The organism is Streptomyces sp. NPDC048383 (assembly GCF_040651775.1).
Taxonomy (GTDB): domain Bacteria; phylum Actinomycetota; class Actinomycetes; order Streptomycetales; family Streptomycetaceae; genus Streptomyces.
Genome location: NZ_JBEZKS010000023.1, coordinates 1 through 115,081, shown reverse-complemented (window position 1 = coordinate 115,081; position 115,081 = coordinate 1). Strand labels below are relative to the sequence as shown.

At 73.8% G+C, this 115,081-nt stretch carries 76 protein-coding genes, 1 pseudogene and 1 riboswitch; of the genes and pseudogenes, 31 read left to right on the top strand and 46 right to left on the bottom strand.

What is annotated here, in order from left to right; all coding sequences use genetic code 11:
- From cysD to AB0D46_RS18200, 9 genes are all read right to left on the bottom strand, one after another.
- Nucleotides 1-662 (bottom strand): sulfate adenylyltransferase subunit CysD (gene cysD, locus AB0D46_RS18240; RefSeq protein WP_362878502.1); only part of this gene is annotated, 662 nt, incomplete at its 3' end.
- Nucleotides 659-1,204 (bottom strand): adenylyl-sulfate kinase, encoded by a 546-nt coding sequence (gene cysC / locus AB0D46_RS18235; RefSeq protein WP_362878510.1) that lies wholly within the window; start codon nt 1,202-1,204, stop codon nt 659-661. The genes cysD and cysC, both read right to left, overlap by 4 nt.
- Nucleotides 1,205-1,248: 44 nt before the next feature.
- A complete protein-coding gene (locus tag AB0D46_RS18230) occupies nt 1,249-1,950 on the bottom strand; it encodes a phosphoadenylyl-sulfate reductase (protein WP_362878500.1) in 702 nt (233 codons plus the stop codon).
- Nucleotides 1,947-2,126 carry a hypothetical protein gene (locus tag AB0D46_RS18225; RefSeq protein WP_362878499.1) on the bottom strand — a complete coding sequence of 60 codons (180 nt, stop codon included), beginning with the start codon at nt 2,124-2,126 and terminating at the stop codon, nt 1,947-1,949. The genes AB0D46_RS18230 and AB0D46_RS18225 overlap by 4 nt, the downstream gene beginning before the upstream one ends.
- Nucleotides 2,123-3,829 carry a nitrite/sulfite reductase gene (locus AB0D46_RS18220; RefSeq protein WP_362878497.1) on the bottom strand — a complete coding sequence of 569 codons (1,707 nt, stop codon included), beginning with the start codon at nt 3,827-3,829 and terminating at the stop codon, nt 2,123-2,125. Before AB0D46_RS18220 ends, AB0D46_RS18225 begins: the two co-directional genes overlap by 4 nt.
- A 215-nt stretch (nt 3,830-4,044) precedes the next feature.
- The gene (locus AB0D46_RS18215) at nt 4,045-4,128 is read right to left on the bottom strand and encodes a putative leader peptide (protein ID WP_309550570.1); all 84 of its coding nucleotides are present in this window, start codon (nt 4,126-4,128) and stop codon (nt 4,045-4,047) included.
- A 277-nt stretch (nt 4,129-4,405) separates the two neighbouring features.
- Nucleotides 4,406-4,969, bottom strand: a complete 564-nt coding sequence (locus tag AB0D46_RS18210) for a GNAT family N-acetyltransferase (RefSeq protein ID WP_362878496.1) — start codon at nt 4,967-4,969, stop codon at nt 4,406-4,408.
- A 5-nt stretch (nt 4,970-4,974) separates the two neighbouring features.
- The gene (locus AB0D46_RS18205; protein ID WP_362878508.1) at nt 4,975-6,303 is read right to left on the bottom strand and encodes a GAF domain-containing protein; all 1,329 of its coding nucleotides are present in this window, start codon (nt 6,301-6,303) and stop codon (nt 4,975-4,977) included.
- A gap of 376 nt (nt 6,304-6,679) precedes the next feature.
- A complete protein-coding gene (locus tag AB0D46_RS18200; protein WP_362878494.1) occupies nt 6,680-8,323 on the bottom strand; it encodes an acyl-CoA dehydrogenase family protein in 1,644 nt (547 codons plus the stop codon).
- Nucleotides 8,324-8,340: 17 nt separating this feature from the next.
- Here AB0D46_RS18200 and AB0D46_RS18195 point away from each other — a divergent pair, with 17 nt between their 5' ends.
- The gene (locus AB0D46_RS18195; RefSeq protein ID WP_362878493.1) at nt 8,341-9,456 is read left to right on the top strand and encodes a YihY/virulence factor BrkB family protein; all 1,116 of its coding nucleotides are present in this window, start codon (nt 8,341-8,343) and stop codon (nt 9,454-9,456) included.
- A gap of 56 nt (nt 9,457-9,512) precedes the next feature.
- Nucleotides 9,513-10,319, top strand: a complete 807-nt coding sequence (locus tag AB0D46_RS18190) for a helix-turn-helix transcriptional regulator (protein ID WP_362878492.1) — start codon at nt 9,513-9,515, stop codon at nt 10,317-10,319.
- 23 nt (nt 10,320-10,342) lie between these two features.
- Here AB0D46_RS18190 and AB0D46_RS18185 read toward each other — a convergent pair.
- A pseudogene (locus AB0D46_RS18185) lies at nt 10,343-10,609 on the bottom strand (VOC family protein); the annotation flags it as partial.
- A 397-nt stretch (nt 10,610-11,006) separates the two neighbouring features.
- On the opposite strand from AB0D46_RS18185, the gene rsgA reads away from it, so the two are divergent.
- Entirely contained in the window at nt 11,007-12,113 is a 1,107-nt protein-coding gene (rsgA, locus tag AB0D46_RS18180; protein ID WP_362878490.1) for a ribosome small subunit-dependent GTPase A, read from the top strand.
- 385 nt (nt 12,114-12,498) lie between these two features.
- Here the strand turns inward: rsgA and AB0D46_RS18175 are convergent, their stop codons facing one another.
- Nucleotides 12,499-12,978: a DUF456 domain-containing protein gene (locus AB0D46_RS18175; RefSeq protein ID WP_362878489.1), complete on the bottom strand. Its 480-nt coding sequence runs from the start codon at nt 12,976-12,978 to the stop codon at nt 12,499-12,501.
- 24 nt (nt 12,979-13,002) lie between these two features.
- Complete coding sequence (locus AB0D46_RS18170) at nt 13,003-13,980, bottom strand: helix-turn-helix domain-containing protein (protein ID WP_362878488.1); 978 nt, start codon at nt 13,978-13,980, stop codon at nt 13,003-13,005.
- A gap of 199 nt (nt 13,981-14,179) precedes the next feature.
- On the opposite strand from AB0D46_RS18170, the gene AB0D46_RS18165 reads away from it, so the two are divergent.
- Nucleotides 14,180-17,938, top strand: coding sequence for a S8 family serine peptidase (locus AB0D46_RS18165; RefSeq protein WP_362878485.1), 3,759 nt, complete (start codon nt 14,180-14,182; stop codon nt 17,936-17,938).
- 140 nt (nt 17,939-18,078) lie between these two features.
- Here AB0D46_RS18165 and AB0D46_RS18160 read toward each other — a convergent pair whose 3' ends face one another.
- Nucleotides 18,079-18,834: a hypothetical protein gene (locus AB0D46_RS18160; RefSeq protein ID WP_362878482.1), complete on the bottom strand. Its 756-nt coding sequence runs from the start codon at nt 18,832-18,834 to the stop codon at nt 18,079-18,081.
- 91 nt (nt 18,835-18,925) lie between these two features.
- Between AB0D46_RS18160 and AB0D46_RS18155 the strand changes: the two genes are divergently transcribed.
- From AB0D46_RS18155 to AB0D46_RS18145, 3 genes are all read left to right on the top strand, one after another.
- Nucleotides 18,926-20,443, top strand: a complete 1,518-nt coding sequence (locus tag AB0D46_RS18155) for a protein phosphatase 2C domain-containing protein (protein WP_362878481.1) — start codon at nt 18,926-18,928, stop codon at nt 20,441-20,443.
- A 66-nt stretch (nt 20,444-20,509) separates the two neighbouring features.
- Complete coding sequence (locus AB0D46_RS18150) at nt 20,510-22,252, top strand: pyruvate dehydrogenase (protein ID WP_362878479.1); 1,743 nt, start codon at nt 20,510-20,512, stop codon at nt 22,250-22,252.
- A 174-nt stretch (nt 22,253-22,426) separates the two neighbouring features.
- Nucleotides 22,427-22,807, top strand: coding sequence for an ATP-binding protein (locus AB0D46_RS18145; protein ID WP_362878507.1), 381 nt, complete (start codon nt 22,427-22,429; stop codon nt 22,805-22,807).
- 85 nt (nt 22,808-22,892) lie between these two features.
- Here AB0D46_RS18145 and AB0D46_RS18140 read toward each other — a convergent pair whose 3' ends face one another.
- Together AB0D46_RS18140 and AB0D46_RS18135 are read right to left on the bottom strand one after the other, a co-directional pair.
- A complete protein-coding gene (locus tag AB0D46_RS18140) occupies nt 22,893-23,951 on the bottom strand; it encodes a DUF2637 domain-containing protein (RefSeq protein WP_362878477.1) in 1,059 nt (352 codons plus the stop codon).
- A gap of 192 nt (nt 23,952-24,143) precedes the next feature.
- Nucleotides 24,144-25,019, bottom strand: a complete 876-nt coding sequence (locus AB0D46_RS18135; RefSeq protein ID WP_362878475.1) for a (2Fe-2S)-binding protein — start codon at nt 25,017-25,019, stop codon at nt 24,144-24,146.
- A gap of 184 nt (nt 25,020-25,203) precedes the next feature.
- Here AB0D46_RS18135 and AB0D46_RS18130 point away from each other — a divergent pair, with 184 nt between their 5' ends.
- Nucleotides 25,204-25,986, top strand: a complete 783-nt coding sequence (locus AB0D46_RS18130) for a GntR family transcriptional regulator (protein ID WP_362878473.1) — start codon at nt 25,204-25,206, stop codon at nt 25,984-25,986.
- Between the two features lie 9 nt (nt 25,987-25,995).
- Here the strand turns inward: AB0D46_RS18130 and AB0D46_RS18125 are convergent, their stop codons facing one another.
- Together AB0D46_RS18125 and AB0D46_RS18120 are read right to left on the bottom strand one after the other, a co-directional pair.
- Nucleotides 25,996-26,769, bottom strand: a complete 774-nt coding sequence (locus AB0D46_RS18125; RefSeq protein ID WP_362878471.1) for a hypothetical protein — start codon at nt 26,767-26,769, stop codon at nt 25,996-25,998.
- A gap of 212 nt (nt 26,770-26,981) precedes the next feature.
- The gene (locus AB0D46_RS18120) at nt 26,982-28,661 is read right to left on the bottom strand and encodes a PucR family transcriptional regulator ligand-binding domain-containing protein (protein WP_362878469.1); all 1,680 of its coding nucleotides are present in this window, start codon (nt 28,659-28,661) and stop codon (nt 26,982-26,984) included.
- A 253-nt stretch (nt 28,662-28,914) separates the two neighbouring features.
- Between AB0D46_RS18120 and AB0D46_RS18115 the strand changes: the two genes are divergently transcribed.
- From AB0D46_RS18115 to AB0D46_RS18085, 7 genes are all read left to right on the top strand, one after another.
- Nucleotides 28,915-29,808: a xanthine dehydrogenase family protein subunit M gene (locus AB0D46_RS18115; protein WP_362878467.1), complete on the top strand. Its 894-nt coding sequence runs from the start codon at nt 28,915-28,917 to the stop codon at nt 29,806-29,808.
- A gap of 2 nt (nt 29,809-29,810) precedes the next feature.
- The gene (locus AB0D46_RS18110; protein ID WP_362878465.1) at nt 29,811-30,416 is read left to right on the top strand and encodes a (2Fe-2S)-binding protein; all 606 of its coding nucleotides are present in this window, start codon (nt 29,811-29,813) and stop codon (nt 30,414-30,416) included.
- A 2-nt stretch (nt 30,417-30,418) separates the two neighbouring features.
- A complete protein-coding gene (locus tag AB0D46_RS18105) occupies nt 30,419-32,824 on the top strand; it encodes a molybdopterin cofactor-binding domain-containing protein (RefSeq protein ID WP_362878463.1) in 2,406 nt (801 codons plus the stop codon).
- Between the two features lie 309 nt (nt 32,825-33,133).
- Entirely contained in the window at nt 33,134-34,594 is a 1,461-nt protein-coding gene (locus tag AB0D46_RS18100; protein WP_362878461.1) for an NCS2 family permease, read from the top strand.
- Between the two features lie 98 nt (nt 34,595-34,692).
- Complete coding sequence (locus AB0D46_RS18095; RefSeq protein WP_362878459.1) at nt 34,693-35,856, top strand: XdhC/CoxI family protein; 1,164 nt, start codon at nt 34,693-34,695, stop codon at nt 35,854-35,856.
- A 207-nt stretch (nt 35,857-36,063) separates the two neighbouring features.
- Nucleotides 36,064-37,431 carry a YncE family protein gene (locus tag AB0D46_RS18090; RefSeq protein ID WP_362878457.1) on the top strand — a complete coding sequence of 456 codons (1,368 nt, stop codon included), beginning with the start codon at nt 36,064-36,066 and terminating at the stop codon, nt 37,429-37,431.
- 147 nt (nt 37,432-37,578) lie between these two features.
- On the top strand, nt 37,579-38,814 hold the full coding sequence (locus tag AB0D46_RS18085; protein ID WP_362878455.1) for a GNAT family N-acetyltransferase: 1,236 nt from the start codon (nt 37,579-37,581) through the stop codon (nt 38,812-38,814).
- Nucleotides 38,815-38,871: 57 nt separating this feature from the next.
- Here AB0D46_RS18085 and AB0D46_RS18080 read toward each other — a convergent pair whose 3' ends face one another.
- Both AB0D46_RS18080 and AB0D46_RS18075 read right to left on the bottom strand, forming a co-directional pair.
- On the bottom strand, nt 38,872-41,088 hold the full coding sequence (locus tag AB0D46_RS18080) for a germacradienol/geosmin synthase (RefSeq protein WP_362878453.1): 2,217 nt from the start codon (nt 41,086-41,088) through the stop codon (nt 38,872-38,874).
- A gap of 159 nt (nt 41,089-41,247) precedes the next feature.
- The gene (locus tag AB0D46_RS18075) at nt 41,248-41,382 is read right to left on the bottom strand and encodes a hypothetical protein (protein WP_362878451.1); all 135 of its coding nucleotides are present in this window, start codon (nt 41,380-41,382) and stop codon (nt 41,248-41,250) included.
- Between the two features lie 46 nt (nt 41,383-41,428).
- Here AB0D46_RS18075 and AB0D46_RS18070 point away from each other — a divergent pair, with 46 nt between their 5' ends.
- A complete protein-coding gene (locus AB0D46_RS18070; protein ID WP_362878449.1) occupies nt 41,429-42,658 on the top strand; it encodes a hypothetical protein in 1,230 nt (409 codons plus the stop codon).
- Nucleotides 42,659-42,677: 19 nt separating this feature from the next.
- On the top strand, nt 42,678-43,439 hold the full coding sequence (locus AB0D46_RS18065) for a hypothetical protein (protein ID WP_362878447.1): 762 nt from the start codon (nt 42,678-42,680) through the stop codon (nt 43,437-43,439).
- A 92-nt stretch (nt 43,440-43,531) separates the two neighbouring features.
- On the opposite strand, the gene cobN is transcribed toward AB0D46_RS18065, so the two are convergent.
- The gene (gene cobN / locus AB0D46_RS18060; RefSeq protein WP_362878445.1) at nt 43,532-47,149 is read right to left on the bottom strand and encodes a cobaltochelatase subunit CobN; all 3,618 of its coding nucleotides are present in this window, start codon (nt 47,147-47,149) and stop codon (nt 43,532-43,534) included.
- 53 nt (nt 47,150-47,202) lie between these two features.
- A riboswitch (cobalamin riboswitch) is annotated at nt 47,203-47,281 on the bottom strand.
- A gap of 232 nt (nt 47,282-47,513) precedes the next feature.
- Here cobN and cobG point away from each other — a divergent pair.
- The 3 genes from cobG to AB0D46_RS18045 are packed head-to-tail and all read left to right on the top strand — an operon-like array spanning nt 47,514 to nt 51,036.
- A complete protein-coding gene (gene cobG, locus AB0D46_RS18055) occupies nt 47,514-48,854 on the top strand; it encodes a precorrin-3B synthase (protein ID WP_362878443.1) in 1,341 nt (446 codons plus the stop codon).
- 38 nt (nt 48,855-48,892) lie between these two features.
- The gene (locus AB0D46_RS18050; RefSeq protein WP_362878441.1) at nt 48,893-49,540 is read left to right on the top strand and encodes a precorrin-8X methylmutase; all 648 of its coding nucleotides are present in this window, start codon (nt 48,893-48,895) and stop codon (nt 49,538-49,540) included.
- Nucleotides 49,537-51,036 carry a precorrin-2 C(20)-methyltransferase gene (locus tag AB0D46_RS18045; protein WP_362878439.1) on the top strand — a complete coding sequence of 500 codons (1,500 nt, stop codon included), beginning with the start codon at nt 49,537-49,539 and terminating at the stop codon, nt 51,034-51,036. The genes AB0D46_RS18050 and AB0D46_RS18045 overlap by 4 nt, the downstream gene beginning before the upstream one ends.
- A 53-nt stretch (nt 51,037-51,089) precedes the next feature.
- Here the strand turns inward: AB0D46_RS18045 and AB0D46_RS18040 are convergent, their stop codons facing one another.
- From AB0D46_RS18040 to AB0D46_RS18025, 4 genes are read right to left on the bottom strand one after another with little or no spacing between them, the layout of a single operon-like run.
- The gene (locus AB0D46_RS18040; protein ID WP_362878437.1) at nt 51,090-51,896 is read right to left on the bottom strand and encodes a cobalt-precorrin-6A reductase; all 807 of its coding nucleotides are present in this window, start codon (nt 51,894-51,896) and stop codon (nt 51,090-51,092) included.
- Complete coding sequence (gene cobM, locus AB0D46_RS18035; RefSeq protein ID WP_362878435.1) at nt 51,886-52,635, bottom strand: precorrin-4 C(11)-methyltransferase; 750 nt, start codon at nt 52,633-52,635, stop codon at nt 51,886-51,888. The genes AB0D46_RS18040 and cobM overlap by 11 nt, the downstream gene beginning before the upstream one ends.
- Nucleotides 52,632-53,960 (bottom strand): precorrin-6y C5,15-methyltransferase (decarboxylating) subunit CbiE, encoded by a 1,329-nt coding sequence (gene cbiE / locus AB0D46_RS18030; RefSeq protein ID WP_362878434.1) that lies wholly within the window; start codon nt 53,958-53,960, stop codon nt 52,632-52,634. Before cbiE ends, cobM begins: the two co-directional genes overlap by 4 nt.
- Nucleotides 53,957-55,174, bottom strand: a complete 1,218-nt coding sequence (locus AB0D46_RS18025) for an MFS transporter (RefSeq protein ID WP_362878432.1) — start codon at nt 55,172-55,174, stop codon at nt 53,957-53,959. The genes cbiE and AB0D46_RS18025 overlap by 4 nt, the downstream gene beginning before the upstream one ends.
- Nucleotides 55,175-55,372: 198 nt before the next feature.
- On the opposite strand from AB0D46_RS18025, the gene AB0D46_RS18020 reads away from it, so the two are divergent.
- Both AB0D46_RS18020 and AB0D46_RS18015 read left to right on the top strand, forming a co-directional pair.
- On the top strand, nt 55,373-56,341 hold the full coding sequence (locus tag AB0D46_RS18020) for a transcriptional regulator (RefSeq protein WP_362878431.1): 969 nt from the start codon (nt 55,373-55,375) through the stop codon (nt 56,339-56,341).
- Nucleotides 56,342-56,544: 203 nt separating this feature from the next.
- Nucleotides 56,545-57,948: a hypothetical protein gene (locus AB0D46_RS18015; protein WP_362878429.1), complete on the top strand. Its 1,404-nt coding sequence runs from the start codon at nt 56,545-56,547 to the stop codon at nt 57,946-57,948.
- A gap of 18 nt (nt 57,949-57,966) precedes the next feature.
- Here AB0D46_RS18015 and AB0D46_RS18010 read toward each other — a convergent pair whose 3' ends face one another.
- From AB0D46_RS18010 to AB0D46_RS17930, 17 genes are all read right to left on the bottom strand, one after another.
- Nucleotides 57,967-58,923, bottom strand: coding sequence for a trypsin-like peptidase domain-containing protein (locus tag AB0D46_RS18010; RefSeq protein WP_362878427.1), 957 nt, complete (start codon nt 58,921-58,923; stop codon nt 57,967-57,969).
- 218 nt (nt 58,924-59,141) lie between these two features.
- Nucleotides 59,142-59,792, bottom strand: a complete 651-nt coding sequence (locus tag AB0D46_RS18005; protein ID WP_362878425.1) for an alpha/beta fold hydrolase — start codon at nt 59,790-59,792, stop codon at nt 59,142-59,144.
- A gap of 117 nt (nt 59,793-59,909) precedes the next feature.
- On the bottom strand, nt 59,910-60,623 hold the full coding sequence (locus AB0D46_RS18000) for a 4'-phosphopantetheinyl transferase superfamily protein (RefSeq protein WP_362878423.1): 714 nt from the start codon (nt 60,621-60,623) through the stop codon (nt 59,910-59,912).
- 10 nt (nt 60,624-60,633) lie between these two features.
- A complete protein-coding gene (locus AB0D46_RS17995) occupies nt 60,634-61,905 on the bottom strand; it encodes an MFS transporter (protein WP_362878421.1) in 1,272 nt (423 codons plus the stop codon).
- Nucleotides 61,906-62,040: 135 nt separating this feature from the next.
- Nucleotides 62,041-62,346 carry a hypothetical protein gene (locus AB0D46_RS17990; protein WP_362878419.1) on the bottom strand — a complete coding sequence of 102 codons (306 nt, stop codon included), beginning with the start codon at nt 62,344-62,346 and terminating at the stop codon, nt 62,041-62,043.
- On the bottom strand, nt 62,343-63,656 hold the full coding sequence (locus AB0D46_RS17985) for a glutamate synthase-related protein (RefSeq protein ID WP_362878418.1): 1,314 nt from the start codon (nt 63,654-63,656) through the stop codon (nt 62,343-62,345). Before AB0D46_RS17985 ends, AB0D46_RS17990 begins: the two co-directional genes overlap by 4 nt.
- Nucleotides 63,653-64,636, bottom strand: coding sequence for an asparagine synthetase A (locus AB0D46_RS17980; protein ID WP_362878416.1), 984 nt, complete (start codon nt 64,634-64,636; stop codon nt 63,653-63,655). The genes AB0D46_RS17985 and AB0D46_RS17980 overlap by 4 nt, the downstream gene beginning before the upstream one ends.
- A 128-nt stretch (nt 64,637-64,764) precedes the next feature.
- The gene (locus AB0D46_RS17975; RefSeq protein WP_362878414.1) at nt 64,765-66,189 is read right to left on the bottom strand and encodes a methylaspartate mutase; all 1,425 of its coding nucleotides are present in this window, start codon (nt 66,187-66,189) and stop codon (nt 64,765-64,767) included.
- A complete protein-coding gene (locus AB0D46_RS17970; RefSeq protein ID WP_362878505.1) occupies nt 66,186-66,614 on the bottom strand; it encodes a cobalamin-dependent protein in 429 nt (142 codons plus the stop codon). Before AB0D46_RS17970 ends, AB0D46_RS17975 begins: the two co-directional genes overlap by 4 nt.
- 180 nt (nt 66,615-66,794) lie before the next feature.
- Nucleotides 66,795-67,001, bottom strand: coding sequence for an MbtH family protein (locus tag AB0D46_RS17965; RefSeq protein WP_362878413.1), 207 nt, complete (start codon nt 66,999-67,001; stop codon nt 66,795-66,797).
- Nucleotides 66,998-74,152, bottom strand: a complete 7,155-nt coding sequence (locus AB0D46_RS17960; protein ID WP_362878411.1) for an amino acid adenylation domain-containing protein — start codon at nt 74,150-74,152, stop codon at nt 66,998-67,000. Before AB0D46_RS17960 ends, AB0D46_RS17965 begins: the two co-directional genes overlap by 4 nt.
- A 292-nt stretch (nt 74,153-74,444) precedes the next feature.
- The gene (locus tag AB0D46_RS17955) at nt 74,445-79,763 is read right to left on the bottom strand and encodes a condensation domain-containing protein (RefSeq protein WP_362878410.1); all 5,319 of its coding nucleotides are present in this window, start codon (nt 79,761-79,763) and stop codon (nt 74,445-74,447) included.
- 13 nt (nt 79,764-79,776) lie between these two features.
- Entirely contained in the window at nt 79,777-81,648 is a 1,872-nt protein-coding gene (locus AB0D46_RS17950; protein WP_362878408.1) for a non-ribosomal peptide synthetase, read from the bottom strand.
- Between the two features lie 5 nt (nt 81,649-81,653).
- Entirely contained in the window at nt 81,654-82,721 is a 1,068-nt protein-coding gene (locus AB0D46_RS17945; protein ID WP_362878406.1) for a TauD/TfdA family dioxygenase, read from the bottom strand.
- Between the two features lie 128 nt (nt 82,722-82,849).
- Nucleotides 82,850-83,641 (bottom strand): alpha/beta fold hydrolase, encoded by a 792-nt coding sequence (locus AB0D46_RS17940; RefSeq protein WP_362878405.1) that lies wholly within the window; start codon nt 83,639-83,641, stop codon nt 82,850-82,852.
- Entirely contained in the window at nt 83,638-90,153 is a 6,516-nt protein-coding gene (locus AB0D46_RS17935; protein ID WP_362878403.1) for an amino acid adenylation domain-containing protein, read from the bottom strand. The genes AB0D46_RS17940 and AB0D46_RS17935 overlap by 4 nt, the downstream gene beginning before the upstream one ends.
- Before the next feature lie 486 nt (nt 90,154-90,639).
- Nucleotides 90,640-92,112, bottom strand: coding sequence for a helix-turn-helix domain-containing protein (locus AB0D46_RS17930; protein ID WP_362878402.1), 1,473 nt, complete (start codon nt 92,110-92,112; stop codon nt 90,640-90,642).
- Nucleotides 92,113-92,390: 278 nt separating this feature from the next.
- Between AB0D46_RS17930 and AB0D46_RS17925 the strand changes: the two genes are divergently transcribed.
- Entirely contained in the window at nt 92,391-92,567 is a 177-nt protein-coding gene (locus AB0D46_RS17925; protein WP_362878400.1) for a hypothetical protein, read from the top strand.
- 73 nt (nt 92,568-92,640) lie between these two features.
- On the opposite strand, the gene AB0D46_RS17920 is transcribed toward AB0D46_RS17925, so the two are convergent.
- Nucleotides 92,641-96,681, bottom strand: coding sequence for a BTAD domain-containing putative transcriptional regulator (locus AB0D46_RS17920; RefSeq protein WP_362878398.1), 4,041 nt, complete (start codon nt 96,679-96,681; stop codon nt 92,641-92,643).
- 199 nt (nt 96,682-96,880) lie between these two features.
- Between AB0D46_RS17920 and AB0D46_RS17915 the strand changes: the two genes are divergently transcribed.
- Together AB0D46_RS17915 and AB0D46_RS17910 are read left to right on the top strand one after the other, a co-directional pair.
- Entirely contained in the window at nt 96,881-97,201 is a 321-nt protein-coding gene (locus AB0D46_RS17915; protein WP_362878397.1) for a nuclear transport factor 2 family protein, read from the top strand.
- Between the two features lie 168 nt (nt 97,202-97,369).
- The gene (locus AB0D46_RS17910; RefSeq protein ID WP_362878395.1) at nt 97,370-98,137 is read left to right on the top strand and encodes a tyrosine-protein phosphatase; all 768 of its coding nucleotides are present in this window, start codon (nt 97,370-97,372) and stop codon (nt 98,135-98,137) included.
- Nucleotides 98,138-98,189: 52 nt separating this feature from the next.
- On the opposite strand, the gene AB0D46_RS17905 is transcribed toward AB0D46_RS17910, so the two are convergent.
- Nucleotides 98,190-99,056: a hypothetical protein gene (locus AB0D46_RS17905; protein WP_362878393.1), complete on the bottom strand. Its 867-nt coding sequence runs from the start codon at nt 99,054-99,056 to the stop codon at nt 98,190-98,192.
- 266 nt (nt 99,057-99,322) lie between these two features.
- On the opposite strand from AB0D46_RS17905, the gene AB0D46_RS17900 reads away from it, so the two are divergent.
- The 6 genes from AB0D46_RS17900 (at nt 99,323) to AB0D46_RS17875 (ending at nt 111,256) form a co-directional block, all read left to right on the top strand.
- Nucleotides 99,323-101,158 carry a VanW family protein gene (locus tag AB0D46_RS17900; RefSeq protein WP_362878392.1) on the top strand — a complete coding sequence of 612 codons (1,836 nt, stop codon included), beginning with the start codon at nt 99,323-99,325 and terminating at the stop codon, nt 101,156-101,158.
- Between the two features lie 119 nt (nt 101,159-101,277).
- Nucleotides 101,278-103,983, top strand: a complete 2,706-nt coding sequence (locus AB0D46_RS17895; protein ID WP_362878390.1) for a SpoIIE family protein phosphatase — start codon at nt 101,278-101,280, stop codon at nt 103,981-103,983.
- Between the two features lie 189 nt (nt 103,984-104,172).
- The gene (locus AB0D46_RS17890) at nt 104,173-108,090 is read left to right on the top strand and encodes a Pls/PosA family non-ribosomal peptide synthetase (protein ID WP_362878388.1); all 3,918 of its coding nucleotides are present in this window, start codon (nt 104,173-104,175) and stop codon (nt 108,088-108,090) included.
- A 116-nt stretch (nt 108,091-108,206) separates the two neighbouring features.
- Nucleotides 108,207-109,583, top strand: coding sequence for a M1 family metallopeptidase (locus tag AB0D46_RS17885; RefSeq protein WP_362878387.1), 1,377 nt, complete (start codon nt 108,207-108,209; stop codon nt 109,581-109,583).
- Between the two features lie 42 nt (nt 109,584-109,625).
- Nucleotides 109,626-110,594, top strand: coding sequence for a HAMP domain-containing sensor histidine kinase (locus tag AB0D46_RS17880; RefSeq protein WP_362878503.1), 969 nt, complete (start codon nt 109,626-109,628; stop codon nt 110,592-110,594).
- A complete protein-coding gene (locus tag AB0D46_RS17875) occupies nt 110,591-111,256 on the top strand; it encodes a response regulator transcription factor (protein WP_362878385.1) in 666 nt (221 codons plus the stop codon). The genes AB0D46_RS17880 and AB0D46_RS17875 overlap by 4 nt, the downstream gene beginning before the upstream one ends.
- Nucleotides 111,257-111,315: 59 nt before the next feature.
- Here AB0D46_RS17875 and AB0D46_RS17870 read toward each other — a convergent pair whose 3' ends face one another.
- The 3 genes from AB0D46_RS17870 to AB0D46_RS17860 all read right to left on the bottom strand — a co-directional run bounded on the left by AB0D46_RS17870 (nt 111,316) and on the right by AB0D46_RS17860 (nt 114,923).
- A complete protein-coding gene (locus tag AB0D46_RS17870) occupies nt 111,316-112,329 on the bottom strand; it encodes a hemolysin family protein (protein ID WP_362878384.1) in 1,014 nt (337 codons plus the stop codon).
- On the bottom strand, nt 112,326-113,672 hold the full coding sequence (locus AB0D46_RS17865) for a hemolysin family protein (protein ID WP_362878382.1): 1,347 nt from the start codon (nt 113,670-113,672) through the stop codon (nt 112,326-112,328). Before AB0D46_RS17865 ends, AB0D46_RS17870 begins: the two co-directional genes overlap by 4 nt.
- Before the next feature lie 279 nt (nt 113,673-113,951).
- On the bottom strand, nt 113,952-114,923 hold the full coding sequence (locus tag AB0D46_RS17860; protein ID WP_362878380.1) for an alpha/beta hydrolase: 972 nt from the start codon (nt 114,921-114,923) through the stop codon (nt 113,952-113,954).
- Nucleotides 114,924-115,081: the final 158 nt, after the last annotated feature.

Here is a 115,081-nt window from a genome sequence, read left to right as displayed (position 1 = left end):
AAGTAGATGTCGGGGAGTTCGATGTCCTCGCGGGCGATGTACTGCCACACGTCGAGCTCGGTCCAGTTGGAGAGGGGGAAGACGCGGACGTGTTCACCGGGGGCGTGGCGGCCGTTGTAGAGCTGCCACAGTTCGGGGCGTTGGCGGCGGGGGTCCCACTGGGAGAACTCGTCGCGCAGGGAGAAGACGCGTTCCTTGGCGCGGGCCTTCTCCTCGTCGCGGCGTCCGCCGCCGAACACGGCGTCGAACCCCAGCTGTTGGATGGCCTCGGTGAGGGGGAGGGTCTGCAGCGGGTTGCGGGTGCCGTCGGGGCGTTCGCGGAGCTTGCCGGCGTCGATGTAGTCCTGGACGGAGGCGACGTGCAGGCGCAGTCCGTGCTGTTCGACGGTGCGGTCGCGGTACTCCAGGACCTCGGGGAAGTTGTGCCCGGTGTCGACGTGCAGGAGCGTGAACGGCACCGGCGCCGGCGCGAACGCCTTCAACGCCAGGTGCAGCATGACGATGGAGTCCTTGCCGCCGGAGAACAGGATCACCGGCTTCTCGAACTCGCCCGCGACCTCGCGGAAGATGTGCACGGCCTCGGATTCGAGGGCGTCCAGGTGCGACAGCGCGTAGGGCGCGTCGGAACCGGAACCGGTGTGCAGGTGCGCGGCGGTGGTCATGCCAGACCCCTCTCGGTGAGCAGCGCGTGCAGGGCCGAAGCCGACTCCTGCACGGTCTGCGTGTGCGACTCGATACGGAGGTCCGGGGATTCCGGGGCCTCGTACGGGTCGTCGACCCCGGTCAGACCGGAGATCTCGCCCGCCGCCTGCTTGGCGTACAGGCCCTTCACGTCACGTACGGAGCACACCTCGACCGGGGTGGCCACGTGGACCTCCAGGTACGCGGTGCCCTCGACGGCGTGCCGCTTGCGGACGGCCTCGCGGCTGTCCGCGAACGGCGCGATCACCGGTACCAGCGCCTTCACGCCGTTGCTCGCCAGGAGTTCGGCGACGAAGCCGATCCGCCGCACGTTGGTGTGCCGGTCCTCGCGGGAGAAACCCAGGCCGGCGGAGAGGAACTCACGGATCTCGTCGCCGTCGAGGACCTCCACCCGGTGACCCTCGTCGCGCAGCCGCTCGGCCAACGCGTACGCGATGGTGGTCTTCCCCGCGCTGGGCAGCCCGGTCAGCCACACGGTGGCGCCCTGGTCGCTCACGCTCATCTGGTTCTTCTCCGTCGGTTCCGTGGTGTTCGTGGTGTCCGTCATCAGCCGTGCAGTCCGCACTCGGTCTTGCCGAGACCGGCCCAGCGGCCGGACCGGGCGTCCTCGCCCTCGGCGACCCGTCGGGTGCACGGGGCGCAGCCGACGGAGGCGTAGCCGTCCATCAGCAGGGGGTTGGTGAGGACGCCGTGCTCGGCGACGTAGGCCTCCACGTCCGCCTGCGTCCAGCGGGCGATCGGCGAGACCTTGACCTTGCGCCGCTTCTCGTCCCACCCGACCACCGGCGTGTTCGCCCGGGTCGGGGACTCGTCGCGCCGCAACCCCGTCGCCCACGCCGCGTAGCCGGTCAGGCCCTCTTCCAGGGGCTGAACCTTCCGCAGCGCGCAGCACAGGTCCGGATCCCGGTCGTGGAGCCTCGGGCCGTACTCGGCGTCCTGCTCGGCGACGCTCCGCCGCGGGGTGAGCGTGATGACGTTGACGTCCATCACCGCCTCCACCGCGTCCCGCGTCCCGATGGTCTCCTCGAAGTGGTAACCCGTGTCGAGGAAGACCACGTCCACGCCGGGGCGGACCCGGGAGGCGAGGTGGGCGACGACCGCGTCCTCCATGGAGGAGGTGACGGCGAACTTCTCACCGAAGGTGTCGGCCGCCCAGCGCAGGATGTCCAGCGCGGAGGCGTCCTCCAGTTCCCGGCCCGCCCGCTCGGCCAGTTCCTTCAAGTCCCGGGTTCCCTGAACCGTCGTCATATCTCGTCCCCTCCAGCGCTGTTGGACCGAACACCCCGGGACAGCAGCCCGAGGTACTTCAGCTGGAAGGCTCGGTTGCAGGCCCTGCATTCCCACGCGCCGTGACCGGCCTCGTTGGGGAACAGGTCCTCGTCACCGCAGTACGGGCAGTGGAACGGGGCCGCGCGCTCGCTCATGACAGGGCCTCGTCGTCGGCGCGGGTGACCCAGGCGGCGAAGCGCTCGCCGTCCTCGCGCTGCTCCTGGAAGCGCGTGACGACCCGCTCGACGTAGTCGGGCAGACCGGCCGAAGTGACCTTGAGGCCACGGACCTTGCGGCCGAAGCCGGCCTCCAGGCCGAGGGCGCCGCCCAGGTGGACCTGGTAACCCTCCACCTGGTTGCCGTCGTCGTCCAGGACGAGCTGACCCTTGAGGCCGATGTCCGCGACCTGGATGCGGGCGCAGGCGTTCGGGCAGCCGTTGATGTTGATGGTGATCGGCTCGGCGAAGTCCGGCAGGCGGCGCTCCAGTTCGTCGATCAACGAGGCACCGCGCGCCTTCGTCTCGACGATGGCCAGCTTGCAGAACTCGATGCCGGTGCACGCCATGGTGCCGCGCCGGAACGGGGACGGCTTGACCCGGAGGTCGAGCGACTCCAGGGCGGCGACCACCGAGTCGACCTGGTCGGCCTCGATGTCGAGGACGACCATCTTCTGCTCGGCGGTGGTCCGCAGCCGGCCCGAACCGTGCTGCTCGGCCACGTCCGCGATCTTGGTCAGGGTGGCGCCGTCCACGCGGCCCACGCGGGGCGCGAAGCCGACGTAGAAGCGGCCGTCGTTCTGCTGGTGGACGCCGACGTGGTCGCGCCACTGGCCGGAGGGCTGCTCGGGCGCGGGGCCGTCCGTCAGCTCGCGCCCCAGGTACTCGTCCTGGAGGACCTGGCGGAACTTGGCCGGACCCCAGTCGGCGACGAGGAACTTCAGGCGGGCGCGGTTGCGCAGCCGGCGGTAGCCGTAGTCGCGGAAGATCGAGATGACACCCTCGTAGATGTCCGGCACCTCTTCCAGCGAGACCCAGGTGCCCAGGCGGACGCCGAGCTTGGGGTTGGTGGAGAGGCCGCCGCCGACCCAGACGTCGAAGCCGGGGCCGTGCTCGGGGTGGTTCACGCCGACGAAGGCGATGTCGTTGATCTCGTGCGCCACGTCGAGCAGCGGCGAACCGGAGATCGCGGACTTGAACTTGCGGGGCAGGTTCGAGAAGTCGGGGTTGCCCACGATGCGGCGGTGGATCTCGTCGATGGCGGGCGTGCCGTCGATGATCTCGTCCTGCGCGATGCCGGCCACGGGGGAACCGAGGATGACGCGGGGCGTGTCACCGCAGGCCTCGGTGGTGGACAGGCCGACGGCCTCCAGGCGGCGCCAGATCTCGGGGACGTCCTCGATCCGGATCCAGTGGTACTGCACGTTCTGGCGGTCGGTGAGGTCCGCGGTGCCGCGCGCGAACTCCTCGGAGATCTCGCCGATGACGCGCAGTTGCTCGGTGGTCAGCCGGCCGCCGTCGATGCGCACGCGCAGCATGAAGTACTTGTCGTCCAGCTCCTCCGGCTCCAGGATCGCGGTCTTGCCGCCGTCGATCCCGGGCTTGCGCTGGGTGTAGAGGCCCCACCAGCGCATGCGGCCGCGGAGGTCGTTGGGGTCGATCGAGTCGAAGCCCGCCTTGGAGTAGATCGTCTCAATGCGCGTCCGCACGTTGAGACCGTCGTCGTCCTTCTTGAACTGCTCGTTGCCGTTGAGGGGCGTGTGGTGTCCGACGGCCCACTGACCCTCGCCGCGGTGACGGCCGGTCTTGCGGCGCGCTGCGGCTGCGGGGGCGGCTGCGGGCGTTTCGGGGGTGGCGGCCATGGCGGTACGTCCTTCTTCGGCGGCTCGGGGCAAGGGCAGGGGAGGTGGCGGCGCGCCCCTGTCGGACCGGCGACGCTGAGCAGGTGCGGTCGAAATGCCGCCTTTGGCCGGTTTTGCCGGCAGGCAGGGGCGGTATTCGACCTTCAGGGGGCTTACGTGGTCGACGCGCCCGCTTCAGTGGGGGCGACGTCGACGTGCGGCGGTGGCTGGTTCCGTCAGCTCGCCGGACAGATGGCGCTGGACATGCGGCCGAGGTCGACGTGCCGCCGACTCACCAAGGCAATTCCAGCTCCATTCATGGCGGAAGCGTGTCATGCCCCGATTGGAGGAGTCCACTACTGTCCATCATGCGGACGAACTCGTCCCGAATCGTGGGACGCGGTGACGGGGGTCACGTCTTCGGGTACTTCACGGCCGCCGGCGGCGGCTCGGGAGGAGCCCGCGGAACGGCTGTTTCCGGCCCGGCCGGGGACGTCACGGCGGGCGGGGTCCGGCGGGTGGGCCGGGGTGTGGGCCGCGGTGTGGTGGAGGGAACGGCGGCCGGGGGTGTGCCTCCCGGCCGCCCTGCCCGGACGGTTACGCGCCGGGCCAGGGGCCGGGGGTGGGGCCGTCCTGCTTCTCCTCGGTCTCGGTGCGGAAGACCTCGAAGCCGCGCCGCCGGTAGTTCTCCATCGCGGTCGGACCGTCCTGGCTGCAGGTGTGCACCCAGACGCGCCGCGTGGGCTCCCGGTCCGGCCAGCGGGACGCGAGGTCCCAGGCACGGGCCGTTCCGACCGTCAGCAGGTGCCCGCCGATGCGCCGGCCCCGGAAGTCGGGCAGCAGTCCGAAGTACATGATCTCCACCACGCCGTCGGGCTGCGGATCCAGTTCCACGTACCCCGCCGGGGTGCCGCGCTCGTACGCCACCCACGTCTCCACGCCGGGCCGCTCCAACTGCTCCACCCACTGCGCACGGGTCAGCGACAGCCGGTCCGTCCAGTGGATGTCGCCGCCCACCGAGGCGTACAGGTAGCGGCTGAACTCGGGCGAGGGGACCTCCGCCCGCTCGATGCGGACCTCGGGGCCGGGTACGGCCGCCGCGACCAGATCACCGGGCGCGGTCATTTCGAGGGACCAGGTGGTCAGCGTGATGGTGCTCATGCCGTTCAGGGAACCACATCCCCCGCCGGCCCCTCCGGGGTGCCCCGGCCGCCCGTGCCGGCCGTGCCGCCCTGCCGGGCCCGGACCACGGCGGGGGCGGTGGAGTGGGGGAGCAGTTCCGCCGGATCCCGGGGCCGGACCAGCTCCACCTCCACGTCCTGCGCGAAGCGGTACGGCCGGTGCGTGAGCACCCCCGCGAGGTGGCGGCGGACCCGGGAGAGCTCGGCCCGGACCGTCACCGTGCGCGTGGGGTCCCCGAACAGTTCCGCGGCCAGCTCCGCCGCCGAGCGCCCGCGCGGGCTCTCCGCCAACAGGAACAGCAGCTCCGCGTGGCGCGGGCTCAGCTCCTGGGACCAGCTGCCGGCGGCCCCGTACACGGTCGCCGACCAGGAACGCGGCCGGCTCAGGTCCAGTACGACGCGGCTCAACGGGGCGGCGGCCGCCCGCGGCTCCGCGATCCGCAGCAGCCAGCCGCCGGGCAGCGGCTCCGCAACGCAGTCCCCCAGCTGCGGCAGCCACAACCGACCCGGGCCGAGGGTCTTCGGCAGCGGTATCCGGTCCGCCGGCGCCAGGCCCGCCACCGCCGCCGTCCAGCCGTGCGGGTCCACGGCCAGCGCCCGGCCGGGCAGCCGGGCCAGCAGCGGGGCCGCGACCGCCCGCAGCCGCTCCAGCGACTCCAGGTGCCGCACCCGCAGCTCGCGCTCGGCCAGGCGGGCCACGGAGCTGACCCACGCCAGGGTGGCGGGGTGCATGGTGGCCAGCGGCCCGCTGACGTCGACGACGCCCAGCAGCTGCCCGTCCCGGGGGTCGCGCACGGGGGCGCCCGCGCAGGTCCAGTCGTGGTGGCTGGAGACGAAGTGCTCGGCGGAGAAGACCTGCACCGGACGCCGGACCACCAGCGCGGTGCCCACCCCGTTCGTCCCGACGACCGCCTCCGCCCAGTCGGCGCCCACCGCGAATCCGAGCCGGTCCGCCTTGCGCAGGATCGAGGGGTGCCCCTCCCGCCACAGCAGCCGGCCGTCCGCGTCGGCGACGACCATGATGTGCAGGGCCTCGTCCAACGCGGGCAGCAGCCCCTCGCGGAGCACCGGCAGGAGTTCGCGCAGCGGCGAGACCTGCCGCCGCTCCTGCGTCTCGGCGGCCGACAGCACGCGCGAGCGGGCGTCCCGGTCGGGGTGCACCCCGCCGGCCAGCATCCGCCGCCAGGACTCGGCGATCTCCGGGCGCGGGGCCGCGGGCGGTCGCCGCCCGGCCAGCGCGGCGGCCCGCACCCCCTTCAGCAGGCGCGCGGCGTCGCGCGCGTCCATGGCCGAGATGCGTGCCACGTCGGCCATGCCGCCTGCGGTGTTGGCCACCGGAACCTCCCCGTGCTGAACAGGACGTACTGCGGGAGCCGCCCGCCCCGCGCACATGACCTTCCCCGGGCACGTGCGGCGGGCGCTCTCCGAACCGAGGGTTGCAACGGTATGCAACTCTCGCCAAGCCCCGGTCGTCCGACCGAAACTATCGGCACGCCGCCGAGCGGCGTGACAGCTCCTTCCTCGGGGCTTCTCGGATCAGGGGTGGTGCCGAGTCGGCGCGGCGCCACCCCCGGTCCCACCTCCACGGGCCCGGATCCCGGTGCTGCGCGGTTTGGGGACCGCTCCCAGCCCGTGGTCCGCGCCCGTGCCAGCGGTTTCCGGCCGCGCCCCGACCGGGGCGGCGCCCCCGTCAGACCTCGATCCGCGCCCGCTCCACCACCGACGCCAGGTCGAGGCTGTGCGGCAGCGTCCCGAACGCCGCGCCCCAGTCCCCGCCGAGCCGCGAGGCGCAGAACGCGTCCGCCACCTCCGGCGGAGCCCACCTGACCAGCAGGGACCCCTGCAACACCAGGGCCATCCGCTCCACGACCCGCCGGGCCCGGGCCTCGATGCCGTCGAGGTCGGCCAGCTCGGTGAGCAGGTTCTTGATCGCGGCGTCCAGCCGGTGGTCGGCGCCCCGGGCCAGGCCGACCTCCTGGAGGAACGCGTTCAGGGCCATCGGCTCGCGTTGCAGGGCCCGCAGCACGTCCAGCGCCTGCACGTTGCCGGAGCCCTCCCAGATCGAGTTCAGGGGGGACTCGCGCAACAGTCGGGGCAGCCCGGACTCCTCGACGTAGCCGTTGCCGCCCAGACACTCCAGGGCCTCGGCGACCATCGGCGTACACCGCTTGGTCACCCAGTACTTCGCGGCGGGCACCGCGAGGCGCAGGAAGGCCCGCTCCTGCTCGGTGTCGGCGTCGTACGCCGCCGCCAGGCGCAGGGTCAGCACGGTCGCCGCCTCGGACTCCAGGGCGAGGTCGGCGAGCACGTTGCGCATCAGCGGCTGGTCGACGAGCGGTGCTCCGAAAGCAGAGCGGTGCTCCGCGTGGTGGACGGCCTGGGACAGGGCCTGCCGCATCAGGGACGCCGAGCCGATCACACAGTCCAGCCGGGTCGCCGCGACCATCTCGATGATCGTGCGCACCCCCCGGCCCTCCTCGCCCACCCGCCGCGCCCAGGTCCCGTCGAACTCGACCTCGCTCGACGCGTTCGACCGGTTCCCCAGCTTGTCCTTCAGCCGCTGGATCGCGAACACGTTGCGGGTGTCGTCCGGCAGCACCCGGGGCACCAGGAAGCAGCTCAGCCCGCCCGGTGCCTGCGCCAGCACCAGGAACCCGTCGGACATGGGCGCCGAGCAGAACCACTTGTGGCCCGTCAGCAGGTACTCCCCGGAGGCGTCGAGCGGCGCCGCCACCGTCGTGTTCGCCCGTACGTCGCTGCCGCCCTGCTTCTCCGTCATGCCCATCCCGAAGAGCACGCCGCCCTTGAGCGCCGCCGGACGCAGGCCCTCCTCGTACACGTGCGAGGTCAGCCGCGGCTCCCATTCGGCGGCCAGCTCCGGATCCGTGCGCAGCGCCGGGACCGCGGCGTGCGTCATCGAGACCGGGCAGCCGTGGCCCGCCTCGGCCTGCGACCACAGGAAGAACCCGGCCGCACGGCGCAGGTGCCCCGCCGGTCGGCCCCAGGCGTCGGTGAGCCCCGAGGTCACCGCGTGGCCCAGCAGCCGGTGCCAGGCGGGGTGGAACTCCACCTCGTCGATCCGGTTCCCGTACCGGTCATGGGTGCGCAACTTCGGCGGACATTCGTTCGCCTGCGTCCCCCAGTCCTGCGCCTGGGAGGAGCCCGCGGCGCGCCCGAGCGTCGTGAGCTCCTCCCTTACCTCGTCGCGGAGTTCGGGGGCGGCGTCGGCGAGGTGCCGTTCCACGCCCTCCGTGAGGGCCCGGTCGCCGAGGTAGACCTCGTGGCCCACCAGGGGCGGGGCCTGGTTGCTGACTGTGTGGGTGGTGGCTGCCATGCGGATACCGTAAGGACGTGCAGCCAGCAAAAGAAACACCCGAGCGGATCCCAGGACGGCTCCACCGGGCCCGCGCCCTCTATCGCAACGTCTCGAAGCGGAAGATGGCCTGGCTGCTGCTGAAGGACACCGTCAACTCGTGCATCGAGTACCGGATCCTCGGACTGGCCGCCGAAGCGGCCTTCTTCACGCTGCTGTCGCTGCCGCCGCTCTTCCTCGGTCTGCTCGGTCTGCTCGGTTACGTCGACGGCTGGACCGACACCCAGTCCGTGCAGAGCATCGAGGAGAACATCCTGCGCGCGGTCGGCACGATCCTGTCCGACCGGGGCGTCAACGACGTCGCGAAACCCATGCTCGACGACGTCACCAGCCGCGGCCGGCCCGACCTGATCTCGCTGGGTTTCGCCTTCGCCCTGTGGTCGGGATCGCGCGCCGTCAACGTCTTCATCGACACCATCACCGTCATGTACGGCCTCGACGGGCACCGCGGCATCGTCAAGACCCGGCTCCTCGCCTTCCTCCTCTACATCATCGCCCTGCTGATCGGCGCGATCGTGCTGCCGCTGATGGTCGTCGGACCCGACGCCGTCGTGCGGCTGCTGCCGTGGAGCACGGAGGTCATCGCGGTGCTGTACTGGCCGACGGTCACCCTGCTCTCCATCGCCTTCCTGACCACCCTCTACCACGTCTCCGTCCCGGTGCGTTCGCCGTGGATCGAGGACGTGCCGGGCGCGCTCGTCGCCCTCGCGATGTGGGTGCTGGGCTCCTTCCTGCTGCGGATCTACCTGACCAACACCGTGGAGGGGCCCACGATCTACGGGTCGCTGGCCGCCCCCGTGGCGATCCTGCTGTGGATCGGCATCTCCGCGTTCGCCGTGCTCGTCGGCGCGGCCGTCAACGCCGCGATCGACCGCGTCTGGCCCTCGGTGGCCACCGCCGCGGCCCGCGAGGCCAATGAGCGGGTCCGCGAGGCGGAGGCCGCCCAACTGGTCGCCCGGGCCGCCGCCTGGCGGGCGCTGGCCGAGGGGGAGTCCGAGGACGACGAGGACGCCGGCATGCCCTCCGAGTTCCCCGAACGCTGGTCGAAGTTCCTGCCGCCGGAGGACTACACCTCCCGGCTCCGCAAGCACTGAGGACCCGGCGCGGGCCGGCTGACCCGGCGGTACGGCGGGCCGCCTAACCTGGCGGCATGTACGAGGAGGCGCCGTCCGCGGCCGTGCCCGGGGCCGTCGTGTGGCGGGCCCGCGGGACCGGCTCCGTGGTGGTGCCCGACGGTTGCATGGACCTGCTGTGGGTCGGCGGCCGGCTCCTGGTCGCCGGGCCCGACACCGGACCGCACCCCGCCGGGGAGGTTCCCGGCGGCGCCTTCGCCGGGCTCCGCCTGGCCCCCGGCACCGCGCCGGCCTTGCTCGGCGTACCGGCCCACGAGCTGCGCGACCGGCGGGTCGAGCTGGCCGGGCTGTGGCCCGGCGCCGAGGTGCGCCGCCTCACCGAAGGCGTCGGGGGGTACGAGGACCCCCGTGAGGGCCTCGAAGAGCTGGCCCGGGTCCGGGCCGCGGCCGTCGGGCCACCCGATCGCCTCGTCGCCGAGGTGGCGGACCGGCTGCGGGCCGGGGAGTCGGTCGCCGGGATCGCCGCGGCGGTCGGCCTCGGGGAACGGCAGCTGCGCCGGCGCTCCCTCGACGCCTTCGGGTACGGCCCCCGCACCCTCGGCCGGGTGCTGCGCTTGCAGCGGGCGCTGACCCTGGTACGGCGCGGGCTGCCGCCGGCCCGGGTGGCCGCCCTGGCCGGGTACGCGGACCAGGCGCACCTCACCCGGGAGGTGCGGGCCCTGGCCGGGACGACCCCGCGGGCCTACGCGGCGGGGCCGGAGGGCGCGGCGGGGTCGGAGGGCGACGCGGGGTCGGAGGGCGACGCGGGGTCGGAGGGCGACGCGGGGTCGGAGGGCGCGAACAGCGAGATCCCGGAGCCGTCCGGGTCGAGCACCACCGCGTAGCGCTGCCCCCAGAACGCGTCCCAGGGCTTCATGTGGCCCTCGTGTCCCGCGCCGGTCAGTTCGGCGTACAGCGCGTCCACCTCGGCCGGGGAATCGCACAGGAAGGCCAACTCCACCCGGTTGCCACCGACCGGGCGGGTCCAGGAGGGGTCGATGCCGCGGATGGATTCCTCGGTGTCCCAGGCGACCCGCGGGCCCCCGGGGAGGACGGCCTCGACGTGCGGCTGGTCCGCGGAGCCGGCCGGCACGTCCAGTCCGAGACGACGGTAGAAGGCGAGGGAGGCGGCCATGTCGGAGACGACGATGCCGATCATGTCGAGTCGTGGAGTCATGGCAGCAGGCTAGGCAGCCGCGCCGGGCGCCGTCTTGAACGAAACGGACATCGCCGCGCATCGCACGCGTCGCCGCGCACCAACCGCCATCGGCCTCCTCACGGGGCGGGCCGTGGAAAAAGAGGTGGCGGGGGCGGGCGGGCGCTTGTTAACGTGAACCCGTTCCCGCCGAGCGGTGCGGGAGCGCAGCGTGCAGCCGATCCGGAGGTGAGTTCATTGATGACTGTCATGGCGCAGGGCACTGCCCGCACTCAGAAGACCATCAATGTCACCTCCGTGGTCTCCGGCTGACCTCACACCACTTCCGCGCGCCGACGAGCGCACGCTGCCGGGGCCACCCTGTGAAGGGTTCCCCTTGACTTCCTCTTCCTTCCCGCAGGCCTCCCTCGCGCACGCCCTCACCCCCCTCGGGTGGGACGAAGCCTGGGCCGCCGCCTTCGCCCCGTACGCCGCCCAGGGACTCGTCCCCGGCCGGGTCGTCCGGGTCGACCGCGGCCAGTGCGACATCGTCACCGCGGACGGCGCCGTCCGCGCCGACACCGCCTTCGTCACCCCCCACGACCCGCTCCGGGTCATCTGCACCGGCGACTGGGCCGCCGTCGAGGCGTCCGGAAACCCGCGCTACGTGAAGGCGTACCTGCCGCGCCGGACCGCGTTCGTGCGCTCCACGTCCTCGCAGCGCTCCGAGGGGCAGATCCTCGCCGCCAACGTCGACCACGCGATCATCGCGGTGTCGCTCGCCGTCGAACTCGACCTGGGGCGCGTCGAGCGGTTCCTCGCGCTGGCGTGGGAGTCCGGGGCGCAGCCGTTGGTCGTCCTGACCAAGGCCGACCTGGTTCCGGACCCGGTGACCCTCGCGCACCTCGTCGAGGACGTGGAGACCGCCGCGCCGGGGGTGCAGGTGCTCACCGTCTCCTCGCACCACGGGGACGGCACCGATGTGCTCGGCGCGATCGTCGCCGAGGGGACGAGCGTGCTGCTGGGTGTTTCCGGCGCGGGCAAGTCCACGCTGGCGAACGCGTTGCTCGGTGCGGACGTCATGGAGGTCCGGGCCACGCGTGACATCGACGGCAAGGGCCGGCACACCACGACCACCCGCAACCTGCTCGCCCTGCCGGGCGGGGGCGTCCTCATCGACACCCCCGGGCTGCGGGGCGTCGGGTTGTTCGACGCGGAGGTGGGGGTCGGGCAGGTCTTCTCGGAGATCGAGGACTTCGCCGCCGGGTGTCGCTTCCACGACTGCGCGCATGAGGCGGAGCCGGGGTGCGGGGTGCTGGCCGCACTGGAGTCGGGGGCGTTGTCGGAGCGGCGGCTGGAGAGCTACCGCAAGCTGCTGCGCGAGAACCAGCGGATCGTGGCGAAGACGGACGCGCGGTTGCGGTCGGAGATCCGCCGCGACTGGCGGCTGAAGTCGGCGGAGGGCCGGGCCAATTACGCGGCGAAGCGCAACGGGCGCGCGTAACGGTGCCGGGGGTCGGGGTCCCGCTCGCTCGGGGCCCCGGCCGCGGGGGGTGGGGGCGGGTACTGGTGCCGGTGGGGGCTGCGGGTGGGTCGGGGCCGGTGCCGGGGTGGGGTGTCGTCCGGGGCGGGCATGATTCATGGCGCCCTGTCCGCAGCTTCGTTTGCCGGGCGGCACCGCGCGCCAACAAATCACGTTTGAGCCCCGGACGACACCCCACCCCGTCCCCGACCCCGACCTGCGGCTCTCCTCCTCCGGCCTCATTCATTCGGCCCCGCCGGCGTTCGAGGCGCGGGGGACCCAGGGGTTGTGCCCGTCGTGTTCGATCAGCGGGCCGGATCGGGGAACCCGGCCTCGCCGGCCTTTGAGGCGCGGGGGCCCGTGTGGGTCAGGTCAGGGTGGTGGTGAGCCAGGCGGCTGTGATCAGGAGGCAGGCCAGGAGTTCCACCAGGACGCTCGTTCCCGCGGCCCGCATCCCGGTGCGGACCGCCGCCCGCGCCGCCCTGTGCGTGCCGAGCCGTCGCCGCTCGTAGAGGTACATGCCGCCCATGAACCCCGGCACCGCCCCCACCACCGGGACGAGGACGAAGCCCAGTACCGCGCCCCCGCCCGCGCACGCGGCCATCGCGGGCGTGACGCCCAGACCCTGGATCCGCCGCGGCGGCAGCAGCCACTTCACGACCTGAACCACCAGCAACAGCCCCGTCGCGGAGGCGAGCAACACCCACGCCCCGTCCGACCGTACGTGCAGCGCCCACCACAGGACGCCCGCCCAGACCAGCCAGGTTCCCGGTACGCCCGGGACCAGTACGCCGAGCACCCCGAGCAGGAACACCAGCCCCACCAGGACCAGCTGAGGCAGCTCCATCTGCTCAGGGTGACCGACGGGGGGCTATCGGGCCACCCAGCCCCGCTCGTGGGCGTGCCAGCCGAGCTGGAGCCGGGTCGTGACGCCCGCCAGTTCCATGAGGCCCTTCACCCGCCGCTGCACCGTCCGCAGTCCCAGTTCCAGGTGCTTGGCGACGCTCGCGTCCGTCATGCCGGCCAGGAGGAGGGAGAGGATCTCCAGGTCGGTGGTGTCGGGGCCGCCGTCCCCCTCCTCCGCGCAGCCCGTCGAGCCCAGCCGCAGCGGCAGCGACTCCCTCCACACCGCCTCGAACAGGCCGAGCAGGGATTCCAGCAGTCCCGACGCGTGGACGACGAGGGCCGCCGGCTCCGCGCCCCGCGCGGTCAGCGGGACCATCGCCAGCGTCCGGTCGGCGATCACCAGTTTCGTCGGGACCTCGCCCGTCACCCGGATGCGTTCGCCGCGCGCCAGGGCCGTCGACGCCTCCCGGATCCCGGTCGGCAGGGTCAGTACCCGCCGTTCGATCACGACCCGGTACTCCACCCCGCGCACCGAGGCCCGTTCCTCGGCCTCGTTCTCCGTCCCCGTCACCACCTGCGGCCGGCCACTGACGAGCGCGCACACCTCCTGCGTCGCGCCCAGCTGGAGCTGGTGGAAGCGGTGCGCCACCGCACTGGCCCCCGTCACCACCTCCACCAGGTCGTGGACGGCCATCTCGCCCGCCTCGGCCCGGTACTCCTCCGCCAGCAGCACCGCCGCCAGCTCCGCCTGCTCCAGCTCGTGCCGCTGCTGGGTCAGGAGCGCGCCGAGCGCCACCCCGGGCGGCGCCGCCACCCAGCGTCCGGGCCGCGCTGAGGACTGTGCGGCCAACCCCTGGCGCTCCAGGTGTCGCAACGCCCGTTCGGTCTGCGGCACCGGCAGCGTCAGCCGGTGCGCGAGGTCGGGCACCTCCGCCGCGCCCAGCGCCACCAGCGCGCGGTACGCCGACTCCTGCCCCTCGTCCAGACCTATCGCACCCAGCAACCCGTCCACCCCACTCTCAGTGCCGTTCCTGGCGGGAAGCGGCCACGGCGCAAACCCGCCGCCGACATCATCGCCGCACCTCCCGCCCCTCTGCCAAGGTGTCGCCACCGCAGCACCACCATCCACCGGCCAGAGGCCACGTGTACGTCAGCTATGCCGTGCAAAAGAGCAGTTGGCCGGAATTCACCTGGGGAGAGCGATGCGCCCGATATCGCGAACGGCAGTCGGGGCGGCCACAGCGGCCGTCCTCGCCGTCACCGCAGTCGGCCCGTCCGCGGCACTGCCGAGCGACGGACCGCCGGGACCGAGACCACTCGTCGGGAGCGGGGCGGCGGGCGCGCGGCCCGCGGCGCCCGTCACCGTCACCCTCGTCACCGGGGACCGCGTGCTGGTCTCCACGGACGCCGCCGGCCGCACCGCCGCCACCGCGATGCCCCGACAGGACGGCAGCCTGCCCGTCGTGCAGACGCGCCAGAGCGGCAAGGACGTCTACGTCTACCCCGAGAGCGCCGTCAAGGCACTGGCCGCGGGGCGGGTCGACGAGGAGCTCTTCAACGTCACCGGGCTGATCCGGCAGGGCTACGACGACGCCCACAGCGAGAAGCTGCCGCTCATCGCCGTGTACGACGGCTCCGTCGCCGTCGCCCGCAACACCCCGCCCGCGCCCCGCGGCGCCGACCGCTCCCTGGTCCTCGGCTCCATCGGGGCCGTCGCGCTGGCCGCCGACAAGCAGCGGGCCGCCGAGTTCTGGGCCGACGTCTCCGCCGCCGGCGCCGCGCGCGCCGCGGGCGGACTGAAGAAGCTGTGGCTCGACGGCAAGGTCCGGGCGAACCTGGAACGCTCCACCCGACAGGTGAACGCCCCCGCCGCCTGGGCCGCCGGACTCGACGGCGCCGGCACCAAGGTCGCCGTCCTCGACACCGGCACCGACCTCGAACACCCCGACCTCAAGGGCCGCGTCGCCGCGTCGAAGAACTTCACCGACTCCGACACGGACACCGACCGGCAGGGCCACGGCACCCACACCCTCTCCACCGTCGGCGGATCGGGGGTCGCGAGCGGCGGCGCCAAGAAGGGCGTCGCGCCCGGCGCCGAGCTGCTCAGCGGCAAGGTCCTCAACGACCAGGGCTACGGCCTCGATTCGTGGATCATCGCCGGGATGGAATGGGCCGCGGCGAGCAAGGCCGACGTGGTCTCCATGAGCCTCGGAGACCCCTCACGGACGGCCTGCGACGACCCGCTCGCCACCGCGGCCGAGCAACTCTCGCAGCAGGGAACCCTGTTCGTCGTCGCCGCCGGGAACTCCGGCCCCGGCAACAACACGGTCTCCTCGCCGGGCTGCGCCCCCGGTGTGCTGACCGTGGGCGCCGTCGACCGCGACGACACCACCGCCGGCTTCTCCAGCCGGGGCCCGGCCGGACCCGCCCACACCCTCAAGCCGGAAATCGCGGCCCCCGGCGTCGGGATCTCCGCCGCCGCCGCGGGCGGTCGAGGCGTGTACGCCTACCAGTCCATGTCCGGCACCTCGATGGCCACCCCGCACGTCGCCGGGGCCGCCGCCATCGTCAAGCAACGCCGGCCCGAGTGGAGCGGACAGCAGATCAAGGCCGCCCTCGTCGGCTCCGCGAACACAGGTGTCCCCGGGGACGTACGGCAGACCGGAGGCGGCCGCCTCGACGTGAGGGCCGCCGTCGACACCACCGTCACCGGCGCCCCCGCCGTGCAGGGCGGAACGTACGACTGGCCGCAGGACCGCAGCGACCGCACGAGCGTCGAGGTCCCGTACACCAACACCGGGCCCCGGCCCGTCACCCTGAGCCTCGGCGTCGAGAAGGTCACCGGCAACGACGGTTCCGCCGTCCGCTCCCCGGTCGCCCGACTCGACCGGCGCACGGTCACCGTCCCCGCCGGAGCCACCGTCAAGGTGCCGCTCCACCTCGACCCGGCGGCGAAGCTGGAGCGCTCCCAGTACGGGGACGTCACCGGTCGCGTCGTCGCCACGGCGGGCGGCGTGCGCGTCTCCACCCCCTTCTCCCTGTACGTCGAACCCGAGACCGTCACCCTGCGCGTCAAACTGATCGACCGCGCGGGCCGGCCCGCCGGCGGCCCCTCCTCGCTGGACGTCATCGGCACCGACGACGCCTCCGGCGAACGCCGCTTCAACGAGGGCTCCGTCGACCAGGTCTACCGGGTGCGCCCCGGCGCCTACTTCCTCTCCGCGTTCGTCGGCACCCCCGACGCGGGAGAGGGGGCCGAACTCATCGATTCCCTCACCTACTTGGGCCGCCCGCAAACCGAGGTGGAGAAGGACACGACCATCGTCCTCGACGCCCGCAAGGCCGGCCGGCTGACCATCGAGGCCGACAAGCCGGTCGAAGCCCGCAACACCACCCTCGGATTCGCCCGCAGTTGGGACGACACCTGGCTGCACGCGGGCACCGCCATGGGCGGCCGGACCATCCGCGGCTACTACGCGTCGGTCGAAGGCCGGGCGAAGAACGGGGAGTTCGAGTTCACCGGCTACTGGCGGGCAGCCGCCCCGCTGATCTCCGCACTGAAGGTCACCGGCGGCCCGGCGCTCCACCCGATCACCGCCTCCACGGGCAGCGACAACCTCGACGGAACCGGCCGGGCCCGCCTCGTCGACGCGGGCTCCGGCACCCCCGAGGAACTCGCCGAGGCGGGCGTCAAGGACGCGATCGTCCTGGTGAAGGCCACGGACGGCGCACTCCACGAGGTGGCGGGAGCCGCCAAGGCGGCGGGAGCCAAGGGGGTCCTCGCCCACCGCGAGAACCCCGGCCGCTGGGTCGCCTCCACCGGCTACGCCGGCGGCGCCCTCCCCACCCTCACCATCGAGTCCGCCGAGGGCCGCGCACTGCTCGCCCGACTCGCGGCGGGCCCCGTCACGCTCGAATGGAAGGGCACCGCGAACAGTCCCTACCTCTACAGCCTCGCGTTCCCCGAGAGCGGCCCGATCGCGTCCGACCGCACCTACCGGGTGCGCGACCGCGAGCTGGGGCAGGTCGACTCCACCTATCACTCCATGGGCGTGGCAGCCGACTTCGTCGACCTGTCGGGGGCCTACCGGCCGATCGGCAGCGCCGTGTACTTCGGCGGGTTCGAGACCGTCGCGGCGCCCGGCACGCGCACCGAATACCACAGCGCCGGGGACACCAGCTGGGAGCAGCTCGTCTCCAGCAGCTTCCCCTGGGGCGAGTTCATGACCGGCGCGCAGCGCACCTACGCCAAGGGCAGCAGGACGAGCGCCACTTGGTACGACGGGGTCATCGGGCCCGTCGCACCCCGTGACGCCGCGGGCAAGGAGGCCCTCGCCGCGGAACGGCAGGGCAACCTGATCGGCTTCGCCCCCGCGATGTGGGGGGACGGCACGCACTCCGCGCAGCCCGGTGCCTTCGGTGACATCGGCGGGCTCCAACTCGTGCGTGACGGACAGGTCATCGGGGACAGTGCCTACCCGTCCGGGGTGTTCGAGGTGCCGGCCGACGCCGGCCGCTACGAACTCACCCAGTTCATCGAGAAGATCGGCTCGCCGGCCCGCACCTGGCAACGCTCCACCGCGGTGCGCACGACCTGGGGCTTCCCCTCGAAGCTCGACCCGGCAGCCCCTTCGCAGGGCCTGCCCGTCCTCTTCCCGAGGTACGCGGCCCCGCTCGACGGGATGAAGACGGTCGCCGCGGCGAACGGTCAGAGCATAGGACTGGGCGTCACCGGGCACGCGGGCTACGCGCCGGGAGCGCTCACGTCGGCGAAGCTGTCCTACTCCTACGACGGCGAGACCTGGACGGCGGCGAGGACCACGGAGCGGGGCGGCCGGTGGACGGCCGTCGTCGACCATGCGGGAGCCTCCGGCAAGGCGGTGTCGCTGAAGGTCGAACTGGCTGACGCGAACGGCGCGACGGTCACCCAGACGGTCACCCGGGCGTACGAAGTCCGCTAGCCCGTACGGGCGGAGGGCGGGGGGTCCACCGGGCGGCGGCCCGGTGGACCCTTTTCGCGCGTTCGGGGTTTTCCGCCGCCCGGGTGGGCCGAGAATGGGGGCATGAGTCAGCAGGGCGCGGAGGACTGGTGGCAGAAGCTCTACGACGATCCGGAAACGGAGCCCGAACCTGATCCGGGGGACACCCTGGACCACCGATTCGACTCGGCGTCCCACCTGGTGACCGACCCGCCACCGACCCCACCCCCGCCCCGTCCGCCGACACCGACGACGGACCCGCCGGCGACTGCGGGGCGGGGCGCGGCCCCTTCGCGGGGTGACGGCTCGGTGTCGCCGGCGGGTGGGGTGCCGCCGCGGCTCCCGCTGCCTCCGGAGGCGCCCGCGCGGGGAGGTGGGTCGCCGCCGCAGCCCCCGTCGGGTCCGTTGTCGGCGCCGCCCGTGCCGGAGGTGCCGCCGCTGCCGGCGGCTCCGCCTTCGGTGTCACCGGCCTCGGCGACCCAAGGGCCCGTGCCGCGGTCTTCGTCGACGCCGGGTACCTCGGGGGTCGTTCCGCTGCCGGGGGAGCGGTCGCTGGACGGGCCCCCGGCGCCCGCCTCCGGATCGCCGGCGCCTTCGGCGCCGATCCCGCCGCAGCCGGCTCCCGTCTCGCCGACGGGGTGGTCCGGGTGGGCTCCCGCGCCGCCCGTACCGTCGCAGGCGCCTTCGGCACCGGGTCCGCTGTCGCGGGAGGACGGGTCGCCGCAGGGCGCGTCCGGGCAGGTTTCCGGGTCGCGGGCTCCGGTACCGCCCGCGCCGATCCCGTTGTCGAAGGACTCGGCGGGGCAGGAGAGGTCTCCCGAAGCCCCCTCGGGCCGGTCCCCGTCGGTGCAGGCGCCGACCGGAGCGGCCCCGACCACGTCGGGTTCCCTGGCGGCGGAGCCGCTGGTTCCCGGCCCCCGGCAAGGCTCCTCGGAGCCGCAGCCCGCGCCCCCGCGCGACCCCCGCCTGATGGGGGAGACGGGGTACGCACAGGGGGACGTGACCGTGCCGCCGGAGCCGACCGAGCCCCCCGCCCCGTACGAGCCGGCCCGCCCCACCGAACCGCCCGCGCCGCCCGGCGGCCCTGCCCCGGGCAGCCCGGTACCCGGCTCGGGAGCACCACGGGGCCCCGGAGCCGAGCCCGAACCGGACCCGCAGGTACCGCCCTCCGCTTCCACCGGTCCGGCGCACCCGCAGGTACCGCCCTCCGGTTCCGCCGGTCCGGCGCACCCGCAGGTACCGCCCTCCGGTTCCGCCGGTCCGGCACATCCGCAGGTACCGCCCGCCGGCTCCGCCGGTTCGGCGCATCCGCGCGGCGCGCCCTCCGCTTCCGCCGGTCCGGCGCATCCGCAGGTGCCGCCCGCCGGTTCCGCCGGTCCGGCGCATCCGCAGGTGCCGCCCGTCGGTTCCGTCGTACCCGGGTACCCGCCGGATCCGTCCGTACGGGAGGTCCGCGACGGGTTGCCGCAGGCGCTGCCCGCGCGGCCCACCGGGCCCGGGCTCCCGGGGGAACCGGGCGCGGGCGCGGCAGCTCCGGCCGCCGGGCCGCCCGCGCCGGGCCCCGCTTCGACGACGGTCGGCCCCACCGGCCCCGGCCGGGCCGCCGCGCACCCCGATCGGCCCACCGTCAGCCACCTGGGGGACCGGGCTCCGACCTACGCCGCCGAACCGGGCGCGCTGCCCGCGGCCGACCCGGCGGCGTTGGACGACCTGACCCCCGACACGGTGCTGGAGGGGGCCCGATACGGGACCTACACGCTGCGCGCCGCCTCGCTGCGCGGGGACTCCGCCCGCTACCGGGGCGAGGCGCGCCGGGACGCTCTGCTGACCGCCCGCTTCGGCAGCGGCGAGGACGCCCTGGTGCTGGTGGTCCTGGCCGGCGGGGACCGGGCGGCCCCCGGGGCCAGGGAGGCGGCGGCCGATCTGTGCCACACGGTCGCCGCCGCCGTCGGGCGCAGCCGCGAGCGGCTGGCCGACGACATCCGGGCGGGCCGGCGCGAGGCCCTGCGCTCGGGGCTGCAACGGCTCACCGACCGGGGCTACGGACGGCTGCGCGCCCGCGCCGCCGAGCTCGGGCTCCCCGAGGACGCCTGCACGGCCGGGCTGCGCGGCCTCCTGCTGCCCCTGGACCCCCGGTGCGCCAACCGGGTGTGCTTCGGCGCCGGCCCGGGCGGGGTCTTCCGCCTGAGGGCGGGCGCGTGGCAGGACCTGGAACCCGACCCCGCACCGCCCGCCGAACCCGGCACGGGCACCGGCGCCGGCGGCTTCCGGTTCCGGGCCTCCGTGGCCCGCCCCGGTGACACGCTCCTGCTGTGCTCCGGCGGCCTCGCCGAGCCCATGCGGGAGGAGGCCGTGCTCCCGGCGGAACTCGCGGCCCGCTGGTCGCAGGGCGAGCCGCCCGGCCTCGCCGCGTTCCTCGCCGACACCCAGCTCCGCCTCAAGGGGTACGCCGACGACCGGACGGCCGCCGCGGTCTGGGAGGCGTAACGGCACGGAACGTGCGTGGATGGGAGGCGCACCCGGCAGTGCCGAACCGGAAAGGGCGCCCCCTCCATGGCCAAGCAGAACGTGGCGGAGCAGTTCGTGGACATCCTCGTGCGCGCGGGCGTTCAGCGGATGTACGGAGTCGTCGGCGACAGCCTCAACCCCGTCGTGGACGCCATCCGCCGGACCGGTGACATCGAGTGGATCCAGGTCCGGCACGAGGAGACGGCCGCCTTCGCGGCGGGCGCCGAGGCACAGATCACGGGCAGGCTCGCCGCCTGCGCCGGTTCCTGCGGTCCCGGCAACCTGCACCTGATCAACGGGCTGTACGACGCCCAGCGTTCCATGGCCCCCGTCCTCGCGCTCGCCTCGCACATCCCCTCCGGCGAGATCGGCCTCGGCTACTTCCAGGAGACCCACCCCGACCAGCTCTTCCGCGAGTGCAGCCACTACAGCGAGCTGATCTGCAACCCGCAGCAGATGCCCCGGCTGCTCCAGACGGCCGTGCAGCACGCCGTCGGCCGCAGCGGCGTCAGCGTCGTCGCGCTGCCCGGTGACATCGCCTCGCAGCCCGCGCCGGAGAAGGCGGTGGAACACGCGCTGGTGACCGCGCGGCCCACCGTGCGGCCCGGTGACGGGGAGATCGAGAAGCTGGTCCGGCTCGTCGACGAGGCCGACCGGGTCACCCTGTTCTGCGGCAGCGGCACCGCCGGCGCGCACGCCGAGGTGATGGAGTTCGCGGGCCGGGTCAAGGCCCCGATCGGCCACGCCCTGCGCGGCAAGGAGTGGATCCAGTACGACAACCCGTACGACGTCGGCATGAGCGGGCTGCTCGGCTACGGCGCCGCGTACGAGGCCACGCACGAGTGCGACCTGTTGATCCTGCTCGGCACGGACTTCCCGTACAACGCCTTCCTCCCCGACGACGTGAAGATCGTCCAGGTGGACATCCGCCCCGAACACCTGGGCCGTCGGTCCCAGTTGGAACTCGCGGTCTGGGGAGACGTACGGGAGACCCTGCGCGCGCTGAACACCCGGGTCAGGGCCAAGACGGACCGCCGCTTCCTGGACCGGATGCTGAAGAAACACGCGGACGCCCTGGAGGGGGTGGTGAAGGCCTATACGCGCAAGGTGGAGAAGCACACACCGATCCATCCCGAGTACGTGGCGTCGGTTCTGGATGAACTCGCGGATGACAATGCGGTGTTCACCGTGGACACCGGCATGTGCAACGTATGGGCGGCGCGCTATCTTTCCCCGAACGGAAAGCGGCGCATCATCGGCTCCTTCAGCCACGGCTCCATGGCCAATGCCCTACCCCAGGCGATCGGGGCGCAGTTCACCGACCGGAGCCGTCAAGTGGTCTCGATCTCCGGCGACGGTGGCTTCTCGATGCTGATGGGAGATTTCCTCACCCTGGTGCAGTACGACCTGCCCGTCAAAGTGGTCCTCTTCAACAACTCATCCCTCGGAATGGTCGAGTTGGAGATGTTGGTTTCCGGCCTGCCTTCGTACGGGACCACGAACCAGAACCCGGACTTCGCCGCGATCGCCCGCGCGGCGGGCGCCTACGGGGTCCGCGTCGAGAAGCCCAAGCAGCTCACGGCGGCTCTGAAGGATGCTTTTCGACACAAGGGCCCTGCTCTCGTGGACGTGGTGACCGACCCCAACGCCCTGTCGATTCCGCCGAGGATCAGCGCCGAGATGGTGACCGGATTCGCCCTGTCCGCCGGCAAGATCGTGCTGGACGGCGGGGTGGGCCGGATGATCCAGATGGCTCGATCCAACCTGCGCAACGTACCGCGCCCTTGAGGCCGCAGGAGTGCGAATTGCCCCGGGGGGCATGCATTCCGTAGGCCAGTTCGAGCAGTGCGCATACGGGGGAGGTACATCGCCGTGCGGGTGGGGGCGAATACCGGAAAGCTGTGGAAGAAGGGCCGGCCGGTGCCGCGCGAACCGTCCGACGGGGGCGGCGCGGCCGACGGGGTGCGGATCAGGCGGAGCGTGGACCGGGCCGACCTGAAGGCCATCGGCGAGATCCGACGGGCGCTGCGGGACCTGCTGCGCCACCGGTGCCGGGCCGAGGCGGCCGACGTCGCGGAACTGCTGATCACGGAACTCGTCACGAACGCACTGGTCCACACCGAGCACGGCGCGGAGGTGTCCGCGAGTCTGGCCGCCGCCACGCTGCGGGTCGAGGTCCGCGACTACACGGCCCGCCGCCCCCGCCCGTACGCACCGTCCGCCGACGACGGTACGCACGGCCGGGGGCTGGCGCTGGTCCAGGCGCTCGCGGACGCCTGGGGCGTGGACCCGCTCGCACTGGGGCGCGGCAAGGTCGTCTGGTTCGAACTCCGCGCCGGATAGCGGCGACGGCCCGACATGACGGTGGGGCGGCTGCCCCGGGGGATCCCCGGAGCGGCCGCCCCACGTTTCGTGCGCACGGTTCGGATCAGCCGAACTGCTGTTCCAGGTCCTTCAGTTTGCGCTCCAGTGAGTCGAGCCGGGGAATCGTCTGGGTGTCGTCCTCGGCCGTCAGGTCGACCGTCCGGGCGCCGGACGGATCAAGGGGTTCGGTTCCGCCCACGGCCTGCAGGGAGGGCCGGCGACGCAGGGGCAGCTGTCCCGCTTCCGATATGGCCGGCTCCGCGCCGACCGGCGCGGAGCCCGTTCCGGGGTTCAACCCCGGCATGTCGACCTGTCGGGCCCGCGCCCTGCCGAACGCCCGGTTCTGTCGGCCGAGGGCCTTGATGTGGGCCCGGTCCAGGCGGTGTTGCTCCCGCCTGCGGTGTCGGTCCTGTTCCTTCTCCTTCTTGTCCTCGCGCACCTCGTCCACGGCCTCGTCGAGGGTGCGGACCCCCTCCAGCAGCATGAGCGACCAGGCGCCGAAGGTCTCGCGGGGGGCCCGCAGCCAGCGGACCATCCGGATCTGCGGCAACGGCCTCGGGATCAGGCCCTGTTCGCGCAGCGCCGCCCGGCGCGTCTGCTTGAGGGCGCGGTCGAAGAGCACGGCCGCCGACAGTGACATCCCGGCGAAGAACTGCGGGGCGCCGTCGTGTCCGAGGCCGCGGGGCGCGTGCACCCAGTTGAACCAGGCGGCCGCGCCCGCGAACAGCCAGACCAGCATGCGGGACCCGAGGGCCGCGTCGCCGTGACTGGCCTCGCGAACGGCCAGCACCGAACAGAACATCGCGGCGCCGTCGAGGCCGAAGGGGACCAGGTACTCCCAGCCTCCGGACAGGTTCAGGTTCTGCCGGCCGAAACCGACGAGCCCGTGGAAGGAGAGCGCGGCGGCGACCGCCGCGCAGCAGAAGAGCAGGACGTACGAGGCGGTCCCGTAGACGGCTTCCTTGCGCCGTCTGCGTTCCTCGCTGCGTTCCCAACTGTCCTCGGCCGCGGCCTTCTCGCTCTCCCGCTTGCCCCGGGCCAGTACCGCCACTGCCGCAAGTACGCCCAGGATCAACAGGCTGCCGGGCAGCAGCCAGTCCAGCGATATGTCGGTCAGTCTCATGCGGATGTCCCTTGCCTCGCGTATGCGGCGTTCCGGGCGCCATAGTGGCGCAGCCGGTCCGGGGTGCACGCGGTTTTCGGGGCAAGTGGACGCCATCGGGGGGCGCGGCCCGTCGGATAGGGCGTTGTGGCTCGAACTGGCGCTCGTGTCAACGGGGTTGAGTTCGAATGCACTTCATCCCTGCGAGTGGGTTCAGTCGGTGGCGGCGTCCGCCACCAGTCGGGTGACGCGGTCCGCGTCACAGGTGCGCGGACAGGTCGTACAGGTGTCCTCCGGTCGGATCGTGTAGAAGAAGCAGCAGCCCGCCCGGTCGCGGGTCGTCAGCTCCTGTCCTTCGGGGCCGCGCAGCGTGCGGAACCCCGCGCCGCCCGTGTACGGGGCGGTCGAGCCGGGCAGCAGCAGCTCCAGCTCCCGCACGGCCCGCTCCTCCTCGCCGAACAGCTGCCCGAGGTACCACAGGCCCTCGACGAGGTCGTCGGTCGCCATCGCCCACAGGGCCCGCCGGCCGCGCCGGGTCCGCGGGCCGAAACCTTCCAGCAGCGGGGTGAGGTGTTGGGACACCGCTGCCCGCACCTCGCTCCGCAGTGACTCCTCGTCGGGCACGACACGGGCCCCGGGGAGGGCGGCCGCCGGATCGTCCGGCAGGCACGCGAAGGTTTCGACCCGTACGGACATCTGTCCGCGGGTCCGGTGGTACGCCACCTCGGACACCGGCAGCCGGGGTACCCGACGGTCCAGGAACCAGGGGATCGTGATCAACAGGACGGCGGGCCAGGCGTACCGGTGCAGCCCGAACCCGGCCACCACATCGGGTCGCCCCGGGGTGCCGTAGTCGCGCAGGACCTGGGCGTGATCCCAGGCGAGGAAGGCGTCGACCGCCTCCCCGCCCGCCGCGAGCTCGTCCGCGCCGACCCATCCCACACCGCTGGGGAGGGGTTCGTGCGCGCCGTGCTCCGTGATCGCCAGCCCGGGGTGGGCCGCCGTCAGTCGCCGGTACGCGTCCGCCATCGGAGAGCCGTCCGCGGCGGGTGCGGTCGGGAGCAGGACGTCAACAGCCAAGCCGGTCATGACGGACCACCGATTCACGCGATCGTTAGAAGGTTAGCCTTACCTTACTCGACCTTTCGTGGGGTGTGTCCAGCCGGCCCGCCACGAATTACGGCGACCTCGACGGAATCGGCGCGCCCGGCCCGCTCCACCCCGCCGACCTTGGCTTATTCTCGGATCCGGTCGAGACCCGGAGGAGGACCGAATGCACGCAGCGGACCGCCCCGCGGTACCGACGAACCCGCTGATTCCCGCACAGAACGCCCAACCGGCGGAGGCGGAGGCGGACGGCAGCGCGCAGCCGGAGCAGCAGCAGCAGCAGCCGGCGCAGTCGGCCGACCGCCCGGACCCGGTGCGGATCGCCCCCAAGGTGCTGCGCCATTCGGTGCGCGCGCAGGTGCTGGAGGCCCTGCGGGCCGCCCTCGTGGACGGCGAGCTCGCGCCGGGGGAGATCTACTCCGGCCCGGCCCTCGGCGAGCGGTTCGGGGTCTCCGCGACCCCCGTACGGGAGGCGATGCAGCAACTCGCGCTGGAAGGCGCGGTGGAATGCCTGCCCAACCGGGGGTTCCGGGTCCTGAGCCGCACCCCCCGCGCGCTGGCGGAGCTGGCCGAGGTAAGGGCCCTGCTGGAGGTTCCCGTGATGCTCCGCCTCGCCCGCACCGTCCCGGTCGGGACCTGGGAGTCCCTGCGCTCCGCCGCCCACGCCACCGCCGAGGCGGCCGCCGCCGGCGACCTGCCCGGCTACGCGGCCGCCGACCGGGCCTTCCACCGGGCCGTGCTGACCCTCGCGGACAACGCCGAACTCGTCCGGCTCACCGAGGAACTCCACCGGCGCGCCCAGTGGCCCCTGCCCGGAGCCCCGCGGGTGCGCCGCGCCGACCTGGTCGCCGACGCGGCCGAGCATTCGGCACTCCTGGAGGCCCTGATCGCGGGCGACCTCACGGTGGTGGAGTCACTCGTACGGGAGCACTTCGCGGGCGCCCACTGACCCGACGGGCTACGCCGGCGAGGGGTGCAGTTGGTCCGCCAGCCAGGTCGGGATGCCGCCCAGCAGGTGGAACAGGCGCCGGGCCTCCGCCCGCAGCCGGGCGGCCTCGGGCTCCGGCTCGGCCTCGGCCAGGGCCGCCAGCGCCGGGGCCGTACCGACCAGGAAGCCCAGCTCCTCGCGGATCCGCAGGGACTCCGTGAAGCCCTTGCGGGCTTCGGCGACCTCCCCGTCCCGCAGCGCCAGTGCGGCCAGGTGCCGCCAGGTGAAGGACAGCAACAGGGTGTCCCCGTGGGCCACCGCGCCGGCGTGGGCCCGCCGGTACGCCGGTAGGGCCGCCTGCGGGGAGTCCGCCAGGTGCTCGGCGACCAGCCCCCGACGGAAGTCCAGCAGCGGCCGGGTCCGGGAACCCGGCGACAGCAGGGCCGCGGAGCGGCCGAGCGCCGAACGGGCCTCGTCGGCCCGGTCGCGGACCCCGAGCACGGTCGCGGCGTAGGCCAGCTGGCCCCGCTCGCACGCGGCCGCGCCCCGTTCGTCGTCGTCGTGGGCCACGGCCTCCGCGACCCGCAGCGCGTCCTCCGCCTCGGCCCACCCCTGGCCGGTGAACAGGCACCGCTCCACCAGGAGCGCGGTGCGCTGCACGGCAGCCCCCGCGTGGTGGGCGTGGGGCGTCAGAAGGGCAGCCGCGTCGGTCCAACAGCCGCGCGAACGCAGCCGCCATATCGCCCGCTGGAGGGGGTCGTCGCCCCCCGTGGATCCCGCACCGGACACGGCGGTATCCGCCACATTGCCCTCCCCGAAGCAACCAAGCAGCACGTCTTTGAGCCCTGGGGCGAAATGAGAGCACGGATCGGTCGCATCGGCCAAGGGGTCGGGTGAACTCTTTCACAAAGTCCGGACGAGGTGTCAGGGGGCCCGGCCCGTACGGTCGTCCCCGCGCACCGCCCCCGGGAGGTGGGGCGGGGCGGTCTTTCCTCAGCTCATCGGCCGTGCGGGCGTCAGCTCATCCGCAGTGCGAGGAAGAAGTCGAGCTTGTCCTCCAACCGGGACAGGTCCCGCGCCGTCAGCTGCTCGATTCGCCCCACCCGGTAGCGCAACGTGTTGACGTGGAGGTGCAGTCGGGTCGCGCAGCGCGTCCAGGAGCCGTCGCAGTCCAAGAACGCCTCCAGGGTCGGGATGAGCTCTGCCCGGTGTCGGCGGTCGTAGTCCCGCAGCGGGTCCAGCAGGCGGGCCGTGAAGGCCCTGCGCACGTCGTCGGGGACGAAGGGCAGCAGCAGCACGTGCGAGGCCAGCTCGTGGTGCCCGGCGGCGCAGACCCGGCCCGGGCGGGCGGCGGCGACCCGGCGGGCGTGCCGAGCCTCCTCCAGTGCCCCGCGCAGCCCCTCGGCGGAGTGCACGGCGGCGCTGACGCCGAGGGTGAGCCGCCCGTCGTCGGCCAGACCGGCCGCCAGGGGCTCCCGTACGGAGGTCAGGAGCACGTCCGCGTGCAGGGCGGAATCGGGGCCGCCCTTCTCCTCCCCGGGCTCACCGGGCAGCGAGGGCAGCGGCACGAGCGCGATGGCCTCGTCACCCGCATGGGCCACCGCGATCCGGTCGGAAGGCTCCGGGCCCGAGATCGACGGGTCGACCAGGATCTCCTCCAGCAGTGACTGGGCCACCGGCCCGCCGGGGATGTCCCCGCCGTCCCAGTCCACCCGCGCCACCACGACCTGCCAGTGCGGGGCGCCACCCAGTCCGGGCAGCAGCACCGGGGCCGCCACCCGCAGGCGGGCCGCGATCTCGGCGGGCGCGGCGCCCGTCTGGACCAGTTCGAGCACCTCCTGGGCCAGTCGGCGGCGCACCGTACGGGCCGCGTCGCGGCGTTCCCGCTCGACCGCGATCAGCTGGGTGACGCCCTGGAGCAGATCCAGCCGCTCGGCGGGCCAGTCGCCGGCGTCCGCCTCGACGGCCAGCAGCCAGTCCGACAGCACGCTCTCGCGCACGTCACGGGCGGCGGGACCCGGGCCCCGGCCGTGTCCCCTGATCGGGAACAGCGAGTAGGTAATACCCTGGATGGACATCCGGTGCGGGCCCCTGCGGCCGGTCCGGACCGCCGCGAGGTGTTCGCTCGCCAGCGTCGCGCAGACGCCCGGAGCCAGCGGCTCGCCGGCGCCGGCGATCTGCCGGCCCGTGGGCGAGAGCACCCAGGCCCGCAGATCGAGGTCCGTGGTGAGCAGATCCAGCACCACATCGGGTCCCCCTCCCGCCGGGCCCGATGTCATCAGCCGCCGGTGGCGGTCCACGACCGCCGCGAGATCACCCGCGCGCTCCCCGGAGACCTGCCGCACCACGTACTCGGTGATGGTGGCGAATGCAACGTCCTCGTTCACCGCGAACAGCGGGAGCCGGTTGCGCCGACAGGCTGACACGAGGTCGTCGGGGACGTCGCCCAGCTCGGCCTCGCCCGCCGCGAGGCCCGCGACGCCCGCGCTCGCGAGGATTCGTACGAACGGCTCGGAATCGGCTGAATTTCTTCGCCATGCCAGGCCGGTGAGGACGAGTTCTCCTCCTGACAGGTACCGGCTGGGATCCCGTAGGTCGGTCGTCATGACCCCGCGGACCGTCCGGTCGAGTTCTTCCTCGCCGCCCAGCAGCCGCAGCCCCAGCGCCTCGGTTTCCAGCAGTGCGCGCAGCCGCATGATGTCGCCGCCGATCTGTCTCGATGTTGCCGTTGGAAATCGGGCAGGTCGTCGCATCCTGCCTTTCATACGAATCTACAAGACGAGGGAGGCCCCCAGCCAACTCCTTCATGGTTTCGGTGACTGCACCCAAGGGACGCGTGGCTTGTGTACTGACTCCACACCGCATTAACAGCACGTGAACGACCAGTCGAGGGCCCTTCGGCCTCCTGGCTTGAAGTGAACGACACGATGAAGAAGAAGAGAGCCGCACATGGACTTCCTTCGCCCCGCCAGCTGGGAGGAGGCGCTCGCCGCTAAGGCCGAGTACCCCACAGCTGTGCCGATTGCGGGTGGCACCGACATCATGGTCGAGATCAATTTCGACCACCGCCGTCCGGAGTACCTCCTCGACCTCAACCGCATCGGTCTGCTGCGGGAGTGGGAGGTAGGCGAGGAGGTCACCAAGCTGGGCGCCTCCGTCCCGTACACCCAGATCATGGAAAACCTGCGCGGTACGCTGCCGGGTCTCGCGCTCGCCTCGCACACGGTCGCGTCCCCGCAGATCCGCAACCGCGGCGGTGTCGGCGGCAACCTCGGTTGCGCCTCGCCGGCCGGTGACTCCCACCCCGCCCTCCTCGCGGCAGGCGCGGAGGTCGAGGTCGAGTCGGTCCGCGGCGCGCGAATGATCCCGATCGACGAGTTCTACACGGGCGTCAAGCGCAACGCGCTGGCCCCCGACGAGCTCATCAAGACGGTCCACATCAAGAACGCCGCCGGTCCGCAGCAGTACTCGAAGGTCGGCTCCCGCAACGCGATGGTCATCGCGGTGTGCGCCTTCGGTCTGGCGCTGCACCCCGACTCCCGCACGGTCCGCACCGGCATCGGGTCGGCCGCGCCGACCCCGATCCGGGCGAAGGCCGCCGAGGAGTTCCTGAACGCCGCCCTCGAAGAGGGCGGTTTCTGGGAGTCGGGCAAGGTCATCACCCCGTCGATCGCCAAGCAGTTCGGTGACCTCGCCTCCGGCGCGGCCAACCCGATCGACGACGTCCGCGGCACGGCGAAGTACCGCCGCCACGCGGTCGGCATCATGGCTCGCCGCCAGCTCGTCTGGACGTGGGAGCAGTACCGCGGCACCAACGGCCGCTCGCTCGAAGGGGCTGCGTAACCATGCGCGTCAATTTCACTGTCAACGGTCGTCAGCAGGAAGCCGACGACGTGTGGGAGGGCGAGTCCCTCCTCTACGTCCTGCGCGAGCGCATGGGCCTGCCGGGCTCGAAGAACGCCTGCGAGCAGGGTGAGTGCGGTTCGTGCACCGTCCGTCTCGACGGCGTGCCGGTCTGTTCCTGTCTGGTGGCCGCCGGTCAGGTCGAGGGTCGCGACGTCGTGACCGTCGAGGGCCTGGCGGACTTCGCCAAGCAGCGCGCGGAGCACGGCCACGGTGGTGCCTGCGGCACCGGCGGCGGCTGCGGAAGCAAGGGCGTGACCACCGACGAGGCGAAGCGCTGGGCTGCCAAGCCCGGTGACTCGCAGACCGGTGAGGGCCTCGAACTCTCCAACATCCAGCAGGCGTTCATCGACGCCGGCGCCGTCCAGTGCGGTTTCTGCACCCCGGGTCTGCTCGTCCAGGCGGACGCGCTGCTGGAGGAGAACTCCGACCCGTCCGACCAGGACATCCGTGAGGCCCTGTCCGGCAACCTCTGCCGCTGCACGGGCTACGAGAAGATCCTCGACGCGGTCCGCCTCGCGGCCGCCCGTCAGGGAGAGGCGGTCTGACCATGGCTCAGAACACCCGCACCGTGCCCGCCGGTACGCCGACGAACGTCACCCAGAAGCACAACAAGGGCGGCATCGGCGAGTCCATCCTCCGTCCGGACGGCACCCTCAAGGTCACCGGCGAGTTCGCGTACTCCTCGGACATGTGGCACGAGGACATGCTGTGGGGCCAGACGCTGCGCAGCACCGTCGCCCACGCCGAGATCGTCTCCATCGACATCTCCGAGGCGCTCGCCATGCCCGGCGTGTACTCGGTGCTGACGTACGACGACCTGCCGGCCGAGATGAAGAACTACGGCCTGGAGATCCAGGACACCCCGGTTCTCGCCCACGGCCGAGTACGTCACCACGGTGAGCCGGTCGCCCTCGTGGCCGCCGACCACCCGGAGACCGCCCGCCGGGCGGCTGCCAAGATCAAGATCGACTACCGTGAGCTGCCGCTCGTCACGGACGAGGCCTCCGCCCTCGCCGAGGGCGCGCCGCTGATCCACGAGAACCGCGACGACCACCACATCGGTCACGTCCCGCACCCGAACATCGTGCACCGCCAGCCGATCATCCGCGGCAACGTGGAAGAGGCCCGCAAGCGCGCCGACGTCATCGTCGAGGGCGAGTACACGTTCGGCATGCAGGACCAGGCCTTCCTCGGCCCGGAGTCCGGTCTGGCCGTGCCGTCCGAGGACGGCGGCGTCGAGCTGTACGTCGCCACCCAGTGGCTGCACTCGGACCTCCAGCAGATCGCCCCGGTCCTGGGCCTGCCGCCGGAGAAGGTCCGCATGACGCTCTCGGGCGTCGGCGGGGCCTTCGGTGGCCGCGAGGACATCTCGATGCAGATCCACGCCTGCCTCCTGGCCCTGGCCACGAACAAGCCGGTCAAGATCGTCTACAACCGCTTCGAGTCCTTCTTCGGCCACGTGCACCGCCACCCGGCGAAGCTCTACTACGAGCACGGCGCCACCAAGGACGGCAAGCTCACGCACATGAAGTGCAAGATCGTCCTGGACGGTGGCGCGTACGCGTCCGCCTCCCCGGCGGTCGTGGGCAACGCCTCCTCCCTCTCGGTCGGTCCGTACGTCCTGGAGGACGTGGACATCGAGGCGATCGCGCTCTACACGAACAACCCGCCGTGTGGCGCGATGCGCGGCTTCGGCGCCGTCCAGGCCTGCTTCGCCTACGAGGCCCAGATGGACAAGCTCGCGCAGAAGCTGGGCATGGACCCGGTCGAGTTCCGCCAGCTCAACGCCATGGAGATGGGCACGGTCATGCCGACCGGCCAGGTCGTGGACGCCCCGGCGCCCGTCGCCGAGCTGCTGCGCCGGGTCAAGGCCCGCCCGCTGCCGCCCGAGCGTCAGTGGGAGTCGGCCGGAGAGGGCGCGGACGTCCGCGCGCTGCCCGGCGGCCTCTCCAACACCACCCACGGCGAAGGCGTCGTCCGCGGCGTCGGCTACGCGGTCGGCATCAAGAACGTCGGCTTCTCCGAGGGCTTCGACGACTACTCCACCGCCCGCGTGCGCCTGGAGGTCATGAACGGCGAGCCCGTCGCGATGGTCCACACGGCCATGGCGGAGGTCGGCCAGGGCGGCATCACCGTCCACACGCAGATCGCCCGTACCGAGCTGGGCGTCACGCAGGTGACGATCCACCCGGCCGACACGCAGGTCGGCTCCGCCGGTTCCACGTCCGCCTCGCGGCAGACGTACATGACCGGTGGCGCCGTGAAGAACACCTGTGAGGCGGTCCGCGAGGCCCTGCTGGAGATCGGCCGCCGCAAGAACGGCTCGTACCACCCGGCGTGGGCCACGGCCGAACTGCTCCTCGAAGGCGGAAAGGTCGTCACCGACGGCGGCGAGGTCCTCGCGGACATCGCCGACATCCTGGAGGGCGAGGACGCGATCGACCTCGAACTCGAGTTCCGTCACGCGGCGACCGAGCCCTTCGACCTGGTCACCGGCCAGGGCAACGGGCACGTCCAGTACACCTTCGCCGCGCACCGCGCGGTCGTCGAGGTGGACACCGAGCTGGGCCTGGTCAAGGTCGTCGAGCTGGCGACCGCCCAGGACGTCGGCAAGGCGCTGAACATGCTCTCCGTGGTCGGCCAGATCCAGGGTGGTACCACCCAGGGCTTGGGCGTCGCGATCATGGAAGAGATCATCGTGGACCCGAAGACCGCGAAGGTGCGCAACCCCTCCTTCACGGACTACCTGATCCCGACCATCCTCGACACCCCGACCATCCCGGTCGACGTCCTGGAGCTCGCCGACCCGAAGGCCCCGTACGGCCTGCGCGGCATGGGCGAGGCCCCGACCCTCTCGTCCACCCCGGCCGTCATCGCGGCCATCCGGGCGGCGACCGGTCTGGAGATCAACAAGACGCCGATCCGTCCGGAAGCCCTCACCGGCACCCTCTAGGACGGCGTGGTCCGGGGGCCTCGGCCCCCGGACCCACCCCCGGATTTCCGGGCGGCGGGACAGGGAACGTCACACTTTCGGTCCCGCCGCCCGGAGCACGAAGTACCGCTCCGCTCGCGGTCCTCGCACCTGGCAGTACCCCTGCACAAACCCCCACGTAGTACCAGCGGTCACCCCCGCACTACCCGCAGTACACGCAGTGAACATTCGCGTCGCCTCGGGCCGTCACCCCGGGTCGTGCAGCCAACCCAAATCCCGCGTCTCCAATCTTTATGCGGGTGCCCCTTTGAACCTTGGGAGTCAGGCACCATGACCCAGTCATCAGTGGAGCCCAAGACCACCGCGGAAGAGGCCGGCGACGGCTCTCTGAATCCCGCCGGGCGTTCTTGGCTCGACCGGTATTTCCACATAACGCACAGAGGATCCAACGTCGGCAACGAGGTTCGTGGCGGTATCACGACCTTCATGGCCATGGCGTACATCCTCCTGCTGAACCCGCTGATCCTTTCCGGCAAGGACGTCGCCGGAAACACCATGTCCCCGGCAGCGCTGATCACCGCCACCGCGTTCGCGGCGGCCCTGACCACGCTCCTCATGGGCTTCGTCGGCAAGGTGCCGCTCGCACTGGCCGCCGGACTCTCCGTCTCCGGCGTGCTGGCCTCGCAGGTGGCCCCGCAGATGACCTGGCCGCAGGCCATGGGCATGTGCGTGATGTACGGCGTCGTGATCTGTCTCCTGGTCGTCACCGGCCTCCGAGAGATGATCATGAACGCGATCCCCCTCGCGCTCAAGCACGCGATCACCATGGGCATCGGTCTCTTCGTGGCCCTCATCGGTCTCGTCAAGGCCGGCTTCGTGCACGGCTCCCAGGTCGGCGGGCCGCTCACCCTCGGCCCCGCCGGTGAGCTCGCCGGCTGGCCCGTCCTGCTCTTCTGCGTCACCCTGCTCGCCATCTTCATGCTCCAGGCCCGCAAGGTCCCCGGCGCGATCCTGATCGGCATCGTCGGCGGCACCGTCCTGGCCGCGATCCTCAGCGCCATCGTCGACATCGACCCGAAGGCCTGGAGGAACGGCCCGCCGGAGCTCGCGGGCTCCGCGATCTCGATGCCCGACTTCTCGCTGTTCGGCAAGGTCGAGTTCGGTGGCTGGGGCGACGTCGGCGTCATGACGATCGGCATGATCGTCTTCACCCTGGTGCTCGCCGGCTTCTTCGACGCGATGGCCACCATCATCGGCGTCGGCACCGAGGCCAAGCTGGCCGACGACAAGGGCCGCATGCCGGGTCTGTCGAAGGCCCTGTTCATCGACGGCGCCGGTGGCGCCATCGGTGGTGTCGCGGGCGGCTCCGGCCAGACCGTGTTCGTCGAGTCCGCCACCGGCGTCGGTGAGGGAGCCCGTACGGGTCTCGCCTCCGTCGTCACCGGCCTCTTCTTCGCGGCCTGCCTCTTCTTCACCCCGATCACCCAGGTGGTCCCGGGCGAGGTCGCCTCCGCGGCCCTGGTCGTCATCGGCGCGATGATGATGCAGAACGCCCGCCACGTGGACTGGGCCGACAGCGCGACCGCGATCCCGGTCTTCCTGACCGTCGTGATCATGCCGTTCACCTACCAGATCACCGCCGGCGTCGCGGCCGGTGTCATCTCCTACGTGGCCATCAAGGTCGCGCAGGGCAAGGCCCGCGAGATCGGCGCCTTCATGTGGGTCCTGACGGGCATCTTCCTGGTGTTCTTCGCCCTCAACCCGATCGAGGGCCTGCTCGGGGTCCACTGACCCGGGTCGGGGCACCGACCGAGCAGCTCCGAGCGGTCGAAGTACCGCACCCTCCACGTGATCGATACTGGAAACGAACCCCTCCGAGGAGGCCGCACATGCTGGACATCGCCGAAGAACTGAACCGGTGGGTCGAGCAGGGACGTGACTTCGCCGTCGCCACGGTCGTGGCGGTCGGCGGGAGCGCGCCCCGGCAGCCCGGAGCCGCGCTCGCCGTCGACGGCGAAGGCACCGCGATCGGTTCGGTTTCCGGTGGATGCGTGGAGGGTGCGGTGTACGAACTGTGCCAGCAGGCGCTGGAGGACGGCGAGACCGTCCGGGAGCGCTTCGGGTACAGCGACGACGATGCCTTCGCCGTGGGCCTGACCTGCGGCGGAATCATCGACATCCTCGTCACCCCGGTCCCCGTGGGCTCCCCGCTGCGCCCGGTGCTGGCGGCCGCGCTGGCCGCCGCCGCCCGTGGCGAGGCCGCCGCCGTGGCCCGGATCGCCGAAGGTCCGACCGAGCTCATGGGGCGCGCCATCACCGTGCGCGCCGACGGCTCCTACGAGGGCGGCTTCGGGGGACACCCCGAACTGGACCGCACCCTCGCCGAGGAGACCCGCGCCATGCTGGACGCCGGGAAGACCGGCGTCCTGGAGATCGGCGCCGACGGGCGGCTCTGCGGAGAGCCCCTCAAGGTGCTCGTCGAGTCGAGCGTGCCGCCGCCGCGGATGATCGTCTTCGGGGCCATCGACTTCGCCTCCGCCCTGGTACGGATCGGCAAGTTCCTCGGCTACCACGTGACCCTGTGCGACGCCCGGCCCGTCTTCGCCACGAAGAACCGCTTCCCCGAGGCGGACGAGATCGTGGTCGACTGGCCGCACCGCTACCTGGAGGCCCAGGCCGACGCGGGCGGCGTCGACGCCCGCACCGTCCTGTGCGTCCTCACCCACGACGCCAAGTTCGATGTCCCGCTCCTCGAACTGGCCCTCAAGCTCCCCGTCGCCTACGTCGGCGCCATGGGCTCCCGCCGCACCCACGAGGACCGCAACAAGCGGCTCCGCGAGGTCGGCGTGACGGAGCTGGAACTGACCCGGCTGCGCTCCCCGATCGGCCTGGACCTCGGCGCCCGCTCCCCGGAGGAGACCGCGCTGTCCATCGCCGCCGAGATCGTCGCGAACCGCCGCGGCGGCACCGGCGCGGCCCTCACCGGCGCGCGCATCCCGATCCACCACGACACCTCGAACTCCGTGATCGGCAGGATCGGCTCCGTCGCTTGAAGCGGTGGGGGCGGCGGAGGCCGCGAGTGAGCGCGTGCATGAAGTGGGCGCGGTCCCGCCCGTAGTGAGCGCGGGCACGAAGTGGGCGAAGGGCGCGACCCGTTGGGGTTGCGCCCTTGTGGCGTTCCCCCTATCTTACCGGCCGGTAAGGGGGCGGCATCCTCTCCGTCCCCTCGGAGCACCGGAGTTGACCGGATGTTACGTACCGTGCGAAACCCGCGAGCGCTGTTGACGCGACGCCCCCTGCGGACCCTGGCCGTGTTGGCCGCCGCGAGCCTGCTGACCGCCCTCGCGCCGGCCTCGGCCGCGACGCCGCCACCGGCCGCGCCCGGTGACGGCCTGCGCGAGGTGTTCTTCGTCGGGAACAACTGGGAGGGGACGGCCGATGTCCTCGCCTCCACCGGCGACCTCGCCCGGATCGGCCGGATCAACGTGATCCCCGACAAGGCCGACCGGCTGTGGGAGATCCACCTCAACCCGCTGAAGCTGGCCTTCTTCCTCGGCATCCGCGAGAGCGCCGGCGAGGGTCACGACCAGTTCGTCGACGACATGTACACCACCCCGGACGGCTCGGCCGTCGTCGTCTCCCGGCCGAGCTTCGCCGACGTCGTGTCCATCGACGTCCGCTCCGGTCGCATCAACTGGCGCTTCCCCGTGGCGGGTTACCGTTCCGACCACATGGCCGTGTCGCCCGACGGCACGCGCGTCGCGGTGTCCGCCTCCACCGCCAACACCGTGCACGTCCTGGACATCGCCACCGGGCGCCAGGTCGGCTCGTTCCGCACCGGCGACAAGCCGCACGAGAACACCTACACCCGCGACGGCCGGTTCCTGTGGAACAGCTCGATCGGCGAGGTGAACACGGCTCTCGACGCGCCCTGGCTGGACTGGACGAAGGGCGACCGGAAGATCACCGTCGTCGACACGCAGACCTTCCGCACGGTGCGCGTCATCGACATGCGCGAACGACTCGACGCCTTCGGCCGTTCCGACCTCTCCGATTCCGTGCGCCCGGTCGCCTTCAGCCCCGACGAGTCGAAGTTCTACTTCCAGGTGTCGTTCTTCAACGGCTTCCTGGAGTACGACGTGCCCACCGACCGGATCACCCGCCTCAAGGCCCTCCCGATGAACCCGGCCACCAGCACCGACCGGACCACCTGGGTCAACGACTCCCGCCACCACGGCATGTCCATGAGCCCGGACGGATCCAAGCTCTGCATCGCGGGCACCATGGACGACTACGCCACCGTGGTGGACCGCGCCACCCTGACGGAAGGCCCCCTGGTACCCGCCGCCAAGCCGTACTGGGCCACGGTCGACGGCGACGGCAAGGGCTGCGTGATCTCCGAGAGCGGCGCCGACCGGGTCACGGCCATCGACTTCGCCACCGGGACCAAGCGGGTGTCCGTTCCCGTCGGCGACCACCCGCAGCGCGTACGGCTCGGCCACGTGCCGACGGGATGGACGGGTCCGACTGCGACGGGATCGACTGCGACGGGGACGACTGCGACGGGGACGACGGCGACGGGGACGACGGCGACGGGGACGACGGCGACGGGATCGACGGCGCGCTGAGCGCGGCGCGGTCGCGGGTCGTGGGCGCGGCGGGTCGGGGGCGTGAACCGGAGCGCCGGCCCGTCGCGGGCGCTGGAACTGGCCATTTCGGTAAAATGGGGAGCTTATGAGGTGACCGGTCCACGATGACCGATTAGTCTCCCGATCATGGTGGACATCCGCGAGGTACCCGAGGCCGACATCGACCGCGCCCAGGAGCTCGCCTACCTGGTCTTCCACGACCGCCCCGAACCCGAGGGGCGCGCCCGGCACCGCGCCCTGCTCACCCGCTGCTCGCGCCTCGGCGCCTACGACGGGACCGCGCTGGTCGGGTTCATGGCCGCGCACGACTTCCGGCTCTCCGTCCCCGGCGGCGAACTCGGTTGCCCCGGACTCACCTTCGTGTCCGTGGCCCCCACCCACCGCCGCCGGGGCGTCCTGACCGCCCTCATGGACGAGCAACTGCGCCGCGCCGCCGCGACGGGCAGCCCGCTCGCCGCCCTGTGGGCCTCCGAAGCCGCCATCTACGGACGCTTCGGCTACGGCGCCGCCACCCAGGGCCTGACCATCGAGATCGACTCCGGCCGGCCGTTGGCCCTGCGCATCGCCCCCGACCCGCGCCCGCTGCGCCTCGTCGCGCCCCAGGACGCCCTCGCCGTGATCGGCCCCCGCCACGAGGCCGCCCGGACGGAGCGGGCAGGCCGCCCGAACCGCAGCCCGCAGCGCTGGAACGAGGAGTGGCTCTGCGAACAGGACGAGGAGGACGAGGAGTTGGGTCCGCCCCGGATCATCGTCCTCGGTGATCCCGGTGAACCCGTCGCGGGATACGTCCTCTTCCGTACGAAGCCGGAGGACGACACGGCCGGCCCCGGCCGCACCCCGGGGCTGGTGCGCGTCGACGAACTGGAGGCCGATACCCCGGCCGTGGCCGCGGCGCTGTGGGACTGCGTCGGTTCCCTGGACCTGACCGGCCGGGTCCGTGCTTGGGGCCGCCCCGCCGACGACCCGCTCCTGCACTTCGCCGCCGACCGGGACCAGGTCAGGGTCACCGCCCAGTTCCCCGCGCTCTGGCTGCGCCTGGTCGACGTACGGGCGGCCCTGACCGCCCGGGACTGGGCCGCGCCCGTGGAACTGGTGCTGGACCTGGCCGACGTACGCAGGCCCACGAACGCCGGACGGTTCCGGCTCAAGGCGGGCCCGCGCGGGGCGACGTACGAACCGGCCCGGGCGGAGGCCGATCTGACGCTGAACGTACGGGAGTTGGCCGCCTGCTACCTCGGCGGCACCCGGCTGGTCGAGCTGGTGGCCGCCGGGCTGGTCGCCGAACGCACGCCCGGCGCGGCGGCCGCGCTGGACGCCGCGCTGCGCACCGACCCACTGCCGCACACGGCCGACGAGTTCTGAGCCCCGGCTCAGGCGGGGGCGGGCGAGCGGTCCGCCCCCGCCGGCCGGCGCACCGGCTCAGGCGGGCAGCGAGATCCGCGCCGCCGACCTGCCGAAGTCGGGGCTCAGGACCCCCGTGGCGAGGGCCCCGGCCGGCCGGTGCAGGTCCGCCTCGCGGTAACGTCGGCACTTTTCGTGCCAGTTGAGGATCCCCGCGAGCCAGTCCCCGAGCTCGCCGACGTACGCGTCGAGACCGGCCCGGGCGTCGGCGGTCAACTTCCAGTCGGAGTACAGCACCGGCAGTTGGTTCGCCACGATGTGCTGGAACTCCTCCACGCGCTGCCGCATCAGCGAGTGGCAGATCCGCAGCGCCTCCGGGTAGCCGATGTCGAAGAAGTTGCGGGTGACGAGGAGGTAGTTGTGGACCTCGCCCTCGACCTCCAGCTCCTTCTGGTAGGAGAAGATGTCGTTGATCAGGCACCCCGTGTCCGCCGCCGCGTTCTCCAGGGACCGGATGGTTCCCGAGGCGTAGATCTCCTCGGGGATGCCCCGGCCCGCCAGGCCCAGCCGGCACAGGTACATCGTCAGGTGGGAGCCGAACGTGCTGCGGCGCATCTCCGCGTAGTCCACCGGGTCCGGGATGTGGTTCAGGATCTGGTTCTCGATCTCCCAGACCCAGCTCTCCAGCATGCTCACCAGGGTCGCCCGGAACTCGGCGCGGACCGTCGGCGTCATGTCCGCGCTCGTACGGATCCACAGGTCGGCGAGGGAACGTTCCAGCGCGGTGACCGGCGGCGGCTGCTCCGCGAGGTCGACGGGGATCATCGAGACGAGCCGGGCGGTGGCGGCCTTGGCCGCCGGGAGGTCCTTCGTCCGGCCGAACACCACCGGGTAGTAGTCGTCCCCGTACGTTCCCCAGGTCAGCCAGCACGAGTTGAGCAGGAGCGCCTCGGGCGTGGCGTCGGGGTCGATGCCGGCGGAACAGAGCGCGAAGTCGTAGCCGCGCACCTTGTCCTCCGTCCAGATCGCCGAGCCGGGATCGCCGGGCTGCGGATCGAGCAGGCCCATGCGGCGCGACCAGGCGACGGAGCCCTCGCGTGCGTGGTCGAGGTGGGGGCTCAGGGTGAGCGGGAACGGCAGGGACAGGTCCGGGATCACCGAGGGGCCGGTGGCCTCGAAGGGGACGTGGGTGAAGGAGCGCCGGCGCAGCTCCATCGAGCGGCGGGTGAAGAGGGACCCCAGGTCGAGCGCGGTGGTGCCGAGGCCCGAGGGGAGGAAGGGCAGGGTCAGCGGGGCGGTCGGTTTGGCCTCCTTGTTCATGTAGCGGCTGGAGACCATGTGCCATGCGTGGCCGCCGGACTGCCAGTCCTGGAGCCCCTTGGCGTAGGCGAGGACCGCGGCGATCTCGGTGGGATCCATGGCCCGGTCGGCGAAGAGCTGGGGCAGTTCGACGAGGGCCGTCTGCTCGAACTGGTGCAGCCGGGAGGTGAGCAGGTCGTTGGAGGCTTCGGCGGCCTCCTGGGTGGTGCAGTCCAGGAAGGTCTCCAACACCAGGATGGCGTTGGAGAGTTCACCCTCGTCGGCGACCTCGCGCTGGTAGGAGAAGATGTCGTTCCTGATGTGCACGGCGTCGGAGAAGGCGTCGCGCAGCGCGCCGAGCGGCCGCGCGTGCGCGACGCGCGCCGGGACCTCGGCGGAGACGTACTCGATCAGGCCCGCCGACCAGGGGGCGCCGCCCACCTTGCGGCGCATCTCGATGTATTCGAGGGGGTTCGCGATACGCCCGATGTTGATGTTGGCGAGTTCCCACATCGACTCGTCGAGGAGGTTCTTCGTCGACAGGGAGAACCGCTCCCGCCAGTCCAGCGACATCGCCGGGACGGTACGGGCCCACAGATCGGCGAGGCCCGCCTCGACCGGGTTGGTGGGCTCGGGGAACCCGTCGGCCAGGTCCATCGGCATGAAGGCGCCGAGCCGGTCCAGGTAGGCCTTGGCGCCGGCGCGGTCCTGGGAGCGCTTGTACATCTCCAGGAAGTGGTCGTCGAAGAAGAAGACCCACACGTACCAGTCGGTGACCAGGGAGAGCGCGGCCGCATCGCAGTCGGGGTGGGTGTAGGAGCACAGCAGGGCGTAGTCGTGCGAGTCGAGGTCCTTCTCCTCCCACACGCCGGAACCCTCCAACATCCCGAAGGCGCGGGCCCACTGCTTGGTGTGGGCCCTGGCGTCCTCCAGGTGGGGGTTCAGTCGCGCCGGATGGGGCACGTAGAAATCCGGCAGTTGGAACGGCTGCGTCACGACGGGGTCGGCCTTTCGTCCACGGGTGCGGGGAGCCGGCGTTCCGTCCCCCCGGCACGAGATCAGCAGGGCCCTACCCCGGATGCCGACGGGATAAGGGGGAGTTCACCGCATCAGGTGACGCGGACCCCTTTGTGATGCGGCGCGACGCGGCGGCGGCTAGGACGCCTGCGCTCCCACGACCTCTTCGAGGAGTTCCGCGGACCGCTCGGCGCGGAGCTCGTTGCCCGGCGGCGGAGCTCGTTGCCCGGCGGCGGGCCCCGTGAGAGCATCGATGTTCCACAGCAGTGTCATGTCCACGGTTTTGATGTCCCCGGTTCTTACTGGCAGGTGCCGTCTCTTGCGCACAACAGAGCTGACCGAAGCCCGCGTCGACGAGGCGGGCAACATCCTGGTGGCGCCTTCGGTGGTGCGGGACAAGGACGTCGTCGGGGATTTCCTCGGGTCCGTGATCACGCCGGAGGAACTTGCTTCCGGTTCGGTCGACCTCGCGCGGAGGACTGTCTACCTGTGTGGCGACATATCCGCGATGGATGGCCGCCAACTACGCTCGGCCGCCCGGGTGTTCGTCATCCGGGAGTTGTCGCAGGGTTACCGCGAGGACGTCGACCGGCCGTGGGCCCTCGTCGACCTCGGTCGGGTTCCCCTCCGTGTGCACGGCGTCGGCGTGTACTACCGCCGCTTCTTCGCACCGGAGGCCGACCACTTCGGGCGGATCCGCGCGGAGCACGCGTTCCAGTCCCTGACGGAGTCCACCAAGCCCGGAACGGCGCATCGCAGCGGCATCTACCTGACGCCCGTCACGCGAGAGGACGACGCACTGCATTTCCGCCTGCTGCGCTGCTCCACGAACCTCTCGGGGCCGACCGAGAACTTTCGCCCGACCGACACGGACATCGTCGAGGACCTGAACCGCGAGGCCGCCGCCGTCTTCCGGGACCAGGCACCGCTGAACCACGTCCTCGCCCAGGTCTACCGCAACAGCGCTGCCACGGCCGGGCGCAAGCAGGCCAAGGCCAGGATCTCGGCCCATGCCGACAAGACCAAGGACATGCCCGTCAACGGCATCATGGCGTTCTGCACCTTCTACGATCGGATCGACGAGCTGCGGCCCCTGGCCGAAGACCCCTTCGATTACGGTGTGAAGGGCGCCAGCGGGCTGACCAGGCTCCACTTCCGTCTGAAGGAGCCGGTCGAAGAACGCGACGGGGCCGCGCTGCCCCCGCGGTTCACCCTCACCCTCCACCCCGGCTCCGTCTTCCTCATGCCGCTGTCCACCAACCGCCTGTACACGCACGAGATCCGGCCCTCGTCGTTGGACGCCGACCTGCTCCCGACCCGTCTGGGATACGTGGTGCGCTGTTCGAGCGCCGAAGCCGTTCACAGGAGCGGCCGCACGTTCCTCAAGGCGGATGGGGAGCTGGTGGAGCTGGGGCCGGCCACGGCGGCCGGCATGGAGCAGCTGCGCGGGCTGTACGCCGAGGAGAACAGGACCTCGTCCGTCATCGACTACGGCGAGGAATTGCTCTTCAGCATGAACGCGGGGGACTACGTTGCCCCTCGGATCTAGGATCTCGGACGAGATCCTCGTGTCGTCCCTGGCGTCCCTGGCGCCCCTGTCGTCCTCCTCGACCGAGGAGAACCTCTTCGCGGAGCTGTCCGAGTCGGCTCGTTGGGAGGACGTGGGGAAGGGCCGGCGAGCCGCCGTGCTCACCCGGATCGACGACGCGGGCGACGTGCCTCTCGTGCGTACCACCACGCGGTACGGCGATCCGGCGCAGCGCTTCCGGGCGGTGCACGAACGGCTGGCACGAAGGATCCAAGAACGTGCGGCGCTGCCGGTCGGCTTCAACAACGCCCTCATCGAGCTCTACACGAACGCCTACAGGACCATGGGCGGCCATTGCGACCAGGCCCTCGATCTGTCCGACGATTCGTTCATCGCCGTCTTCTCCTGCTACGAACATCCCGAAGCGGGCACGCCGAGGAAGCTGATCTTCGAATCGAAGGAAGCCGGGGGTGAGAAGGTCGAGATCCCCCTCACCCACCACGGCGTCGTCGCGTTCTCCGTCGCCTCGAACCGGATGCTCAAGCACCGGATCGTCTGGGACGCGCCCGTCGGGACGGCGGACAACCGATGGTTGGGTGTGACCTTCAGAACGTCGAAGACCTTCGTCCGGTACCGCGACGGACAGGCGTACCTCCCGCAGGGCGAGCGGCTCCTGTCGGCCGACGACGAGCAGCGGCGCGAGTTCTACCGGCTGCGGCGCCGGGAGAACGACGCGTCGGACTTCACCTACCCCCTGCTGGCGTACACCGTCAGTGACAGCGACCTGATGCCGCCGGTCTGACCTCGCGCCCCGGCCCGGCGGGGGAGACGCACCGTCCGCGGGGATCGGCGGCATGCGGGCCGAAGACCCGCGTGCCGCCGCAGCGGCGGTGGTTACTCCGCCTCGCCCTCCAGGTTGCCCTCGGTGTCCAGGTAGACCTGGCGCAGGGATTCCAGGATCTGCGGGTCCGGCTTCTCCCACATGCCGCGGGACTCCGCTTCCAGCAGGCGCTCGGCGATGCCGTGCAGGGCCCAGGGGTTGGCCTCCTCCAGGAAGGCGCGGTTCGTCGGGTCCAGGACGTACGTCTCCGTCAGCTTGTCGTACATCCAGTCGGCGACCACGCCGGTCGTGGCGTCGTAGCCGAAGAGGTAGTCGACCGTCGCCGCCAGCTCGAAGGCACCCTTGTAGCCGTGGCGGCGCATCGCCTCGATCCACTTGGGGTTGACGACGCGGGCGCGGAAGACGCGGGAGGTCTCCTCGACCAGGGTGCGGGTCTTGACCGTTTCCGGGCGGGTGGAGTCGCCGATGTACGCCTCCGGGGCCGTGCCGCGCAGCGCGCGGACCGTGGCCACCATGCCGCCGTGGTACTGGAAGTAGTCGTCGGAGTCCGCGATGTCGTGCTCGCGGGTGTCCGTGTTCTTCGCCGCGACGGTGATCCGCTTGTACGCGGTCTCCATCTCGTCCCGGGCCGGGCGCCCTTCGAGGCCGCGGCCGTACGCGTACCCGCCCCACACCGTGTAGACCTCCGCCAGGTCGGCGTCCGTGCGCCAGTCACGGGAGTCGATCAGCTGGAGGATGCCCGCGCCGTAGGTGCCCGGGCGGGAGCCGAAGATGCGGGTCGTGGCGCGGCGCTCGTCACCGTGCTCGGCCAGGTCGGCCTGGGCGTGGGCGCGTACGAAGTTCGACTCGGCGGGCTCGTCCAGCGAGGCCGCCAGCCGCACCGCGTCGTCCAGGAGACCGATGACGTGGGGGAACGCGTCGCGGAAGAAGCCCGAGATGCGCAGTGTCACGTCGATGCGGGGGCGGCCCAGCTCGGCGAGCGGGATCGCCTCGATGCCGGTGACGCGGCGCGAGGCCTCGTCCCACACCGGCCGCACGCCCAGCAGCGACAGGGCCTCGGCGATGTCGTCGCCGGCCGTCCGCATCGCGCTGGTGCCCCACAGGGACAGGCCGACCGAGGCCGGCCACTCGCCGTTGTCCGTGCGGTAGCGGGTCAGCAGTGACTCCGCGAGCGCCTGCCCCGTCTCCCACGCCAGGCGCGAGGGGACGGCCTTCGGGTCCACCGAGTAGAAGTTGCGGCCCGTCGGCAGGACGTTGACCAAGCCGCGCAGCGGCGAGCCCGAGGGGCCGGCCGGGACGAAGGCGCCGTCCAGCGCGGACACCACGTGGGCGATCTCGTCCGTCGTGCCGGCCAGGCGCGGCACGACCTCGCGCGCGGCGAAGTCCAGTACGGCCGCCACGTCCGCGGAGTGGCCCGCCGTCACGCCGGCGACCGCGTCGAGCGACCAGTCCGCGTCCTCCATCGCCTGCACCAGCGCGCGGGCCTGCTCCTCGACGGCGTCGGCCGAGGTCCGCGTCGCCGCGGACTCGTCCAGGCCCAGCGCCTCGCGCAGACCCGGCAGGGCCGTGGTCCCGCCCCAGATCTGGCGGGCGCGCAGGATCGCCAGGACCAGGTTCACCCGGGCCGTACCGGTCGGCGCGCCGCCCAGCACGTGCAGCCCGTCGCGGATCTGGGCGTCCTTGACCTCGCACAGCCAGCCGTCGACGTGCAGCAGGAAGTCGTCGAAGCCGTCGTCGTCCGGACGCTCCTCCAGCCCCAGGTCGTGGTCCAGCTTCGCCGCCTGGATCAGGGTCCAGATCTGCGCCCGGATCGCCGGCAGCTTCGACGGGTCCATCGCCGAGATCTGCGCGTACTCGTCCAGGTGCTGTTCCAGCCGGGCGATGTCGCCGTACGACTCCGCGCGCGCCATCGGCGGCACCAGGTGGTCGACCAGGGTGGCGTGCACGCGGCGCTTGGCCTGCGTGCCCTCGCCCGGGTCGTTCACCAGGAACGGGTAGATGAGCGGCAGGTCACCGAGCGCGGCATCGGGCGCGCAGGACGCGGACAGGCCCGCGTTCTTGCCCGGCAGCCACTCCAGGTTGCCGTGCTTGCCCAGGTGGATCATCGCGTCGGCGCCGAAGCCGCCGTCCTGCTCCCGGGCCTGGATCCAGCGGTACGCGGCCAGGTAGTGGTGCGACGGCGGCAGGTCCGGGTCGTGGTAGATCGCGATCGGGTTCTCGCCGAAGCCGCGCGGCGGCTGGATCAGGATCAGCAGGTTCCCGCGGCGCAGCGCCGCCAGGACGATGTCGCCCTCCGGGTTCGCCGAGTGGTCGACGAACATGCTGCCGGGGGCCTCGCCCCAGTGCCGCTCCACGCTCTCGCGCAGCTCCGCAGGCAGCTGCGCGAACCAGCGCCGGTAGTCGGCGGCCGGGATGCGGACCGGGTTGCGGGCCAACTGCTCCTCGGTCAGCCAGTCCTGGTCGTGGCCGCCCGCCTCGATCAACGCGCGGATCAGCTCGTCGCCGTCGCCGGAGACCAGGCCCGGGATCCCGTCGGCGGGACCGAAGTCGTAGCCGCCGGCGATCAGGGTGCGCAGCAGCTCCACGGCGCTGGCCGGGGTGTCCAGGCCGACCGCGTTGCCGATGCGGGAGTGCTTGGTGGGGTACGCGGAGAGGACCAGGGCGACCTTCTTGTCGCGCCGGTCGATGTGCCGCAGCCGGGCGTGGCGCACGGCGATCCCGGCGACGCGGGCGGCGCGCTCGGGATCGGCGACGTAGGCGGGCAGGCCGTCCTCGTCGATCTCCTTGAAGGAGAACGGGACGGTGATCAGCCGGCCGTCGAACTCCGGGACCGCGACCTGCGTCGCGGCGTCCAACGGGGACAGCCCCTCGTCGTTCTCCTCCCAGGTGCCGCGGGAGCCGGTCAGGCACAGGGCCTGCAGGATCGGTACGCCGAGCGAGGCGAGGGCGCCCGCGTCCCAGGACTCGTCGTCGCCGCCGGCGGAGGCGGTCGCGGGGCGGGTGCCGCCGGCCGCGAGCACCGTCGTGACGACCGCGTCCGCCGACCGCAGAGCGGCGATCAGCTCCGGTTCGGGGGTGCGCAGGGAGGACACGTACAGCGGCAGCACCTGCGCGTCGTGGGCCTCGACGGCCTCGCACAGGGCGTGCACGAAGGCGGTGTTGCCGCTCATCTGGTGCGCGCGGTAGTACAGCACGGCGACGAGCGGGCCGGTGGTGCGGCCCGGGGTGCGCTCCAGGGGGCCCCAGGTCGCGGAGGCGGCGGGCGGCTCGAAGCCGTGACCCGTCAGCAGGACCGTGTCCGAGAGGAAGCGGGCGAGCTGGTCCAGGTTGGCCGGTCCGCCGTGCGCGAGGTAGCCGTGCGCCTCGGCGGCGATGCCGATGGGGACGGTGGACGCCTCCATCAGCTGCGCGTCCGGGGCCTGTTCGCCGGTGAGCACGACCACCGGACGGGTCTGGTCGGGAGCCAGGAGCAGGTCGAGGCCCTCCTGCCAGGCGCGCAGGCCGCCGAGGAGGCGTACGACGACCAGGTCGACGCCTTCGAGGAGCCCGGGGAGGTCGTCCAGGGGGAGGCGGGAGGGGTTCGCGAACCGGTACGGGACCGGGGCGTCCGCCGCGTTCGCCGCGCGGGCGCTCAGCAGATCGGTGTCGGACGTCGACAGCAACAGGATCATGCGGCGGCAGGCCTTCCTCGGGGTTTCCGCGCCCCGGGCAGTGAGGACAGCGGGAGTTCCTGACTCACCCCGCCGATCGCTCCGCGGGGTTCACAGTGGCGGGACCGCGCCGGATTCGCACCGGGCTTCCTCCCATGTCGCCGTCCTCGGCGACGACGGGCCGAACGGTCCGTCGGAAGGTCATCCTAGGCGGCCGGGTCCCTGGCCGGCAGCGGGGGTGAGGTGTTGCTCCGCCGGGGGTCCGGGGGCGGGGGTGCGGGTGGGGCGGGCGGGTTGGTCCGGGTGCGGGTCGTGGCTGGTCCGGGGGGTGGGGGTGGTGACGGACACAGGTCGGGGGTGGCCAATCGTGGGTATGCTCGCGGCCATGCCCCAGTCCCCTTCCGTCGCATCGCGGGACGAACCCGTCATACGGGACCGCGGTGACGCCTGCCCCGGCGCGCTGCGTCTGCACGCGGCGGACGACGGGCTGCTGGCGCGCGTCCGGATCCCCGGCGGGCTGCTCACGGTCGAGCAGGCCGCCGCGCTCGGGCTCGCCGCCGACCGGTTCGGGGACGGGCACCTGGAACTCACCTCGCGCGGCAACGTCCAGCTCCGGGGCCTGACGGAGGCCTGCGGCGCGGGACTCGCCGAGCTGCTGACGGCGGCCGGCCTGCTGCCCGCGCCCACCCACGAACGCGTGCGCAACATCGTGGCCACCCCGGTGTCCGGGCTCTTCGACGACGGGCGGCCCGACGTCACGCCGTGGGTCGGGGAACTGGACCGGCTGCTGTGCGCGAGCACCCGCGCGGCCGCCCTGTCCGGGCGGTTCCTGTTCGCCCTCGACGACGGCCGCGGGGACGTCGCCGCCCTCGACCCCGACGTGACCGCCCTCGCCCTGCCCGCGGGCCGGGCGCTGATCCGTCTCGGCGCGGCGGACGGCGCCCTCGACGTCGCCGCCGGCGACGCTCCCCGGGCGGCGCTGCTGGCCGCCGAGTACTTCCTGGACGCGGCCGCCTCCGCCGGTACCCGAGCCTGGCGGGTGGCCGAGTTGCCCGCGCAACACGGGCTGGACGAGAGCGAGTTGGGTCGGCGTTTGGCCGTCGCCGGCATCGAGGCCCGCCCCGTGCCCGAGGTGCGCCTGCCGTACGCGCCGCCGCCCCGCCCCTGGGGCAGCGGCGCGGGGGAGTCGACCCCCTTGTGCGTGCTGCCGCCCCTGGGTCGGTTCGACACCGGCCAGTGGGAGGTGCTCGTACAGGTCGCCTCCCAGGGGAACGGCGGCCTGCGCGTCACTCCTTGGCGGACCGTCGTGCTGCCGTCGGTGAGCACCACCGGGCTCGGCGGCGGCGCCGCCCTGATCGAGGCGGCCGGCCTGGTCGTCGCCGCCGACGATCCCTGGCAGTCCGTCACCGCCTGTACCGGGCGGCCCGGTTGCGCCAAATCCCTGGCCGACGTACGGGCCGACGCGCGCGCGGTCGTGGCCGGGTCGGCCGGAGCGCTGCCCGTGCACTGGTCCGGCTGCGAGCGCCGGTGCGGGCACCCGCGCGGCGCCGCCTGGGTGGACCTCGTCGCGACCGCCGACGCGTACGCGCTCTCCGTGCACGGACGGGACCCCGTACCGGTCCCTCGCCACGGCCTGGCGGCCGCACTCAAGGCCGCGCGCGACAGCAGGCCCGGCGACGGCGACAGCGGTACACGGCAGCAACAGCAACAGCAGCAGCAGTCATGACAACAGCCCCTCACCGCCGCAGTGAAGACAGTGAAGAAATGAGCGAGTACACCGTGTTCGAGTACGAGAAGGACGGCGCGGCCATCTACCGCCAGTCCTTTGCCACGATCCGCGCCGAGGCGGACCTCTCCGGGCTGCCCGCCTCGGTCGCCCAGGTCGCGGTGCGCATGATTCACGCCTGCGGCATGACCGACCTCCCCCAGGACCTCGGCTGGACCCCCGAGGTCGTGCTGCGGGCCCGCGCCGCCCTGGAGGCCGGCGCGCCGATCCTCTGCGACGTCCAGATGGTCGCCAGCGGGGTCACCCGTAAGCGGCTGCCCGCCGACAACGAGGTGATCTGCACCCTCTCCGACCCGGCCGTACCGGAACTCGCCGCGAGGATGGGCACGACGCGCAGCGCCGCCGCCCTCGAAGTCTGGCGCGACCGGGGCCTGTTGGAGGGCTCCGTGATCGCCGTCGGCAACGCGCCGACCGCCCTGTTCCGGCTGCTGGAGATGATCGAGGAGGGCGCTCCGCGCCCGGCCGCCGTCATCGGCGTGCCCGTCGGTTTCATCGGCGCCGCCGAGTCCAAGGACGCCCTCGCCGCGCACCCCTCGGGCCTCGACCACCTGATCGTGCGGGGCCGACGCGGTGGCAGCGCCATCGCGGCCGCCGCCGTCAACGCCATCGCGAGCGTGGCCGAATGAGCACCGCACCGACCAAGGGACGCCTCTACGGCGTCGGGCTCGGCCCCGGCGACCCGTCCCTCATGACCCTGCGCGCCGTCGAAGTGATCGCCCAGGCCAACGTGGTGGCCTACCACAGCGCCCGCCACGGCCGCTCGATCGCCCGCTCGATCGCCGCGAAGCACCTGCGCGACGACCACGTCGAGGAACCGCTGGTCTACCCGGTCACCACCGAGACCACCGACCACCCCGGCGGCTACCAGGGCGCGATGGAGGAGTTCTACGAGGCCTCCGCCGCCCGCCTCGCCGCGCACCTGGACGCCGGCCGCACCGTCGCGGTGCTCGCGGAGGGCGACCCGCTCTTCTACGGCTCCTACATGCACATGCACAAGCGTCTCGCCGACCGGTACGAGGCCGAGGTGATCCCCGGGGTCACCTCGGTGAGCGCCGCCGCCGCCCGGCTCGGCACCCCCCTCGTCGAGGGCGAGGAAGTACTGACCATCCTGCCCGGCACCCTGTCGGAGGAGGAGCTGACGGCCCGGCTCGCCGCCACCGACTCGGCCGTCGTGATGAAGCTCGGCCGGACCTTCCCCACGGTCCGGCGGGCCATGGAGAACAGTGGCCGGCTCGCAGAGGCCCGCTACGTGGAGCGCGCCACCATGGAGGGTGAACGCACCGGCCTGCTGGCGGACACGGACCCGGAGTCGGTGCCGTACTTCGCCGTCGCCGTCGTGCCCAGTCGGATCGGCAACCCGGGCAGCGTGCCGTCCGGCCCCGGCGAGGTCGCCGTCGTCGGCACCGGCCCGGCCGGGCCGCTGTGGATCACCGCCGAGACCCGGCGGGCGCTGGCCGACGCCGAGGTGCTCGTCGGGTACACGACCTACCTCGACAGGATCCCCGCCAAGCCGGGCCAGGTCAGGCACGGTTCCGACAACAAGGTGGAGTCCGAGCGGGCCGAGTTCGCCCTCGACCTCGCCCGGCGCGGCAAGCGGGTCGCCGTCGTCTCCGGCGGGGACCCGGGCGTCTTCGCCATGGCCACCGCCGTCCTGGAAGTGGCCGCGCAGCCCGAGTACGCGGAGGTGCCCGTACGGGTCCTGCCGGGGGTGACCGCCGCCAACGCGGCGGCCGCCGCGGCCGGAGCCCCCCTCGGCCACGACTACGCGACCATCTCGCTGTCCGACCGGCTCAAGCCGTGGGAGGTCATCGCGGAGCGGCTGCGCGCCGCGGCCGCCGCCGACCTGGTGCTCGCCCTGTACAACCCGGGCTCCCGCACCCGCACCTGGCAGGTGGCGCAGGCCCGGGAGCTGCTGCTGGAGCTTCGGCCGCCGCAGACCCCGGTGGTCGTCGCCCGGGACGTGGGCGGCCCGGAGCAGTCGGTGCGGATCGTCACGCTGGCCGAACTGGAGCCCGCCGAGGTCGACATGCGCACCATCCTGCTGATCGGCTCTTCGCAGACCCGGGTCACCGAACGGCCCGACGGATCGAGGGTCACCTGGACGCCGCGCCGCTATCCCTGAGCCGACCCGGCAGTTGACGGACCGTGGCGGGCGGTGAGGGCGGGACGGACGCGTCAGGCCGACCCGTCCCGCCCTTCACCGGTCTCCAGCCAGCGCACCACCGCTTCCGGCGATCCGGTCTCGGCGACCCCGGCCGGGACCGGAGGGCGGCGTACGACGAGGACCGGGAGGCCCGCCTCGCGGGCGGCCGTCAGCTTCGGGGCGGTCGCCGAACCACCGCTGTCCTTCGTCACCAACACGTCGATGCCGTGCCGGGCCAACAGCTCCCGCTCCGCGTCGAGGCCGAACGGGCCCCGCGCCAAGAGCACTTCCAGCCTCGGCGGTACCGCTCCGGCCGGCGGATCCACCGAACGCACCAGGAACCAGGTGTCGGTGAGCCCCGCGAACGCGTGCAGGCCGGTGCGGCCGGTGGTCAGGAAGGCCCGCCGGCCCAGCGACGGCAGGGCGGCGGCGGCCTCGGCGAGGGAGTCCGTGAAGGTCCAGTCGTCGCCGGGCTCCGGAGTCCACCCCGGGCGGCGCAGCGCGAGCAGCGGTACTCCCGAACTCTGCGCCGCCGCGGCCGCGTTGAAGCTCATCCGCTCCGCGAACGGATGCGTGGCGTCGACCAGGTGCGTCACACCGTGGGCGGCGATCCACTCGGCCAGACCGGTGGGCCCGCCGAAACCACCGACGCGGACCTCGCCCGGCGGCAGCACGGGCGCGGCGACCCGGCCCGCCAGCGAGGTCGTCACCCGGTACGCGCCCTGCCCCGCCAGCGCCTCCGCGAGGCGGCGGGCCTCCGTCGTACCGCCCAGCAGCAGCACGTGCCCGAGCGACACCCGGGCGGGCACGCCGCCGGCGGGGCCCGGTTCAGCAGGCATGCCGGTCGCGCTCGGCGGAGTACAGGTGGCTGTCGCGGAACTGCTCGGCGCCCAGCGTGCGGCCCACCAGGATCACCGCGGTGCGCACCAAACCCGCCTCCTTCACCTGGCCGGCGATGTCGGCGAGGGTTCCGCGCAGGACCAGTTCGTCGGGGCGGCTGGCCATGGCGACGACCGCCGCCGGGCAGTCCGCCCCGTAGTGCGGCAGCAGTTCCTCGACGACGCGGTCCGCGTACCGGGTGGCCAGGTGCAGCACCAACAGCGCGCCGCTGCGACCCAGCGTGGCCAGGTCCTCGCCGGCGGGCATCGGCGTGGCCTGCTGGGCGATCCGGGTCAGGATCACGGTCTGGCCGACGGTGGGCACCGTCAGCTCCCGCTTCAGCGCCGCCGCGGCCGCCGCGAAGGCGGGTACGCCGGGCACGACCTCGTAGGGGATGCCCGCCGCGTCGAGGCGGCGCATCTGCTCGGCGACCGCGCTGAACACGGACGGGTCGCCCGAGTGCAGCCGGGCCACGTCCTGACCGGCCGCGTGGGCCCGTACGAACTCGGCGACGATCTCGTCCAGGTTCAACCGCGAGGTGTCCACCAGCCGGGCATCCGCCGGGCATTCGGCGAGCAGCTCGCGCGGTACGAGACTGCCCGCGTACAGGCACACGGGCGAGACGGCCAGCCGTCGGGCACCGCGCACGGTGATCAGGTCGGCGGCGCCGGGGCCCGCCCCGATGAAGTACACGGTCATGTCCGTTCCGCCTCTGCCTCGTTCGTGCGGATCGCGCAGCTCGCGTCGTCCGCGTCGTGCGTCTCGTTCGCCGGGTCCGTCGCCCTCGTGGCGGGCTTCGTCACCGACCACTGGGTGACCGCCATCGCCTGGCGCCAGCCCGTGAAACCACCGACCGGCACGGCGTGCGCGACGGCCAGTTTCACCAGGTCACCGCCGTGCCGACGGTAGCGGTCGGTGAGGACCGCCTCCGATTCCAGGGTGACCGTGTTGACCACGAGCCGGCCGCCGGGGGCCAGCGCCTCCCACGCCGCGTCGAGCAGGCCCGGGGCGGTCAGCCCGCCGCCGATGAACACCGCGTCGGGGACGGGCAGTGCGGCCAGCGCGTCGGGCGCCGCGCCGGTGACCACGCGCAGCCCCGGGACACCGAGGGCGTCCGCGTTGCGGGTGATGCGGGCGGCCCGCTCCGGTACGCGCTCCACCGCCACCGCCCGGCAGGACGGGTGCGTACGCATCCACTCGATGCCGATGGAGCCGGAGCCGCCGCCGATGTCCCACAGCAGCTCGCCGGGGGCCGGCGCCAGCGCGCACAGGGTCGCGGCGCGCACGTGCCGCTTGGTGAGCTGGCCGTCGTGCTCGTACGCCGCGTCCGGCAGGCCCGGGGTCGCGCCGAGGCGCGGGGCCGGGTGCGCGGGGTCGCGCCGGCAGTCCACGGCGACCACGTTGAGGGCGTCACCGGGCGGGTGCTCCCACTGCTCGGCGGTCCCCTCGCGGAGGTCCTCCCGTTCGGAACCGAGCTGTTCCAGCACCCGCATCCGGCTGGGCCCGAAGCCCCGCGCGCGCAGCAGCGCGGCGATCTCGCCGGGGGAGGCGGCGCCCGCGCTCAGTACGAGCACCCGCCGGCCCTCGTGGAGGGCGGCCGTGAGCCGGGCCACGGGACGGCCGACGACGGTGACGACCTCGGTGTCCTCGACGGGCCACCCCAGGCGGGCGCACGCGTACGACACGGAGGACGGGTGGGGGTGGACCAGCAGCCGCTGCGGGCCCAGTTCCTCACTGAGCGCGCGACCGATCCCGTAGAACATGGGGTCCCCGCTGGCCAGTACGGCGATCCGGCGGCCCGCGTGTTCGGCGGTCAGCTTCGGCACGGCCGGCCGCAGCGGGCTCGGCCAGGCGACGCGCAGGCCGGCGCAGACGTCGGCGGGCAGCAGGTCCAGTTGGCGCGGCCCGCCGATCAGTACCTCGGCCGAGGACAGCGCGGACCGCGCGGCGGCGGCGAGCCCGGCCCAGCCGTCGGCGCCGAGGCCGACGACCGTCACCGGGGAGGGGGGTGCGGGGGAGCTCACTGCGCGGTACCTCGGGCAACGGGAGAAGGAGCGTGCGGGGGACGGACCCGCAGCTTACTGGGGTGGAGCCCGGGCTCCAGTGCCAGGGTGACCGCCATCGAGGCGCAGGCCAGGGAGGTGATCGCGACGGCCGGCGAGGTGTACTGGGCGACGGCTCCGGCGAGCGCCGCGCACACGCCCTGCATCGTCAGCATTCCGGCCGAGTGCAGCCCGAGCGCCTGGCCCCGGGTCCCTTCGGGGAGCAGCGGGAGGAGGCGTTCCTGCATGAGCAGCCCGGCCGAGTATCCGACGGAGGCGACGGTGACGGCGGTCGCGGCGACCAGTGGTCCGGGCTCCAGCAGGAACACCGGGTAGGGCGCGGCGAGCAGCAGCCGGAGCGGGGCCGCGAGCCGGATCCGCAGGTGGGCGGGCAACCACCGCCCGGCGACGGTGTCCCCGGCGAGCATGCCGGCGGCGGCGCAGCCGAACAGCAGCCCGGCATGTGCGGGGTCGTAGGGGACGAACAGGGATTCGCAGCCGACGATCAGCCCGTTGGGCACCCACAGGGCCAGGTAGAGCCGGCGGCGTGCCGGGTCGGAGAGGAGCAGGACGTTGACCCGCCAGGTCTCGCGGGCGGACGGGCGCCCGCCGGCCCGGGCGGGGCGACGGCTCAGGCCGAGGCGGACGGTGACCGCCGCGGCCGACCCCAGCCCGGCGGCCACCAGCAGGGCCCCGCTCGGGGAGAGCACGGCGAGCAGCAGCCCGCCGAGGGCGAATCCGGCGATCTGCGTCACGCCGGCGCAGACGGCGAGCAGGGACCGGCCGGCGAGGTAGTCGTCGGCGGGCAGGATCTCGGTGAGCAGCCCGTACCGGACCCCGCCCGCGAGGGAGTCGGCGAGGCCCTGGCCCAGGAGTACCGCGCACACCGCCCACCCGGACAGGCCGGGGAGGGCGAGCACGGCGGTGCCGGCGGCGGCGAGCACGGCCAGGGAGGCGAGGGCGGCGCGCGGGGGCAATCGGTCGGCGGCGGACAGCAGCAGGGTCGCGCCGAGCACCTGGGCGAGGGAGGGGCCGAACATGGCGAGGGCGGCGAGGAACGGGCTGCCGGTGCGGTCGTGGACGAGGACGCCGAGGGCGAGCCCGCCGACGGTGGCCGCGCCGGTGCGGAGCGCGGCGGCGGCGAAGAAGGGCGTGAACTCGGGGACACGGGCGAGCGAGCGGTAGGAGCGGGGCATGCGGGGAGTCTCGGTACGGGCGGGCGGGCGGCCCCAATGTTTCGCGTGGGCGCGAAAGGTGGCGGCGCCGCGGGGCGGTGGGTCGCCGTGACCGCGGGGCGGTGGGTCGCCCGGGCGCCCGGGGCGGGTGGGTCGCGTGCGGCGGGGGACACTGGCCCGGTCGGTGGTGGACGGGCGGGGGAGCGGGAGGCGGGGCGCATGGGGTGGTGGCGGATCGACACCGACGCGCTGGCGCGGAGCCGGTTCGTGGTGTCCGCGCTCGCGGAGACCACGGCCGCGCTGATGGCGTTGCACCGGCGGACCGCGACGCACCCCGCCGAGCGGGCCTGGCTGGAGGACCGGTTCCCGCACTACCGGGCCCGGCTGGCCGCCGAACCCCTGACCGCCGAGCTGGTACGGGCCGCCTTCGGCCGACGGTGGATCGCGGGGTACCTCACGCCGCCGCCCGACGGGCGCCCGTTCGAGGAGGAGCTGGCCTCCGTACGCGCGACCCCGGACGCGGTGGTGCGTACGGACCTGCGCGCCGCGTCCGGACTCCCCGACGCGCTCGTCCGGGCCCGGGGGCTGGGCCCGAGGACGGCGGAGCTGCTGGAGTGGGTGTGGGCGGAGGCCGTGCGCCCGGACTGGGAGCGCCGCCGCCGGGTCGCGGAGGCGGACGTCCTGGTCCGTACCCGGCACCTGGGCCGGGGCGGTCTGGCGGAGGCCCTGTCCGGGATGCGGCCGGACATGGCCTGGTTGGGCGAGGGGCGGCTGCGGATCAACCTCCAGCAGCGGCGGCCGCGCGAACTGTCGGGGGACGCCGGGCTGGTCTTCGTCCCCGTGACGCCGGGACACGGGTGGGTGAGCTGGACCGGGACCCGTCGGCACGCGCTGGTCTACCCGTGCGCGGGCCAGCTCACCCAGGGCGCCGCGCGGCCGGCCCCGCAGGCCCTGGTCCGGCTGCTGGGGCCGGTCCGGGCGAAGGTGCTGGTCCTGCTGGAGAGCCCGAAGTCCACGACGCAGCTGGTGGCGTTGACCGGGTACAGCCTGGGCGCGGTCGCCGGGCAGCTGAAGGTCCTCCTCGCGGCGGGCCTGGTACTGCGCCGGCGCACCGGCCGCACGGTCCTGTACAGCCGGGTCGCGGCGGGCGACGTCCTCGTCGCGGCGTCGACCCCGGGCCCGGCCTGACCGCGGTCAGGGGCTGCGGTCCCCGCCCGGGTGGATCCGTACGGCGGCTCGGCCGGGGCCGTCGGTGTGGGACGGGGGTCCGGGCGCGGGATCCGGTGCGGCGGGCGTCCGCCGGTGAGCGCCCCCTGGCGCCCCCCGGACGCCTCCGGGCGCCCCGGGTCGGGGCCTGACCGGGCCGGGCGGGCCGCCCGACAATCGGGGGTATGGACGACACTCCGGACAACCACCCAGAAGCCCGGGACGACCACGCCGTGGTCCTCGGGGCCGGTCTCGCCGGGCTGCTGGCGGCACGGGTGCTCGCGGAGCGGTTCGCCCGCGTCACCGTGGTCGAGCGGGACGAACTGCCGCGCGACGGGCCCGCGTTCCGACCCGGCGTACCGCAGTCCCGGCACGCGCACGTGCTGTGGTCGCGGGGCGTGGACGTGATGGAGCGACTGCTGCCGGGACTCACCGCCGCCCTGCGCGAAGGCGGCTCCGCCCTGCTGGAATCGCCGCGCGACTTCCTGTGGCTGAGCCCGGCCGACTGGTTCCGTTCCGTACCCGGCGCCCCCGTCCTGGTCGGCAGCCGCGAGCTCATCGACTGGTGCGTGCGTCGGGCCGTGCTGGGCGACCCGCGGATCCGGATCCTCGACGGCCGCCCGGCGGACGGACTCCTCGCCGGGCCGGACGGCCGCTCGGTGACCGGGGTGACCCTGCGCGGCGGCGAACCGCTGGCCGCCGGCCTCGTCGTCGACGCCACCGGCCGCACCTCCAAGGCCCCGACCTGGCTGGCGGCCCTCGGCCACCCCGTCCCGGCCGTCACCCGCTACGACTCGCACCTCGGCTACTCCAGCCGCCTCTACGCCGCCCCGCCGGACCCGGGCCGGCGCTGGCACGGCATGTACGTCCAGGGCCGCCCGGACAGTCCGCGCGGCGGCGTACTGGTGCCGCAGGGTGGGGACCGCTGGCTGGTGACCCTCATCGGCAACGGCGAGCACGCCCCCTCCACCAAGGGCGAGGAGTTCCTCGACTTCGCGGGGAGCCTGCGCAGTCCCGCCCTGCACGACGCGATCCGGGGCGCGACCCCGCTGTCCGACCCCACCGGTTTCCGCGGCACCGCCAACGAGCGGCGACACTACGAGCGCATGGACCGCCGGCCCGACGGATTCCTGGTCCTCGGCGACGCGGCCTGCCGCTTCAACCCGGTCTACGGACACGGGATGACGGTCGCCGCGCTCACGGCGCAGGCCCTGCAAGGGGCCATCGCCGGGCTCACCCCCGCGCAGGTCCGGGCGGCCACCCACCGGATCCAGCGGGCCACCGCGGACGAGGCGTCCGTCGCCTGGCAGATCGCCACCAGCGAGGACCTGCGCTACCCGCAGACGGAGGGGCCGCCGCCCGACCGGGCGACCCGGGTCCTCCAGCGCTACATGTCCCGCGTCATGGTCGGTGCCAACGCCGATCCCGCGCTCTCGTCCCGGTTCTTCGGGGTGTTGTCGCTGTCGACCCCGCCCAACGCCCTGCTCGGCCCCGCGACGATGGTCCGGGTCCTGTCGAAGTGGCGGCTGCCGACCAGCCCGGCCACCCCCGCCTACCCGCCGCACCACCCGCCGCCACCGGCGGCGTGAGGACCGTCGACCCGTTCCTCAGCCCGCCGGGCCCGCCGTCGCGCGCTCGTACAGGGCGCGGGCGTCCGCACCGAGGTAACTGCTGTACGAGGTCGACTCGTCCCCGCCGCCGTCACGGCCGCCGATCACCCCGATCAGGGTCCGGCCCCGGTCCCCGGTCAGGACGGGGCCGCCGCTGGTGCCGTTGGGTACGTCGGCGCAGTCCAGTCGCAGCTGCGCGGGACCGGCGGCGACGGCCGTGTTGGCGCAGCCCAGCGGCTCCTCGGCGTCGTTCGGGTAGCCCACCAGCCTGGCCATCGTGGGGAGTTCGGGACCGAAGCCCGGCGTCATGGCGCCGGTGAGCGCCTCCAGCCGCGCACCGGACCCGCCCGCACCGGGCGCGCCCGCGCGGCGCACCCTGAGGAAGGCGACGTCGTGGTCCGGGTCCGCGGAGCGGACCCAGCGCGGGTCGACCTCGATGCGGGTGGGGACCCAGACGCCGTAGGGGGCGACGCCGTCCCGGTAGCCGGGGACGAACGCGAGGTTGGTGCGGAAGCCGCCCTGGTGGACGCAGTGCGCGGCGGTGACGACGAGGTCGCCGCCCGGGGAATGGAGCACGCTCCCGGAGCAGTGGTGGTCGCCGTCCCAGTCGAAGCCCGGGGAGAACAGTGCCCCGATCGCCGGCTCGGCCGGCACGGGCCGGGCCTCCAGCGGGTCGGAGGGCCGCCGGGCGGCGGCCGGGTCCGGTCCGGTCGCGGCGAACGGGCGGGCGTCGGGCGGAGCCTCCTCGCGCAGGGCCTCCCGTACGTCCGCGCCCGCCCGGTCCGCCGGCCCGCGGTCCTGTACCCAACTGCCGCGCCCCGCGTCGCCCCGGGCGACGGGCCCGAACAGCGCGCTCAGCTCCACCCGGTGGGCGAAGCCACCGGCCAGCAGGGCGCAGCCGGCGACGGCGGGCAGGAGGACCCGTACGGTCCGCCCCGTCGTCCACCCCGGCATCAGGTGCTCCCGCCCTCGTCGGTCATCCAGCGTCCTTCCACGTGTCATCGAACTGCCCTGACCTCCAGGCGACTTGCGCACCGGTAACCAAGGGAGAGGTCGGCCGGTTCAGGCTTCGGGTCGGGCGCGGCGGGTCAAGCCCGGTCGGCCCTGCCACCCACACCGCCCGGCAACTCCGCGCCGTCCGCGCAGCGTCGGTGCCGGCGGGTCACGTCACCTCAGGGCGCGAGGGCGAACTCCCGGGTCGCTTGCGCGAGGTCGGTGAGGAACCGGGCCTGGTCGAAACCCTCGTTCTCGACCGTGCCCGGAGGAGGCGCGTGCATGAAACTGAAGTGACCGGCGCCCGGCACGACGCGAAGGTCGACCCGGGTCGGCGCACCCTTCAAGCGGACGGCCTGCTCGACGGGCGTGATGGTGTCCGTCTCCCCCGCGAAGACGAGCATCGGCGCCGTCACCCCGTCCAAGGCGTCCGGAGCGGCGAACCAGCCGGCAGCGGGCGCGTACAGGACGAGACGGCCGACGCGTGGCTCGCGCGGGACATCCAGCGGTCTGCCGTCCCGCCCCCGGGGCGTCGCACCGGCGAGACAGAGGCCGGCCCAACCACCGATCGAATGGCCGACCACGACAACGTCCGCGTCATCGGATGCCCACCGGTGGAGCGCCTCGATCAACCCGGCCGGGCGCGCGAGCAGCTCGGCGGTGGTCGGCTCCCGAGCGGCAAAGCGCTCGAAGTGCGGCGCGATGACCTGGCAGCCATCGGCTGCCAGGTCCTCCAGTAGGGGGCGGTAACGCTCCGGATCGCCGCCCGCTCCCGTGGCGAAGAGCACGACGCGCTCATGCTTCGTGGGACCAAGCGTCAGTGCTCGCATCTCGCTCCTTCACCATGGGGCCGTTCCCGAAGCCGGCCCGCGGGTCACTCCGTGCTCGGCTCCGGCCAGGCTACGCGCAGCGGATCGCGGCTCCCGGGAGCGGCCCCCCGTCGCCGGTCATCGGCGGAGGGCGACCGCTGCCCGGTGGCCCTCCGGGACGCGGACGTCCGTCAGGGACCAGCCCGGGGGCTGGGCCGGGTGGTGGCCCGCGCCCACGTAGTCCGCCGCCGGATTCTCCGACAGTCCCACGCCCAGCCCCTTGAGGTAGGCCTCCTTGCGGGTCCACACCCGGGTGAAGGCCGCCGACCGTCCCGCGGCCGGTAGTGCGGCGAGTTCCGCCGCCTCCCTCGGGTGCAGGACGTCGGCGGTGTCCGCGATGACGCCCGGGGCGACCAGTTCCTCCACGTCCACGCCGACCGGCGCGTCCGCGAAGGCCAACAGGCTGAGCCCGGTGCAGTGCGACAGGGAGAAGTGCAGGGCCCCGCCCGGCAGTACGGGCCGTCCGTGCGGCTCGTCGCAGTGCGAGCACGGCGCCCGCTCGACGGTCACCTCGCGCGGGGTCAGGCCCAGGTAGGCGCCGAGCAGCCGGCGCAGCGCCACGTGCGCGCAGACGTAGCCGTCCCGGTCGGCGGCCCGCGCGAACTCGGCCGCCCGCGCGAGCTCCTGGGCGTCCAGCGTGCCCGGCGCGTGCCGGGCGGCGTGCGCCCTGTAGGCGCTGGTGTCCACGAGCCACAGCTGCGGACTCGCCGGCACCACCACCGCCCGGGCGGGACCGGGATCGGTCAGCGTACGCGGAACCAGGAGTCGGTCGTCGGTGGTCGCGAGGGCCATCGCGTGCCCCTCACACCGAGGCCGCGACGGGCGCCCGCTCCGCGGCCGGCTCCTCGGCGTGCACCGGGTGGCGCAGGGCCAGGACGGCGGCGACCGGCGAGACGAAGGCGATCGCACCGCACACCAGCCAGGTCGTCTGGACCCCGATGACCAGCGACAGCGAGCTGAAGACGGCGATGGAGATCGGGGCGGTGCCGATCCCGGCGAGGGACAGGGTGGACATCGCGGCGCCCATCCGGTCCTCCGGCGCGGACTGCTGGTACAGGGTGACGATGGCCGGGCCGTTGAGCCCCGACAGCAGGCCGACCCCGGCCGCGACGGCCGTCAGCGAGAGCACCGAGGGCATCAGCGCCATCACGAGGATCCCGGCGGCCAGGCCGACGCCGGTCACCACGAGCCGTACGAACATGGGGATGCGGTGCGCGAGGGCCGCGCCGACCGCGCTGGAGCCCAGGGCGCCCACGCTGAACGCCGCGAGGACGATGCCGACCGCGCTCACGCCCCAGCCGCGCTCGGAGACCAGCAGCGGCAGCGCCACCTCGGCGGGCCAGCTGAACGCCAGGTCCAGGCAGAGGGCGGCGACGAACATCCACCGCAGCCGCGGGTGCCGGGCCAGCAGCCGGAACCCGTCCCCGGACCGCTTGACCAGGGAGACCCCCGGTTCCGGCTTCGGGCGGACGAACCCGTGGGTGACGTGGAGCAGGCAGCCGAGCCAGACGGCGCCGGTCACCGCGCCGACCAGCATCGCCACCCACAGTTCGCCGACGGTGATCAGGAGCGCGCCGGCGGGGGCGCCGAGGATGGGCGCCACCCGCAGCACCATCGCGTACAGGGAGTTGGCGCGGGCGAGCTGGTCGCCCCGGGCGAACATGGGCAGCAGGACACCCGACGCCGGACCCGCCAGCCCCAGCAGGATCCCCTCGATCAGGGCGATCACCACCAGCGGCCACAGCTCCTGGGTGGTGGCCGTGACCACCGCGCCGACGGCGAGCAGCGCCACCCGGGCCGCCGTGGTGCGCAGCAGGACGAAGCGGGGGCCGAGGGTGTCGGCGACGGCCCCGCCGAAGATGAGCATGAGGGCGCGCGGCACGGTCGCGGCGAGCATCAGCAACGTCACGGCGCGGGTGCCGCCGAGCTCGACCGCCGTCCAGTTCATGGCGATCAGCAGGGCGAAGCTGCCGAGTTGCACGGCGGCCTGGCCACCGACGAGGGAACTGACGCGGCCCCACTGCACCCGCTCGTGGTCGGGGGGCCGGACGGGCTGCGGTACGGGGGTGTCCATGGAGCACCTTCTCTGGGAGGCGTTCGGGGGAGGGGCTCGCGGGCCCCTCAGGGGTCGGGGGTTCGTGCACCGCGGGTCGTTCGGCGGCCGGTCAGGTCCGGCGTCCGCGGTACGGGGTGCGGCGGGGGCGTGCGATCACGGTCGGGGCCGGGTCTCCAGGGCTCGGGTCACGGCCCGGCGGCCGGCCCGGGCCAGGTCGGCGGCCCGGGGCGCGGGCCCGCGCGTACGGAGCTCCAGGTGTCCGCCGAGGTGGCCGAGCCCGGCTTCGGTGAGGGCGCGGCGGGCGGCGGGGCCCGCCACCCGCCCGGCCGGCCCAGGGCGGACGGTGACCCCGGGCAGGTCGCCGAGCCGGAACCGGGCCCGTACGAGCCCGCCCCGGCGACCCGGCGCCACGACGTGGGCCGCGCCGCCGGCCGGGGCCCCCGGCGGGCGGCCGCTCACACCGGCCCGCCGACCGGGAGCGCGGCCACCGGCGCGGGGTCGCCGGGCGACCACAGGTCCTCGGGGGTCAGGTCGGCGGGCCGGTACTGCCCGACGGCGCTGATCAGCAACCGCGCCTCCAGGGCGAGCGCCTCCACCAGCCGGACCAGCCCCTCGTCGGGGTCCTCGTCCACCGCGAGCAGGGCCGCCCGGCCGAGCCCCACCGCCGTCGCGCCCAAGGCCAGGGCCCGCACGGCGCGACCGCCCTCCCACATCCGACCCGAGGCCAACAGGGCTGCCCCGGGCGGGCGTTCGATCCGGCGCAGGCACTCCCCGAGGGGCAGGCCGACCCGGTCGAGGAACACCCGCGGCGCCCAGCCGGTGCCGCCCTCGGCGCCGTCGACGGTGACCGCGTCGGCGCCCGCCGCCCACGCCGTCGCGGCGGCCCGGGCGACGTCGCGGCCCGGGTGGAACTTCACCCAGGTCCGGGCCAGCGGGAAGTTGTTCCGCATGAAACGCAGTTGCTGGCGCAGGATCTCCTCGGTGAAGGTTCCCGGGGTCGCGGACCGCAGCCGGCGTCCGGCGGGTTCGCCCAGCAGGTCCCGAACGGTGAACCGGCCGGCCAGCCGCTCGGCCTCGGCCGCGCCGACCACCGTCATCCCGCCGAGCCCGGGCTTCGCGCCCTGGCCGGTCTTCAGCTCGAAGCCGAGCCGCCCGGAGTCCCGCAGCGGGCGGGATCCCGGATCGCTGTAGAGCAGGTTCCACACCTCGGAGTCGGCGTCCTCGGTGGACTGCTGCACCACCACCCCACCGACCCCGTCCGCGAGGTGCTCCGCGTACGCCGCGACCCGTTCCAGCAACGCCGACCGGCTGCCGTAGCCGTGCACCGGCACCATGTTCTCGCCGATGACCATCGGGATGCCGAGCCGTGCGGCCTGCCGGGCGGCGGCCACGCCGAGGTCACCGCTGCCGGCCCGGGTGGAGCCGAACGCCGACAGGTAGAGCGGAAGTTGCGAGGCGAAGCCGCCCACCGGGGTGCGCAGGTCCACGTCCTCGTACGAGGGCTCCCGGCCCAGGTCGATCAGCTTCTCCAGCCGCCTGGGCATGAACACCGGCGGGGCGAGGCGCAGCGAGTCCAGCCAGTCGCCGCCGATCTCGACGCCGGACGGCTGCGGCCCGCCGGAGCCGTCCAGGCCTGTCGGTTCGGGGGCGGCGCCGAACAGGCGGGTCCCGTAGCCGTCCGCGGCGGGGAACACCTCGGCCGTTCCCACCCGGGCCCGGGCCCGTACGGCGTCCGCCGGGAAACCGGGCGCTTCCAGGGCGCCGCTCACGGGGCGATCACCCCCGGCAGCTTCGGGTAGGCGCTGACCTGCCAGAGCGCGTCCAGACCGGTCAGGTACCGCACGAGGCGCTGGAGACCCATCCCGAAGCCGGCACTGGCCTCGATGCCCTCGCGGGCCAGCTCCAGGTACCAGGCGTACTTGGCCGGGTTCTCGCCGCTCTCCCGCATCCGGGTGACGATCGTCGCGTAGTCGTTCTCCCGCTCGCTGCCGCTGACCAGCTCGCCGAACCCGCCGTGCGCGATCAGATCGAAGTTCCGCAGCACACCCGGCCGTTCCCGGTCCTCGCGGTCGTAGAACCCGCGCGATCCCTTCGGATAGTCGTTGACGAAGAACGGTCGGTCGGCCTCCAGGGAGAGGATCCGTTCGCCCGCCCAGTCGATCTCCGCGTCCGGGCTCTGGGCGTGGCCCCCGGCCAGCAGCCGCGCCACCGCCTCCGCGTGCGTCAGCGAGTCGAACTTGCCCTGCCGCAGCTCCGCGAACTCCAACTCGTCCCGGCCCAGTTCGCGGAGCACCTGCGGTACCGCCGTCCACACGTGCCGCACCACGTGCGTCAGCAGTCCGGCCGCGAGCTCCTGGACGTCGCGCCGGGTCCCGCCCGCCAGCTCCACGTCGATCTGGTGGAACTCCACCAGGTGCCGGCCGGTGGACGCCGTCTCCGGGGGCTCCACCCGGACGTTCGGGGCGATGTAGAACAGCCGCGGAAAGCCCTTCAGCGAAGCCTGCTTGTAGAGGATGGCGCTCGTCATCAACTTGTACGGCTGCCCGTAGTAGTCCACGTCCAGGGCCTTCGCGCCGCGCCCGCCCGGATCCGTCACCGGACCGATCAGCGGCGGCAGCAGCTCCACGAAGTCCTCGCCGCGCAGGAACTCCCGCGCCGCGTACAGGGCTTCCTGCTGCACGAGCATCGCGGAGCGCAGGCGCGGCGAACGCAGGTGCTCACCGAGCGGGGGAGGGGTTCGAAGCTCCATGTCGACTCCTGTCGATCTTTGGGTCATGGGTCCGTCCGTGGACGGGAAGGTCGTGGACGGGTCGGTCGTGGACGGGAAGGTCGTGGACGGGTCGGTCGTCGCCGGTGTGCTCGCCGGCCGGGGTCCGGTCACTGCCCGTCCTCCTGTTCGTCGTAGCGCCGGGCCACCCCGTGCACGGCCGCGAGCAGTCCGTCCGACCCCAGGTCCGGGGCGCAGGCCCCCGCGCCGGGGGTTCGGCAGGGCGTCGCCGGCATCGAGCCAGTCCGGGACCAGCGCAGCCGTCCGCCGGCGTCGACGAAACTGCGCGAGCGGCCCGCGTTGTCCGGATGCAGGCAGTAGGGGACGTCCAGCACGCCCCGCGCGAACGCGGCCCGCAGGGCCCGTCCCAGGTCCTCGTCCAGCTCCAGCACCGCCTCCACGAAGGCCCGGGCCTCCCGGTACACCTCGCTGTCGGAGCTGTCGGAGCTGTCGGAGCTGTCGGAGCCGTCGGAGCCGTCGGAGCCGGCACACCGGTCGCCGCCGAACCGGGGATCCGGCGGCCCTCCGCCCGGCCCGCTGCTTCGGACGTACGGGCGTTCCTGCAGGGCCGCCGTCGCCGCGGCCGTCTCCAGCGCCCGTACGTTCTCCAGCACCGTCGGGATCCGGTACGCCTCGGCGGCCGTCTTGACGATCAGCCGCTGCGCCCCGGACCGTACGGCGAGCCGCGCCGAGGCCTCCAGCAGGCGGGTGGCGCCCCGGGCGGTGTGCGGGAAGACCCCCATGTAGGTGTAGAGCACCACGTGCCGGTCCACCCCGGCCGGCAGGAACTCGGCGGCGAGACGGCGCAGCGCCCGGACGGCCTCCGCGTCCTGCGCGGGGTCGGTCTGCTGGGCGTAGCTGAGGGAGACGCTGCGGATGCCGTGCCGGACGAAGAACATCCCCTCCAGCAGGCTCAGCGCCACCAGCAGCCCGGGCGGGCAGAGTTGGCCGAGCATGCAGCCGCCGAAGCTCTCCAGGTGCGGGACCCGGGGCGCGGGCGTCAGCGAGGCCAGGAGCTCGCAGCAGCGGGCCCAGTTCTCCACGGACTCGGCGAGCGGGGTCCGACCGTAGGGCAGGCAGTACGAGACCGGTCCGCCCTCGGTGGCGTCGAGCCCGGCGGCCACCAGCGCCCGCACGATGGCCTCGGGCCGCGAGGAGCCGTGCCGGACCTGGACGGGGAAGCCGGGGCCGGCCAAGCCGTCCAGCAGGGACCGGGTCAGTTCGACGGGGTGGGTGGTGATCGGGTAGCCGTTGAGGGCGGTGCCCTCGGCCACCGCCGCCCGGGCCGCGGCGGCGTCCCCGACCCGGGTGTAGCTGTCGATGGTGAGGGTGCCGACGGTGGTGGCGACGGCGCTCTTCGTGCGTTCCAGTCCGGCCCGCATCCGGCGCGGGTCGCCGAACCCCATGCGGGGTTGCACCACGAGCTGTCCGGCGGCGGCGGCGCGGGCCACGAAGCCCCCGAAGGAGGCGTCGGGTTGCGGGGCGCCCGGCTCCCGCTGCACCCCGGGGGCCAGCAGGGTGGCGCCGCCGCTCATGCCACGGCCCGCGGGGCGGAGCGGCCGACGGCGAGCGTGGTGAGGTAGTCCCGCAGGGCGGCCACGTTCCCGTCGTCGAAGACGGCGTCACACCCGGCGTCGAGGAGGCGCCCGCGCTGCTCGGGGTCCGCGACCCCGGCGACGCCCAGCTTCCCGCCGATGACCACCGGCAGGGTCAGCCCGGCCCGCCGCACCGCCCGTACGGCGCCCAGCCCGTCACGGTAGCCGTGGCCGTTGACGCTGCTGATGACCACCAGGTCCGGCCGGCCCGGCCCGGCCGCGGCGCAGGCTCCGGTCAGCAGGTCGTCCGGTACGCAGGGGCCGAGGTTGTGGACCCGGTGTCCGAGCTCCTCCAGGAAGAGCTGGAGGTAGACCAGGTTCCAGGTGTGGGAATCCGATGCCGTGCCGCTCAGCAGGATGTCCATATTCCGTCGTCGCATACCCAGAATATAGAAAGCGGTCGAAGGGTCGAGGGGAAGTTGGGGCGGCAGTATGGGGAATTCGGCCCGGGCCGTCGGCGCCGGCACGGGCCGGTGGGACAAAGGCGAACGGCCGCGCCCCGCGGTGCGGGGCACGGCCATTCGGATCGCGGTGCGGATTTTAGATCAGGAGTACTGGGCGACCAGGCTCCGCGGCCGGATGTCGGTCCAGTGCTGCTCGACCCAGGCGAGTGCGTCGGCGCGGGTTCCCTCGCCCCACAAGGTCTCCCAACCGGCCGGGACCTGGGCGAACACCGGCCACAGGGCATGCTGACCCTCGGCGTTGACCACGACGTGGAAGGTGCCCTCGGTGTCGTCGAAAGGATTGGTCATGACAGACTCCTCAATTTCTCGGAAAGGATACGGCCGATCATCGCGAGTGGTTCCGGTTCGCCCATTCTGGTATGCGGCACGCCGATCAGATGGTTCTCCACCCGGCCCTCCACATAGGGAATCCAATGCTGGGCGAGGGTGTTTTCGGTTTCCCCGTCCTCCAGGGCCGCCAGGAAGAGAAGATCCGTGGCGACCGGGCGCGGGACGTACAGGTTCATGATTTCGGCGTGGTTGATGGAGGCGCCGATCACCGACCGGATCTCCGCGTCGGAGAAGGCGCCGAGCACCGGGTCCTTCAGCCGGACCAGCCCGATGAGCGCGTCCACGTCGAAGGGGGCGTCCTCGGGCTCGTCGGTGGCGTCGCCGACGAGCATGTCCCGCTTCTGCGCCGGCGTCATCCGGCGCCGCTCGGGTTCCGTCGGCAGCAGGTGCACGTCCATCATCGCCAGCAGGTCGGTGCGTTCGCCCAGCTCGGCGAGGCGTACCGCCAGCGCGTGGGCGACCGTGCCGCCGAAGGACCAACCGAGGAAGCGGTACGGACCGTGCGGCTGGATCCCGCGGATCAGCGGCAGGTAGTCGTCCACCATCTCCTCGACGGACCCGGGGGAGTGCCCCAGCTCGCTCAGCGCCCGCGCCTGCACCGCGTACAGCGGCTGGTCCGGCCCGAGGTGGCGGGCCAGTCCGGCGTACGGCCAGCCGACGCCCGTCCCCGGGTGGAGGCAGAACAGCGGCCGCTCCGCACCCCGGGTGCTCAGCGGCAGCATGACCCCCATCGGGTCGAAGCCGGAGGGCTCGTCACCGAGGAGGCCGGCGACCGTCGGTGTGCGGAACAGGTCGCGGACCCCGAGCTCCAGGCCCAGCACGGTCCGCATCCGACTCACCAACCGCACGCCGAGCAGCGAATGCCCGCCCAGGGCGAAGAAGTTGTCGTCGATGCCGACCCGCTCCAGCCCCAACACCTCGGCGAACAGCGAGCACAGCACCTCCTCGCGCGGGGTGCGGGCCGCCCGGCCGCCGCCCCGTTCGGCCGGCGCGGGCGCCGGCAGCGCCGCCCGGTCGGGCTTGCCATTGACGGTCAGCGGGATCGCGTCGAGCAGCACCGCCGCCGAGGGCACCATGTGCTCGGGCAGTTCGTCAGCCGCCCAGCGCAGCAGCCCCGGTCCGGTCAGGGTGTGCCCGGCGCGGGGCACGGCGTACGCCACGAGCCGCTTGCCGCCCGGACCGTCCTCGCGGACGGTGACGGCGACCTGTCCGACCCCCGGGTGGCGGGCGAGGGTGTCCTCGATCTCGCCGGGTTCGATGCGGAAGCCGCGCAGTTTCACCTGGCCGTCGGCCCGCCCGAGGAAGCGCAGCTCGCCGCCCGCCGTCCAGTGCGCGAGGTCCCCGGTGCGGTACATCCGGCTGCCGTCCGCCGCGAACGGGTCGGGCAGGAACCGTTCGGCCGTCAGGCCGGGCCGCCCCACGTATCCGCGAGCCACCTGGGTACCGGACAGGTACAGCTCGCCGGCGACCCCCACGGGCACCGGGCGCAGCCGCCCGTCCAGGACGTGGGCGCGGGTGTTGTCGAGGGCCGCGCCCAGGTACACGCCGCGGACCTCCCGCTGGGTCAGCGGGAACCGCTGCTGGTGCGAGGCGAAGGTGGTCTCGGTCGGACCGTACGAGTGGACGAGCACCGTGTCCGGGCAGTGGTCCAGCACCCGTTGGAGGGCGCTCGGGGAGGCCACGTCGCCGCCGGTCCACACCTCGTCGAGGAGCTTGAGGGTGTCCAGGCCCTCGTCCGCCATGATGTGGAACAGGCCCATCGTGAAGTAGGCGGCGCTGACCTCGTTGCTGCGGATCGCGTGGTCGAGCTCCGCGACGTCGGTGCCGTCGCCGGGGGCGATCACCAACTGGCCGCCGTTCAGCAGCGGCACCCACAGCTCGTACGTCGAGGCGTCGAAGCCGATCGCCGAATGGACGAGCATCCGGCGGTGGTTGGCCAGGTCCCAGCACCGGTCGGTGACCAGGTCGACCACGTTGCGGTGGGTGACGCCGACGCCCTTGGGGCGGCCCGTGGAGCCGGAGGTGAACATCACGTACATCAGGGCGTCCTCGCCGACCGGCACGCCCGGATCGGTCGTCGGATGACCCGACACCGGGGTGTCCACCGACAACACCCGTACTCCGCCTTCGAGTTGCGCCCGCACCACCGGGAGGCCGGCCTGCGCCTCACCGACGAGCAGGACCCGCGCGCCCACGTCCTCCATCACCATGTCCACCCGCGCCTGCGGCAACCGCGGGTCCAACGGCACGTACGCGGCGCCGCACTTGAGTACCGCGAGGGCGGCGACCAGCAGGTGCGGGGTGCGCTCCATCAGCAGCCCCACCGCCCCGTCCCGGCCCACGCCCGCCTCGATCAGCCGGTGCGCCAGCGCGTTGGCGCGCGCGTCGACCTCCTCGTACCGCAGGGTCTCCTCCCCGTACGAGACGGCGGTCCGCCGCGGCGTGCGCCGGGCCTGCGCCGCGAACCGCTCGTGCACCAGCCCGCACGCCGCCCGCGGCGCGGCCGTGTCGTTGTACGCGACGACCAGCCGGTGCTCCTCCTCGGCGGACAGCAGCCGTACGTCCCCGATCCGCTGCTCCGGGTCCCGGGCCACGGCGCGCAGCGTCCGCGCCACGTGCCCGGCGAGCACGGCGGCCGTGGCCGCGTCGTACAGGTCCGTCGCGTACTCCAGTACGCCGTCCAGCCCGCCCGGAGTGCCGTCGGCGCCGCGCGTCTCGCGCAGCGACAGGGTGAGGTCGAACTTGGTGAACCCGGAGTCCGTGCCGACGGCCGTCCCGGCCAGTGCCGACGCGCGGGGCGCGCCCGCCTCGGCCGGCTGGACCTGGACGACCGCCTGTACCAGGGGGTGGTGCGCGGTGGACCGTACGGGGTTCAGCTGCTCCACGACCAGGTCGAAGGGCAGTTCGGCGTGGGCGTACGCCGCGTACGCGGTGTCCCGGACCCGGCCGAGCAGCTCCGTGAACCGGGGGTCGCCGGAGGTGTCGCAGCGCAGGGCGAGGGTGTTGACGAAGAAGCCGACCAGGTCGTTCAGGGCCTCGTCGTCCCGGCCCGCCACGACCGTGCCCAGCGGCAGGTCGGTGCCGGCGCCGTGCCGGGTGAGGGTGGCGGCGAAGGCCGCCTGGACGACCGTGAACAGGGTGGCCCCGTGGTCCAGGGCCAGGCGCTCCAGCCGGGCGTGCGTGGCGGCGTCCACGGCCAGCGGGGCCGTCGCGCCCCGGTGGGAGGCCTCGGCGGGCCGGGTCCGGGCGCCGGTGAGCTCCAGGACGGGCGGCGCGTCGGCGAGGGCCCCCTTCCAGAAGGCGATGTGTGCGGCGGCGTCCTCGCCCTCCAGGGCGGCCCGCTCCCACAGGGTGTAGTCGGCGTACTGCACCGGCAGCGGCTCCCAGCCGGGGGCGCCCCCGGCCAGCCGGGCCTCGTAGGCGGTGGTCAGGTCGTCGAGCAGCGGGCCGGCGGACCAGCCGTCGGCGGCGATGTGGTGGACCAGCACCACCAGGACCTGACCGGTCCCGCAGTCGATCAGCGTCGCCCGGAAGGGCAGTTCGGCCGCGAGGTCGAAGACGTGCCCGGCCGCCGCGTCGACGGCGGCCCGCAGCGCGGGGCCGGGCGGGGCCTGCGCGTCGTCCGCCGCGCCGGCCGCCGGGGCGTCCTCCGGCACGGTCACCTGGTCCAGCACCGGCCGGGCCCCCGCGCGCACCCGCTGGTACGGCTGCCCGTCCACCGCCGGGTACACGGTCCGCAGCACCTCGTGCCGCTCCGCCACGTCGGCCAGCGCCTCCGCGAGGGCCGCCGGCTCCAGCGGCCGGTCCGGACGGAGCACGAAGGGGATGTTGTACGAGCGGCTCGGGCCCTCCAGCTGGTCCACGAACCACAGCCGGCGCTGCGCGTACGACAGCGGGATCCGCTCGGGGCGCAGCGCGGCCGGCACGGCGGTCGGTCCGGGCCGGCCGGGGGCCGACTCCGCCTCCGCGGCGGTCGGGGCGGGCCCGGTCTCCGCGCCCGGGTCGGTGAGGAGCCGGCGGGCGAGGCCGGCGGGCGTCGGGTCGAGGAACAGGTCACGGATCCGCGCCTGCACCCCGAGCGTCGCGCGGATGCGGTTCACCAGGCGGATCCCCATCATCGAATGGCCGCCCTCCGCGAAGAAGTTGGCGTCCGGGGCCACCGGCCCGGCGAGCCCGATGACCTCTCCGAACAGCGCGCACAGCAGTTGCTCGGCGGGGGAGTGCGTGGCGGTCGCGGGGGCACGCGGGGGCGCGGTCACGGCCGGCCGCTCCCGGAGCCCGGTCAGGACCGCGGCTTCCTCGGCGGTCGGCAGCGGCCGGGCGCCCGGCCGGGCGTCGGGGTCGGCGGCGGCCCGCGCGAGGGCCCGTACGAACAGGTCCAACAGCAGCTGCGCCGTCTCCCGGTCGAACAGGTCCACCGCGTACTGCCACCAGACCTCCAGCCCGCCCTCCGCCCGCTCCACGCAGGAGGCGCTGAGGTCGAACTTCGCCACCTCCAGGCCCGGTTCGACGAACCGACCTGACAACGGCCCGGCGCCCAACGCCCCTTCGGGGCCGCCGGAATCCGCGTCGGCCGCCTCCTGGGCGGTCAGCATCACCTGGAAGAACGGGTTGACCGCCGAGGTCCGTTGCGGCCGCAGGTGCTCCACCAGCAGGTCGAAGGGCAGTTCCTGATGCGCGTACGCGGCCAGGTCCGCCTCCCGGGCCCGGTCCACCAGCTCGGCGTACGAGGCGTCGCCCGACACCTCGGTGCGCAGGACCAGGGTGTTCACGAAGAAGCCGACCAGGTCGTTCAGGGCCTCGTCGGCCCGGCCCGCCACCGGGGTGCCGACGGCGATGTCCGTGCCGGCGCCGGCCGCGGCCAGGGCCAGCGCGAGGGCGGGCTGCACCACCATCAGCAGGCTCGCGCCGCGCTCCTCGGCCAGCGCCACCAGTCGGCGGTGCGCGTCCGTGTCCAGGCGGGCGACGATCGTCGCGCCCCCGCCGCCGGGCTCGGCCGGCCGGGGACGGTCCGTCGGCAGGTCCAGCACGCCCGGCATGCCGGCCAGGGCGGCCCGCCAGTGCTCCACCAGTTCGTCCGGTTCCTCCAGCAACTCCCGTTGCCACAGGGTGTAGTCGGCGTACTGCACCGGCAGCGGCTCCCAGTCCGGCGCCGCGCCCGCCAGCCGGGCCTCGTACGCCCGCGCCAGGTCGCGCAGCAGCGGGCCGACCGACCAGCCGTCGGTGGCGATGTGATGGGTCAGCAACGCCAGGGTCGCGGACCCGTCACCCGGTAGGAACAGGGTCGCCCGGATCGGGAGGTGTGCGGCCAGGTCGAACGGCGTCGCGGTGAACCGGGCCACCAGCGCCGTCAGTTCGTCCTCCGCGCACGGTCGGACGGCGAGCTCCACCGGCGGGGCGGGCAGCACGTGCTGGTACGGCTCCGCGTCCACGACCGGGTAGACCGTCCGCAGCACCTCGTGCCGCTCCACCACGTCGGCCAGCGCCGCGGCCAGGACGGCCCGGTCCGGGACGGCGTCCAGGCGCAGCACGACCGGCAGGTTGTACGTCGCGGAGGGCCCCTCCAGCGAGGCCAGGAACCACAGCCGGCGCTGCGCGTACGAGAGCGGTACCCGCTCCTCGGCGGGCAGCACCGCCACCCCGTCGAACACGCTGTTCGGGGTGGGGTGTTCGTCGAGCGGTGACCCCCGCAGCGCCTTGCGGTCGATCTTCCCGGAGGAGGTCCGGGGCAGCGCCTCCACCAGCGTCACCGTGCCCGGCACGGCCGCGGCCGGCAGCTCCGCCCGGACCCGGTCGCGCAGCTCGTGGGCGCTCACCCCGTCGTCGGCGACCACGTACGCCGCCAGCGACCGCACCCCGTCCGTCGTCTCCCGCGCCACCACGGCCGCCTCGCGCACCCCGGGGTGCGCGGTCAGCACCGACTCCACGGACGCCGGATCCACCCGGTGCCCGTTGATCTTCACCTCGTCGTCGGCCCGCCCGCGGAACCCCAGCAGCCCGTCGGGCCGTACGTGGACCAGGTCCCCGGTACGGTACGCGCGCTCGGTGCCCAGCGTCGTGAACCGGGCCCGGGTCAGCTCCGGCCGGCCCAGGTAGCCGTCGGCGAGGGCCCCGCCCAGCAGCCACAGCTCCCCGTCGACCACGGCCGCGCGCACCCCCGGCAGCGGCGCCCCGATCGGCACCGGACCGCCCGCGTACCGGGACAGGTCGGCGACGGTCGCCACGACGGTGGCCTCGGTCGGCCCGTACGTGTTCCACAGCCGGACCCGCTCCGGATCCACCACCGCGCACCACTGCGCGACCCGCTCGGGGAGCGCTGCCTCACCGCCGATGATCACCGTCCGCAGGCAGGAGGGCAGTTCGGCGATCCCGCCGGCCAGGGCGTGGGCCAGTTCGTGCCAGTACGCGGTCGGCAGGTCGAGCACCGTCACCCCGTGCGCGGCGCAGCCCGCGAGCAGTCCGGGGACGTCGAGCATGTCCTCGTCGCGCAGGACCAGGGCGGCGCCCGAGCCGAGGGTCAGGAAGACCTCCTCCACGCTCGCGTCGAAGTGCAGCGGGGCGAACTGGAGCACCCGGTCCTCGGGGCCGATCCCGTACCGGACGCCCGCGCCCGCCACGAACCGGGCCAGCGCCCCGTGTCCGACGACCACGCCGTTCGGGGTGCCCGTCGACCCGGAGGTGTAGATGACGTAGGCGGTTCCCTCGGGGACCCGGGCTCCGGGAAGACTGAACTCCCCGTCCATCAGCTCCTGTTCGCGGCCCGAGCAGTCGGCGAGGATCGCCGCGTTGCGGGCGGCGGGCGCCGCGGGATCCAGCGGCAGGTAGCCGGCGCCGGTCCGCAGGGCGGCGAGCAGCCCTACGATCGCGTCGACGCCCCGGGGTCGGTGGACTGCCACCAGCCGTCCCGGTCCGGCCCCGCCCGCGGCGAGCTCGTCGGCCCGCAGCGCCACCGCGAACGCCAACTGTCCGTACGTCAGCCGCCGCTCACCGTGCACCAGCGCGGTCCGCCCGGGGTCCTGGGCGGCTATCCGGTCGAGTACGCCGGGTGCCGGACTGATCGCCGGGCCGCCGTCCAGGACGGCGGAGGCGGTGGGGGCGGTCGAGGGCATCGCGGGGCCTCCAGGCGAGGGGTTCGGGAGCGGGAGCGGACTCCGTGCCCCCACGCTAGGCACCCCCGCCCGCCCCGGCGGGCAGTCCCTCCGGCAGCTCCGCCGCCGGCCGACTGCCGCTCCCGACCGCCGCTCCCGACCGCCGCTCCGGAGCGCACGGTCGGACGCACGGCAGTCGGGAGCGCCCTGACGTTGAAGAGCACCCGGAAACGCCCCGTGGCCGCCCGCGTTGACGGGCGGCCACGGGGTCGGGCCCGGCCGGTCGCCCCCCGCGTCGAGCGGCCCGGGTTCCTCAGGTCCGGACGCGGGCGCCGGCGTGGGTGCGGCGGCGCAGGGTCGGTGCGGCGGCCGGGGCGGGCGCCGTCGAGGACAGCAGGGTTGCCAGGCGGGCCGGGGTGGGGTGGCGGAAGACGTCGCGGAGGGTGAGTTCGTGACCCAGTTCCGCGCGGACCCGGTTCACCAGGCGGACCGCGAGCAGGGAGTGGCCGCCGGACTTGAAGAAGTTGTCGTCCGGTGCGACCTGCCGTTCCAGGACCTCCGCGAAGAGCCGCAGCAGGGCGGCCGCCCGTGCCCGGGCCGCCGGGTCCTCACCCGGCGCCGCGGCGGCGGCCGTGGTCGTGGCGCCCGCCGGCGCGCCGGCCTGCTCCCCGGGGACCCGTACCGTCGCGGGGACGGCGTACTCCGGCAGGTGTCGCGCCGCCCAGGTCTGCAGCTCGGCCTCCGGCACCGGCCCGCCCGTCGCGGTGACCTCCGCGAGGAGCCGGTCCGCGGCCACCCAAACCCGCGCGCCGCCGACCCCCGGGTGCTCCGCGAGAACCGCCTCGACCCGGGCCAGGTCGATCGGGTAGCCCCCGACGAGCGGGCGCGGGGCCCGCCGATCCGCGGGCGCCGCGAGGTCCGACACCCGCAGCTGCGGACCGGCGGCGAACAGCTCCAGCGCCGACACCAGCAGTGCCGCGAGCCGGCCCGCGCCCGAGGGCTCGTACAGGTCCGTGGCGTACTCCAGCACCCCGGACAGCCCGCCCCCGTCCCGCTCGGTCAGGGCGAAGGTGAGGTCCGACTTCGCGGTCCGGGCGGCGAACGAGCGCTCCGTGCCCGCGAACGGGCCCGGGAGCGGACCGGCCGGCGCCGGGTTCACCTGGAGCATCACCTGTACCAGCGGGTGGTGCGCCGAGGAGCGGTGCGGGTTCAGGGCCTCCACCAGCAGGTCGAAGGGCAGCTCCTGGTGCGCGTACGCCGTCAGGTCCGCCTCCCGGACCCGGTCCACGAGGTCCCCGAACACCGGGTCGCCCGTCACGTCGGTGCGCAGCACCAAGGTGTTCACGAAGAAGCCGACGAGGCCGGACAGGGTGTCGTCGCCGCGGCCCGCGACCGTCGTGCCGATCGCGAGGTCCTCGCCCGCCCCGGTACGGGCCAGGGCGGCGGCCAGCGCCGCCTGCACCACCATGAACAGGGTGGCGCCGCGGGCGTGCGCGATGCGCAGCAGCCGCCGGTGCGTGTCCGCGTCCACGGAGAACCCGGTGACCGCGCCCCGCCCCGAGGGGACGGCGGGCCGGGGCCGCTGCGTCGGCAGGTCGATCAACGGGGGCAGCCCCGCCAGCGCCGTACGCCAGTGCCCGGCGGCGGCAGGCGCGTCCAGCGCGGCCCGCTCCCACAGGGTGTAGTCCGCGTACTGCACCGGCAGCGGCTCCCAGTCGGGTGCGGTTCCGGCCAGCCGGGCCTCGTAGGCGGTGGTCAGGTCCGCGAGGAGCGGTCCGGTGGACCAGCCGTCGGCCGCGATGTGGTGCAGGAGCAGCACCAGGGTCTGCGGGCCGTCGCCGTCGGGGAGGAACAGTCGGGCCCGCAGCGGCAGGTCCCGGGTCAGGTCGAAGACCTCCGCGGCCGTCTCGTCCACGGCCGCCGCGAGGTCCGCCGGACGACCCAGCTCCAACTGGGGCCGCGCCCCCTCCAGTATCCGCTGGTACGGTTCACCACCCTCGACCCCGTACACGGTGCGCAGCACCTCGTGCCGCGCCGCCAGGTCGGCGAGGGCCTCGGCGAGCGCGGCCGGGTCCAGGGGCCGCTCCAACTCCCGTACCAGCGCGATGTTGTACGTCGAGGACGGGCCCTCCAGCTGGTCGACGAACCACAGCCGGCGCTGCGCGTACGACAGCGGCAGCCGCTCGGGCCGGTCCGCGACGGCGACCGGCGCCGGCCGCCCGGCGCCGTTCCCGGCGGCCTCGCCGAGGCGGCGGTGCAGCGCCGCCGGGGTCGGCGCGAGGAACAGGTCGCGGATCCCGGCCTGCACGCCGAGGACCGCCCGGATCCGGTTCATCAACCGGCTCGCCAGCAGCGAATGCCCGCCCGCCTTGAAGAAGTTGGCGTCCGACGCGATCCGTTCGCGACCCAGCGCCTCCGCGAACAACCCGCACAGGATCTCCTCCCGCGGCGAGGACACCCGGCCCGGGCCGCCGCCCGCGCGGCGGGCTCCCGCCGCGGCGGCGAGCCGCTCGCGGTCGTGCCGTTCCAGCGCGACCCGCCGCTGTTCCAGGGCCTGCCGCTCCGGCTCCCGCAGTAGCTCCAGGGCGCCGAGTCGGGTTCCGGGAGCCTGCCCGAAGGCGCGCAGCGCCCGGACGAACAGTTCCAGCAGCAGACGGGCCGTGTCCTCCTCGTACAGGTCGCCCGCGTACTGGACCAGCACGTCCAGGCCGTCCGGGCCGCCGTCGGGGGTCCGGCGCTCGGCGCAGTGGAAGGACAGGTCGAAGCGGGCGGCGCCCAGATCGGTGCTGCCCGCCCGACCGGGGATCCCGCCGAGCCGGACCCGGCCGGCGTCGGCCTGGCCCACGGTCAACATGACTTGGAAGAACGGGTGTTCACCGAGGGCCCGCTCGGGGCCGGCCAGTTGTTCCACCAGGACGTCGAAGGGCAGGTCCTGGTGGTCGAAGGCCGCCAGGTCCGCGTCCCGGACCCGCTCGACGAGCTCCGAGGCCGACGGGTCGCCCGACAGGTCGGCGCGCAGCACCAGGGAGTTGACGAAGCAGCCCACGAGGTCGTGCAGGTCCTCGTCGGAGCGGCCCGCCGCCGGGGTTCCGATCGCGAGGTCCTCGCCCGCCCCCGCGGCGGACAGCGCCGCCGCCAGGGCCGAGCGGACCACCATGAACAGGCTGGCCCGGCGCTCCCGCGCCAGTGCGGCCAGCGCCCGGTGCGCGTCCTGGCCGAGCACCGCCGAAACCGTCGCGGCCCGTCCCGACGGTTCGGCCGGTCGCGGCCGGTCCGCGGGCAGCGCGGTCCGCGCCGGCAGCCCCTCCAGGGCCGCCCGCCAGTGCGCCAGCAGGGCCGCCGGATCGGCCAGCAACTCCCGCTGCCACAGGGCGTAGTCGGCGTACTGCACCGGCAGCGCACGCCAGGTCGGGGCGCGGCCCGCGCAGCGTGCCCCGTACGCCTCGGTCAGGTCCCGCAGCAGCGGCGCCAGGGACCAGCCGTCGGTGGCGATGTGGTGGAACAGCAGCACCAGTACCGAGGTGCCGTTCCCGGGCCGCAGCAGCCGGGCCCGCACCGGCACCCGTACCGCCAGGTCGAAGGTCTCCCGCCCGAAGCCCGCGACGAGGTCCTCCAACGCCTCCGGCGCGCAGTCGGCGACCTCCAGCAGCTCCCCGGGCACGTCCAGCACCCGCTGGTAGGGCTGCCCGCCCTCCTCCCCGTACACCGTGCGCAGCACCTCGTGCCGGGCCAGTACGTCACCCAGCGCGGCTCCCAGCGCCGCCGGCTCGGGAACTCCCTCCAGCCGCAGCACCAGCGGCGCGTTGTACGTCGCCGACGGGCCCTCGATCCGGCCCAGCAACCACAACGAACGCTGCGCCGCGGACAGCGGGAGCAGCCGCGGCCGCTCCCCGGCCGGTACGGACACCAGCGCCGGCCGGGACGCGGACGCGCCGAGGCGCCCGGCCAGCCGCCGGTGCAGCGCGGCCGGGGTCGGAGCCAGGAACAGGTCCCGGATGCCCAATTCCAGACCGAGCGCGCCCCGGATCCGGTTGACGAGCTTGCTCGCGAGCAGCGAATGGCCGCCGCTGCGGAAGAAGTTGGCGTCGGCGTCGAGCCCGGGCCGGTCGAGCACCTCGGCGAACAGCCCGCACAGGATCTCCTCCCGGGGTGCCAGTGCCTCCCGGCGCGCCCCGGAGCCGGCGGCCGTCGGGGCGGGCGCCGCCGCGGTGGTGTGCGGCCGCCCGGCCAGCGCCCGGGCCGCCTCGACGGCCTCGGGTCCCGCCTCGCCGAGCGGGGCGTCGGGAGTCCGCCCGAAGGCGTCGAGCGTCCGCACGAACAGCTCCAGCAGCAGCCGGGCCGTGTCCTCGTCGAAGAGGTCACCCGCGTACTGGAGGGCGACGTCCATGCCGTCCGGCAGCCCGTCCGCGGTGTGCCGCTGCGCGCAGTACCACGTCAGGTCGAACTTGGCGGCGCCCAGGCCGACATCGGCGAGCCGCCCGACCAGACCCCCGCCCAGCTCCACCGAGGCGCTACCGGCGGCGTCCGCGTCCACGGTCAACATCGTCTGGAAGAACGGGTGGTGACCCAGCGCCCGCTCCGGGCACAGCTTCTCCACCAGCAGGTCGAAGGGGAGTTCCTGGTGCTCGTACGCGACCAGGTCCGCGTCCCGGACCCGGTCGACGAGCTCGGCCGCCGACCCGGCGCCCGCCAGATCGGTGCGCAGGGCCAGGGAGTTGACGAAGAACCCGACCAGCTCGTACAGGTCCTCCTCGGGGCGGCCCGCGACGGGCACGCCGATCACCACGTCCTCACCCGCCCCCGCCGCCGACAGGGCCGCGGCGAGCGCGGCCCGCACCACCATCGTCGCCGTCGCGCGCCGACCGCGTGCCAACGCCAGCAGCGCGGCGTGCGCCACCGCGTCGAGGCGGCCGGTCACCGCGCCCCCGCGCCCCGACGGCTCCGCCGGGCGGGGCCGGTCGGCGGGCAGGGCGAGCACCGGCGGCGCGCCCTTCAGGGCGTCCCGCCAGTACGCCAATTGCTCCCCGGCCGCGCCCTCCGGGTCCTCGGGGTCGCCGAGCACCTCGTGCTGCCACAGCGCGTAGTCGGCGTACTGCACGGGCAGCGGCTCCCAGTCGGGGGCCCGCCCGGCCAGCCGCGCCCGGTGGGCCCGCGCCAGGTCCCGCAGCAGCGGGCGCACCGACCAGCCGTCGGTCGCCACGTGGTGGATCAGCAGGACCAACACTCGGGTCCCGTCGCCGGAGCGGAACAGCCGGGCCCGCAGCGGCGGTTCGCGGGTGATGTCGAACGTCTCCCGGACGAAGGCGGCGACCCGGGCCTCCCGTGCGTCGTCCGCGCAGTCCTCGACGACCAGCCGGGGCACGTCGGCCGCCGGCACCACCCGCTGGTACGGCTCCGCGTCGGCGCCGGCGGGCAGGACCGTACGGAGCACCTCGTGCCGCTCCACGACGTCGGCCAGTGCGTCGGCCAGCGCGTCGAACCGCGCACCGGGCGGGGTGTCGGGTGACGCGCCGGCGGCGGGGTCGGCGTCCAGGCGCAGGACGACCGGCGCGTTGTAGGTCGCGGACGGACCGTGCAGCCGGCCCAGGAACCACAGCCGGCGCTGCGCGTACGACAACGGGATCAGGGTCATGTCCTCGGCGTCCTCAACGGTCCTGGCCCGCGGTGGCCGCCACGAGCGTGTCGATGTGGGCGGCCAGGTCCCGCAGGCGCGGGTTGGCGTAGACGGCCTTCACGGGTAGGGCGACGCCCAGTTCGGCGCGGACCCGCGAGACCAGCTTGATGGCGAGCAGCGAATGGCCACCGAGCTTGAAGAAGTTGTCGTCGGGGCCGATCCGCGGGGCGCCGAGCACGGTGGCCCACACCTTCGCGATCAGCCGCTGCGAGGCGCTCAGCCCGTCGTCGGCCGGCCCGGCCGGGGACAGGGGCGCGGCGGTGGCCGGGGCGGGCAGGGCCGCCCGGTCGACCTTGCCGTTGACGGTGGTCGGGAACCGGTCCAGGGCCACGAACAGCGATGGAACCATGTAGGCGGGCAGGACGGCTTCCAGGTGGGCCCGCAACCGCCCCTCGGCGACGGCCGGCCCGTCGCCCCGGTGATAGGCCACCAGGCCGGGGGCCCCGTGCGCCTCCGGGTGCAGGACGACGACCGCCTCGGCGACCCCGGGCGCCGCGGCCACCGCGGCCTCGACCTCCCGGAGCTCGATCCGGTGGCCGCGCAGCTTGATCTGCCCGTCGGCGCGACCGAGGTAGGCCAGTCGCCCCTCGGGCAACACCCGGACCAGGTCACCGGTGCGGTACATGCGCCCGCCGCGGTCCCCGACGGGGCCGTCGCCGTAGCCGTAACCGTCGCCGGCACCGTCGCCGGAGTCCTTCGCCCGGTCCGGGACGAACCGTTCCGCCGTCAGAGCCGGCCGCCCCCGGTAGCCGCGGGCCACCCGCGGCCCCGCGAGGTACAGCTCGCCGCTGCCGCCCTCCGGCACCGGGTTCAGCGCCGCGTCCAGGACCCGCATCCGCAGCCCGGGCAGCACCCGGCCGATGTGCGGCTCGCCGCCGGCGTCGACCCAGCCGGCGGTGGCGTCGACCGTGCACTCGGTCGGCCCGTACAGGTTGACCGTACGCAGCACCCCGCGTGCGCCCAGGAAGTCCAGGCGCCGCCACAGCGCGGGGCTGACGGCCTCCCCGCCGACCAGCAGGGTCAGCGGGCGCGGTCCGCCGTCGGCGCTGATCAGGTCCAGCAGCGGATCGGCGTGCGAGGGGGTGATGTCCAGGTCGGTCAGGGCCTGTTCGTCGACGAAGCGGGCCAGCAGCGCCGGGTCCGCGCGGGTCTCCTCGTCGATCATGACCAGGGTGTCGCCCCGGCACAGCCGCACCCACTGCTGGACGGAGGCGTCGAAGGACGGCGAGGCGTTCCAGCCGACCCGGCCGCCGTCCGTCACCGCGATGTCCGACTCCTCCAGCTCGGCCAGCAGCGCGGACACGGCCGCCCGGCCGATCTCGACGCCCTTGGGGCGGCCGGTGGAGCCGGAGGTGTAGATGACGTACGCGAGGGTGTCGGCGCCGACGGTCACCGGGGCGTAGGGCCGCTCCGGCGCCGGTGACAGCAGTTCGGCCACCGGCAGGTTCGGTACGCCTGCTGCCGCCGGCCCGTCGCCCTCCCCGGCCGTGACGACCAGGTCGGCGCGCGCGTCCTCGACCAGGTAACTCCGCCGCTCGGCGGGCAACTTCGGATCCACCGGCAGGTAGGCGGCCCCCGCGGTCAGGGTGCCGATCAGCGCCACGACCAGGTCCGCGCCGCGCGGCAGGCACAGCGCCACCACGCTCTCGGGGCCGATGCCCCGCGCGGTCAGCCGGTCGGCGAACCGCGTCGCACCCGCGCGCAGCGCGGCGAAGGTCAGCTCGTCGCCGCCCGCGACGACGGCGGTACGGCCGGCGGGTGCCTGGGCGAGCCGCTCCAGCAGGTCCGGTACGGACGAGGGGGCCGCGTGGGTGCGGGAACGTTCGGGAAGTACGGCGGTCACGGCGGTCACTCCCCGGTGTGGACGGTGGTGGAGGGCTGGGTGGCGGGCGCGCAGTCGGCCAGCGCGACCGGCTCGCCCATCGCGACGAGGATCTTCCGGTCGCCCCGGTAGGCCTCGCGGCCGTGCGCGCACAGGATGTTGTCGACGATCATCAGGTCGCCCGTCCGCCAGGTCTCCCGTACGGTGACCCGGTCGTAGACGGCGTTGACCGCGTCGACCTCGGCGTCGGTGAGCCGGGAGCCGTCACCCAGGTAGGTGTTGAACGGCAGCCCGTCCTCGCCGTACGTGTCGAGGAGCACCTCGCGGACGTCGGGGTCGAGGGTGCGGCTGTTCCAGAACGCGAAGTGGTTGAACCAGGTCCGCTCGCCCGTCACCGGGTGGGTGACGATCGCCGAGCGACGCTGCCGGGTGATCATCGAGTCGCCCTCGTCGGTCCACTCGTAGCCGATCGTGTTCTCCTCGCAGTACGCCTGCGCCACCGCCTTGTCCTCGGTCGCGAAGGTCTTGTACCAGGGCAGCCCGGCCAGTTCCGAGTAGTTCCGTACGAGGAGCCAGCCGGCCCGCTCGAAGCGGCGGACCAACTCCGGCGGCAGCAGCCGCAGGGCCTCGCGCATGTCGCCGACGGTGGTGGCGCCGCCCTCCTCGGGGGCGGTCACGCAGCCGAACAGCAGGACGCCGGGGAAGTCGAGGGTGTAGCTGTTCTCGTTGTGCAGCCGGATCGGCTGCACGGCGGGCAGGTCGGTGGAGGAGAACACGCCCTCGCCGAAGTCGGTGCGCGGAGTGGCCTTCTCCTTGTAACCGGCGCGCCGTTCGATCAGGGCGTCCCGGGCGGCGGCGAAGGAGGCCGCGTCCTCGACGGGCAGTCCGCGCAGCAGGACGGCCCCGCTGCGCAGCAACTCGGCCTGGATCGCCGCTCGGTGCTCGGTCAGCCAGGCGACGGAGGCGGCGAGGCCGAGCCCGGCCGGGGTGTGCACGACGACGGGCTTGCCGGGCTCACGGACGGGGTCGATGCCGGTGCCGGCGGCCGGCTGCGGGGTCGGGGCCGGTGACGCTTCGGTGTGCGTGATGGTCATGGGTTTTCCCTCGGGATGCGGAGGAATGCGGAGGAATGCGGGGGAAGGCAGAGGAATACGGAGGAGCGCGGAGAAGTGCAACGGAGTGCGGGGCAGGGAAGGGGCGCGGTGGCGCGGCCGGACCGGGGTCAGGCGGGGGCCGGGGCGTGGCCGCCGACCACCGGGGCCAGCACCGCGAAGAACTCGGGGAGCCGCTCCTGGAAGTAGAAGTGGCCGCCCGGCAGCACGTGCGAGGAGAACCCGCGGTCGGTGATGCGGGCCCAGCGGTCCAGGGAGGCGGCGGGCGCGACGGGGTCGACGTCCCCGCCGATCACCGTTACCGGGCACTCCACGCGGGCCGCGGACTCCTCGCACCGGTAGACGTCGTCGATCGCGAAGTCGGCACGGATGGACGGCAGGATGATCTCGCGGAGCTCCGGCTCGTCGAGGATGCCGTCGTCGGTGCCGCCGCGCTCCTTGATCGCGGCCACCAGGCCGTCGTCGTCGAGGAGTTCGGGGTGGACGGCGCACGGGTTGGCCAGGAACGGCGCCCGGCAGGCCGAGACGACCAGGGCCCTCGGCGTACGGCCCGCCGCCTGGAGGCTGCGTACGACCTCGAACGCGACGAGCGAGCCCATGCTGTGCCCCAGCACCACCAGGTCGTCGGCGACCCCGGCGGGCAGGGCCGCCACCACCGGCCCGGCCAGGTCACCGATGTCCCGGGGCAGGTCCTCGGCGAAGCGGGCGCCGCGGCCCGGGTACTGGCCGATGAGGAGCCGGACGTCCGGCGGGAGGTGGTCGCGCCACTGTGCGTACGCGTGGGCGTTCCCGCCGGCGTGGGGCAGCACCAACAGCGCGGTGCGTTGCGGGCCTTCGCCCGGCAGGTCCCAGACGACGTCGTCGGGTGCGGGCTGGAAGTCCGACTGCTGGTCGTGGCTCATGAGGAACTCCGTTCCTGGTCGGGGGTGCGGCGGCGCAGGGCCGGCCTGGCACGTCGTGGTGTGGGAGGGGCGGCCTGCAGCCGCGTCCCGATGTGGTGCGCGAGGGTGGCCGGGGTGGGGTGCTGGAAGACGTCGCGGAGGGTGAGGGTGACGCCGAGGGCGGTACCGAGACGGTGGGTGAGGCGGGCGGCGAGCAGCGAGTGGCCGCCGTGGTCGAAGAAGTCGTCGTCGATCGACAGTGGCGACGGCGTGCCCAGCGCCTCGCTGAAGGAGGTACGGACCGTCTCCTCCAGCGGGGTGCGCGGTTCCCGGCCGCCGGGCGTGGTCTGCGTACGGGGCGACGGCAGGGCGCTCCGGTCGATCTTGCCGTTGGGGGTCAGCGGCAGCCGGTCCAGCAGGACCACGAACGCCGGAACCATGTGGTCGGGCAGCAGGGTCCGAAGCCAGAGGCGGACGTCCTGCGGAGCCGGGGCCGGCTCGGTGGTGACCAGGTAGGCCGTTAGTTGCGGGGTGTTGTGGTGGTCCGGGTGGGTGGCGAGGGTGGCCTGGGTGATCTGCGGGTGGGTGGTGAGGGTGGTTTCGATTTCGGTGGGTTCGATGCGGAAGCCGCGGATCTTGATCTGGGTGTCGGTGCGGCCGGTGTAGTGGAGGTTGCCGTGGGTGTCCCAGTGGGCCTGGTCGCCGGTGCGGTAGAGGCGGCTGCCGGGGGGTCCGTACGGGTTGGGGACGAAGTGGCTCGCGGTGGTGGTGGGTTGGGCGAGGTAGCCGTGGGCGATGCCGTCGCCGGCCAGGTACAGCTCGCCGGTGGTGCCGGCGGGCACGGGGTTGAGGTGGCCGTCGAGGACGTAGGCGTGCTTGTGGGTGAGCGGTCGGCCGATGGGCAGGGGGCCTTGGACCTCGGGGGTGGGTTCGATGGTGTGGGTGGTGGTGAAGCCCATGGATTCGGCGGGGCCGTAGCCGTTGGTGATGGTGAGGTGGGGGTGGAGCTGTTGCAGGCGGTGGACGTGGGCGGGGGAGGCGGGTTCGCCGCCGGTGTAGACGACGCGGGTGGTGGTGAAGGTCTCCGGGTGCTCGTCGGTGAGGTAGTTGAACAGGCTGGAGGACAGCTGGAGCATCGTCACGCGGTGCTGCTGCGTGAGGACCGCGATCAGGGCCGGGTCGGGGCGCTGTCCCGGTTGGAGAACGGTGCTTCCGCCGTGGAGCAGTGCTCCCCAGAATTCGAGGCTGAAGGCGTCCCACGAGACGGGCGAGCACTGGAGGAAGGTCTCGTCGGGGCCGAAGCTCGCGTAGGTCTGGGCGGTGAGGGTGGAGACCAGGTTGCGGTGCGAGGACAGGATCCCCTTCGGCCGGCCCGTCGACCCGGACGTGAACATCACGCACGCCACGTCGTCCGGAGTCAGCACGACCCCCGGCGCGCCCGGATCCCGGACGGCGATCGTTTCCGCGTCGGCATCCAGGCTGATCACGTGCCAGGGGCCGGTGAGACGCGTGTGGTGGCGGGTGTCGGTGACGAGGACGGCCAGTCCGGCGTCGTCGGCGGTACGGGCGAGGCGTTCGTTGGGGAACTCGGGGTCGAGGAGGGCGTAGCCGGCGCCGGTCTTGGTGACGGCCAGCAGGGCGACGGCGAGGTCGGTGCCGCGGTCGAGGAGGATCCCGGCGAGGTCGCCGCGCCCCAGACCCCTGGCGATGAGGTGATGGGCGAGCCGGTTGGCGCGGGCGTTCAGCTCCCCGTACGAGAGCTCCTGCCCGCCGAACACGACCGCGCGGGCGCCGGGCCGCAACCGGGCCTGCTCCTCGAAACGGCCGACGAGGGTGACCGGCCGTGCGCTCGCCCCGCCATGGCCCGGTCCTGAGTCCGCCCCGCCGCTCCCCGTTTCCCGGACCGTGCCGCTGTCCCGGTTCCCGGCGCGGACGCCGCTCCACTCCTCCAGCACCCGGCGCCGCTCCGCCGTGCCCAGCAACTCCAGCTCCGACAAGAGCACCCGCGGCTCCCGGGCCACCTGCTCCAGCGTGCGCCGCAGCATGCCCGCCATCCGCTCCACGGTGGCGTGCTCGTACAGGTCGCGGCTGTAGAGCACCGCGCCCGTCAACCCCGATCCGTCCTCGGCGTGCAGCAGGAACTCCAGGTCGAACTTGACCGCCCCCGTCGCCAGCGGCTCGGCCGGCCCGGCCCGCAGGCCGGGGAACCCGGGGGCCGGCCGGGGGCCGGACTCCACGGCCAGGCACACCTGGAACAGCGGATGCCGGGCCGCCGAGCGCGCCGGGTTCACCGCCTCCAGGACCAGGTCGAACGGGGCCTCCTGATGGGCGAAGGCATCCAGGTCCGCGGCACGCACCCGGGCCAGCAGCTCACGGAACGCCGGGTTCCCGGAGGTGTCGGTCCGCAGCACCAGGGTGTTGACGAAGAACCCGACCAGCGGGTCCAGCGACTCGTACGGGCGGCCCGCGACGGGAGCCCCGAGCGGTACGTCCGTACCGGCGCCGAGCCGGGTCAGGGTCGCCGCCAGGGCCGCCTGCACCACCATGAACGGCGTGCACCGCTCGGCCCGCGCCAGCTCCACGACCCCCCGGTACAGCTCGGCGCCGAAGTCCACCCGCACGACCCCGCCGCGCTGCCCGGCCACCGGCGGACGCGGTCGGTCGTGCAGCAGCCCCAACTCCTCGGGGAGCCCGGCCAGCGCCGTCCTCCAGTGGGCGAGCTGGGCGTCCAACGCCACCCCGCCGTCGGCCGTGCCGGGGCCGGTCAGGGCCGTGCGCTGCCAGAGCGCGAAGTCGGCGTACGCGGCCGGCAGCGGCGCCCAGTCGGGCGAACGCCCGTCCCGGCGGGCGGCGTAGGCCAGCGACAGGTCCTCGAACAGGGGGAGCAGGGACCGGCCGTCGGTGGCGATGTGGTGCAGCAGGACCAGCATCGTGTACTGCCCGGGCGCGCCGCACAACAGGGTCACGCGCAAGGGGTGTTCGGTGGCCAGGTCGAAGGAGTGGCGGGCCTCGGCGAGGAGTTCGGCGTCGAGCGCGTCGGCCGGGACGGTGCGGGAGGTGAAGGAGTGGCCGGGGGTCGGATCGATGACCTGGTACGGGTCCCCGTCCGCCGTGGCGAAGCGGGTGCGCAGCGGCTCGTGGCGGCCGGCGAGGTCCTCGAAGGCGGCGCGCAGCGCGGCGACGTCCGGCTCGCCCTCCAGCCGGACCGCCATCGGGACGTTGTAGGCGGCGCCCTTCCCCTCGTTCCCGGCCGGCCCGGCCAACCCGTCCACCAGCCACAGTCGTTGCTGCGCGAAGGACAGCGGGAGCCGTTCGGGACGCGGACCGTGGGGGGAGAGCGGGGGCAGGGCGGGTCGGGACGAGACGGCCTCGATCCGCCGGGTCAGGGCGGCGGGGGTGGGGTGCTGGAAGACGTCGCGGAGGGTGAGGGTGACGCCGAGGGTGGCGCCGAGGCGGTGGACGAGGCGGGCGGCGAGCAGCGAGTGACCGCCGAACTCGAAGAAGTCGTCGTCCATGGACAGCGGGTCGCGCACCCCCAGGACCTCAGCGACCAGGCCCCGCACCAGTTCCTCGGCCTCGTTGCGCGGCTGCCGGCCGCCCTCGGTCGGGACGGGGCCGACCTCCGGCAGGGCGGCCCTGTCGATCTTCCCGTTGGGGGTCAGCGGCAGCCGGTCCAGTACGACGAAGCGGGCCGGGACCATGTGCTCGGGCAGCCGCTCCCGCAGCCAGGCCCGCAGGCCGTCCGGCGCCGGCGCGGCCGCGGGGCTCCCCGGGACCGCCGTCACGTACGCGATCAGCTGTCCGTCCGAGTGGACCAGGGTGGCCTGGGTGATCTGCGGGTGGGTGGTGAGGGTGGTTTCGATTTCGGTGGGTTCGATGCGGAAGCCGCGGATCTTGATCTGGGTGTCGGTGCGGCCGGTGTAGTGGAGGTTGCCGTGGGTGTCCCAGTGGGCCTGGTCGCCGGTGCGGTAGAGGCGGCTGCCGGGGGGTCCGTACGGGTTGGGGACGAAGTGGGTGGCGGTGGTGGTGGGTTGGGCGAGGTAGCCGTGGGCGATGCCGTCGCCGGCCAGGTACAGCTCCCCGGTGGTGCCGGGAGGGGAGGGCCGCAGCCTCGCGTCCAGCACGTAGGCGTGCTTGTTGATGAGCGGTCGGCCGATGGGCAGGGGGCCCTGGACCTCGGGGGTGGGTTCGATGGTGTGGGTGGTGGTGAAGCCCATGGATTCGGCGGGGCCGTAGCCGTTGGTGATGGTGAGGTGGGGGTGGAGCCGCTGGAGGCGGTGGACGTGGGCGGGGGAGGCGGGTTCGCCGCCGGTGTAGACGACGCGGGTGGTGGTGAAGGTCTCCGGGTGCTCGTCGGTGAGGTAGTTGAACAGGCTGGAGGACAGCTGGAGCATCGTCACGCGGTGTTTCTGTGCCAGCTCCGACAGCACCGCCGGCTCGGGGCGCTGTCCCGGTTGGAGAACGGTGCTTCCGCCGTGGAGCAGTGCTCCCCAGAATTCGAGGCTGAAGGCGTCCCACGACACGGGCGAGCACTGGAGGAAGGTCTCACCGGGGCCGAAGCTCGCGTAGGTCTGGGCGGTGAGGGTGGAGACCAGGTTGCGGTGCGAGGACAAGATCCCCTTCGGCCGGCCCGTCGACCCGGACGTGAACATCACGCACGCCACGTCCTCCCACGACAACCCCACCCCGGGATTCGTGCCTTCCGCCGCCGCGACCACGGCCGCCTCCGCGTCCAGCCGCACCACCCGCCAGGGACCGGTGAGACGGGAGTGGTGGCCGCCGTCCGTGACGAGGACGGCCAGTCCGGCGTCGTGGGCGGTGCGGGTGAGGCGTTCGTCGGGGAACTCGGGGTCGAGGAGGGCGTAGCCGGCGCCGGTCTTGGTGACGGCCAGCAGGGCGACGGCGAGGTCGGTGCCGCGGTCGAGGAGGATCCCGGCGAGGTCGCCGCGCCCCAGACCCCGGGCGATGAGGTGATGGGCGAGCCGGTTGGCGCGGGCGTTCAGCTCCCCGTACGAGAGCTCCTGCCCGCCGAACACGACCGCGCGGGCGCCGGGCCGCAACCGGGCCTGCTCCTCGAAACGGTCGACCAGGGTGGCCCCGCCGGTCTCCACCCGGATCCCGGTCCACTCCTCCAACACCTGTCGGCGCTCCACCGTACCCAGCAACTCAAGTTCGCTCAGCGGTAGTTCGGGTTCGGCGAGTACCGACTCCACGAACCGCAGGAAACGGTCCTGGTGCCCTGCCACCGCCTCCAGGTCGCACACCTCGGGCGCCGCGTCGAAGTCGATCCGCAGCCCGCCCTCCGGACCGAGGTCGTACACCCCCACCGCCAGGTCCTCGACCGGGCCGTTGCTCATGTTGTGCTGCGTCGTCGGCAGACCGCAGAACCGCATCCCCGGGGTGAACGCCATGATGTTCACCAGCGGCGCCGTGATCCGCCGGTCCGTCTCGCCCAACCCCAGATCGCGGCACATGTCCTCGTACCGGGTGCGCTGCCGCGCCAGACCCTGCCGCGCCTCGGCGACCACCGTCGCCAGCAGCTCGCCCGTCGTCCCCTGCGCCCGCACGGGCACCCGCAGCGGGATGACGTTCGACAGCATGGCCGGCGTACGCCGCGCCAGATCCGTGCGCCGACCGGTCACCGGCAGCCCCAGCACCGGCTCGGGGCTGCCGGAAACCCGGTGCACGTACGCCCCGACCAGCGCGATCACCAGCATCGTCCACGGCGCCCGGTGCGCCCGGGCCACCTGCCGCAGCCGCTCCGCCCGGTCCGGCGACAGCAGCACGGTCCGCCGTACGAAGGGCAGCGCGCCCGGCGCCGTCCGGCCCGAGCGGCCCTCGCCGAGGCGCGGGGTCTGCGGCAGCTCCGCGAGGTGTGCCGCCCAGTGGGCCCGCTCCGCGGCCGCCTCCGGGGACACCCGATGCGCCGCGTCCTCCTCCAGTACGTCAGCCAATGTCCCGAACGGGGTGGGCCCCCAGGGTTCGCCCGCGGCCCCCCGCTCGTACAGCTCGACCAGCCGCCGGTCCAGCAGCGCCACGCCCATGCCGTCGACCACCAGGTGGTGGAACGCGTGGAAGTAGAACCACCGCTGCTCACCGCCGCCGGTGGTGCCCGCCTTGAGCAGGGCGTGCCGGGTCAGCCAGTCACCGGCCAGGTCGAAGGGCCGGGCCAGCTCCTCGGCCATCCACGCGCCGGCCGCCCCCACGGGATCCGCGGCGTCCCCGAAGTCGCGGAATTCCAGCCGGCGGCCCGCCGGTTCGGGGTGCAGCAGCTGCCACAGCCCGCCGTCCTCGTCGGATCCGGTGCCCCGCACGCGCAGGACGTCCGCCTCCCGGGCGAGCTGCTGCCAGGCGCGGGCCAGCAGCTCCGGGTCCAGCGGCCCGACCAGCTCCCGGTACTCGCCGATGTTGTAGCGGCAGCCCGAGGCGTCGAGTCCGTGGGCCATCCAGATGTCGCGCTGCGCCGCCGACAGGGGCAGCCGCACAGCGGCCGGCCCGTGCGCGCTGCTGCGTTCGGACGCGGTGGGGGACATGCGGATGCTCCTCGCGAGGGGGTGGCGGGGGTGGGAAGTCGGCCGCCCGACGGGGCGGTGTTCCGGCTGTACGTCATCCAACCGGCGGTCCGCCCCGCGGGCGGCAGTTGCTCCGGCACTCCGGCAGCAGTTGGGCGGCAGGAAGAGCGACGGGCACGGCCCGTCGGGACAACGCGGCGGGCGCGCCCCGGCGGCGTCAACTCGGCTCGTGCAGGCCTCTTTGGTGACCAGACCTCCCGGAGGGACACTCGGGCGAGGGGCGCCGCGCCGTCCGCTCCCGCGAACCGCCGGCGGCCGGGCGCGGGCCGGCGGGCCGGGGGCCCCGCTAGTGCTGTGGCCGGAAAGGTTTGCCGGGTCGCGGTGTTCGGTGCGGTGCATCGCAAGGCGGAGGGCCGCGGTTCGTACTGGACGTACTTCCGTGGTCCGACAACGCGGCGAGGTGCCGTGCCGGGCGCCGCGACCCGGTGGACCTTTCCGGTCACAGCACTAGGGAGCGAGCGCGGTCGCCGCTCCGGAGCTGTCGCGGATCGCGGACCGGACGAGGCCCAGGACCCGGAAGCGGGAGCCGCCGCTCTCGTGTGCGGCCCGGACGGCGCCCGCGATCAGCAACTCCCGCAGCATCCGACCCGACTCGGGCAGGCTGCGACCGGTCAGGACGGTGATGCCCGTCAGATCGAACTCGGCGCCGTCGCAGCCCGCCCCGACCTCCGGGACCCGCGCGCACAGGGCGTCCAACAGCTCCCGGGCCCCCGCCGACAGGCGGCCCAGCCGGTGGCGCAGGGCCATCCGGAAACGGTCCGCGCCCGCACCCCCGCCGAGGTGGTCGAGGAGCGCCACCGGATCGGAGTCCAGGCCCCGGCACAGCGTCGCCAGATCGCACACCACCAGCCAGGACGCCGCCGAGGCGAGCGCCCCCGGATGCCCGTCGAGCCGCCGGCACAGCCGGGCCACCAGCTCCATGTCGACCGGCCCGGGAGCGAACTCCGGCCGCACGCGCCGTACGTGGTCCAGGAACACCCGCACCGCGGGGGAACCGGCGTCCACCGCGCCCTCGGCCGGTACCTCCAGCGGAGCCAGCAGGAAGATCCGCTCGCCCGGCACCTCCCACGGCTGCTCCGAGGTGATCAGTAGGCGCAGTCCCGGGCAGGCCCGCAGTAGTCCGGTCAGCCCGTCGCACCGCTCCGGGGTCACGGGCGCCCCGTCCAGCACGAGCAACACCCGCTGCTCACCCACCAGCTCCGCGAGCGCCGCCACCCCGAACCCGGCCACGCCGAACCCGGCCACCCCGAACCCGGCCGCGCCGACCCCCGGGAGCAGCGGCCCGTCCGGCCCCACGGCGATCCCGTCCCGCCCCGGCGGGCCGCACAACTCGGCCACGGCCCCGGCCACCCGATCCGACAACTCCCCGTCGCCGTGCGCCAGATAGTCGGCCGACGCGCCCGGGAACCCGTACCAGAGCACCGGCATCCCGGCGCCGTGCACCCGCTCGGCCACCTCCAGGGCCAACCGCGTCTTGCCCACCCCGCCCAGCCCCACCAGATGCACCAGCCGCTCGGTACCCGACAGCAACTCCCGCACCAGGACGCCCGTTTCGGCGTCCCGGCCCGGCATCGCGTGCAACGCGGTCGGTGGCGCCGGAGGCTGCGCCCAGCACATCCCGCCGGCCCGGCCCTGCTGGGCGGCGGCCTCCAGCGCGGCCCGCGCCCGCTGCCCCAGCCGCAGGGCGTCGGCCATCAGCCGTACGGTGTCGGGGCGGGGCCGTCTGGCCTTGCCCTGCTCCAGATCGCGGATGGCCCGCACGCTGATCGTCGACAAGTCGGCCAACTCCCGCTGTGTGAGCCCGATCCGCAGCCGGTGGGCCCGTATCAGGGCTCCCACCCGGGAGGTCTCCTGCGGGGGCGCCGCGGGGATGCCGTGGCGCCGGTCCGTGCTCGTGTCCGTGGTGGTATCGGTGTTCATGGGCGCTCCCGGGGACGGTGAGGGAGAACGACAGGGCCAGGGGTGACGGCCCGGTTCCTGTTCCCCATCCTCAGCAGGGCGCTATCGCGTTGGCATCACCCCACGAACAGCGTCCGCCCCGTCGGCCCTATCGGCACTCCGGACCGCCACGAGCATCCCGTGATAGCGCGGCGATAGGGGCACGGCCGGTCCGGGGATTCCGGCCGTTCCTACGTTGGTGTCCAGAAAGAAGGAAGCGCCCCGGAAGCCCCCGGAGCGCACCGATGAAAGGACCCGACATGACCGTCTCCCACGCCCTGCGCACCGCCTTCGTCACCGTCGCCCTCGCCGGAACGACCGTCCTCGGAGCCCAGGCCGCCCACGCCGCCGGTGCGAGCGCCGTCACCACCCTCGGCGCCGGCCCGCAGGCCGTTCCGGCGGCCGGCGCCTCCACCAACACCAACCCGTGGGACTGACCCCGACCCCGCCCGACGCCCCGCGCGGGGACGGCGGGACCGGGCCCCGGACACCACGGGACCCGGCGGACGGTCAGACCCCGGCGGCGGACCCCGCCGCCGGCGCGCGCACCACGGCCACGGCCGGCCCCGGCACCGCGGGCAACAGGCCCGGCAGGGCCCCGAGAGGGACCCCGACCGCGGCGGGAGCGATCCCGATCACCGCGCCGCCCGCGCCCGGCTGCGCCCCCGCCGTCGCAGACACGCCCAGCATCTTCTCGGCCTCGGCCAGTTCGGGCTCCATCCGCCGGTCGCGGAAGGCCCGTACCGCACTTTCCAACAGCTCCCGGGACCGCGACCGCTCCCCGGCACCCCCGCTCGCCACGAGCAGCCGCGCCAGGTCGAGCCGTACCAGCGCGGCGCCGCCCTGGTCCATGATCTGCTCCCGCACCGAGAGCGCCTGCGCGTAGAACCCGCGAGCCGCCTCGCACCGGCCCATCTCGGCGTGCGCGTGCCCCAGGTCCCGCAACAGGTGCCCCTCGCCGATGACGTCCCCGCTGTCCCGGCACAGTTCCAGCACCTCGGTGAACGTCGTCACCGCCCGCTCGTGCTCGCCCTGCCCCTGGAGCAGCTGGCCCGCCCGCCGCAGCGTGCGTGCCTGACCGCCGGTGTACCCCACCGAACGGTAGATGCCGAGCGCCTCGTCGAGACGGCTCTGCGCGGCCGACGTCTGCCCGCGCCGCATCCAGATGTGCGCGCTCTGCGTCAGGACGATGGCTCGCCCCACCACGTCACCGGCCCGGTCGAAATCCCGCAACGCCCGGTCGTACAGCGTCAGCGCGTGGTCCTCGTTGCCCCGCATCCGTTCCAGCAACGCCAGGTCGCGGTGGCACAGCGCCAGCCCCTGCCGCTCGCCCAACTCCTCGAACAGGCCGAGCGCCTGCGTCAGCGCGGCCCGGGACTCCTCGCTCTGACTGCGCCCGAGGTAGAGCACGCCGAGCGAGCTGAGCAGGGCCGCCGTGCCCCGGGTGTTGCCGGCCGACCGCGCGCACTGCAGGGCCAGTTGGTGCGTACGCTCCCAGTCGTCGAAGTAGCCCCGTCCCTCGAACAGGGTGGCCAGCGTCGTCGCCAGGTCCCAGCACAGCTCGTCCATCCCCGCCCCGGCCGCGTGCTCCACGGCCTGCACCAGATTCGCGTGCTCGCTGTCGAGCCACTCCAACGGATCCACCAACAGCTCGTCCACACAACCCTGCGGCGGCTCCCAGCGTGGCGCGCCGCCGTGCAGGACGGTGAAGTCCCCGCCGTAGATGCGCCGGTGGGCCTGCTCGGCCAGCGACATCCAACCGCCGAGCATCCGGGCCGTCGCCGCCCGCTGGTCGGCCGGATCGTGGTGCGCCGCCAACTGCTCCCGGGCGAAGACCCGGATGATCTCGTGGAAGCGGTAGCGGAACCCACCCGTGGACTCCATCCCGACGACGTCCAACATCTGTACGTCGACCAGCGGCTCCAGCAGATCGGAGGCGAAGGGCCGGGGATCGTCGAGCAGCGGCCCCGCCAGCCAGCCCGGCAGCGTCGGGCCCTGCGCGAGGCTCAACAGCCGAAACAGGCGGCGGTCCTCCGAGGCGAGCCCGTCGTGGGTGAGCGAGAGGCTGGCCCGCATCGTCATCTCGCCGTGGGTCAGCTCGTCCAGCCGGTGCCGCTCGTTGGCGAGGCGGTGCACCATCGACGCGAGCGTCCAGTGCGGACGCGCCGCCAGCCGGGCCGCGACGATCCGCAGGGCGAGCGGCAGCCCGCCCACGGTCCGGATCAGCGCCTCGGCGGCGACGCCCTCGGCGGCCACCCGCTCCGCCCCGATCACCCGCACCAGCAGCTCCACGGCGTGCCCGGTGCTCATCACGTCGAGCTCCACCCGGTGCGCCCCGGGCAGGCCCGTGAGCCGGACCCGGCTGGTCACCAGGACGGCGCAACTGTTGCTCCCCGGCAGCAGCGGCCGGATCTGACTCTCCGACCCGGCGTCGTCCAACACCACCAGGACCCGCCGGGAGGCGAGCAGCGTCCGGTACATCTCGGCGCGCTCGTCCTGCGATTCGGGGATCACGGGGCCCGGGATGCCGAGCGCGCGCAGGAACCGGCCGAGCACCTCGCCGGAGGTGGCCGGGGTGCCGGTACCGCGCAGGTCGCAGTACAACTGGCCGCCGGGGAAAGCGGAATCGCCGAGCCGGTGCGCGATGTGCGTGGCCAGGGTGGACTTGCCGGTGCCCGGCTTGCCGACGATCACGGCCAGTCCGACGGCCCGACGGGTGCCGTCGCCGAGCAACGCCCGTTCGATGTTCTGGATCCGCTCCTCGTCGCCCACGAAGTCCGAGGTGTCGGCCGGTAGCTGACGGGGCGTCTCCTCACGGTACGGACCCGCCTGCGCGGGCCCCCCGTACGCCCCGCCGGGTCTCTCCACCCCGCCGGCGCCCCACGACCCGCTCGGCGCCCCCGACCCCGGGGCGCCCGATGCCGCCGCCGACCCGGCGCGGTCGTCGGGGCGGTCCGCGCCGAAGGCCACCGCGTCGGCGCGGTCGTCCCGTCGGGAGTCCGTGCCGAGGAAGGCCGCCGCGTCGGCTCGGTCGTCGGGGTGGGACCCCGCGCCGAGGAAGGCCACCGCGCGGGCGTCCCCGCCGGACGCGGGCGCGCCGCGGGGGCGGGCGCCGCCTGGGCGGTCCGATCCGGACGGGCCCGCCGCCGGCGCCGCCCCGCCGGCGTCGCCCCCGCCCGCCGACGCTTCCGCGCCGCCGGGGGCTGCGCCCTGCGGGGTCCGCGCGCCGGCGCCGGGGTCCGTCGGGCCGGCGAGCAGCGCGCCGACGAGGGCGCCCCCGAGGGCGTCCGCCCCGCCGGGCCGGCCCGGCAGGGCCGGGAACCGCGATGCGCCACCACCGGGTGAGCCCGCGTCGAATCCGCCCCCCGTCGGGCCGCCGCCACCGGGTCGGCCCGCGTCGGGGTCCGTCGGGGCGCCGCCCCCGGGCACGTCCCGGCCCGGACCCCGCGCACCGACATCCGGACCTTCCGGAGCGGCGCCGTCGCCCGGCAGGCCCGACGAAGCCGGGCCACCACCCCGGCCGTAGCCGTCCGGGGCCTCCGCCCGGACCGAGCCGGCGTCCGGGCGGCCGTAGCTCCCCGAGCCCTCCGACCCGCCCGGGCCGCCGCCGTAGCCCTCCGACCCGCCCGGGCCGCCGCCGTAGCCCTCGGACCCGCCGGAGCCTCCCGGGCCCCCCGCTGCCGCCGACACCCCACCGGCGTGCCCCGCCTGCCCGGCGCCGTCCGGATCCGGCCCCTTTCCGGGAGTCGCCCCGGGAAACGGCACCGGCGGGACGTCGCCCGAGAGGATGGCCCGTTCCAACTGCCGCAGCTCGCCGCCGGGCTCCAGTCCGAGTTCCTCCACGAGGAGTTCCCGTCCGACCCGGTAGCTCTCCAGCGCCTCGGCCTGCCGGCCCGAGCGGTACAGGGCCAGCATCAGCTGCCCGCGCAGCCGCTCCCGCAGCGGGTGGACCCGTACCAGCAACTGGATCTCGCCGACGAGTTGATGGTGCCGGCCCAGGTCGAGTTCGAGATCGATCCGGGTCTCGGCGGCCGTCAGCCGCTCCTCGTCCAACTGCAGGGCCTTGCTGCGCAGCGTCTCGCTCGACACCCCGCTGAGGCAGTCGCCCTGCCACAACTCCGCCGCCGCGAGCAGCAGTTCCACCGCCCCGGCCCGCTCCGCCCGCTTGCCGAGGGTGCGCGCCTCCGCGACCCGGCGGCCGAAGATCGCCGCGTCGACGAGATCGCCCTCCGTCTTGAGGGCGTACCCCGGCGGCCGGGTGGTGATGGCGGCGGCGATCCGCGCCGTGGAGAACAGCTTGCGCAGCCGTGACACGCAGATCTGCACCTGCGTGCGGGCCGTGTCCGGTGGCTCGTCGTCCCAGATCAGGTCGACCAGGTAGTCGGTACTGACGACCCGGTTCGCCTCAAGCAGCAGGGCGGCCAGAATGACCTCCTGCCGCCCCGGGGGAATCCTGACCGGCCCGAAGGGGCCGGTCACCTGTAACGGTCCGAGGATGCGGAACACCACCGTGTCCGGGGTGTGCGGAACCCCGCCGGGCGAAACGGTCATGAGACTCCCAGCTGGAGGCACGCCAGTGAACGGGTGGAGCGCGGGGTCAGTCTCCCCGAACACCTCTCCGGTTGTCCATGGTGTGGAGATTGCGTGGTGGTGAAGCGTGATAGGCAAGGGATAGCCCCGAGTTGTGGATCGGGAGGAAGGTGGGGCCGTCGGCACCCGGAGGGGGTGCGGCCGTACGAAAGGACTGCCCATGACCAGTCGGCACGCCGGGCGGGTACCGCCCAGTCGCGTCGTCACCGACTCCGGGGTCGACCACGTACGGCTCGCCTACGACTACTTGGACGCCGGCGACCTCGACGGCTACGGCTCGCTCCTGCACGCCGGCACCCTCGGCACCGACCTCGAATGTCCCCGACCGGCCGGGGTCCGCCACCACATCAACCGGATCGTCGCCGACGGGGACTGCGTGGTCGTGATGGGCCGCCTGTCGCCCCAACAGAGCGAGTTCGTGGACGTGTTCACCCTCTCGGCCGAGGGCATGCTGCGGGCCTGTCGCCGCTACTACCGCTGACCCGACCGGTGGCCCGTGCACACGGGCCGGCATCCTGGGGCCCACCGAAGCACCCCGAGGCGCCGCCGGACCACGGCCGAAGGCGCAGCACGGCCGAAGACGCACCACGCCGCACCACGCCGCACCACGCCACGCCGCACCACGCCGCACCGCACCCAGGAGCCCCGGTTGTCCCGTCCGCACGAAGCACCGCCCTCCCGCCACATCGCGTTCGAGCGCCTGCACAACTTCCGTGACCTGGGCGGCTACCGGACGGCCGACGGACGCACCGTCGTCAGCGGTGTGCTCTACCGCTCCGACAACCTCGCGAAGCTCGAAGGCGCGGACTGGGAGCGGTTCCTCGGACTGGGCGTGCGGACCGTCATCGACCTGCGCTACCCCTGGGAGATCGAGCGGCGCGGCCGGGTGCCCGAGGCGCACCTGTTCACCTGGGCCAACCACAGCATCGAGCACCGGCCCTACGACCAGGCCGAGATCGACCCGGACACCGACCCCTGGCGCTACCTCGCCGACCGGTTCGCCGAGGTGGCCGAGGACGGCGTCGTGGAGATCCGGGAGGCCATCGAGCTCATCGCCGAGGGCCCCGGCCCCACCGTGTTCCACTGCGCCTCGGGCAAGGACCGCACCGGGCTCATCGCCGCCTTCGTCCTCACCCTCCTGGACGTCCCGCAGGAGGAGATCCTCGCCGACTTCGCGCTGACCGAGCTCGCCACCGAGCGCCTCGTCGCCGACTGGCGGGCCGCGCACCCCGGCCGCACCCTGCGCTGGCCCTCCTACGGGCGGGCCCCGGCCGGCGTCATGGCCCTCGTCCTCGCGGACCTGGCGACCCGCTACGGTTCCCCCTCCGCGTACCTCACCGGCCCCGTCGGCATCACCCCCGCCACCCAAACCCGCCTCCGGGAGCGCCTGCTCACCCCCCTCCCGGACCGGGTCTGACGCGACCGGCGCCCGACGGGCCCGAGGGGCGCGGCGGCGCCGCTCGCTCCGGTCACTCCGGCCGCAGGGCGTCCGCGATCCCCTCGGCGACCTCGCTCGTGGTGAGGTAGCGCAGCAGGGAGTGGCCGCCGAGGACGAAGCGGCTCAGGCCCGCGTTGACCACGAGCCGGTCCTCGACGCGGTCGCCGAAGAGCGGCCCCAGCTTCTTCACCAGCGCGACGGGGTCCTCGTCGGCCGCCACGTTGATCCAGCGCGCCACGTTCGGCCACGGCGCGGCGTCATCGCCCCCCGGCCCGGGCGCGAGCCGCTCCCGGACCGCGCGGATGCCCAGCGGCGAGCCCAGGGTGATCAGGGTGTCGACGTTCCACTCCGGGTGGTCGGCGCGGAGCGCCTCGTACGCGACGACCGAGCCGAGGGAGTGCGCGACGACGACCCGGGTGTCGGGGGTGACCACCCGGGCGAAGCGCTCCTGGGCGCAGGCGCGGACCGTGTCCTGTTCGTCGAGGTAGCGCCGCACCTGCCGGACGAGCCGGATCACCACCCGGGCCGGCGGCAGGCCCAGCGCGGGGGAGGACTCCAGCCTGCGCAGCGCGGCCTGGGCCACGCCCCTGCCGCCGGCGGGGGGCGCGTCGAGTCCCGAGGCGATGGCCTCCAGCAGTTCGTGCTCCAGCGGATCGCGCACGTCCTCCTCGCGCAGGGGCGGGATGAGCGCGAACTCGTCCTCTTCGGTGGTCGGGCCCTTGGCGCCCAGGCTGCGGTAGCAGTTGCCGTAGTACACGGCCGACACCTGCTCCGGGGGCGGGACCGCCACCGCGGTGTCGTTCATGCCCAGTCGCAGGGCCTCGTACCAGGCGCTGAGCTCGGTCTCGCGGTGCTTGTACTGGTAGCCGATGCCATGGCACATCACGACTCGGGACACGCGTACCACCCCCCTCGGTGCCCGGGAAGTATAGGGAGGTCGGCCCGGGCGGCGGGCGTCTTTCGCGCCGAAGCGCCCGCGCGGGCCGGCGGGCGGGGTGCGGGCGCGTTCCGGGGCCGGCGGCGTGGTTCCGGATCATGTGACAACCATTACATTGGCCCCATCGGTGACCCTTTTGGGTGATCCTGGATGTCCGGAATGGTCATCTATGGGCTGCTGTCGCGGCCCACGCCCGCCCCACGATCGGCGGTGCCGGAGGGAAACGTATGGGACGCGCGGGCAACAGGACGGTCAACTGGCGGATCGCCCTCTCGGTGGTGGGCGGCGCGGCCGTGCTCGGGTTCGGCGGCCTGTACGTGACCGGCCTCGTCGCCGGCTCGGACGTCGACCGGGGCACCTTCGTCCGCGGGGTGGACATCGGCGGCATGAGCCGCGAGCAGGCGCTGCGGACCCTGGACCGCGACCTCGGCCCCCTCGCCGCCGCCCCCGTCGCGATGGAGATAGGCGACCGCGTCGAGGAGGCCGCTCCCGGCGGCCTCGGACTGTCCCTGGACACCCGGGCCACCGTGGACGCCGCCGTCCGCTCCGGATACGCCCCCACCGCCGTCATCGGCCGGCTCTTCGACTCCGGCGAGCGCCGGGACCTGGAGCCCGTGACCCGGATGAACGAGAGCACCGCCCGGGCGGCCCTCGCCCGCATGGACGAGAGCACCCGGCAGCAGGTCCGCGACGGGGTGGTCGCCTTCGAGAAGGGCGAGGCAAAGGCCGTCGCCCCGCTCCAGGGCGTCGACCTCGTCGAGGACCGCGCCCTCGACACCCTCCGCGCCGGCTACCTGCGGCCCGGCGGCGGCCCCGTCGTGATGCCGGTCGAGCGCACCACCCCGAAGGTCGGGGACGAGGAGACCGGCCGGGCGCTGCGCGAGTTCGCGCGGCCCGCGATGTCGGGCCCCGTCACGCTCACGGTCGCCGGCTCCCGCATACCCATCAGTACGGCCGTCCTAGGCACCCACCTGAAGATGAACCCCGACGACGCGGGACGCCTCGTACCGGCCCTCGACTCCAAGGGCCTGCTCGCCGACCCCGCCGTGGCCCGGCCGGTCCGGGCGGCCACGCCGACCCCGCGTGACGCCACGCTGAGCACCGACGGGAACGGCCGCGTCGTCGTCGCCGACCAGGGCCGCACCGGACAGCGGGTCACCGACGCGGCCCTCGGCAAGGCCGTCCTGCCGCTGCTGACCCGCACGGGCGCCGCCCGAAGCGGCGAGGTCGACACCGTCGCCGTCCAACCGGACCTGACGAGCGCCGAGGCGCAGCGCCTGGGGATCAAGGAGAAGCTCTCCTCCTTCACCGTCGAGTTCCCGTCCGCCCCGTACCGCACCACGAACATCGGCCGCGCCGTCGAGCTGATCAACGGCTCCGTCGTCCTCCCCGGCGAGGAGTGGAGCTTCAACCGCACGGTCGGCGAGCGCACCCCCGAGAACGGCTTCGTCGACGGAATCATGATCAACGACGGCCGGTACGTGAAGTCCCCGGGCGGTGGCGTCTCCGCCGTGGCCACCACCATGTACAACGCCGCGTTCTTCGCCGGAGTCAAGACCGTCGAGCACGGCGCGCACTCCTTCTACATCGAGCGCTACCCCGAGGGCCGCGAGGCCACGGTCGCCTGGGGCACCCTCGACCTGCGCTGGGTCAACGACACCGGGCACGCCCTGTACGTCCGGGCGCAGTCCACCGACACCTCGCTGACCATCAGCCTCCTGGGCACGAAGAAGTACGACGAGGTCCGCGCCACCAAGGGGCCCCGCACCCAGGTCACCCCGCCCGCGAAGATCCAGGGCAGCGGGCCCACCTGCGAGGTGCAGACCCCCCTCGAAGGCTTCGACGTCTCCGTCGGCCGCGTCTTCCTCCAGGGCGGCCGCGAGGTCAAGCGCGAGGAGACGAAGACCCACTACACCCCGCGCGACGAGGTCACCTGCGCCCCGCCCGCCGGGCAGAACCCGCAGCCGCCGGCCGCCCCGGTGTCGCCCGACCCGGTCCCGCCGGTGACCTCCACCGCGGGCTCCCCCCTGACGACGACGGCCGCCGGCCCGACCGCGCGCTGAGCCCCGGCGCGCCCCGGGCCCGACCCCCGGGGTGACGGATCCGGCGCGGATCGCGCGGTTCGGGCGCCCCGGGCGGCCGGAGGTGCTACAACTGGGTTCGTGACCTTTCTCTGCCACCCGTGCCGGGCACGTCGGTGCGGTCACTGCTAGGCAACCGGTTCAAGAGCGTCGCCGGACAGGTGTTCATCCTCCAGGTGGCGATCGTGGTGTTGCTCGCCGCCGGATCGCTGCTGGCGCTCGTGCTCCAGTCGCGACACGACATCGACCGCGAGGCGCGCAACAGGTCGGTCTCCGTGGCAGAGACCTTCGCGCACTCCATCGGACTCCGGGCGGCCCTGGAATCCCCGAACCCCTCCGCCGTGCTGCAACCGCTCGCCGAGAGCACCCGCAAGGCCGCCGGCGTCGACTTCATCGTCGTCATGGACACCAACGGGATCCGCTACAGCCATCCCCAGCCCGACCGCATCGGGAAACGGTTCGTCGGCACGATCGAACCCTCCCTGGCCGGGCAGGTGCACACCGAGAGCGTGCAGGGCCCCCTCGGCAAGGAGATCCAGGCGATCGTCCCGGTCACGGCGCCCGACGGCCGGGTCGTCGGACTGGTGTCGGCGGGCCTGACCGTGAAGAACGTCAGCGGGGTCGTCGACCGCCAGCTCCCCGTCATCCTGCTGGCCATCGCCATCGGCCTGGCCCTGGCCACCGTCGGAACCTGGCTGATCAGTCGACGGCTGCGCCGCCAGACCCACGGGCTCGGCACCCAGGAGATGACCCGGATGTACGAGCACCACGACGCGGTGCTCCACGCCGTCCGCGAGGGGGTGCTCATCACCGACGGCGAGGGGCGCCTGCTCCTGGCGAACGACGAGGCCAAACGCCTCCTCGGGCTCCCCGACGACGCCGACGGCCGCCACCTGGGCGACGTACCGGGCCTGGACCGGCGGATGGCCGACCTGCTGCTGTCCGCCCGGGTCGCCACCGACGAGGTGATCGAGAGCGGCGACCGCCTGCTCGTCGTCAACCAACGGCTCACCCACCCCGGCGGCCGGCCCGAGGGCACCGCCGTGACCATCCGCGACTCCACCGAGATGCAGATCCTGACCACCCGCGCCGAGACGGCCCGGCGGCGCCTGAAACTGCTCTACGACGCGGGCGGCGACATCGGCACCAGCCTGGACGTCGTCCGGACGGCGGAGGAACTCGCCGCCGTCGCCGTTCCCCGCTTCGCGGACTACGTCACCGTCGACCTGGCCGATCCCGTCCTCGTCGGCGACGAACCCGGCCCCGACGCCGACATGCGGCGCACCGCCGTCAGCGGCATCCGCGCCGACCACCCCCTCTACCCCCGCGGCCTGCTGATCGACTTCCTGCCCTCCACCCCCCAGGCCCGCGGCTACGGCACCGGCCGGGCGGAACTGGTGCCCGACCTGTCCGACGCGCCGGGCTGGCAGGCCCAGGACCCCGAGCGGACCCGGGCCATCGTCGACTTCGGCATCCACTCCCTGATCGCCGCGCCGCTGCGGGCCCGGGGCGTCGTGCTCGGCGTGGTCAACTTCTGGCGCTCGCAGAAGCCCGAGCCGTTCGACGAGGACGAGCTGTCGCTGGCCGAGGAACTCGTCGCCCGCGCGGCCGTCAGCATGGACAACGCCCGCCGCTACACCCGGGAACACGCCCTCGCCGAGACCCTCCAGCGCAGCCTGCTGCCCCGCGCCCTGCCCGAGCAGAGCGCGGTGGACGTCGCCCACTTCTACCTGCCCGCCCAGTCCGGGGTGGGCGGCGACTGGTTCGACGTGATCCCGCTGCCCGGCAGCCGCGTCGCCCTGGTCGTCGGGGACGTCGTCGGGCACGGCCTGCACGCCGCCGCCACCATGGGCCGGCTGCGCACGGCCGTCCACAACTTCTCCTCCCTCGACCTGCCGCCCGACGAGATCCTCGCCCGCCTCGACGACCTCGTGCAGCGCATCGACCACGACGGGGACGGCGGCGACGGCGGCGTCCTCGGCGCGACCTGCCTGTACGCCGTCTACGACCCGGTGTCCCAGCAGTGCACCATGGCCCGCGCCGGACACCTGCCGCCGCTGCTGGTCGCCCCCGACGGCTCGACGGAGATCGTGGAGCTGCCGGCCGGACCACCGCTGGGCCTGGGCGGCATGCCGTTCGAGACGGCCGAGTTCAAGCTGGCCGAGGGCAGCCAGCTCGTCCTGTACACGGACGGGCTGGTCGAGGAACGCACCCGGGACATCGCCGAGGGCCTCGAACTGCTGCGCCGCGCGCTCAGCCACCCCGACCGCGATCCCCACGAGAGCTGCCGGGCCGTGCTCGACCTGCTGCTGCCCGACCGGCCCACCGACGACGTGGCCCTGCTCATCGCCCGGACCCGGACCCTGGGCCCGGACCGGGTCGCCCAGTGGGAGGTGCCGTTCGAGCCGAGCGCGGTCGGCGTCCTGCGCGGCGCGGCGGCCCGCAAGCTCGACGAGTGGGGCCTCGAAGAGCTCTCCTTCGCCACCGAACTGATCCTCAGCGAGCTGATCACCAACGCCCTGCGGCACGGCACCGCCCCGGTACGCGTACGGCTGCTGCACGACCAGGCCCTGACCTGCGAGGTCTGGGACGGCAGCAGCACCGCCCCCCACCTGCGGTACGCGGCCACCACCGACGAAGGGGGACGCGGCCTGTTCCTGGTCGCGCAGCTCAGCGAGCACTGGGGCACCCGCTACACCCCCGAGGGCAAGGTCATCTGGGCCGAACAGACCCTCCCCGGCAGCGCGGGCAGCCCCGGCGCCCCGGAACCGGCGCTGGCCGCGTTCCTGGACGTGGACCCGATCTGAGCCGTCCCGCACGGGCGCCGGCGTCGTCCGGCACCGTCCGTTAACGGACACGCCACCGAGGGTTCAACGAGAAAATCCTTGATGTCGCACTACAATGGCAGGTTGTTTGGCGCCGGACCGGAACAACCCGGGCAGACCTGGGCTCCGCCGGCGACCCGGACCCATCCGGGAGCGAAGACGCGAGGGCCGATGGCAGCCACACCGGAGCACGGTGAACTCACTCTGCTCGACGACGGGACCGCAGGGGCCGACACCCCCGGCGCGCCCGGCAAGTCCGCCCTGTTCACGGCCGGACCCGCTGCCCCCGTACGCACCCTCGTCGACGTGTTCGAAGCCTCCGTGCGGGCCCACCCCGACGAGCTCGCCCTGGACGACGGCACCTCCCGGCTCACCTACCGGGCCCTGGCCGCCGACGTCGAACGCCGCAGGCGGGCCCTGGCCGCCGCCGGCGTCGGGCTCGGCGACCGGGTCGGGGTCCGCGTTCCGTCCGGCACCAACGAGCTGTACGCGGCCGTCCTCGCGGTCCTCGCCGCCGGCGCCGCCTACGTACCCGTCGACGCCGAGGACCCCGACGAGCGCGCCGAGCTGGTCTTCGGCGAGGCCGGCGTCCGGGCCGTCCTGGGCGCCGGGCAGCGCATCGACGTCACCGGGACCACCGGCGAAGGCGCCCCGGCCAGCCGGCCCGGGCCCGAGCACGACGCCTGGATCATCTTCACCTCCGGCTCCACCGGCAAGCCCAAGGGCGTCGCCGTCAGCCACCGCAGCGCCGCCGCCTTCGTCGACGCCGAAGCCGCGCTCTTCCTCACCGAGGAACCCATCGGACCCGGCGACCGGGTCATGGCCGGCCTGTCCGTCGCCTTCGACGCCTCCTGCGAGGAGATGTGGCTCGCCTGGCGCTACGGCGCCTGCCTGGTCCCCGTACCGCGCGCCCAGGTCCGTAGCGGCGCCGACCTCGGCCCCTGGCTGGTGGAGCAGGAGATCACCGTCGTCTCCACCGTCCCGACCCTCGCCGCGCTCTGGGAGTCCGAGAGCCTCAACGAGGTCCGCCTACTGATCTTCGGCGGCGAGGCCTGTCCGCCCGAGCTGACCCAGCGGCTGGTCACCGAGGGGCGCGAGGTGTGGAACACGTACGGGCCCACCGAGGCCACCGTCGTCGCCTGCGCCGCCCTGCTGACCGGCGAGGAACCGATCCGCATCGGCCTCCCGCTGAAGGGCTGGGAACTGGCCGTCGTCGACGAGTCCGGGGAACCGGTGCCCATGGGCGGCAGCGGCCAGCTCGTGATCGGCGGCGTCGGCCTCGCCCGCTACCTCGACCCCGCCAAGGACGCCGAGAAGTACGCCCCGCTGGAATCCCTCGGCTGGGAGCGCGCCTACCGCAGCGGCGACCTGGTCCGCGCCGAACCGGAGGGCCTGGTCTTCCTCGGGCGCGGCGACGAACAGATCAAGCTCGGCGGCCGGCGCATCGAACTCGGCGAGGTGGACACCGCGCTCCAGGCGCTGCCCGGCGTCGCCGGCGCGGCCGCCGCCGTCCGCACCGCGCGCGGCGGCAACCAACTGCTCGTCGGCTACCTCGTCACGCAGGACGGCTGGGACCACGCCGCGGCCGTCGAACGCCTGCGCGCCGAACTGCCCGCCGCCCTGGTACCGCTCCTCGCGCCCGTCGAGACCCTGCCGACCCGCACCTCCGGCAAGGTGGACCGCGACGCCCTGCCCTGGCCGCTGCCCGACGCGCAGCCCACCGGCCCCACCGAGCAGCTGTACGGCACCGAGGCCTGGCTCGCCGAGCAGTGGACCGAGACCCTCGGCGTGGTCGTCGCCGGCGCCGGCGACGACTTCTTCGCGATCGGCGGCAACAGCCTCGCCGCCGCACAGCTCACCACCCGACTGCGCACCCGCTACCCGAGCGCGGCCGTCCTCGACATCTACCAGCAGCCCACCCTGCGCAAGCTGGCCCGACGGCTGGAGAAGTCCGTACAGGACGACGGGGCCACCCGGACCGTCGAGGCCGTCCCGCGCCGCTCCCAGGTGATCCAGACGCTGCTGCTGCTCCCCCTGTTCACCCTGGTCGGACTGCGCTGGACCGTGGCGCTGTTGGCCCTCGGCAACGTCCTGCACCGGTTCGGGGCCTATCCGTGGGCGCCGACCGCCTCGTGGTGGCTCGTCGGCGCGGGCGCCGTCCTGCTGTACAGCCCGCCCGGCCGGCTCGCCATCGCCGCGGGCGGCGCCCGGCTGCTGCTGCGCGGGGTCGCGCCCGGCCGGTACCCGCGCGGCGGCAGCGTGCACCTGAGGCTGTGGACGGCCGAGCGGCTCGCCGAGTGCGCGGGCGCCACCTCGCTCAGCGGATCCTGGCTGGAGCGCTACGCCCGCGCCCTCGGGGCCAAGGTCGGCCCCGAGGTGGACCTGCACTCCCTGCCCCCGGTCACCGGCATGCTCAAGCTCGGCCGCGGCTGCGCCGTCGAGTCCGAGGTGGACCTCTCCGGGCACTGGCTGGACGGGGACCGGCTGGAGATCGGGCCCGTCAAGGTCGGCGCCGGCGCGGTCGTCGGCACCCGCAGCCTGCTCTTCCCCGGTGCCCGCGTCGGCAAGCGCGCCGAGGTGGCCCCCGGCTCCGCCGTCGTCGGGCAGGTCCCGACCGGCCAGCGCTGGGCCGGGGCGCCCGCCCACAAGCTCGGCAAGGCCAAGCGCAACTGGCCCGGCCACCGCCCGCCGCGGGCGTTGCGGTGGCGGGCCATGTACGGGGTCGGCGGCGTGTTCCTGACCGCCCTGCCCGTCCTGGCGGCCCTGCCGGCCCTGCTCGTCGTCAGCCGGTTCGTGCCCGCCGACGCCGGACTCGGACAGGCGCTGCGGGCGGCCCTGCTCGCCGTGGTGCCCGGCGCGCTCGCCTTCGGGCTGGCGTACGCGCTGCTGCTGCTGGTCTCCGTACGCCTGCTCAGCCTCGGCCTGCGCACCGGCAACCATCCGACGCACAGCCGGACCGGCTGGCAGGCCTGGACCGTCACCCAGCTGATGGACCTGTCCCGGGAAACCCTCTTCCCGCTGTACGCCGGGCTGATCACCCCGGTGTGGCTGCGGCTGCTCGGCATGAAGATCGGCCGGGGCGCCGAGGTGTCCACCGTGCTCGCCCTGCCCAGCCTCACCACCGTCGGCGAGGGCGCGTTCCTCGCCGACGATACGCTGACCGCCCCCTACGAGCTGGGCGGCGGCTGGATGCGGATCGGCCCCTCCGAGATCGGCCGCCGCGCGTTCCTCGGCAACTCCGGGATGACCGCCCCGGGCCGCAGCGTCCCCGACGACGGGCTGGTCGGCGTCCTGTCCGCCACCCCGAAGAAGGCCAAGAAGGGCAGCTCCTACCTGGGCCTGCCGCCGGTCAAGCTGCCGCGCTCGGCCGCGGCCGCCGACCGGAGCCGGACCTACGACCCGCCGGCCCGCCTGCTGTGGGCGCGCGGCCTGGTCGAGCTGTGCCGGCTCGTCCCCGTGTTCTGCTCGGCGGCGCTGGCCGTGCTGACCGCGGCCGGGCTCTGCGCGCTGATCACCGCGAGCGGGCTCGGTACCTGGGCGGCCGCGCTGCTGTCCGGGGTGGTGCTGCTCGTCGCCGGCGTGGCCGCCTGCCTCGTCTCCGTCGCCGCCAAGTGGCTGCTCGTGGGCCGGCACCGGACCGGTGAGCACCCGCTGTGGAGCGGCTTCGTGTGGCGCAACGAACTGGCCGACACCTTCGTCGAGGTGCTGGCCGTGCCGTGGCTGGCCGGATCCGTCCCCGGCACGCCCGTGATGGCCCTGTGGCTGCGCGGCCTCGGCGCCCGGATCGGCCGCGGCGTGTGGTGCGAGAGCTACTGGCTGCCCGAGACCGACCTGGTGACCCTGGGCGACGCGGTCAGCGTGAACCGGGGCTGTGTGTTGCAGACCCACCTCTTCCACGACCGGATCTTGAGGACGGATACTGTGGTCCTCCGCGAGGGCGCCACCCTGGGCCCGGGCGGAATCGTCCTGCCCGGGAGCTCGGTCGGAGCCCGCAGCACCCTGGGTCCCGCCTCCCTCGTGATGGCCGGGGAAACCGTCCCCGCCGACACCCGCTGGCTGGGCAATCCGATCGAGGCGTGGCGGTCCTGAGTCCGTACGGCGGCCCGTGCGCCGGCGGGCCCGCCGGGTCCCGGCACGGCACGCCGGCACCCCGGCACGTCGTACGAGCACGTCGCACGAGCACAGCGCAGGGAGCGGAAGCGTCAGTGAACGGCCAGAGGACAGCGGCAACCGACCCGTACTTTCCGGCCAACGGCGATCCCCGTTACCGCGTGCACCGGTACGAACTCGCTCTGGAATACCGGCCCGGTCCCAACCGGCTCGCCGGCACCGCCCGGATCAGCGCGATCGCCGGGCGGGCGCCGCTCACCGAGTTCGCCCTGGACCTCGCCGACTTCAAGGTCGGCCGGATCCTGGTGAACGGCCGGGCCCCGCACTACACCCACCGGAGCGGCAAGCTCCGCCTGCGGCCCGCCAAGCCGCTGCCCGCCGGCGCCGCCTTCACCGTGGAGGTGCAGTGGGCGGGCAACCCCAAGCCCGTGCGCAGCCCCTGGGGCGGCATCGGCTGGGAGGAGCTGACCGACGGGGCGCTGGTGGCCAGCCAGCCCGTCGGGGCGCCGTCCTGGTACCCCTGCAACGACCGGCCCGCGGACAAGGCCTCGTACCACCTCTCCGTGAACACGCCGTCCGCCTACACGGTCGTGGCCGGCGGCCGGCTGCTGACCCGTACGACCCGGTCCAGCACCACCACCTGGGTGTACGAGCAGTCCGCGCCCACCTCCAGCTACCTCGTCGGGCTGTCCATCGGCCTCTACCAGACGGTCCTCCTCGGCGACCCGGGCCTCGACGGGGTGCCGCAGAGCGCCTACGTACCGGCGCACCTGCTGGCCCGGTTCTCCCGCGACTTCGCCCGCCAGCCCGCCATGATGCGGCTCTTCGAGGAACTGTTCGGGCCCTACCCGTTCGGCGAGTACGCGGTGGTCGTCGCCGACGAGGAACTCGACGTCCCGGTCGAGGCCCAGGGGCTCTCCCTGTTCGGCGCCAACCACGTGGACGGCGTACGCGGCTCGGAGCGCCTCATCGCCCACGAACTCGCCCACCAGTGGTTCGGCAACAGCGTGACCATCGCCGACTGGCGGCACATCTGGCTGAACGAGGGCCTCGCCAAGTACGCGGAATGGCTCTGGTCGGAGCGTTCCGGCGGCCACAGCGCCCACGACCGCGCGGCCGTCGCCCACCGGGTGCTGGCCGGGCGGGCCCAGGACCTCAAGCTGGCCGACCCGGGCCGCAAGCTGATGTTCGACGACCGGCTCTACGAGCGCGGCGGACTCACCGTCCACGCGGTGCGCTGCGCCCTCGGCGACACCGCGTTCTTCCGCATGCTCCGCGACTGGACCACCGCCCACCGGCACGGGGTGGTGACCACCGCGTCGTTCACCGCGCACGTCGCCCGCTACGCCGACGCGCCCGTCGACGACCTGTTCGCGGCCTGGCTGCACGAGCCCGCGCTCCCGCCGCTGCCCGCCCCGCCCATACCGGCCAGGCCCGCGCACCCGCCGACGAACGGCGGCCACCGCGCCTGAACGCCGCACGCCGAACGAGCATCGAGGGGAGTGAGCGCGGTCGTGACGCTGTACTGGCGCATCTTCCTGCTCAACGCGGCCGTCTTCGCGGTGGCCGTGCTGCTGCTGCTCGGCCCGGTCACCGTCTCCACGCCCGTGCTGCTGGGCGAGGCGATCGTCCTGGGTCTCGGACTGGCCGCGATGCTCGTCGCCAACGCCGTCCTGCTGCGCGTCGCCCTCGCCCCGCTGGCCCGGCTCGCCCGCGCCATGGCCTCGGTCGACCTGCTGCGCCCCGGGAGCCGCGCCCCCGTGGAGGGGCCGGGGGAGATGGCCGAGCTCACCACCTCGTTCAACGCGATGCTGGCCCGCCTGGAAGCCGAACGCGCCACCAGCAGCGCCCGCGCGCTGTCCGCGCAGGAGGCCGAGCGGCGCCGCATCGCCCAGGAACTCCACGACGAGGTCGGCCAGACCCTCACCGCGGTCCTCCTCCAGCTCAAGCACACCGCCGACCGGGCCCCCGGCCCGCTGCGCGAGGAACTCCACCAGGTGCAGGAGACCACCCGGGCGAGCCTGGACGAGATCCGGCGCATCGCCCGCCGGCTGCGGCCCGGGGTCCTGGAGGAACTGGGCCTGCACAGCGCCCTGCGGGCCCTGGCCGCCGAGTTCAGCACCCCCTCGCTGATCGTGCGGCACCGGATCGCGCCCGGCCTGCCCACCCTGGACGAGGCCCGCGAACTGGTCGTCTACCGGGTCGCGCAGGAAGCCCTCACCAACGCCGCCCGCCACGCGCGCGCGAGCGAGGTGGAGGTACGGCTGTCCCACCGGCCGGCCGGAGCCGTCCGGCTCCTGGTCCGCGACAACGGCGCCGGCCTGGGCCCCGCCGCCGAGGGCGCCGGCATCCAGGGCATGCGCGAACGGGCCCTGCTCATCGGGGCCGGCCTCGCGCTCGACCCCGCGCCGCACGGCGGCACCGACGTACGGCTCGACGTACCCGCGGACGGCGGGACCCGGCGCCGGGAGGCCCACCGATGAGCGCGTCCCGTCCGGCCCCGACCCGGGTGCTGCTGGCCGACGACCACGCCCTCGTACGACGCGGCGTCCGCCTCATCCTCGACTCCGAACCCGACCTGACGGTGGTCGCCGAGGCCGGCGACGGCGCCGAAGCGGTGGCCCTCGCCCGGACGGGGGACGTCGACCTCGCCGTCCTGGACGTCGCCATGCCCCGGATGACCGGGCTCCAGGCCGCCCGGGAGCTGTCCCGACTGCGGCCGGGGCTGCGCATCCTCATCCTCACCATGTACGACAACGAGCAGTACTTCTTCGAGGCCCTCAAGGCCGGGGCGGCCGGCTACGTCCCGAAGTCCGTCGCCGACCGGGACCTCGTCGAGGCCTGCCGAGCCGCGATCCGGGACGAGCCGTTCATCTACCCCGGCGTCGAGACCACCCTGATCCGCAACTACCTGGACCGGGCCCGGCAGGGGAACCCGCTGCCGGCCCGGGCGATCACCGAGCGGGAGGAGGAGATCCTCAAGCTGGTCGCCGAGGGGCACTCCTCGAAGGAGATCGGCGATCTCCTCGTCATCAGCGCCAAGACGGTGGAACGCCACCGGGCGAACCTGCTCCAGAAGCTCGGCATGCGCGACCGCCTGGAACTCACCCGCTACGCGATCCGCGTCGGTCTGATCGAACCCTGAGGGCCGGGGCCCCCGGGGTTCGACCAGGTCCGGGTCGAGCCGGCCGGGTCAGGAACCGCTCAGACGGACTCGCCGACGAGTTCCTCCAGGACGTCCTCCATGGTGACGAAGCCGATGACCGCCCCGGCGTCGTCGGTGACGGCGGCGAGGTGGGTTCCGGCGGCGCGCATGGCGTTCATCGTGTCGTCCAGCGGGGTGCCGCTGGAGACCCGGGTGACGGTGTGCAGCGCGGAGCGCGGGAACGGGGCGGTCCGGTCGGCGACGCCCAGGGCGTCCTTGATGTGGAGGAAGCCCATGATCTCGCCCTGCGGGCCCGCGACGACCAGGCGGGAGAAGCCGTGGTCCGCCGCCGTACGCTCCAGGCCGCGCGGGGTGGTCCCGTACGGGACGGTGACGAACTTGGCGCGCGGGATGGTGATCTCACCGACGGGCCGCTTGCCGAGTGCCAGGGCGTCGCGCAGCCGCTCCCCGTCCTCGGGGCCGAGGAGACCCGCGGCGCTGGAGTCCTTGACCAGGCGGGCGAGTTCCTCGTCGGTGAAGACCGCGCCGACCTCGTCCTTCGGCTCGACCTTCAGCAGCCGCAGCAGCGTGTTGGCGAAGGCGTTGATGCCGAACACGAACGGGCGCAGCGCCCGGGTCAGGGCGACCAGCGGCGGGGCCAGCAGCAGCGCGGTCGGCGCGGGGGCGGCGAGCGCGATGTTCTTCGGGACCATCTCGCCGATCAGCATGTGCAGGTAGGTCGCCGCGGCCAGCGCGACGACGAACGCGATCGGGTGGATCAGCGCCTCGGGGATCCCGACGGCCGCGAACGGCGGTTCGAGGAGGTGCGCGATGGCCGGTTCGGCGACCGCGCCGAGGACCAGGGAGGAGACGGTGATGCCGAGCTGCGCGGTGGCCATCATCGCGGAGAGGTGCTCCAGCGCCCACAGCGTGGTGCGGGCGCGCCGGCTGCCCTTGAGGGCGGCGGGCTCGATCTGGCTGCGACGGACCGAGATCAGGGCGAACTCGGCGCCGACGAAGAAGGCGTTGGTGATCAGCGTCAGCGCGCCGATCAGCAGCTGGACGGCGGTCATCGGTTCTCCTCCCCGGAGTCGGCGGCCTCACCGGACGAGGCGGCGCCGGGCGCGGTGACGGTGACCCGGTCGGCGCGGTGGTGGTCTATGTCGAGGACGGTGAGTTCCCAGCCGTCGACGGTGACGGTGTCGCCCTCGACCGGGATCCGGGTCAGGCGGGTGGCGACCAGGCCGGCCAGCGTCTCGTACGGGCCTTCGGGGACCGTGAAGCCGATCTCCTCCAGCTCGTCGACGCGGACGCTGCCGTCGGCCTCCCACACCTTGCGGCCGGCGTGCTCCGGCCCCTCGATGAGGTCGGGGACCTCGACGGGGTCGTGCTCGTCGCGGACCTCGCCCACGACCTCCTCGACGATGTCCTCGACCGTGACCACGCCGGCGGTGCCGCCGTACTCGTCGATCACGACCGCCATGGTGCGGGCCTTGCGCAGGCGTCCGAGCAGGGTGTCGACGGGCAGCGAGTGCGGTACGAGGAGCGCCGAGGTCATCAGGTCGGCCACCGGGGTCAGGGGCCGCTTGTCCTCGTCGAGGTCCAGGACGTCGCGGATGTGGACGGTGCCGACGACCTCGTCCAGGGAGTCCCGGTAGACGGGGAAGCGGGACAGGCCGGTGGCGAGCGTCAGGTTCGCGGCGTCGGCCGCCGTGGCGTGCAGCTCCAGCGCCTGGACGTCGATGCGCGGCGTCATGACGTTCTCGGAGGTCAGCTCGGCCAGGTGCAGGGTCCGCACGAACAGCTCGGCGGAGTCCGCCTCGATCGCGCCCTCGCGGGCGGAGTGCCGGGCGAGCGCCACCAGCTCCTCCGGCGTCCGCGCGGAGGCCAGCTCCTCGGCCGGCTCCAGCCCGAAGCGGCGCACGAGCCGGTTCGCGGTGTTGTTCAGGTGGCGGATCAGCGGGGCGAAGGCGGTGGTGAAGCCGCGCTGCGGGCCCGCGACGACCTTCGCGACGGCCAGCGGCCGGGAGATCGCCCAGTTCTTCGGGACCAGCTCGCCGATCACCATCAGGACGATGGTCGACAGGACCACGCCCAACAGGGTCGCGGTGGTCGGTACGGCTCCGGCGGGCAGTCCGACGGCTTCCAGCGGGCCGCGCAGCAGCGCGGAGACGGACGGCTCGGCGAGCATGCCGATGACCAGCGAGGTCACCGTGATGCCGAGCTGGGCGCCGGACAGCTGGAAGGTCAGCCGCTTGGCGGCCTTCAGGGCGCTCTCGGCGCCGCGCTCACCAGCCGCGACGGCGCGTTCGAGCTCGCTGCGTTCGACGGTGGTGAGGGAGAATTCGGCGGCGACGAACACCGCGCACGCCAGGGTCAGTGCCAGGGCGAGGAGGAGCAGCAGGACTTCGCTCACCGTGCCACCCCCGCTTCCCGACTCTGCTGCTGCGGGCTGGGCGTGGCACGGCGTGGACTGGGAGGTTCACCCATTGCGGGTCCTGCACTCCATTCGCTACTCGGTGGGCCTCGGCGGGCCCGGACAGTCGTGGTTACGGACAGTATCCGCAAAACGATGGTAAACGGCAAGTAAATTGCGGTGCCCGGGGGTCGTCCCCGGTTCGGCGCGAGGGGTGGCGGGCGTCCCGGACGCGGCCACGACCGCGCCCGGGACGCCCCCGACTCCGGGGCCGTGACCCTACGCGAGGGCCTTGCGCAGGGTGTCCACGGCGAGGCCGATGGCCAGCTCGGCCCCCCGGGTTTCGCGGAGCGCGTCCAGCATGACGAAGTCGTGGATGACCCCTTGGACGCGCAGGGCGGTGACGGGGACACCGGCGGCGCGGAGCCGGGCGGCGTAGGCCTCGCCCTCGTCGCGCAGGACGTCGGCCTCGGCGGTGATGACCAGTGCCGGCGGCAGGCCGGTCAGCTCGTCGGCGCCGGCGCGCAGCGGGGAGGCGGTGCTGCGGGCGCGGTCGGCCTCGTCGGTCGTGTACTGGTCCCAGAACCACTGCATGGCCTCGCGGCGCAGGAAGTAGCCCTCGGCGAACTGCCGGTAGGAGCCGGTGTCGAAGCCGGCGTCGGTGACCGGGTAGAAGAGGACCTGGTGGGCGATGCGGACGTCGCCGCGCTCCTTGGCCATCAGGGTGAGGGCGGCGCTCATGTTGCCGCCGACCGAGTCGCCGACGACGGCGAGGCGGCTTCCGTCGAGGCCCTTGTCGGCGCCCTCGCGGACCACCCACCGGGCGACGGCGTAGTTCTGCTCGATGGCGACGGGGTAGCGGGCCTCGGGGGAGAGGTCGTACTCCGGGAAGACGACGGCCGCCCCGGTGCCGACGGCCAGTTCGCGGACGAGCCGGTCGTGGGTCCGGGCGTTGCCGAAGACCCAACCGGCGCCGTGGAGGTAGAGGACGACGGGCAGGGGACCGCTCGCGCCGCGCGGGCGGACGATCCGGGTCCGGACCTCGCCGGTGGGGCCGCCCGGGACGGTGACCCACTCCTCGTCGACGTCGGGCAGGACGACGCCCTCGCCGCTCTGGACGTCGTCCACGGCCTTGCGGCCGTCGGCGACGGGCATCCGGTAGAGGAACGGCGGCTTGGCGGTGGCGTCGGCGAAGGCCTGGGCGGCTGCTTCGAGCACGGGCTGGGTCGGCTGGTCGGACCGGTTCGGCACGGGGCTCCTTCGGGGGAGGCGGGGGGCCGGCGCGGGCGCGCGGCGTCCTGTCGGCAGCGTTCAGGATCACACCGCGACGACGTCCCGCGCGGGGTTGGACGCCCCGCGCGCGGCGCGTCGGCGCGGACCGTGCGGGCGCGCCGCGGGGGGACCGGGCC

Coding starts and splice junctions, on each gene's coding strand:
- cysC (WP_362878510.1), bottom strand. CDS start 1,204: ATGAGCGTGAGCGACCAGGGCGCCACCGTGTGGCTGACCGGGCTGCCC.
- AB0D46_RS18230 (WP_362878500.1), bottom strand. CDS start 1,950: ATGACGACGGTTCAGGGAACCCGGGACTTGAAGGAACTGGCCGAGCGG.
- AB0D46_RS18225 (WP_362878499.1), bottom strand. CDS start 2,126: ATGAGCGAGCGCGCGGCCCCGTTCCACTGCCCGTACTGCGGTGACGAG.
- AB0D46_RS18220 (WP_362878497.1), bottom strand. CDS start 3,829: ATGGCCGCCACCCCCGAAACGCCCGCAGCCGCCCCCGCAGCCGCAGCG.
- AB0D46_RS18215 (WP_309550570.1), bottom strand. CDS start 4,128: ATGAATGGAGCTGGAATTGCCTTGGTGAGTCGGCGGCACGTCGACCTC.
- AB0D46_RS18210 (WP_362878496.1), bottom strand. CDS start 4,969: ATGAGCACCATCACGCTGACCACCTGGTCCCTCGAAATGACCGCGCCC.
- AB0D46_RS18205 (WP_362878508.1), bottom strand. CDS start 6,303: ATGGCCGACGTGGCACGCATCTCGGCCATGGACGCGCGCGACGCCGCG.
- AB0D46_RS18200 (WP_362878494.1), bottom strand. CDS start 8,323: ATGGCAGCCACCACCCACACAGTCAGCAACCAGGCCCCGCCCCTGGTG.
- AB0D46_RS18190 (WP_362878492.1), top strand. CDS start 9,513: ATGTACGAGGAGGCGCCGTCCGCGGCCGTGCCCGGGGCCGTCGTGTGG.
- AB0D46_RS18175 (WP_362878489.1), bottom strand. CDS start 12,978: ATGGAGCTGCCTCAGCTGGTCCTGGTGGGGCTGGTGTTCCTGCTCGGG.
- AB0D46_RS18165 (WP_362878485.1), top strand. CDS start 14,180: ATGCGCCCGATATCGCGAACGGCAGTCGGGGCGGCCACAGCGGCCGTC.
- AB0D46_RS18155 (WP_362878481.1), top strand. CDS start 18,926: ATGGGGGAGACGGGGTACGCACAGGGGGACGTGACCGTGCCGCCGGAG.
- AB0D46_RS18150 (WP_362878479.1), top strand. CDS start 20,510: ATGGCCAAGCAGAACGTGGCGGAGCAGTTCGTGGACATCCTCGTGCGC.
- AB0D46_RS18140 (WP_362878477.1), bottom strand. CDS start 23,951: ATGAGACTGACCGACATATCGCTGGACTGGCTGCTGCCCGGCAGCCTG.
- AB0D46_RS18135 (WP_362878475.1), bottom strand. CDS start 25,019: ATGACCGGCTTGGCTGTTGACGTCCTGCTCCCGACCGCACCCGCCGCG.
- AB0D46_RS18130 (WP_362878473.1), top strand. CDS start 25,204: ATGCACGCAGCGGACCGCCCCGCGGTACCGACGAACCCGCTGATTCCC.
- AB0D46_RS18120 (WP_362878469.1), bottom strand. CDS start 28,661: ATGCGGCTGCGCGCACTGCTGGAAACCGAGGCGCTGGGGCTGCGGCTG.
- AB0D46_RS18115 (WP_362878467.1), top strand. CDS start 28,915: ATGGACTTCCTTCGCCCCGCCAGCTGGGAGGAGGCGCTCGCCGCTAAG.
- AB0D46_RS18110 (WP_362878465.1), top strand. CDS start 29,811: ATGCGCGTCAATTTCACTGTCAACGGTCGTCAGCAGGAAGCCGACGAC.
- AB0D46_RS18105 (WP_362878463.1), top strand. CDS start 30,419: ATGGCTCAGAACACCCGCACCGTGCCCGCCGGTACGCCGACGAACGTC.
- AB0D46_RS18100 (WP_362878461.1), top strand. CDS start 33,134: ATGACCCAGTCATCAGTGGAGCCCAAGACCACCGCGGAAGAGGCCGGC.
- AB0D46_RS18095 (WP_362878459.1), top strand. CDS start 34,693: ATGCTGGACATCGCCGAAGAACTGAACCGGTGGGTCGAGCAGGGACGT.
- AB0D46_RS18085 (WP_362878455.1), top strand. CDS start 37,579: ATGGTGGACATCCGCGAGGTACCCGAGGCCGACATCGACCGCGCCCAG.
- AB0D46_RS18075 (WP_362878451.1), bottom strand. CDS start 41,382: ATGACACTGCTGTGGAACATCGATGCTCTCACGGGGCCCGCCGCCGGG.
- cobN (WP_362878445.1), bottom strand. CDS start 47,149: ATGATCCTGTTGCTGTCGACGTCCGACACCGATCTGCTGAGCGCCCGC.
- cobG (WP_362878443.1), top strand. CDS start 47,514: ATGCCCCAGTCCCCTTCCGTCGCATCGCGGGACGAACCCGTCATACGG.
- AB0D46_RS18050 (WP_362878441.1), top strand. CDS start 48,893: ATGAGCGAGTACACCGTGTTCGAGTACGAGAAGGACGGCGCGGCCATC.
- AB0D46_RS18045 (WP_362878439.1), top strand. CDS start 49,537: ATGAGCACCGCACCGACCAAGGGACGCCTCTACGGCGTCGGGCTCGGC.
- AB0D46_RS18040 (WP_362878437.1), bottom strand. CDS start 51,896: ATGCCTGCTGAACCGGGCCCCGCCGGCGGCGTGCCCGCCCGGGTGTCG.
- cobM (WP_362878435.1), bottom strand. CDS start 52,635: ATGACCGTGTACTTCATCGGGGCGGGCCCCGGCGCCGCCGACCTGATC.
- AB0D46_RS18025 (WP_362878432.1), bottom strand. CDS start 55,174: ATGCCCCGCTCCTACCGCTCGCTCGCCCGTGTCCCCGAGTTCACGCCC.
- AB0D46_RS18020 (WP_362878431.1), top strand. CDS start 55,373: ATGGGGTGGTGGCGGATCGACACCGACGCGCTGGCGCGGAGCCGGTTC.
- AB0D46_RS18015 (WP_362878429.1), top strand. CDS start 56,545: ATGGACGACACTCCGGACAACCACCCAGAAGCCCGGGACGACCACGCC.
- AB0D46_RS18010 (WP_362878427.1), bottom strand. CDS start 58,923: ATGCCGGGGTGGACGACGGGGCGGACCGTACGGGTCCTCCTGCCCGCC.
- AB0D46_RS18005 (WP_362878425.1), bottom strand. CDS start 59,792: ATGCGAGCACTGACGCTTGGTCCCACGAAGCATGAGCGCGTCGTGCTC.
- AB0D46_RS18000 (WP_362878423.1), bottom strand. CDS start 60,623: ATGGCCCTCGCGACCACCGACGACCGACTCCTGGTTCCGCGTACGCTG.
- AB0D46_RS17995 (WP_362878421.1), bottom strand. CDS start 61,905: ATGGACACCCCCGTACCGCAGCCCGTCCGGCCCCCCGACCACGAGCGG.
- AB0D46_RS17980 (WP_362878416.1), bottom strand. CDS start 64,636: ATGGAGCTTCGAACCCCTCCCCCGCTCGGTGAGCACCTGCGTTCGCCG.
- AB0D46_RS17975 (WP_362878414.1), bottom strand. CDS start 66,189: ATGAGCGGCGGCGCCACCCTGCTGGCCCCCGGGGTGCAGCGGGAGCCG.
- AB0D46_RS17970 (WP_362878505.1), bottom strand. CDS start 66,614: ATGGACATCCTGCTGAGCGGCACGGCATCGGATTCCCACACCTGGAAC.
- AB0D46_RS17965 (WP_362878413.1), bottom strand. CDS start 67,001: ATGACCAATCCTTTCGACGACACCGAGGGCACCTTCCACGTCGTGGTC.
- AB0D46_RS17960 (WP_362878411.1), bottom strand. CDS start 74,152: ATGCCCTCGACCGCCCCCACCGCCTCCGCCGTCCTGGACGGCGGCCCG.
- AB0D46_RS17955 (WP_362878410.1), bottom strand. CDS start 79,763: ATGACCCTGATCCCGTTGTCGTACGCGCAGCGCCGGCTGTGGTTCCTG.
- AB0D46_RS17945 (WP_362878406.1), bottom strand. CDS start 82,721: ATGACCATCACGCACACCGAAGCGTCACCGGCCCCGACCCCGCAGCCG.
- AB0D46_RS17940 (WP_362878405.1), bottom strand. CDS start 83,641: ATGAGCCACGACCAGCAGTCGGACTTCCAGCCCGCACCCGACGACGTC.
- AB0D46_RS17935 (WP_362878403.1), bottom strand. CDS start 90,153: ATGTCCCCCACCGCGTCCGAACGCAGCAGCGCGCACGGGCCGGCCGCT.
- AB0D46_RS17930 (WP_362878402.1), bottom strand. CDS start 92,112: ATGAACACCGATACCACCACGGACACGAGCACGGACCGGCGCCACGGC.
- AB0D46_RS17925 (WP_362878400.1), top strand. CDS start 92,391: ATGACCGTCTCCCACGCCCTGCGCACCGCCTTCGTCACCGTCGCCCTC.
- AB0D46_RS17920 (WP_362878398.1), bottom strand. CDS start 96,681: ATGACCGTTTCGCCCGGCGGGGTTCCGCACACCCCGGACACGGTGGTG.
- AB0D46_RS17915 (WP_362878397.1), top strand. CDS start 96,881: ATGACCAGTCGGCACGCCGGGCGGGTACCGCCCAGTCGCGTCGTCACC.
- AB0D46_RS17900 (WP_362878392.1), top strand. CDS start 99,323: ATGGGACGCGCGGGCAACAGGACGGTCAACTGGCGGATCGCCCTCTCG.
- AB0D46_RS17890 (WP_362878388.1), top strand. CDS start 104,173: ATGGCAGCCACACCGGAGCACGGTGAACTCACTCTGCTCGACGACGGG.
- AB0D46_RS17875 (WP_362878385.1), top strand. CDS start 110,591: ATGAGCGCGTCCCGTCCGGCCCCGACCCGGGTGCTGCTGGCCGACGAC.
- AB0D46_RS17870 (WP_362878384.1), bottom strand. CDS start 112,329: ATGACCGCCGTCCAGCTGCTGATCGGCGCGCTGACGCTGATCACCAAC.